The sequence below is a fragment of the Bacillus sp. FSL W8-0770 genome (assembly GCF_038008705.1).
GTDB classification, from domain to species: Bacteria; Bacillota; Bacilli; order Bacillales; family Bacillaceae_G; genus Bacillus_A; species Bacillus_A cereus.
The window spans coordinates 3,135,925-3,251,267 of sequence record NZ_JBBOZR010000001.1 but is presented as its reverse complement, the minus strand read 5'-3'; the positions used below and the strand labels follow the sequence as shown (position 1 = coordinate 3,251,267).

Sequence of the window (115,343 nt, the reverse complement as noted above, 5' to 3'; positions counted from 1 at the left end):
ATCTATGTTCAGATGGTGCAGGAGTCAAGGAATATATTAAATTGCTTGGAATGATATATACTCACCTTTCATTGGGACGGTCTAAGAAGCAAATTATAAAGGAATTTGATGAGGGAAATGAGAGTTGTCGAGATCAATCACATGTATTCAAATACGCTGGAATATCGGACATAAAAAGTGCGTATCGTCCTAACCAAGAACAACAGGCATCGTTATGGTCTTTTCCATCTCAACCTAACAAAAATAAATTTCCCCAAATGTCCGTACGGCGATTGAGCCATGAGCAAACTCTACGTTTAACCCAATGGACAAAAGCTCAACAGGCTACCTTGAATGATGTAATCATGACTGCATACTTCCGAGCTTTATCACATTTCACTGTGTATGCAGAACCTCGCACTGCAGAAAAAATGATTGGCTTGACAATTGATTTACGTCGATATCTGCCTAATAATACAACTGGTGCTATTTGCAACTTATCCGGTATGGAAATGCCAGTGATTAAAATGGAAGACGATGAAACATTTAAGCAGACTCTTGTTCGAGTTAAACAATCAATGGATAAAATAAAGTCTCAAAATCCAGGTCTTTCTTCAGCAGCAGGAATGGAGTTACTGGCAGAAATGAAGCTATCTACAGTGAAGGAAATGTATAATCAGCAATATGAACAGGCTGTACAGATGGGGATGGCGTTGCCATTACTGACAAATTTGGGAGTAATCGCTGAGGAACCTATTCAGTTTGGTGAAATTCAAGCTGAGGACGGGTATATGACATCACCTATTATGTATGCACCATTCTTTTCAATGGGAGCAAGCTCTTATAATGGAAGGCTTACATTTACGATCGGTTATCATGCGCCGGATACATCAAAAGAAAAGGTAGAAAAATTTTTAGATAGTGTTGCTAATCAACTATCAGAAATAAAATAAAAGAGAATATAGAGAACAGATTTCTAATAGAATTGTATTTTGGAGGCTCGTATCATGTACGGATAATCTCTGGGAATTTTCTCTGACCGCACTTGCCTTTATGCTTTATATGCAATGGGAATGGTAGGGAGAAACAATTTGTATCGTGAAAAAACAAGATATAACGGTATGAAAACAATAAAGCAGAGCTGATTTAAATTACACTTTGAATCAGCTCTGTTTTACTAGTTTGATGGCCCTTACAACAAAAAAGGAGGCTGTATCCGGTTAGGGTAAAGCGGATTTTTAATTTTTTTGAAAATAAAGTTGACATCCACAACTACTTAGTCATACAATGTAGTTGTAATAAGTAATACTGAATAGTGTGGTTTTACTCAAAAGCTATTCAGTAAAAAATTCGCCTTAGTACTCTGTGATACTGAATATAAGTCAGACAGAATAGGGGGTAAAGGAGGATCAGGACATGGAAAATTTAACTGAAATGCTAAAAGGTTCACTGGAAGGGTGTGTACTGGAAATCATCAGTCGCCGTGAAACGTATGGCTATGAGATTACCCGCCATCTGAATGATCTTGGGTTTACCGAAGTTGTGGAAGGTACGGTGTATACCATCCTTGTACGATTAGAGAAGAAAAAGCTTGTGAATATTGAAAAGAAACCATCAGATATGGGACCGCCTCGTAAGTTTTATTCATTAAATGAAGAGGGCCGCCAAGAGCTTGAATTGTTTTGGAAAAAATGGGATTTTGTATCGTCAAAAATTAACGTCTTGAAGTCAAAATAGGTTCATAAGATAAAACGTTCCGGCCGATACTTTGGGAATTTCTTGTTCGGTTTTATAAAAAAGGAGGAAAATAAGATGTTAGAAATGTTCAAAAAGTTAATTGGTGATAAAAAAGAGTACAAAATGATGATGGCACGAGTTGAGGCTCTGCCAGAGGACTACCAATTTGTATTTAAGAAAATTCAAAACTACATGTGGAATTTCTCAGCGGGTAACGGGATGGATATGTTACACATACAGTATGAATTAATCGATTTGTTTGAAGCTGGTGCAGCAGAAGGAAGACAAGTGCTTGACATTACTGGGGATGACGTGGCTTCCTTTGCTGACGAACTAGTGGCAAATGCTAAAACTTACGTCTCCAAGTATCGTGAAGATTTGAATGAAAGTATTATGAAGAAATTGAGAAAAAAATAAATGGAATAAGTAATACCGACTGATTAGCTGGTTACACATATGAATTGCCACCATAGCTATTCAGTTATATTTTTAGCTTGGTACTAAGTGGTACAGAATATCAGTGGTACTAAATAGATAGAGGTAAATAAATTATCTCCGCAAAACATTTTTATAGGGAGGAAAAAAGTATGAGTAATGCAGCGATTTCTATAAAAGGCTTGAAAAAATCCTTTAAAGACAAGGAAGTTTTAAAAGGGATAGATTTTGAGGTGCAGCGTGGAGAAATTTTCGCGCTGCTAGGCTCAAATGGAGCGGGAAAGACGACAACGGTCAACATCCTTTCGACGCTAATGAAGCAAGATGGCGGTGAAGTAAGTATTTGCGGATTTGATGTACAACGTCAACCAAATCATGTTCGTCAAAGTATCAGTTTGACAGGGCAGTTCGCAGCTTTAGACGGTATGCTGACTGGGAGGGAAAACTTGATAATGATTGCTAGGCTACGTGGTGTTTCCAATCTCGCTCAAGTTGCTGACAATCTACTTGCAAGATTTAGCCTGACTGATGCGGCAAACCAAAGGGCAGATCAGTATTCAGGTGGGATGAAGCGCCGGCTTGATATCGCGATGAGTTTGATTGGGGCGCCAGCAGTTATTTTTCTTGACGAACCAACGACTGGACTCGATCCTGAAGCGCGGATTGAAGTGTGGGATACAGTCAAGGAACTTGCTGATAGTGGTACAACTATTTTGCTTACGACTCAGTACTTGGAGGAAGCAGAACAACTGGCAGACCGTATCGCTATTTTGCATGGCGGAAAAATTATTACGACAGGTACTCTTGCTGAACTAAAAGAGATGTTCCCGCCAGCAAAAGTGGAGTATATCGAGAAGCAACCGACATTGGAAGAAATATTCCTTGCGATCATTGGCAAAAAGGAGGAGGTGTAAATGAAAAGTAAAACAGGTGTATTACTAGATCGTTTAATGCGTAACATTATGCGCAGTCCGGATACAATTATTACAGTAGCGATTACACCGATTATGATGATGCTATTATTTGTCTACGTGTTTGGCGGCGCAATAAAAACTGGAACGGAAAACTACGTTAATTATTTATTGCCGGGAATTTTGCTAATGGCTATCGCATCCGGTGTAGCTTACACTTCCGTGCGACTCTTTACGGATGTAAAGAGTGGGCTGATGGCACGTTTCATTACGATGCCTATTAAGCGCTCATCGATATTGTGGGCTCACGTTCTAACCTCTCTGGTTGCTAATGTACTTACTATCGTGGTGGTTATTCTTGTTGCACTCTTAATGGGTTTCCGTTCCAGTGCTAATATTCTAGATTGGCTCGCGGTAGCTGGGATACTTGGGATGTTTACGCTGGCGCTAACATGGCTAGCTATCATTCCAGGATTGAAAGCGAGGTCTATGGAAGGGGCGACTGCTTACTCGTACCCGCTAGTTTTTCTTCCATTTATTAGTTCGGCCTTTGTGCCTACCGAAACGATGCCAAAAATTGTTCGTGCGTTTGCAGAGAATCAGCCTGTAACTTCAATCGTGAATGCGATTCGTGCTCTTTTATATGAAGGAACTGTTGGAAACGATATTTGGATTGCGCTCGCTTGGTGCGTAGGTATAATGGTCATCTCTTACTTTTTCGCCAGTAAAGCATTTAAACGTCAGTTAGGGTAAGAAACGAGATAAACGAAACCTTCAGGAATAATATATATTTAGAAAAGCACGGGAGATTTTCCGTGCTTTTATTATTTATCATGCTCTCATTGTAGTAAATGAAATGGTATTTAAAAATAGAATAATTGTCCAGTGATAAAGCTTAATATTTGAGGCTCACTGCTTATGGAATGTATAAGCACACTCGTTTTTGTAAATCTGCTAATACTTCATCGGGTATTTCTTTGATTTTAATATCCTTCCCTAGAAAAAGCAGCCAGTTTATTATTTCCGTCACTTCATCGGGATTGTTAACATTAATAAAAGTTTTTAAAATGGCTGTGGATTGGTAAGGATTAGTATAAGATATTGAAATTTTTAAAGGATGGTATTTTTTGAACTGGGCAATTGCTGTCGGACCAAGTTCAAGTACAAGGTTAATTGCTTCAGCCTTCTTACTTAGTTTTTCTAAAATCTTTTTCTTATTGAGCCTTTTATTCGTCGTGTATGGTTCGATATTGATGAGATCATCGACAGGAAACATTAACTTCTTTTCTTCTTTTAAGTCAAATCCTTCAATAATCCAATGGCTTTTTTCTTGATAAAGGTGTAATAGATAAATTGGATAAGACTTAATTTCTTCATCTTTTTTAATGGTAATCAATAAATGGTTATCCAAAAGAAGGATTTGAATGAGTTTTTCTAACATAGGATGGGGGAGATCAGAAAGCTCAAGTAGATCGGGATTATAAGGATTAGTTCCTTGGAACAGCAAGAGTTGATTTAAAAGAACAAGGTCATCCTGCTGGGTTTCTGAGATGAGTCCTAGTAGTTTTTCGGCTAAAGATTGACGACTCTTTAGGTAGGGAAGTTGTTGATTCCTCGTAGCCATAAAGGCAATAAAAAGAGCTTTCACTTCATTATCAGTAAAGCGAACAACGGGCAGGATAGAATTATGCATAACAAAATATCCACCCGTTCTCCCAACTTCAGCGACAAGTGGCATTCCCATAGCTTCAATTTCTCTAATGTCTCTAATAGCTGTCGATCGTGATATGTTAAATTCTCGTATGATTTCAGAAATTGTAAAGTGAGAGCGGTTGTTAATATATCGCATAATTGTATTAATCCGTTCAACTTTTTTCATTTTGGTCTCCTAAACAGTATCATTTTTTGACATGGTTTAAAGATATTATAAACGTATCAGATGAAAAGATAAATCGTTTGATTAATAAAAAAAGAGGCAGGTTTTGTATATGAAAAATTATACTATAGAAGAAAAAGATAGCTTTATTGTGTTAGGTATTGGAACTGAAATTAAGAGTGAGTACACAGACTTTGCTGGAATAAATAAAGAAAAGGAAGACTTTTGGTCGGCTGTTAAAGAAGATGGAAGGCTGGACACTTTAAAAGCTTTAGCGACAAATGAATACATTTTTTCTGTGAGCGAAGCGGTGAATAACAAAATGATGTATTATGCGGGTGTCATGACAGAAGCACAAATAGAAGAAGAATCTAGAGTGATTCAGTTTCCGAGGGGAGAATACTTAGTAGTAAAAGGGGAAGACAAAACAGCTGAAGAGTTAAGTAATAAGTTGACTGGCATCGCCTTCGGTCAAGCTTTACCAGATGCAAATGAGTTTGCTTATGTTGGTGGACCAAATACAACGGTTGAGATGGGGAAAAGAAACCGCTTAGTGTTTGGTGAAATGTGGATTCCAGTTGTTAGGAAGTAAAGTGATAAAAGGTACGAATATGGGGAGTAGAGGCTAACAATCTTGGATTGTTGGCCTTTTTAACATGAATATAATATTCATGTGCTGCTACACAGTATGTTCTGATAAAATCGAATGAAAGGGAATTACTGTAAGGTGGTGGTGGGGTGAATAAAAAAAGGCTATTTGAGCTATTCATAGTAACGTTTGTTTTTCTATTCCTTCATGTAAGTACATTTACAAATGAGAAGTTTAACGATAAATTGGGTGCTTTTACTTACATTGTTTTATTTCTTATGCTTACTATCAATGCTATATTTATAGAAAGGTATTTTGGTGATATACAAAAGTGGATTCGAAATATTACATGTTGCTTTGCTTTATTCGTAGTGGTTTTAGTAGCTCTATGGATAGGTTATTTTTAGTCCTTACTTAAGAGAATGAGAAATATGTGATTACACTACATTCGATCCGATAATATTACTTAGCTGCATCGGTTTATATTAATTTTTTCTCTCCCCAATCATGATAAAATGTATAATAGGAAATTTTATGTAACATAAAGGGGGAAGGTTTATGGTCAGCTTGAGTACCTTGATAGCTTTTGCAATTGTTTCGCTTAGCATGGTTTGTTCACTTGGGCCTAATATGATTTATCTCATTTCCCGTTCCATTACGCAGGGACGTATGGCGGGATTTATTTCTTTATTGGGCATCATGCTCGGATTTGTAATCTATATAATCGCAACTATGTTTGGACTTACAGTTCTATTCCTTGCGGTTCCCGCTGTATATGAGGCAGTAAAGTGGGCAGGTGCTGCTTACTTACTCTGGCTAGCTTGGAATTCGATTAAACCGGGTGCTATATCTATTATGGAACCTCGTACGATTTCTAATGAACCACCACGGAAATTATTTTTAATGGGACTCATGACTAATCTTCTGAATCCAAAGATTGCTATTTTGTATGTATCACTTTTACCTCAATTTGAAGATCCAGAGAAGGGATCGTTGCTTTTTCAAGGTGCAGTTTTGGGCCTTACGCAAATCACTGTTAGCTTTATAGTTAACCTTCTAATTGTATGTACAGCAAGTAAAATTGCGAAATGGTTTGGCACACGTCCAACGTGGCTGCGAGTGCAGCGTTGGCTTATGGCAAGCGTATTGACAGGTCTTGCAGTACGTTTAGCTTTTGAACGTCGACAGTAAGAGTATATAAAAAAATTAAAAATGCTTTTTAATGAAGAAAATAAATTTTATAGTGATGGTACAACAAGTACAGAAGCGAATCCTACCCACGTATATGGAGAAAAAGGAACATATAATGTGGAACTAACAGTGGAAGATAGTAGAGGAAAAGAAAAGAAAGTAAAAAACAAACAAAAGTTACTGTAAAACAAGAACTGCAAACAGGTGGATCCCTCGAAGAGGAGAAGGACTTCCAATACGCTTGTAAAAGGGAATCTGATTACTCCTGATCAGACAGATGTTTAAACGTTTGATGTTATAGTTCTGAAAGAAGTAGTTATTTCTGTGATAAATGAACAAAATATTGGGATGACATGGGTACTTTATCATGAATCAGACATGTAAAATTACGTAGCTTGTGGTAAAGATGAAGGAAATACTATAAAGGGAAAACTCGTAGCGAAACAAGGAAAATATTATTTGAATGTGTATAAATCCAATGATAAGAATGGTGAATATTCATAAAGTATACTTAATATCAGTAATTCATATAATTAGGAGTGGTTTCTATATTTAGAGAAAATACAAAAAGGATACTTCTGTCATTAGTAACAAATCCAATACTAATAATTGTATACGGGATTTTTTGTTATGAGTTGGCCTTATACTGTCAGTACGGAAGAATGAATTATAATATTTACATTTTGTTATTATGTATAGTACTTTTTATATCCATAACTACATTTACTACAATGCGGGTGATAAAAAATAGAGAATATGAATCTAAAAAATTAACAAATTCAATAGCATGGAGATCCATTTCTATTATCATTATTGTTGCAATTACATCATTTTATGGGATGCAGATTTATAAAAGTGCAATAAATTACAATGGCAAATTGGCATGGTTTATAGAAAAGTTAAAACATGAAAGGTCAGTTAAACTTAAACATAATAATATATATAAATCTGGAGTAGAAGGTATTTTTGAAGATATCAATAAAAAATATCCTTTGCCAAAGAAATTGTATATGGCAACTGATTTTGATCTTACATTTCATTCAGATGGAACAATCACAGCGTTTGATACATTTGTTTATGGGAAAAATGTTGATGGGAAAGAAGAAACTTATTTAATCTCTTATAATAAGAAGAAATCAGAAGATATTACTATAATACGAGATGGATATGCAAAGCCTGATTATAATGATGATAAATTAGTAGAACCTTTAATTAAAACGGTTAAGGCGATCCCAGTTAAGCAAACGGTCAAAAAATGGAATGAAAGTAAGTATGGGTTGATTTATTATGGAAAAAGAAATTGGGGATCCAATACAGAGGGAATTATTAATATTACTGAGGATGGTAAGAGGCAGAGTGTTAAAGAAGCAGCTTCTGATATCATTGGATATACTGTATCTATATTTGTCCCTGGAAAAGAGAAAGAGCTGGTCCCTGCTAGATATAATTTAATAAGTGACGCAAGTTGGAGTAAATCAAAGACGCCTCCAAAAGAAGATATGCTTAAAGAGAAGGAACAACAAGATTTAAAGAATGAAAAAGAACAGTTTTTCCTATCGAAAGAAGTTGGTTATAAACTAAATATGACAGATAAAGCATTAGGGAGCGCCTTTTATTCATTAAGCAAGACTAGTGATGAAGGGAAAACATGGGAGGTTATCAATCCAGACCCATTTAATGGGGGGATTGGTAGTGTATCAGGAATCATTTTTATAAATGATAAACTTGGGTTTTTAGGAGCAATTAGGCCTTCTGGTAATGAAGGAGAGTTATATCGCACAGATGATGGGGGAGTATCTTTCAAAAAGGTAGAATATCCGCCGCATGAAGTGAAATTAGATCATACACAGTCCACAATAAGTCCTTTTGATTCTCCTAGTATGCCATATGAGAAAGATGGGGTTTTTAATATGTTAGTTGGACAAGGGGCAGATGGAGACTACAATGGCGATAGTAGTGCACTTTATCAATCAAAAGATAACGGAGAGACATGGGAATTTGTAGAAGAAGTGAAAAAGAAATAATCAGAATGTTTTTTTTAAAATAAGGTAACTACTCAGCTATACATTTCATGACGGACAGGAAGAATTTAAGAGTGAAATAATTAAAGTTCTTTCTCATGCTGGAGGTTGGTTAATATGGTCTACTATTCTTGCATCTTCCATCATGTATACTGTTACTTTATATAAGAATCATCCAGATATCAGAAAAATTATACATGCTCGTTTTGAAGAAATAAAGCAACGAATAAAATATTAATGTAACTAATAAAAAACGTTATTCTTTCTAGTAATTTTGCTTATTTAGAAAGAATAACGTTTTTGTTTTTTAATACTCAAGTAATAGTTTACCTACAGTTCCTATCATATAATTTATTGAATTTTAATATACGTTATGTATAACAGATATTTACCTTATAAAATAAGGGGGGAATATTATGACTGAGACAAACGAATCTTTAGGAGTTAATTTGAAAAAAGATGTGAAGTTTTCTATTATAATTCCTGCGCATAATGAAGAAAAGTACATTAGAAAATGTTTAGATTCAATTGCAAAGGCATCAGAGGCATATAAAGAGCAAACGGAAGTTATAGTTGTTTTAAATCGTTGTACAGATAAAACAGAGGAAATAGCAAAATCTTATAATTGTATTACATTGAAAAATAACGATAAAAACTTATCTAAAATTCGAAATGCAGGGGCTAAAATAGCCAGTGGAGAAATAATCGTTACTATAGACGCTGATACGATAATGACAGAGTCTATGTTGTTTAATGTAGATAAATATTTAGCTTCAGGTAAATACATTGGTGGTGGGGTGAATGGGAAGTTTGAAAGAATATCTTTAGGAATATTTCTCTCCGCAATGTTAATCATAATCCCTTTACTTTTTAAGTACGGAGCTATATCTGTAGGGATTTTTTGGTGCTATAGAAAAGACTTTATGGCAATCAATGGATTTAATGAAAACATGCTTATGGCAGAAGATGCAGATTTCGCAAAACGTTTAAAAGAGTGGGGAAAGAAAAATAATAAGAAATTCGGTACTATTAAAAATGGAATGATAACTTCATGCAGAAGATTTGATACATATGGAGACTGGACTTTATTTAAAAATCCAAAAGTAATTTTAGCTTATCTAAAAGGAAATGATAGAAAATACGCAGATAAGACATATTATGATAACCAAGAAAGATAAAAGTGGAGAAAAGCGGCAGAGGATAGCTAGTACTTTTTTTAGATATGATGAGAATCCAACTTAATTTAATAGATACTATAAGAAAAACATCAATTTGATTACCCTTTTTCAAATTGATGGTTTTTATTTTTGAAATAAATATGTATTTTTTTATAAAAATATTTTTTGACCCCCATAAAACTTTGTACTCCTCCGAATATGTATAGTGGAAAAAATAAATAGAAGAAAAATGACTATGAAAGAATATAGAAGTATTAATAAAATTACTAGATTAAGTGGGCATCCAAAGTAAAAGGATTAAATTACCAATTATATAGAGGAGAGTTATTCAAGGATTGCAGATAAAATAGAAAAAGAATAAGCAAAACGAACGGTAGAAAATAAGAAAGTAGATAAAAATACAAACTTAACTGTAGTGCCGAGAGAAAAGAAAAAATCATTAAGAAAACGTTAGACTCTAAAAATATAACTAACAGCAAGAAAACAAGACCGAAGAAAAGTACCAAGAAAATCTGGTTAAATGGTCACTTGTGTAGTGGCCATTTTACTATTTGAAGGAGGCTGGGAGATTACAAGTGTTGAGTTTAGTAATGAAGATCTTAAGAAAACCGAAAATAGAAGATATCGTATGTAACATACAAAATAATGAAGAAGATAAAGAAGCGTTTATCGTACAGTATCAACCTTTTATTAGAAAATCAATCTCATCTGTCTGCCGCCGATATATTACAGAACAGGATGATGAATATAGCATTGGATTGTTTGCGTTTAACGAAGCAATTGAAAAGTATTCCTATACAAAAGGAAAATCCTTTTTAGCGTTTGCTGATCTTCTTATAAAAAGAGATGTAATTGACTATATACGTAAGGAGTCTAAACATAACTTTGTCTTTTTAAAAGAAGATGAGCAAGAGGAAATGTTAGAAATGCAAGTGTCGCTTACGGAGTATATGAAAGAGATGGAAAATAGTAACCGTAAGGAGGAAATTCTTCATTTTCAAAGTGTGCTAGCTGAGTTTAAAATCACATTCTCAGAGCTTGCTAAAGAATCTCCTAAGCATCGTGATACGCGTGAGCAATTAATAGAAATTGTGAAAATTATTATAAAAGAAGAGGAAATGATGGAAGAGCTGTTCCGAAAGAAAAAGTTACCGCTTAAACAGATTGAACCGCGTGTTAGGGTAAGTCGTAAAACGTTGGAACGACATAGAAAATACATTATTGCAATGTGTATTATTTTTGCAAACAACTATACATATATTCTGGATTACATAAGAGGGGAAAAGCATGATGACTAAAGGAATTGTGATGGATATAAAAAAGCATAGCGTAGTTGTTTTAACACCAAATGGAGAGTTTATTACGTGTAAAAGAAAAGGGGATTCTTGCATAATCGGGGAGGAAATCTCGTTTGATGAGCAAGAACAAAAAGCATCGCATTTTTCGATTCCTTTCTTTTTAAAGCCTGCATCAATACTTGTTGCTTGTTTTCTATTTGCAGTTTTGTTTTTCTACAACCAACCAGAAGAAAAAGTATTTGCTTACGTCTCAGTTGATATAAATCCAAGTTTAGAGGTGAGCGTAACGAAGGATTTTCGTGTTATAGATTTGCAGGCTTGTAATGATGATGGAAGGCGTATTTTAAAAGAATTGAAGCAATGGGAAAATAAACAATTACAAGAAGTAATACGTACTATTATAAATCAAAGTCAAGAGGATAAGTATTTAACGAATGATAAGCAAGTTATGCTAACAGCTGTTGCAAAGGACAAGGCACTAGAACCACTTTTGGAAAAGGCAATGAAAGAATTAAAGAAAGAATATGAGCTAAAACATATTACAGTTGAATATCAAAGTAGCACAATGCAAATACGAGAGAATGCTAGAAAAGCTGGAATTGGCACAGGTGTCTATATAAAGCAAGAGAATGAGAAGAACAAATCACTTACGCCTCCTGTCACCCCGTCTAATCCGGTGAAAAACGAAGAAGAGGTGCAATCACAGCCGGAGTCATCTCCTGATGCAACACTCGATTTGTCTCCTGTAAAAGAGAAAAAATATGAAAAGCAAGAGCAGAAAGAACAAAAGAAAACAGAGGAACAGCCATCGAAGCAAATAAAAGAAAACAATGGAAGAGGATCTCAGCAAGAAAATAGAGGGAATCAACAGGAGAATAACAGTAGAGAAGCTCAACAAGGAAATAATGGGAATCAGCAAGGGAATAACGGAAGAGGATCTCAACAAGGGAATAATGGAAATGGGCAAGGGAACAACGGAAGAGGATCTCAACAAGGGAATAATGGAAATGGGCAAGGGAACAACGGAAGAGGATCCCAGAAAGAAAATGACGGAAACGAGCAAGGGAACAACGGAAGAGGATCTCAACAGGGAAATAACGAAAACGAGCAAGGGAACAATGGAAGAGGGTCTCAACAAGGGAATAATGGAAATGGGCAAGGGAACAATGGAAGAAATCCTCAACAAGGAAATAATGGGAATCAGCAAGGGAACAATGGAAGAGGATCCCAGAAAGAAAATGACGGAAACGAGCAAGGGAACAATGGTAGGGGGTCTCAACAAGAAAATAGAGGCCACCAGCAAGGGAATGAAAAGAAGAATCAATAGAATATGGAAGTGAGAGATTCATTTCAAAGCTAAAAGGATTTATTCCGCTATTTGCTGGGCAGCCCGATTGGTGAGGGCTGATGATTAGTGGGGGGTGAACAAAACCCCCACTGATTAAAGTTGCACTTTAATATTCTATAGTTCTATTAAGAAGGAGTATGTGAAAAATATAATGGAGAAAAACATTCAACAAGATAAAGAAAAACCTGTTTTTTATGATCCGAAAGGAAGGAGAAACATAGCCTTTATTTGGTTTCTATGTATCTCAATAGTTAGTGTAAGTGTTGTATTTTATTTTTTCTTTCAAAGTATTTTTTCAACACCAGAAATTCCAAATATGAATACCGCTGTACAACAAGATACTAAACTTGTACCAATTAATCAAAAACTTAGTGATCAGCAGTTAAAGAAGGAAGAATTTAACCCAAATACCGAAACGAAGGATAATAAAAATTTGGTGAATCCGCCGAAGGATAGTAAACATCCTAAAGAAGTGTATGGTTTTTATGTAAACTGGGATGAAAATAGTACCGCTTCTTTAAAAGAAAATATCGATTCATTAACTACGTTAGTACCAGAGTGGTATCATTTAAAAGCAGATTTAACGATTAGAAGTGAGATAAAACCTGAGATTGTAAAACTAGCAAAAAAAAATCATGTGAAGATTATGCCGTTACTTACTAACTATACAGAAAAAGCTTCTGGCCCTGATAGTGAGCTTATCCATAAGTTACTGAATTCGCCGAATGATGTGAAGACGAAATTTATTAATAATTTAGTAAGCGAAGTTAAAAAGAGTCAGTTTTCAGGTATTAATATTGACTTTGAGTCCGTACCTGAAAGTGATAAAGAAAACTTAACAAATTTTATGAAAGAACTTACTAAGGAATTTCATGAACATGATTTGCTCGTTACACAAGATGTTCCAGCTAATGATAAGGCTTTTGATTATAGTGCGTTAGCAAAAATAATAGATCGAATGATTGTAATGATGTACGATGAGCACTATGGAGCCGGGGAACCAGGACCAATTGCTTCAAATAAATGGTTCCAACATACATTGAAAGAACTGAATATTCCGTCTAATAAACTTATAGTTGCTTTCGGTAACTATGGATATGATTGGGAAGTAAATAGTAAAGAAGCTGCAAAGTCTATGACTTTCTCAGAAGTTATGGCAATGGCTCATGATTCAAATATAAAAATTCAATGGGATAAGATGAGTGGAAATCCGTATTTTAGATATAAAACAGGAGAGAAAGAACATACTGCTTGGTTCTTAGACGGTGTTACTCTTTATAATCAAGTGAAAATCGCAATGGACAATCATGCAAAGGGGTTTGCGCTATGGAGATTAGGAGCAGAAGATCCTACAATATGGAAAGTTTTAAAAAATCCTATTGAGGTACAAAAAAATCCTAATGTATTACATAAAATCAGTAGTTTAGATGAAGTGAATTATTCTGGACAAGGTGAAATTTTACAGATTGAGAATGAAAGAAAAAATGGATTGAGAGATTTTAAAGTAGGCAAAGATGAGTATATTACAGATGAAGTATATAGATCCTTACCATCTGCATATGAAGTGCAACGATATGGAAAACCAAATGGGAAACAAGTAGTATTAACATTTGATGATGGACCAGACCCGAAATATACGCCAGAAATATTAGATATATTAAAAGAGAATCAAATAAAAGCTGCTTTTTTTGTACTTGGTGAAAACGCGCAACTAAATACTAGTATTGTAAAAAGAATATACGATGAAGGGCATGAAATTGGCAATCATACTTTCAAGCATCCTAACATAGCAGATACGTCTTTACTACGAACGAAAGTAGAACTTAATACGACGCAACGTTTAATTCAGGAAGTAACTGGACATTCTACGGTTTTATTTAGACCACCATATGAAGCGGATGCTAACCCAGATTCATCAAATGAAATATTGCCTATTTTACGTGCACAAAATATGAACTATACAATGGTAGCGGAAAAAGTTGATCCCGAAGACTGGGCAACACCATCAACAAATGAATTAGTAAAGCGTGCTCTTAATCCCATTTATAAGGGAGAGGGAAATATTATTCTTCTCCATGATGCGGGAGGGAACCGTACACATACAGTAGAGGCGCTCCCAATCATTATTAAAGACCTAAAAAAGCATGGATATAGTTTTGTAACAATTTCAGATTTAATGAATAAAGAACGAGATGAAATTATGCCTCCTGTTTCTTCTGAGGGGAAGCAATATTTACTTTACAATAAAGCTGTCTTTTCAGGGGCAGGATACTTTAAGCATATATTAACAACTATTTTTTATATTGCTATTGGATTAGGGATTTTTCGATTTTTATTCTTAATTTATTTTGCATGGAAGCAGAAAAGAAAAACGTTATCTCGCTATATTAATTCGTCCTATCAACCTTTTGTTAGTGTTGTCATAGCAGCATATAATGAAGAAAAGGTGATAGTCAAGACAATTCACTCAATTTTGGATAGTAATTATAGAGAATTTGAAGTTATTGTTGTGGATGACGGATCGACAGATGGTACGTCAAAAGTAATGAAAGAAACATTTTATAAACACCCTAAAGTTCGTCTCATTCAGAAAGAAAACGGCGGGAAATCATCGGCAATGAACCTAGGGTTTCAACAATCGCGAGGAGAAATCATTGTCACTTTAGATGCGGATACTATTATTGCGCAAGACGCCATTTCTCTAATGGTTAGACACTTTGAAGATCAGAATGTAGCTGCAGTTTCAGGTAATGTCAAAGTGGGGAATAGACGGAATTTGTTAACTACTTGGCAACATGTTGAGTACATTACAGGGTTTAATTTAGAACGTAGAGCTTTTGATGAGTTAAATTGTATTACAGTAGTTCCAGGAGCTATTGGGGCGTGGCGCAAAAAGAATGTAGTTGAATCTGGATATTTAAGCGAAGATACGTTAGCAGAAGATACGGATCTTACTATTACATTTTTACGTCAAGGGCATAGAATTGTATATGAAGAAAAAGCGCATGCTTTTACGGAATCACCTGAAGATGTGAAAAGTCTCATTAAACAGCGGTATCGTTGGTCATATGGTACACTTCAATGTCTTTGGAAACATCGAAAAGCGTTATGTAATCCAAAGCATAAAACATTAGGATTTATTGCACTGCCTAATATGTGGTTATTCCAATATGTGCTGCAATTCATTGCTCCTTTTGCAGATATATTAATGATTATAGGACTATTTAGTAGTAATCCGCTAAAAGTTTTAGGATTTTATCTTGTTTTCTTTTTAATGGATCTTCTCGCTTCTCTATTCGCATTTAAATTAGAGGAAGAGAACCCAAAACCATTGGCATGGTTAATTTTACAACGCTTTATTTATCGTCAATTTATGACTTATGTTGTCATTAAATCTATATTCTCATCAATTCGAGGAGTAGCGGTAGGGTGGAATAAATTAAAGAGACTGGGGAGTGTTAAACATTCCACGGAACATAAGGAGGCATCATAAAAGGGCAGACTATCTGCTCTTTTTTTCATTGGTTTTAGTTAGTTGAATGTAGAGGTGTAGTATAAAAACTGCTGCTTCTATAATGAGATTCCTATTCATCATTAATGGTGAGACATTATGTTAAGCTAATCCTTTAGTTTCGGATTAAAGTTTTTTTATATTTTTTTAAAATGACGGACACAAAAACGCATATACCTTCGAATTATATATATGGATAACATAAATATGTATATAAAAGGGGAGAAATAAGATGAAAGAAAAAAAAGAAATGTTTCAAGAAATCGCTGAGGTGTTAAAGGTATTGGCGCATCCAGTTCGTCTATCTTTAGTAAAAATAATGCTTGCAAAAGGTCCTACTAATGTAACAACAATGTATGGGGATTTACAAATGCCTCAAAGTACAATTAGTCAACATTTATCTAAACTAAAAGCTGCTAAAATGGTTACAGGTACTCGGAAAGGATTAGAAATTTATTATGAGGTAACTGACAATCGCACAAAATCAATATTAGCATGTTTAGTTTAAATGATGATTTCTATTTCAAAATAAAAAGCGCTATTCTTTTCTATGATTTTACAGAGAGAATAGCGTTTTTATTTTTAAGGAGTATCTTTTTATATGCCTATAGAATGGAGTGAAAGGTTTATGGGTTTAAATGTACCTACTATTACCTTAGGTTCTAATGCGTCTAATAATGAAAAAATTCTCGGTTTAGGGGTGCTTCTTTATAGCTTACGTACAATTGAGATTAGAAAAAGTAGAGCGAGCGTTTAATGAGGCGGAAGTAGTGTTTATATGCGAAACTTTATAGAAATCTCATTTTTCTAATTGTATCTTTTTAGATTGATGGATGTGGGGTCACGTCCATCAATCTAAGAAAACAAGTTAGCTAAAAAATGATGAAAATAAACTTTATAGAAATAAAAAATATGAACGTAGAGGATGAAACAAAGTATATAGTGCTTTTTTAGTCATGTAATCTTTTAATCTGATGATCTTTTCCCCATTCAAACAGATTATCCATTATTTGCATTAAAGATTTTCCGTATTCACTTAGTGTGTACTCAACCTTTGGTGGAACTTCTTGATATACGGTACGATAGATAATCCCATCAGCTTCAAGTTGCCGAAGTTGTTGTGTAAGAACCTTTTGTGTAATGTTTGGGATTTCTCGTTTAATTTCATTTGTTCGCATTTTTCCATCTGACAAAATACATAAAATATGAACTTTCCATTTTCCACCGATTACATCGAGTGTTGTTGCAATTGGGCAATTATCATTTTGATTCATATAACACCTCCACAGGTACTTTAAGGTTCCTATAGCACTTTAAAGTACGTACTTTTCAATTATATGTGACTCATTCATACTAATACGTAAAGGGTTGAATAATTTATAAAGGGGATGAAAAAAGATGAAAACACTTGTAATTGTAGCACATCCTGATATTGAAAAATCAAAAATTAATAAAAGATGGATTGAAGAACTTGAGAAATATTCGGATGAAATTACGGTGCATGAATTGTATAAAGTGGCACCGAATTGGGAGTTTAATATTGAAGAAGAGCAAAAGTTATTAGTAGAACATGACAGATATATATTTCAATTTCCGCTTTACTGGTACAGCTCACCACCATTATTAAAAAAATGGTTCGATGATGTATTAACATATGGATTTGCGTACGGATCTAAAGGAGATAAAGTGAAGGGGAAAGAATTTGGTGTAGCTATTTCTATAGGTGGATTAGAAAAAGACTATGAAAATAGTGGGATTACAATGGATGAGTTGACGAAACCATTCCAAGCTACATGCTTATACACAGGTATGGAATTTATACCTTCCTTTTATTTATATGGTGCAGAATATAAACTAGGTGATGAAGAGATTGATAAAAGTGCACCTGAGTATGTGCAATATGTGATGAACAAGAAGTATTCTAATATATAATGGGAAATATCCATTTACTTGTAAAGTAAATGGATATTTTATATTCTTCTTATATTCACTAAGTGTAATCTTTAGTAAATTAATAGTTAATCTGGTAAAATAAAAAACCTAACATATATAAAGGGGAGTTTTACTTGAGAACGATGCGACAATTATTACAAAAGAGAGCAATTCAATCACCAAATTTGGAAGCGCTTGTAGGGGGGACGAAAAGATATTCGTTTCAGCAATATAATGAACGAGTAAATCAGTTTGCACATTATTTGTTACATAATGGTGTGCAAAGAGGAGATCGTATAGGAATACTATGCAAAAATAATCACCCATTTCCAAGCGTTATGATGGCAAGTTTAAAAATTGGAGCGGTATTTATTCCGCTAAATCATCAGCTGACTGTTTATGAATTAGAAACGATTGTAAAAGAAGCGAAATTAAAAGTGTTAGTTATTGATGAAGAATTTAATGAAGTGTTATTAAAGGTTGATGCTGTTAAAGAAATTCCTTATGTAATTCAAACAACAAAAGAAGACTTTGGTTCATTTGAATTAGAGTTGCAAAAACAGCCAACGACAGAACCGAACGTAGAAGTTCATGAAGAAGACGATGCCATTTACTTGTTTACATCAGGAACGACTGGACAGGCAAAAGCATGTGTAATTGGACATAAAAACTTACATCATTATTTTGCTGAAATTGCGGGACAAAGAGAAATCCCAGCAGGTGAACGCTTTTTATCTGTGCATCCATTGTTTCATATGAGTGGCGTGCTTTCTATTTTAAATTGTATTTATCATGGCGTTACGATGATCTTCTTAGCTAATTCGAATCCTGCTCTTATTTGGGATAAGATTGAGGAAGAGAAAATTACTACGATGCTTGCTTTCCCAGCCGTTTATAGTTACATGCTTGATGAACTAAATAAAAAAGAACGTAACATTTCAACCTTTAAAGTAGCACAAAGCGGTGGTACAAAAGTGCCAGAAACACTCATTCAAAAATATATGGAAAAAGGCATATATATGGTGCAAGGCTATGGTAGTACAGAAGGTTGGGTTGTAACCTCATGGCATCCAATGATGGGAAAAGAAAAGATGTCTTCTGTAGGAAAGACCTTGAAAAATGTAGAGGTGAAAATTATTCATCCGGAAACAGGACATGAACTAACAACAAATGAAGTTGGAGAGATTCATGTGAAAAGTCCATACATGTTTAAAGGATATTGGAATAATGAAAAGGCGACAAAGAAGGTAGTAAAAGATAACTGGTTTAACATGGGTGATGCTGGCATGATAGATGATGATGGATTCCTGCATATTATGGGAAGATATAAAGACGTTATTATACGCGGTGGTGACAACGTATATCCAGATCAAGTAGAAGATGTTATTCATGAAATACATGGTGTTTTAGAAGTTGCAGTAGTTGGAGTTCCAGATGACTTTTGGGGAGAGGTTCCGACAGCGTACATTGTAAAAGACATGCAAACGTTTTTAACGGAAGAAGAAATTATACAGTATTGTAAAGAAAAACTAGCAAGCTATAAAATACCCAAAGTTGTATTTATGAACAAATTACCGAAAAATGCTTTAGGGAAAGTATTGAAAAGGGAATTAAGAGAAAATATACTTGTAAAATAAAAACGATTAAATGATGAGGAATCCAGTTATGTACAAAGCATAACTGGATTTTTTGTTTATGGTTCTGTTAGTAGACATCATAAAGATTTTAAAAATTTTGTGTTTTTGGTGTAATATTGAAAATAAAGGGATCTAACTAATTTCAGTACAAGGGGGAGAAAAGATGGCTATAAAATTAGAAACTGAGCATTTATGTATAGAACCTTTTACCAATGATGATGTTTTTAGAATTAAAGAATTGGCTAATGACAAGGAATTAGCTAATATTCTTGGGCTTCCGCATCCATATAAATTGGAGTTCGCGCAAGATTGGGTTGATATGCAACCAGAACTTATTAGGAAAGGAATTGAATATCCTTTAGGAATTGTCTCTAAAGAATCAAGAGAAATTGTAGGTACAATTACACTAAGAATTGACAAGGGTAACAATAGAGGTGAACTTGGTTATTGGATTGGTAAGAATTATTGGGGAAAGGGTTTTGCAACTGAGGCTGTAAACAGAATGATTCAATTTGGCTTTATCGAATTAGGTCTAAACAAAATTTGGGCATCTGCCATTTCCAGAAATAGATCGTCGATTAAAGTATTAGAGAAGTCGGGTTTACGTAAAGAAGGCACATTGAGACAAAATAGACTTTTATTAAATACATATGAAGATGTTGATGTTTATGGAATATTAAAGACAGAATACAACGTTTTAAATTACAGATAAGTTTGGTAGTGTGATGACAAAAGGAAACCCTTTAGAACAGGGTTTCCTTTTTGTATTTCTCAAAAATTAATATTGTAGTTTAACAGGCCCTTGTTTATCAAAAACATAATAATTTACTAGATTTTGTATTTTGTGTAAGATAATAAAGAATATTCAAATATTAATCAAGGGAAGAGATGTAAATGAAGCTGCCGCTATTACAAATAGAGACAGAGAGACTTATGATCCGTCCGTTTCAAAAAGATGATTATGAAAGTTGGTTAGATGGATTTAATAAGAGGTTACCATCTCAGTATAAATATGACGATGGTTATCAAGTTATGGCATCATCAACAAAAGAATGGTTCACGGAATGGATAAGAGGCTTTGATGAAGCAGCACATCGAGATGAGATGTACGTATTAGGTATTTTTCGTAAAGAAGACGGAGCTAATATTGGTAAGTTAGAGCTTATAAAAATTTTACGTATGGACTATCAGTGGGCAATGATGGGCTACTCTATTCATAATCAATATTGGAAAAATGGATATGGGATAGAAAGTGTAAAAGCCGCGTTACCGTTATTTTTTAATCGTCTTCATTTTCATAGAATCGAGTTACATATACATGTTGATAATGAACCATCCGTTCGTCTTGCGGAAAGAGCAGGTTTTTCTTTTGAATGCAAGAGAGAGGCGTTTTCATTAGAGAATGGTAAGTGGATGGATTTTCTTATTTATTTTAAAAATAAGGAGATGAATATATGAGAGTGCTAATTACAGGTGGAAATCGCGGATTAGGGTTACAGTTAGTAAAAGTGTTTCATGAAAATGGACATATCGTTTATCCGTTAGTTAGAACTGAGGTTGCGTTAACACAATTGAAGAAAATGTTTAGTTGCAGATGTTTTCCTATATTAGCAGACTTATCAGTTGATGAGAGTACGGAGCAAATGAAAAACCAGCTTGAGGAATATGCAGAGTATATAGATCTAGTTATCAATAACGCAGGAATTACTGGAAAGGAGACTGAGGCTTTACATACAAATTCAGAAGAGTTAACGGACTTATTTAATATTCATTGCTTAGGTGTAATTCGAGCTGTAAAAGGTACATATATGGCTTTAGCTAAATCGGATCATCCGAGAATCATAAATGTGTCCTCTCGGTTAGGTTCATTGCATAAAATGGCGAACAAAGAGTTTCCACAAGGTCAGTTTTCATATTCATATCGAATTGCTAAAGCTGCACAAAATATGTTAACGCTCTGTTTACAACAAGAGTTTGAGGATAAAGGAATTCATGTAACTGCTATTCACCCAGGAAAATTAAAGACTGACACTGGTGCTTTTGATGCGAATATGACTCCGGCTGAAGGAGCAAAAAATATATATGATTGGGTAATAGATTCAAACGAGCATGTTTCAGGGAAGTTTATTGAGCCAGGTGTAGGTGAAATAAAGTGGTGATATACGATCTTGCAATCATTCAGAATTTGTTTGGCCCTTCTAAAAAAGTCTTAAATGGCTTACCAAATGCAGTAACGATTGAAGAAATCGAAGAAGACGTTTTGTATAACGTACAAACATATAAAGAAAAGATAAGTAGATTTGAAGAGGTTTGTTTTAATTGGGAGTTAAAAAGAGCGAGTATTGTATTAAACAAAAGGTTTAGTAGTCATAACTCAAGCGCAAAAGTGTTACTTGATGCCGGTTTTTCTTTGTATGCCGCAAAGATAGAAGTATGTAGAGAATTGAACAATGTAGAAGAGCTTGAAAGACAATATACATATTGATCAATAGCAGAAGGAACGTTATCGGAAAAAGATTTTAAATATATTTGGGAACAATGTATGTCGGGTTCAGGGAATCAAACTTCAATTTTAACTATCGATGAACATTTTTATTCTGTACAAACAGAGTTAGGTAAGGGTTGGGAAAAGTCATGTATTGTTTTTTATGATAAAAATGAGCCGATTGGTATGTCCATACCGCATATAGAAACTGGAACAGAAAGTGAAGGACGATTATTTTATTTTGGGGTAATGCCTTATTATCGTGGGAAAGGAATTGCTTCCCGGCTGCATCTTCAATCTTTACATATGTTAAAGGAAATAGAGGCTACTTATTACATCGGAAGCACACATACTTCAAATGAAAAGATGCAGAGAATATTTTGGAGAAATAATTGTTCGTTGAAAACGGAGGTAGAGCTTTATTATAAAATTTTTAAAGAAGGTTAGGGAAAAAGAAAATGAAGACTATAAACGTATTTCATTACGACGCATTTACGAATAAACCAAATAAGGGAAATCCAGCAGGTATTGTATTAGAAGCAGATGGATTAACGGAAGAGGAAATGCAAATTATTGCTGAAAAAGTTGGATATAACGAAACAACTTTTGTTCTTTCCTCAGAAGTAGGAGATATAAGAATGCGCTATTTTACACCTGGTTTTGAAATGGAGTTATGTGGTCATGGGACAGTAGGGACGATATATGCCTTGCGCGAAAAAGGTTTATTAGAAGAGAAAAGTAACCTTATGATTGAAACGAAGGCTGGGATTTTACCGATACAAATAGGTGTAAATGAAAATGGAGAAACCTTTATTAAAATGAGACAGGCAGCACCTCAGTTTAAAGAATTTACAGGTTCAGCAGAAGAATTAGCTCATAGTATCGGTTTAGAAGTAAATGATTTAGATGTAAGTTTACCTATTGTATATGGAAGTACTGGTAATTGGACTGTAATTGTACCGATTAAAAATCTTAATGCATGTGAGAGAATGAAACCTAATAATGCTGCATTTCCATCAGTATTAAAAGAAATACCTAATGCTTCTATTCACCCAATTTGTCTAGAAACTTATGATGAAATAGCACAAATGCACGGCCGTCATTTTTCATCAGCTTACGCTGGGACGATTGAAGATCCAGTGACAGGAACAGCTTCAGGTGTAATGGGAGCGTATTATGCGGAGTATTTAGAGAAAGGTTTTGAACATGAATTGAGTTTAATCGTTGAGCAAGGACAGGAAATAAATAAAGATGGTCGTGTAACTGTTTATGTAACGAAAGGGATAGAAAACGAAAAGTTACAAATAGATATTGCTGGAACAGCGGTGTATGTGAAAGAGTTTGAAGTTTCAATATAAAGTGAAACTTTAATCAGTGGGGTCTTACTGCCCGGTGAATAGCGGGATAAAAAGAAAGCCCGGAATACATCCGGACTTTCATTATCTGTTCAATACTTCAATGTACGAAGCATTTCCAGTTGTTCTTAAAGCGGAGCGGAAATTATTATTTTCTAACGCCTTAGCAACTTGTTGTAACTGCTGTGCATCATCATGATGAATAAGTAAGCTGTCAGCACCGCTTTCCTCTATATGAATGTGTTCGACATTTCCGATTGCATCATGTACAGCTTTTAAAAATTCAGGTTTCATATTGTCCTCCTATATGTATGTAACGTTGTAATTTAGTATTTCCTTATTTATGAAATATAAAAGTAAATGAAAGGAGAAATAAAAATGAATATAAAGCAGTTTAATGAACATATAACATCACTATTTGGAGAGCATCTTCATAAATATGGCGATGATGAATATGGTTTTACTTATATAAGTAAAGATGAATTTCACAAAATCGGTTACACAACAAATTTAACGTTAGAAACTATTGAAGAAGCGTATCGAAATGGAGTCGATATGATAGTTACACATCATGCGCCGTGGAGTTTTTTATTTGGTATGGAAGAGGCTTGTATTGAGAAATTGAAGCAATATGAAATGAATCATTTTTGGATTCATTTGCCGTTAGATTTTGTAAAGTTTGGCACGTGTACATCGTTATTTAACGCAATTGGGATAGATACAATACTGGAATATTCAACCTATGAGGAAGAAGAACTACCGGGAATAGGAGAATATAAAGAAGCGATTCCTTTTTCAAACTTAGTTGGAAAACTTGAAGAAAAAATGGAAGAGAAAGTGAAGAGCTGGAGAAATCACGATAAACCAGTAAAACGGATTGCGATCTTAACCGGTGCAGGAAACAATACAAATTTGATTGAACGTGCATTAGAAAAAGGATGTGACACGTACATAACAGGTGAAAAAACATTATATACAGTGCAACATGCGAAATTTAAAGGAATTAATTTAATTGTAGGCAGTCATACGTTTACAGAAGTGTTTGGTGTAGAAAGTTTGGTTCTTAAGTTAAAAGAAAGAGATAATTCAATAGAAATTACTAGATTAAATGAAGATCATTTGGAGTGAAGAAATCACATCGCATTACCATAAATGGAATGAACTTTATGATGGAATATTGAAGGAAGCAGTTGAAATGAAATAAAATTATCTTTTGTTATATTAAGATTTTTAGGAGGAATTCCCTTATGTTTGTCAAATAATAGTAAAGTTGTCTTTTGAATTAAGGAAATATTCGGAGTTGAAGGGTGAGAGAATGGACATTTCAATAATCACTGCACAACTAGTTAAGGAAAAAGTTATTTCACATTATCCAAATAGCGTAAAAGCATTAAACGGGGGAACGACAAGTACTATATATTTGTTAGATGAACAATACGTTATAAAGTTGAATGAATCGGATGTCATACGTGAAGAAGCTTATTTTCTTCAGTTTTATAAAAAGGACGAATTATTTCCAAAGCTTTTATATAAGGAACCTTTAAATCGCTACATTGTTTACTCATTCCTTGAGGGCACAACTTCTTGCAAACTAGGCCATAAACGGAGTGTTCTTAGTAAACTTGTAAAGGAAGTTATCAATAAGTATGAAGTAGCTACAGAGGTTGATGGCTGGGGATGGAAAGAAAGCCCAGTTCAATCTTGGAATGAATTTTTAACGACAAATGTGATGGAAGCTCATGAAAATGTAAGACGTTACATAAGTGAGGAAGAGTATAGAACGGTTTTTAAGTTAGCAAATAGTCCAAGTAGGGGGACTGGAATAAATCAGCCATTTTTATTGCATGGTGATCTTGGATTTCATAATTTTATATTTCAAGGGAATAAACTGCACGGTGTAATTGATCCTTTACCAGTGTTAGGAGATCCTATATATGATTTGATTTATGCGTTCTGTTCAACCCCGGAAGATTTAACAAAAGAAACAATCGATTATGCGATGAAACAATGTGTATTTTATAAAAAAGACCGTGATTTATATGAAGAAATAGTCATAGGATTATATTTGCGTATAGATACATGTTTACGGCACCACCCGAAAGATTTAGAAGATTATTTAGCAGCTTGGCGTTATTGGATGGACGAGGTTGAGGTGACTTTATAGTACAAATATTTTGGGGGAGATAGTGAGATGAATGTTGCAGAAGCCAAAAAGGATTTACTGTAATTCCATTGTCAGTTACAGTTGTTTATTTACTTACTTTTATAAGTTTATTAATTGGAAATGAAAAAGTAGATTATTATCAACAAAAATCAGTTTAATAAAAATATAGGGATAGGGGGAATTATGATGAAAAATTACGTTTGTACAACGTGCGGTGTGCAGTATGCAGCGAGTGTAGAGGAACCGGTGAGTTGTCATATTTGTGATGAAGAGAGGCAATATGTGAATCCGAAAGGGCAGTCTTGGACGACTTTAGAAAATTTGCAAACAGATGATACATATAAAAATGAAATAATCGAAGAGGAAAATGGACTTTATAGTATTACGACAAAACCAGGATTTGCGATCGGTCAAACGGCATTTATAGTGAAAACAGAGTCATATCGTTTACTATGGGACTGCATTACGTATTTAGATGAAACGACAATTGCGAAAATAAAAGAGCTTGGTGGATTAGATGCGATTGCATTGTCTCATCCTCATTATTATTCAACGCAAGTAGAATGGGCAGAGACATTTGATGTACCAATTTATATACATGAAGATGATAAAGAATGGGTGATGCGCCCAAGTAGTCGTATTATTTATTGGTCTGGTGAGTCTTTACAATTAGCGGATGGGATTACTGTACATCGTCTTGGAGGACATTTTAGTGGTGGTTCTGTATTGCATTGGGAAGAAGGTAATGATGGAAAAGGGATTTTGTTAACAGGTGATATTATTCAAGTTGTAGCGGATGAGCGGTGGGTAAGTTTTATGTATAGCTATCCAAACTTAATTCCATTACCAGCGAGAAAAGTGGAAGAAATGGTGAACCGAGTGAAGCCGTTACAGTTTAATCGTTTATACAATGCTTTTCATCGAGTAGTAAAAGAAAATGCAGATGAGGCAGTTGAACGTTCTGCTGAAAGATATATAAAAGCAATAGAAGGAAAGTTGTTTCATACGTAAAAGGAGAGTAGCTTAATGAAAACGTTAGTATGCTTTGGAGATAGTATTACAGCTGATGAAACATTTTTTGATGGAATGCCGAGATTAACACCACGTTTGCAAGAGATGTTTCCGAAGTGGAAAGTAGTGAATGCAGGTGTTCCAGGGGATAATACATTCGATGCGTTAAATAGGATTGAAGAAGATGTAATATCATATAAACCAGATTTCGTAACAGTTTTTCTTGGTACGAATGATGCGGTTTCTTTTTCTCAAGTGTCATTACAAGCATATAAAGAAAACTTAGAGAAGATTGTGAACCATATTTCATCAGATAAAGTACTACTGATTAGTCCTGCACCAGTTGATGAAGAAAGACAGCGTAATAGAACAAATAGAGTGCTTGGTCAGTATGCAGACGTGGTGGAGAAAGTGGCGAGGGAAACAGGAAGTTATTTTCTAAACGTATTCGCTGAAATGATTCAAGAACGGGATTATAAAAGATTTGTAGAAAATGGTGAAAAAGATGGATTACACTTTGGACCAGAAGGCTATGAGTATGTAGCGAGGTTAATTGGTGAAAAGTTAAAAGGAATTTTATAAGGAGCAAAGCACTTAGTGTTTTGCTTTTTCTTGTTTTTTTGCAGTCTATAAACTTATTCACCGCTGTAATTTGCACAGATAATTTGTTTTTTTATATGCGTAAAAGGTTAGCTCTGTTTTAAAGTAATATAAATTTATTTTTAAAAATTTATATTTCGTAGTTGAAAATCAATAAAGGTGTAACTATAATAGTTACAGTGAGTTTGTTATTTTGAAATATACACATTGAATTACAAGAATGAAAGGAGTTTTTATGTAAATCAAAAAGTTATAAAAATCTATTAATTTTTATAATAAGATAAAAAGCTTTTCGGTTCATACACATTATTAAATATGTTAATTCTAATAGAAAACTAGGGGTGGAAAGATGAAAAATTTTAAAGGTATGTTGATATCATCACTTGCAATTACAAATTTTGCTGGGGTAGGTACGACATTTGTAACAAATACAGTATATGCTGCTAATGACAATTCTAGTAAAATACTAGTTCGTTCTAATAAGAGTATAAATACAACAACTAGCTCGAGATTGCCTGTATTATCAGTCAATCCTTATGATGAACCTAGATTTTCGAGACAGGGATATCTTGAAGAGGCACCTTTAGGAATTAATGCTCCTTATGCTTGGGGAATTAAAGGAGGAGATGGTCAAGGAGCAACTTTTGTAGATTTGGAAGAAGGCTGGTTATTAAATCATGAAGATTTAGTCGGTCAAAATATTGAATTTATGTCTGGAAAAATGAGTAATGATCTTTCTCATGGTACTTCAGTTCTAGGTGTTGTTTCTGCAGCTGACAATCGGATTGGGAACATTGGGATTGCACCAAAAGCAAAGGCAAAAGTAATTTCAGTGATCCGAGATAATGGGAGAATCGATGTAAGAGATGCTATTTTAAGTGCCGTAGATTCTTTACAGGCTGGAGATGTTTTATTAATAGAGGAATCCTTTAAATATGATGGATATGGAGATGACCCTTTACCAGTAGAAGTATACCCGAGTATATTTAACGCAATTCGCAAAGGTACAGATAAAGGCATTATTATTGTAGAAGCAGCTGGTAATGGTGGGATTGATTTAGATGAATTTAAAGACCGTAATGGTAAACAGATTTTAAATCGAAATAGTCCAGACTTTAAAGATTCAGGAGCTATTATAGTTGGAGCATCTACTGCAAGAGTTCCTCATAAACGTTTAGGTTTCTCTAACTATGGTAGTAGAATTGATGTATATGGTTGGGGAGAGTATGTTGACACATTAGATACATATCAAAATCAAAATAGTAAAGGACAAAAAGTTACAGATCAGAGTATAATGAATCGTTATACTTCTAATTTCCGTGGTACTTCTAGCGCTTCGCCTATAATCGCTGGGGCTGCTGTATCAATTCAAGGGATTGCTAAAGAACATTTAGGTAAGGCATATACACCAAAAGAATTGAGAGCAATTTTAAGTAATCCTAATACAGGCACAAAGTCTAATAATCCATCATCTGATAAAATAGGGGTTTTACCAGATTTAAAAGCGATTTTGTCTAACCTTGGTTTTCATAGTGATTTGACTACCAATGATTCTATGGTATTTCCAGATAACGTAGAAAAAAATGAAGGAAAAGAAAATTCAACTTTCGTATTTCCAGGTGAAGAAACAAAAAAAACAGGGGATAAAAATTCAACTGTAACCTTCCCAGAAGAAGATTTAAAACAGGAGGAAAAAGAAGAGGGATTAATTGTTTTTCCTGATTAATAAAAAAATACTACCTTCCATTTGGAGGTAGTATTTTTTATTTCTTGTCATTAACAAGCAGGCATGAAATTTGTATTTGTTTATCTTTCATAATGAACTTAACCACAAAGTCGAATGTTTGACTGTTAATTAACTTTTTCGTCTCAATCAATTACATGAATCAATCTAGAAATGCTTGCTGCAATGCTTTCAGTCCATCGCTGTATATACCATGAAACAGATTTATTGCCTCTTCATCACTAACCGCAACAGGAGTGAACGTACCAGACCACTCTACTAACGATGTGTTACTTTCAGTACCTTCTTTAACTTGGATTGTAGATAAATAATTAGTGACCGGGAACGGTGCATTCATGATTGAATACGTGTAGTAGCGTTCCTTATCATTGAATACTTCTAAGCGTTCTATAATTGTTTCACCATCTGGATTAGCTAGATGACGTACACGACCGCCTTCAGTTAATTTACTGCTAGGTATATAAGGTAACCAGTCTGGAAGGGAGTTGAAACCTCCGATTAATTGCCATACTTGTTCAGTTGATCCGAAAATTTCCATAGATATAGTAGTATATGCCATGTTCATTACGCTCCTTTTCATCCCGGTATTTACGGGTAAATAATCAGTAGAGAATAAATCGCCCCACTGATTAAAGTTTCACTTTATAGGTCCATAACTTATAGTGAGAACGAATTTTATCGTGGATTTTTTATTTAATATATAATTATAAAGTTAAAACTATATACTTTTAATAATTAAATTATATAATAAATATAGAAACGAAAATTTATGAGCAAGGAAGTTGAAAAATATGACATTAACAATGGGCTTTATTGGATTTGGAAAGTCAGCTAACCGCTATCACTTACCTTATGTAAACACGCGTAATAATATAAAAATAAAAACGATTTTTGTACGTCAAATAAATGAAAAATTAGCGGCTCCATATAAGGAAAAAGGTGTTTACTTCACTACTGATTTGGACGAATTGTTGAATGACAAGGAAATTCAAGTGGTGACGATCTGTACGCCAGCACATACGCATTATGAATTAGCAAAAAAAGTTATACTTGCTGGAAAATCAGTTATCGTTGAAAAACCATTTTGCGATACAGTGGAACATGCGAAAGAATTATTAGCTTTAGGACGAGAAAAAGGTGTAGTAGTTATGCCTTATCAAAACCGCCGTTTTGATGGTGATTTTTTAGCTGTGAAGCAAGTAATTGAACAAGGATTCCTTGGTGATATTATTGAGATTGAATCACATATTGATTATTTCCGTCCTGGTTCAATCACTCATGAAGCTCCAAAAGAAGAAGGTTCATTTTACAGTTTAGGTATTCATACGATGGACCGTATGATTTCACTATTCGGCCGTCCAGATACGGTGACATACGATATTCGTAATAATGAAATGGAAGGTGCGGTTGATAACTATTTCGATGTTGGTTTACATTACGGAAATCAGTTGAAGATTAAGCTGAAAACGAACCATGTCGTAGCAAAAGATTATCCACGCTTTATCGTTCATGGAACAAACGGATCATTTATTAAATATGGTGAAGATCAGCAGGAAAATGATTTGAAAGCGGGGATTATGCCTGAGAGTGCAGGGTTTGGTGAAGATTCACCGATGTACTATGGAGTTGCTAAGTATCGTAATGCAAATGGTGACTGGATTGAAAAACAAATTAAAACGCCACTTGGTGATTACGGTCGTTTCTATGATGCCGCGTATGAAACAATTATAAATGGTGCACCAAAACTTGTGAAAGACGAAGAAGCGGTAACGAATATTGAAATCTTAGAAAATGGATTTGCTGCCCCATCACCTTCAGTTTACAAACTTGAGGCTTTACATTTGAATGAATAGAAGAGAGTTTGCAGTATAAAGGAGGTATGAAAATGGCAAGCGGATCAACACAAGTAAAATACCTCGGCATTTATCAAAAGATTAAACAGCAAATTTTAGGTGGTGAATATAAAATCAACGAAAAAATTCCGAGTAGCCCCGTCCTTGCTGAAGAATTTGGTGTTTCAGCCCTTACTATTAAGAAAGCGCTGGATCTATTAGTTAGAGATGGCTACATCATCCGCCGACGCGGAAGTGGAACAGTGGTGCAAGATTGGCGTCAACAGGAAAAGGCACGAATGATTCAAACTTTAACGGGTACGAAAGCTGTATACGGCAGTGAGGTAGAAAGTAAAATTATCGAGTTTGCGATTGTTGGGGCTGATGAAGTAGTTGCTGAGAAATTGGGAGTTTCAATCGGTGATTTCGTCTATAAAATCATTCGCCTCCGCATCATTCACAGCATTCCGACGATTATGGAGCATACATGGATGCCAATTTCGGTTATCCCAGGTGTTGAGGCTTCTGTTTTAGAGGAGTCGATATACTCACATATTCAAAATAAACTTGGTCTTGAAGTAGGGACATCTGTTGTCAGGGTTAAAGGAATTCGCCCAGATGATAGGGAAAAGCAGTTTATGAACTTAACAAATCAGGATTTCCTAATGCGAGTTGAACAAGTAGCTTACTTAACGGATGGACGAACTTTTGAATATTCTTATGCAGATCATCTACCCGAAACATTTGAGTTTGAAACAGTCATTACTGCAAAAAATTATAAAGAGATATAAAAATCGGTTGAGGCAAGTATTGTCTCAACTGCTCCTATTATACGTTAATAGAATGAATCCAAGACTTAACATTTGATTTATAGAACTGTAAAGTTTAAAATTACAGTATAGTTTTTAGAAGTGAGTTGTTATCGTCTGTAAAATGTAGATAAATTAAATATTCTCGAATAAATAATATTGCTTGTATTTGATTCTAAACTGTAATTTTTTTTAATACATTTCAATAACCGATGTTTAAAATGTACGTTTCATAACATTAAAGGAGTGAGTTAAATATGGTAATTCTATATACAACAGCAAGCTGTGCCTCATGCCGAAAAGCGAAAGCATGGCTTGAAGAGCATCAAATTGATTATATTGAAAAAAACATCGTATCAAATTCTATGACAGTTGATGAGCTGAAATCAATTCTTCGTTTAACTGAAGAGGGGGCTACTGAAATTATTTCAACTAGATCCAAAACTTTTCAGGACTTAAATATAAATATTGAGGAGCTCTCGCTCAATGAATTTTATACATTAATAATTGAGCATCCACTAATGTTACGTCGCCCAATTATGCTGGACGAGAAAAGATTGCAGATTGGTTTTAATGAGGAAGAAATTCGTAAATTTTTACCACGTAGCGTTCGAACGTTTTTGAACATTGAATTGCAAAAATTGGCCAATTAATAAGTAGTATTTTTAGAAAAAGTTTTTTGAAAGGAGGAAGCAGAAGATGATTGAAGTATGTGTTACAGTTAATTATAATGATAGAAATTATCAAACAAATGTTATTGTGAGTAAAGATACGATTTGGACAAAAATTAAACAGTTGGCAGAAGAACAAGTGAAGAAACAGTGGAGTGTTTAATTTTATTTTCAACTTAAAAAGCTAAATGAAGTTATCAGATATAGGTGGGACCGGATAGAATATAAGAGAATTAATTTTTTATGGCAAGAAGTATTCTATATGTTTTAACGTTCTAACCTATCTGTAATATTTATGGCTACAGTTAATATATGAGAAACAATATTTTTGATCGTAGGAGGAAAATCATGAACAGCGACTTTACCTTGGCCATACACAGTTTAACTTATTTAGCTTTACAGCCAGATCGGATGTCAACAAGTAATGCTATTTCAGAAAGTGCAGGTGTACATCCAGTACGCATTCGGAAAGTACTAAGTTTGTTAAAAAAACATAAGTTTATACAATCGAAAGAGGGGACTGGTGGCGGTTTTATTTTCGCTCGCGATTTAGATGAAATTAATCTTTGGCATATTTATCAGATAACCTCTGAAGGTGCTTTGCAGCCGAAGTGTCCAGAATCAAACAATCAGTGTGTTGTAGGTTCGAACATGCGAAAAGTTCTTTTCGCTATTTTCTTAGGTGCTGAAGAGCATCTAGGTGAATACTTAAAGAATTATACAATGAAAGAAGTTGTTGACCTTATCAATCAAGAGCGTTAAGCGGCTTAATTATTATATAGCCGTGAGTTCTTAACACTTAAATGTAATGAAAAATATTACAGTATAATTGTTTTTATATCTTTTTTATCGTCACAAAAAATATTTATAGGAAGGTGAAACGGTATGATGTCAAATAATAATCATGTTTTAAAAGTAGGAGATTGGGTTCGTGGAATATCAAATGAAGGTGAATTAATAGTTGGTTATATTGTATCACTTGATGATGTAGAGGATATAGTTACAGTTAGTATTGTGAAACGTGACGGCCAGTACACAATAAACGAAGCGATTTTACTCTTTAGTAAACACGTTAACAAACTCCCTGAATCAAAGGTAATAAATAAGGAACAAATCCTTTATCTTATAGATCTTGCATTATTAACAGGGGATGAAGAATGGTTTATCGAGCTTTCTTCAAAATTAAACTCGATAAAAGAGCTAGTTAATGAGGGATTTTAAAATTTAAACTTTTGAGGGTGCACACAATCCGCCTTATGAAGAGGACACAATTACTTTTCGCATAAAAGGAAATGATGTAAAAACAATGCATTACAAACATAGAGCTATCCCTGAAGAAGAGCCGAACAAACTACAATTAAGATGATATTGAAGTGATTTGTTTGTGTATTCCTGATAACGATAATTATGTAAATGAGCTGTCCATATGGGGCAGCTTTTTTGCTTTTTGCTCAGTGTAGCTTTTTAAATTGTATATGAATTCAATATTAATAATATATATCCTAAAATTTGGTTTTTGTATTTTGGGATTTTTTTCTTTTTACCTACATTAATTATTTATTAGAATATCTTTTATGTTTAAAATAAGATTTTTTGATAAAAGGGGATATAAGTATCTTTATAATAAGTCACCTAGAAAAACAATGTATTATTATATTTTTTTACTAACTAATTCAGCTTTAAGCGATAAAAACAATGGCTACATGCTAACTGTAAAATATTATCCATATAAAATTATTCCTCTTTAATATTTCTGAAAATATAAAAATATTAATTTTATAAATATACACGTTATAATGAGGGCGTCGAGAGAAATTTTATTATCTCTGGAGAAAATATAAAAAATGCGATTATTAGTAAGAAAGGTGTGTGATTAGAGGCGAAATGTATGTAATGTGCTTCAGTGGCTTGTGTAAGCAATATCATCAGTGCTACCGAAGTTATGAAGGTAATGTATAGAATTGAGAAAGAAATGCCTCGCAAATGAAGAGAGGCCGGTTTAGCTAAAATTACTGTTAAAAGTAAAAAAGAGAAACCATTAAAGTAATACACTGTTATTAGAAATGTTGCAACGTATTTATGAAGTCTATTCTATATTGTTCTCTTAAGGGGTCTTTATATAAAGAGCGGATATTACGAGTAAACTTTTTTGTGAACGCTAACAATTATATTAGGACGCTAATTAGTGAATGTTTCAATTTGGATTTATTATGATGAAGGACATACAATGTGGGGCAACTTGTAAGGAATTCATTTTCCAGAAAGGGAATATTTGTTAAATGTAAAGAGAGATGCAGGAATAGATACAAGGGGGAGTTATTATATGAACGGGAATACTGCAAAGAAAATAGAAGTTCAAGCTGAAAATACCGCACCAAAAAATGAGCAATATGCAGATCCGAAAAAGTGGCATAAGCAGGATACTACATGGGCACTGAGTCTATTTGGAACTGCAATTGGAGCAGGGGTGCTCTTTTTACCGATTAATGCAGGTTCAGGTGGTTTATTATCTTTACTACTAATTACATTACTTGCATATCCAGTTATGTACTACTCACATAGGGCGCTTGCTAAAATGATATACGCTTCTAATTCTGCTGATGAGGGGATCACAGGTACAATTAGAGAGTATTTCGGAAATAAAGCGAGTATCATTTTTAACATCGTATATTTCGGTTCAATTTATACAATCGTACTAATGTATTCGGTTGCGCTTACAAACACTGCAAGTAGTTTTATCGTGCATCAATTGCACATGCCAGAACCTCCAAGAGCTATTTTATCACTTGTATTAGTTCTTGGTCTTATCGCTATACTAAATTTTGGTCAAGATATTACTGTAAAGGTAATGAGTATGTTAGTGTATCCTTTCATAGTTTCTCTACTTTTTATTGCAATATCTTTAATTCCACAGTGGAATACGTCAATGCTTAGTTTTTCAGCTGTTTCAACTGCTTCAACAGGAACAGGCTATTTTGGGGCGATATTGATGATTCTACCAATCATCGTATTCTCATTTAATCATTCACCTATGATTTCATCATTTGTTGTGAAACAGAGAGCTACGTATGGAATCGAAGCCACTGATGCTAAATGTGCGCAAATACAAAAGGTTTGTTATATCATGACATTCGCTGTTGTTATGTTCTTCGTTTGGAGTAGCGCATTGAGCTTGACTCCAGATGATATAAAAATGGCAAAAGAACAAAACTTATCAATTCTTTCATATCTTGCTAATGAGCTTAATTCGCCTGTAATCACTATTGCAGCTCCAATTATTGCTTTTGTGGCTATTACAAAGTCTTTCCTTGGCCATTATATCGGAGCATTTGAAGTAATGCGTGACATGATTATTAAGTTCGGTAAATCACGTGGAAAAGATATTGAAGAAAAAACAATTAAGACAATAATCCTTACTTTTGTTGTATCATCATGCTGGTTTGTTGCTTATACAAATCCAAGTATTCTTGGACTTATTGATTCTCTAAGCGGTCCTTTAGTTGCTGCTATCTTATGTCTATTACCGATGTATGCGATTCAAAAAGTTCCAGTACTAGCTAAATACAAAGGGAAAATGAGTAACGTATTTGTTATTATTGTAGGTGTACTTACTGTCTTAGCAAGTATTAAATCATTATTCTAATTCACTACTGTTGGTTTTAGTATCAAAATAGTTGGATCTGAGAAAAGAAGGAGCAAGTTTTGAATAGTTTTTTTCAAAACTTGCTCTTAAAATATTCTAATGAATTAATTTTACAAATAAGTTTATTCATATTAGTCATCTAGCATTTTGGTTATATACTCATCCAATATTATCAAGACCTAAATCGAGAAATTTTAAATATCAAGCGCCTAACGTATTATATATCCCTAATATGTTAGGCGCTTTTATTTTGGATAATAAATTTTGAACCTGAATTTGAATAGTATCTCTATTTGATGCTTATTTAATATTGTAAAATTTTTATTGAAAATTCGAGGTTTTAAAAGTACCATATACATATTCAAACATTTGAAGATGTATATGGTACTTTTGAAAATTGAGGAAAAGTAACGGAGGGATTTCAATGGGAAACGAAATGCAACAATTTAAAGCAGATTTCTTTAAAGCCTTAGCACACCCTTTGCGAATAGGTATCTTAGAATTATTGTCAGAAGGTGAAAAAAGCGTAAACGAAATTCAAGATATTCTAAATAAGGAAGGTTCAGCTGTTTCTCAGCAATTAAGTGTACTACGTTCAAAAAACATTGTTGTTGGTAGAAAAGATGGAAAAAGAGTTTTATATTCTTTACGAGACCCTATTATTGTGGATTTATTGGTGGTTGCACGGAAGATTTTTAACAACCATTTAATCGATACGATTTCAATGTTAGAAGAGCTAGATGGAGCAGAAAGTGAAATGATGGCTAAGGAGGGATAGGTTGAGTATTGAGGTTAAGAAAGAAGATATCATCCAACATGGGATTGAAACATTTCGCTCATTAGGAGCTCATTACGTTTGTGAAGTTTGTATAAAAAGTGGAAATTCTTGTTGTTTTTCATGCCAACATTTACAAGATGGAGTTGGATGTCGAAAAAGAAATACTGCTTGTACAGCTTGGTTATGTGGAATTCAAGGTTTTTTATTTGATCAAATAGGATTACTGGATGAATGGAATCGTTTTTGGAGTGAAATTCCAGGACAAATGTTTCGTAGAGATATTACTCCAGATAAGGTAAGGATTAGATCGTTTATTGATACGAAGAAGCTAGATAGTCGAGCCGGAGAACGTCTAGCAGAAAGATTGAAATCCTATGTACAACAAGGTGGAGATATAGGTGAATTGGAGTGTCATTTAAGTAAAACATATAGTAAATATTAGGATGGTTTTTCTTTTTGTGAAAAGGACAATTTTCTGTATAAGGGACCGAGAAATACATTTGTAATCCAGATCTATTAAAAATAGAAAAGAAGGGTTTGTAATGAGAAAGTTATTTACAGGAAGGTTTGAAGGATATTCATTAGCACATTTTCAAAAGGATCTTCTTTCAGGAATGATTGTTGGAGTTGTTGCGATTCCACTTGCTATGTCTTTTGCTATTGCCTCTGGTGTTAAGCCAGAGTATGGGATTTATACAACCTGTATTGCTGGAATACTCATTTCACTGTTTGGTGGTTCGAAGTATCAAATTGGAGGACCTACAGGTGCTTTTGTTCCGATTCTTTTAGGAGTTGTAATTACCTATGGATACGAAAATTTACTACTCGCGGGTTTGTTAGCTGGAATTATTTTATGTCTTATGGGAATCTTCAAGCTAGGCTCTTTAATTAAGTTTATTCCACGTCCTGTAACAATTGGTTTTACTTCAGGTATTGCTGTTATTATTTTTACGGGACAAATTGCTAGTTTTTTAGGTTTAACAGGTATAAAAAAGCATGAGGAATTTCTAGCGAATTTGAAGGAACTCTTCACTCATATCAGTACTACCAATTTTTATAGTGTTATAACTGCTTTGATTTGCTTTTTTGTTATACTCATAACACCAAAGATTTTACCAAAAGTGCCTGGTTCATTAGTAGGTGTTGTTATTTCAACTGTAATTGCAACTGTATTTTTCTCAGGTTATGTACCTACTATTGGTACAGCATATGGTACGATTCCAAATACACTTCCTCATTTTGATATACCAGAAATCACATTAGAACGTATAAAGCAGTTAATTGGTCCTGCATTTGTTATTGCGATGCTCGGTGGAATTGAATCACTTTTATCCGCTGTCGTGGCAGATGGTATGACAAATAGTAAACACAACAGTAACAAAGAGCTTATCGGTCAGGGGATTGCCAATATTGTTACCCCGTTATTTGGCGGAATTCCGGCAACTGGAGCGATTGCACGTACAGCAACTAATATTAAGAGTGGAGCTGTATCTCCGATGGCGGGTGTTATTCACGGAGGATTTGTGTTATTTACACTTCTACTGTTAGCGCCATATGCTTCACATATTCCACTTGCTAGTATGGCCCCGATTTTAATGGTGGTAGCTTGGAATATGAGCGAGCAGAAACATTTTTATCACATACTTAAAATGAAGACGGGAGATTCTCTTGTATTATTGGTAACATTTTTACTTACTGTATTTACTAGTTTAACAACAGCTGTAGAGATTGGTCTTATATTAGCTATTATTTTGTTTACAAAACGTATGAGTAATATGCTTGTCATATCAAAAGTGCTTCCTGATCATACAAAAAGAAATGAAAAATTGCTACCACATGTGGTAAATAAAGCTCATGATTGCCCACAAATTAGCATTTATACAATAGAAGGGCCATTATTTTTTGGGGCTGCTCAAACATTTGAACAAAATATTTTAGCGACTATTCATTATAAACCTAATGTTTTAATTTTACGTATGGGAAAAGTTCCTTTTATTGATACCACAGGAGAGTCTTACTTTAGGAATATTGTTCAGCACTTCAAAAAACAAGGTGGCGTACTTCTTATTTCTGGAATTCAATCAGAGCTAAAAGCCAATCTAGATAAGAATGGATTGTACGCTGAGATTGGGGAAGAAAACTTTTTTAATCATACCGGAGAAGCAATTAATTGTGCTTTAGGACATCTGAATACAAAAAAATGTATAGGGTGTAAGCATTTTGCTTTTCATGAATGTACAGGGCTTTCTCAGCAATCTCAGGAAATCAATACAATAAAGAATAAAGAAAATGCATTAGATTTTTAAAAATTTCACTTCACATACAAAGTTTGTTTGAGTTAATCTACTTTTTTAATCATTTTATTAAAAAAGTAGAGAAGAAGAAAGTTTGCTTTGGAGAATGTGGAGAAGATTTTTTACAAGGTGTGAACAAGTAGTTTTTTTATACATTCAACAAATAAGTATCAAAAAGCAAGAAGAGAATATTTTCCGTACATTTAAACGAAAAACGAAAAACGAAAAACGGAAATTAAAAATAATATTTATTTAATAGAATAAACGAAAACGAGTGGAGGAAATAAAAATATGCCTAATTTACCAAATTGTCCAAAATGTAATTCAGAATACACTTACGAAGATGGGAATCTTTTTGTTTGTCCAGAATGTGCTCATGAGTGGACTTTAGAATTAGAAGCTGAAAATAGTGAAGATACAAAGGTAATTAAAGATGCAAATGGAAATATTTTAAACGATGGTGATTCTGTAACAGTAATTAAAGATCTTAAAGTAAAAGGAACTTCATCAGTTGTAAAAATTGGTACAAAAGTAAAGAGTATCCGATTAGTTGATGGAGATCATGATATTGATTGTAAAATTGATGGTTTTGGAGCTATGAAATTAAAATCTGAATTCGTTAAAAAGGTATAAATACAAATTTTGTTACATCAAAATTAGTTTGAAGTTAATGAATATACACTGTTTTTCAGCTGTACCCCGTGCCCGACAACTTAAGAATTTCGAATTACCCCGAAATGATAAAATGAACTTTTTGGTTATGATTCAGCAGATTTTTTTTGAGTACCATGAAATTTTAGCTTGCTAGCGATATAGTACTGCCGAAATATTTGAAATAGCTATAAGACTATTCTTTCGATGGTATGATGAAAGATGTGGAAAAGGAATAGGTCTCAATCAGACCTCAATATTAATCTTCACCATTAGCAACAAAAAACCACCTCTCATAAAGGTGGTTTTTCAGTATTAATATATTTTAATTAATCACGTCTAAATGGACCTTTTGGAGCAATTAGCTCTAAATTAGTACTATCTGAATCGGGGGAAGTAGGCAATTCCTGTACCAAATCCAGTTTTCTAGCCGTCTTCTTGAAAGATAATTGGTTCGTCATCTGGGTGCTATCCTATGCCCATCAAGCTAACAAAATGGATTGCCTCTGAAACAAAAATGATTTTTATTACTATAAAAAACGTAAAGTATCTGTTTTTAGAAAAAATTAATTTTTATAAATTGATGGAGATATAACTCAATTCTTTTATATATGTAGTTAAATATGATTGTCAGAATGAACTTAAAGTAATTATGATTTCTAGAAATACGAACTGATGTTTTGAATTGGTTTAAAGTTGCTGGAACAAAATAAAACCAATTGAGCAAAAAACTTGCAAAAATAAAAAGAGAGATGTATATTAATTGATGTATCAATAATTGATACATCAATTAATATTTTAACAAGAAAGAAAAGGAACATTTTATGAAGGAAATGTTCGTAAATATCAGTGGAGAAGAACGCAAAATACTTATTCATGTTCTATTACAGATGCAAAAAAATGTAGAGAATATTAAAGAATAGAGAGTGTAGGGGGCAGAATAGTGTGGAAATAATCGCAGCTATTTTAGTCGGGATCGTAGCATTAGAACATTTGTTTATCATGATCCTTGAAATGTTTTTTATTGATTCAAAAGTAGCGAAACGTGCTTTCAAATTACCGAAGCATTTAGAAGGAGATCGAAACGTAGCCATTATGTTTGCAAACCAAGGTTTATATAATGGATTTTTAGCGGCTGGTCTCATTTGGGGACTTGTACTTGGGCTCAATCCAATTGGTTATATGGTCCAATTATTTTTCGTGATTTGTGTGGTGATAGCAGCTATTTTCGGAGGTTTCACATCTAATAAATCAATTATTGTGAAACAAGGACTTCCAGCTGTTTTAGCATTGGTTGCCCTTTTATGTATAATATAGAATCAAAGTTTTTCAATAAAAGAACTCATTTTTGAAAAGAATACGCTATTCTTTCTTTAGAATTATAGGAAAGGATGGCGTTTTTGTATGTCTATTTCTATATGTAGTGAATTATAACTATTCTCTCAAGGGACTCAACTGCTTTTCAGCTTTTGGATATATTTTCATCCATCTTTGTTTCCTCCTATTGTTGGATAGTGTAATAATTGATAAAAATTTTGATGAAATTGGATTATAACGATTGATCAAAAAAGTTAGTGATTAAAAATATTATTCTTTAGTACATACATTTTTAAGATGTTAAATATATTTCATAATAGTCTCTGTAAGATAGGGATAAGTAGAATAGTACTTTTTATAACTTTGAATGTCATTCATAATAGCACCAGTAAGAAGAAAACAAGCTTTACGGTACTACTAGTTACCAAAGATGTTACAGTAGTTTATTTAGAATCAGATTGATTGAAAGGTTGTACTATATGGCCTAATAATTTCGAAAAAATGTCGGTGTGGCATAAAACAATTATGGAGGTTAAAGATATGAGTACTTCAAATTTGAATGAAATAAGTAAACAAATTTTAAAAGAGGAGGAAACACTTCAATTTTCCTCTTTTACAAATGATGATGCCTTGCAACTAGGTTTATTTATCGTTGAAACAGCAAAGCGAGAGGAGAAATTGATTGCTGTTGATATAACGAAAAATGGTGTGCAATTATTTCATTTCAAGATGACAGGGACAAATGAGGAAAATACGAAATGGATTGAGCGTAAAAAACGAGTCGTTTCCCTGCATGATCGTAGCTCGTATTATATGCAGATACAAAGTGAAATAACTGGGGTCTCCTATAATGAAAAATATCTTTTAGATACTTCAGAATACGCTGCGTTTGGTGGATGTTTTCCTATCAGAATAAAAAACGTAGGGGCTATTGGAATGATAACAGTTTCAGGATTACCACCAGAAGAAGATCACGAATTGGTAATAAGGGCAGTTAAAAATCATTTGAAGCAATAGTAAAAGTAAATGTGATGGTTAAGTAAAAGCCAAGAATGAACATATTATTGTTCGTTTTTGGCTTTTTATTATTTTTTCTTATAGTCGGCTAAGAGGGTTCTTTTACAGGTAGTACTTAATTGTGCAATGTTCTTTAAATTGCATCGTTTTGTTCGAGTGAGCGAAATTGCTGTAATTGAAGATGCTCTAAATTAATGTGAAATTTGGTGATTAAAGTAGCTACATTTCATCTTTGTGTAAATATGAAACAAGCAGGATACATGAATAGAGAATGGGTAAAATAGTACCGAATGATGATTAGATTTTATGAATGATGTTATAAGGCTTTTTTTAGGAAAACTGAAGGAAGCAGTGTGTTTAGATTTAGAATGACTGGCAATGGGTGCTAGGAAGTTCAATGATTCAAAAATGAACTCATTTAAACGCATATTATCTTCGAGATGTATCATTTTGAAGAATATTAAAACTTAGGAGGAACGTAATTATGACAAAAGATTTCTATACTGCACTGAAAGAAAGACGTACTTACTATGGGATTAATAAAGAGGTACAAGTATCGGATGAAAAAATTAAAGAAATCGTGGAGTTTGCTGTGAAATATACTCCATCCGCTTTCAATTCTCAAACTGCACGATTAGTTGTATTATTTGGTGAAGCTCATGATAAATTATGGGATATTACCACTGAAACATTAAGAAAAGTAGTTGGAGATGGAGATTTTTCAGGAACGCAACAAAAAATGGATTCTTTTAAAGCTGGTTATGGAACAGTATTATTCTTTGAAGATGAGGCTATCGTTAAATCGCTTCAAGAAAAATTTGCTGCATATGCTGAAAACTTCCCAATTTGGTCACACCAAGCATCAGGTATGCACCAATTAGTCGTGTGGACAGGTTTAGAAGCAGAGGGATTAGGGGCATCATTACAACATTATAATCCGTTAATTGACGATGAGGTAAAACAAGAATGGAATGTCCCTGCTAATTGGAAACTAATTGCACAAATGCCATTTGGTAATCCAACAGCTGCACCAGGTGAAAAAGAATTCCAACCACTTGAAGAGCGTGTGAAATTTCATAAGTAATATTCGAATGTAATAAAATCGAAATTTAATCAGTGGTGGTCTTACTGTCCGCAAATAGCAGGGGAAGCTAACTGTATTGTAAAAATAAAACTGTTTATTAATAAAAAAGCTTATTCGTTTTTTTTATTAATCGAGTATGTATGAATAAAAGATTTTAAAACACTATTTTAATCTGTAAGGGAACAAGGTGATCGTTTTGATCACCTTGCTTTATTTCTTACATTTTATTTATTAAAAAACGCTAGCTTTTCATAAATGCTTGAAAAATTAGCGTTTTAATAATAGGTATCTGTAATTTGATTACTTAAAACTATATACGAAAAAGCTTTTATGTTATTCCTCAAGTTCTATCCATTCCTGTGACCATTCTTCTATTCCGCGAATAATAGCTTCTAAAGCAAATCCTTTTTGAGTTAAAGAATATTCTATACGAACTGGTGTCTCAGGAAAGACTTTACGTTCGACAATTCCTTCTAGTTCTAATTCTTTCAATCTTTCTGAAAGTAATCTTCCGCTAACAGGAAGAGAAGATTCAAGTGTACAAAAGCGCTGAGATCCAGAAAAAAGTTGGTAAATAATTAGTGCTGTCCATCGTTGACTAAAAAATTTCATTCCTTTTTCAAAGCGAGGGCATAATGTAGAATCATTCATTTTCCTTCACCTCCTAAAATAAATTATATAACATCTTACTATTAGTAACAAATGTTTTTATAATTAATTACTTGACGTAAATTGATTACGAATGTATACTCACTTACATAAAGTAACTAAGTTGTTTTATGTAACTAAAACTCTTTTCTTTAAATGGCCAAAGTTGTAATGATACATATTGCATATAAGCTGAGAGAAAAAAGAATAGCATCTGTAAAAACACTTACGTTGTGTAAGTTAAACAATAAAAAATATAACAATGGAAGAGAATTTTAGAGATTCTCTATACTAGGAGGTACCTAATGGTTACAACAGATACAATTCATATGTTAGAAGATAAAATTCAATTTATACATCAAGATGGAAAGGATATTTATTTAGTAGGCCCTATCAAATTGCCAATTAATTTATATGGGGAGACTAAAGTTTTTCAATGGTATTCTTGGTTACAATGTAGTGAGGTTACAAATAGTGTAGAAGGAATTATCGAAAAACTCTCATCTATTAATTTAGCTGATATGCAGCAATCTAGTGTACTTGTATATGGTGATTTTGAGAATTCTGAAGATGCCCTAATTCGTATGCATAGTATTTGTCACACCGGTGATATCTTTGGTAGTAAACGTTGTGACTGTGGATTCCAATTAAAGCAGTCTTTACAAATGATTATAGAACATGGTTCAGGTGCTTTATTTTACTTAGCGAATCATGAAGGAAGAGGAATTGGCTTGTTTAGTAAAGCTATGACGTACCTCTTGCAAGAAAATGGGTTAGATACAGTAGAAGCTAATCTGAACCTAGGTTTTGAAGATGATGTTCGAAACTATGATGATACAATTGAAGTATTAAAAGCGCTACGCTCAAAACCTGTAAAACTTATTACAAATAATCCGAAAAAATTAGAAGCGTTACAAAAAGCTGGATTAAATGTTACGAGTCGTGAACCGTTATGGGGTGATGTCTCAGAGTTTAATGAGAAATATTTGCAAACGAAGATTCAGCGTTCTGGACATTTTGAAGGGGGACACTTACATGCTTGAGCATGAATTGTATATGAAGCTAGCACTAGAAAATGCCAAGGCTATGAAGGGACAAACGACTCCAAATCCATTGGTTGGATCTGTAATTGTAAATGATAATCGAATTGTAGGGGTCGGAGCACATATGAAGGCCGGAGAACCACATGCCGAAATACATGCGATACGTATGGCTGGAGAACAGGCACGTGGTGGTACAATTTATGTAACTCTTGAACCTTGTTCTCATCATGGTAGAACAGGGCCTTGTGCTGGAGCAATTGTACAAGCAGGAATTAAGAAGGTAGTAGTTGCTACACTTGATCCAAACCCGCTTGTTTCTGGACGTGGAATTAAAATTCTACAAGATGCAGGTATTGAAGTACTTGTAGGAGTGTGTGAAGAAGAATCTAAAAAAATGAATGAAGTCTTTAATAAATATATTTTGACAAAGCGCCCATTTGTAACGATTAAATCAGGAGTTACATTAGATGGGAAAATCGCTACGTCTTTATCGGATAGTAAGTGGATTACATCTACAGAAGCAAGACAAGAAGTACACCAAATACGAAACGAAAATGCGGCTATTTTAGTAGGAGCGAATACTGTTCAAAAGGATAATCCATCATTGACAACGCGTATTCCAAATGGCCGAAATCCAATTCGAGTAATATTGGACTCGACGTTACGCATACCGATGGAAGCTAACGTTGTTACAGATAGAGAAGCTCCTACCTGGATATTTACAACAAGTAATCATGCAGAGGAAAAAAAGAAAGCATTAGAAAATGCAGGAGTTAAAGTATTTGTTACTAGCGGAGAAAAGCATATAAACTTACATGAAATGCTTGATGTTTTAGGACAAAAAGGAGTTTCCTCCCTGCTTATTGAAGGTGGTGGAGAAGTAAATGCTTCGTTTATTGAAAATAAACTAATGGATAAAATTATTTTATATTTCGCACCTAAAATTATTGGAGGTAGATTGGCGCCTAGTTTTGTAGAGGGGACTGGTATTACTAAAATGAAAGATGCAATTGAATTTAAGGATATATCATTTACCCAGATTGGAAAAGATTATAGATTTATTGGCTATCCAGCATATCGGAAAGATGAGAAATAAGGGGAATAAAAACTACTTATATGTTCCGGTAAATGGATTGCAGAAAGGAGCGATGAAGAGTGAAGTTTGGATTTGATATCGATGATACATTAATTGATTTAAGGCAGCATGCTTTTCATTTATATAATAAGAAATTAAACAAAAAAGTAGGGTTGGATGTATTCCATTCTTTAAAAACAATTGAAATTCATGAAGCATTTGGCATGACTTCGGAGGAAGGCGGTCATATGTGGAATAGTTTGCTGGATGAGATTTATTATACTTCTTGTTCACCGTTTCCGTATGCTGTAGAGACATTGCAAGAATTAGAAAGACAGGGACATGAAATTTACTATATAACGGCGCGACCTAAAGAGCATGGAGAGCAAACAAAAAAATGGTTAATAGAAAAAGGATTTCCGGTACATGAAGATCGCTTTTTCTATGGAATGAAGGATGAAGAAAAAATACACTTCATACAAGAAATAAAATTAAACTATTTCTTTGATGATAAGCCGGCTGTTTTAGAAACGTTAATAGGAAAACCGATAAATGTATATGCAAAAACTACTTCTTACAATCAATATCTCAATATCCCGCGTATTACAAATTGGATGGAGTTAGGAGATATTATAAAGAAAGATATGTGAGGATTTAAATGGAAAATCAAATAGAGCCAAGAGCATATTGAGTATTACAATTTTAGAGGAAAGACATACGTATTATGTCTTTCCTTATTTTTTAATACTATCGTTTTTATTAGTGTGATGTGCTAGGAGTACTTCTAATAGAGGGGAAATAGAAAAATGAGCAATAAGAAAAATATTTTTAAGCTAGTCTTGTATGGAAGCGTAATTTATATATCATACCAGTGATGGTTTTCCCTGGTGCCACAGTATATGCGGATATTTTGGGTAAGAAGTTCAAGAATTAATGAGATGTGTTCATGATCATGAATTTTTGGAAAACGAAAATTACAATGTTAGGTTATTTTGAATCAGTAGTGGACGATATGCAAAATTACATATTACAAAATAAACATCGTAATTTTTGGATTCTTGGTATAAAATACATTATTTAAACTATATATTAGAATGGAGAAAGTGAATTGGAATTATTAAGAAACAGTAAGATTGGTACAAAACTAAACATATTAATAACTATATCAAGTATTGCATGTATAGTATTATCCCTAATAGGGTTTTGGGGGTTAGAAAGAGGGAAAAGTACTTCCTCTAATATGTATGAGGATAATTTACTGCCAATTGAGTGGATTGGAATTGTAGAATCTAATTTTTATCACGTTAATATGAACTTTATGGAAATAATGTTATCAAAAGATGAAAAAAGAATGAACGAATTAATAAGAGAAATGGATGGGATTCGTAAGGAAAATGATCATCTTTTAAAGCAGTTTGAGGCTAAACTTATTTCTACTAAAGAAAAAGAATTATATAACACGTTTCATGAAACATTTAATGAATTAAGGACTCAAATGAAGAAAGCACAAGAATTAGGGAAGTCTAATAATGAGGAAGCATATGCATATTATCTAAAAGAGATTGAACCTAATATGCAAAAATCAATAAAATCAATTCGTGAATTGATTTTATATAATAGTAATAATGCAGAGCTTTTACAGAAGGAAAATAATAATAGTGCTCAAAATACAATGATAATGTTTGTTAGTATTTCGATTTTAGCAATTTTAATAATTATATTAATTGGATATGTTATTAAATTAACTATCCGAAAACCACTTGCATTACTACAAAATGATATGGAAAAAGTAGCAGCTGGAGATTTAACAACACGTACTCCTTATAAAGCAAATAATGAATTAGGGCATATTGTTCAGTCTTTTAATAGTATGTTAGATAACCTTCAACAATTAATTGCGAATGTTAAGATGACAACACAAGAGGTTATTTTTACTACGGAGGGCGTATTACAAGATACAAATCGAGCGTCTAGTATTTCAAATGAGGTTGTACAGACTGTTTTAGAAGTAAAAACAAAAATAGAAGGACAGGTAACTAGTATTCAGGAGAGCTCATCCTCAATGGAAGAAATTACAACCGGGGTGCAAACTGTAGCTGAATCTTCAGCAGTAGTCGCTGAGGTAGCAGTAACGACTACAGAACGAATAAATATCGGTAGTGAAGTGATAAATCACTCTATTCTTCAAATGAATAGTGTGCATGATGTTGTCGAGGAAACATCAAAAGTAATAAATAAACTTGTTACACGTACACAACAGATTGATACAGCTCTCGCTGCAATTACTAATATTGCCGAACAAACGAATCTTCTTGCCTTAAATGCCGCTATTGAAGCGGCACGTGCTGGAGAGAATGGGAAAGGATTTGCAGTGGTTGCCGCAGAAGTTCGAGACTTGGCTGAGCAATCTAAAGAATCTGCAAAAGAAGTTAATCATTTAATAAAATCCATTCAAAAAGATACCCAAGATACAGTTAATGTCATGCAAAAAGGACAACAAAAGGCAGTAGAAGGAAAAGAAGCTGCTTACAAAGCGAATCAAACCTTCTTGTCTATTATGAGAGATATTGATAAGATTACAGGTCAAATTCAAGAAGTATCCGCAGCGACAGAAGAGATGTCTGCTGGTACAGAAGAAGTAAATGCTTCTCTTTCGCTAGTTTCTGAAACTGCAACGGATGTGAAAAAGGAGACTCTTCAAACTGTAAATTCAATTCAATCACAGGCCGTATCAATTGAACAAATATCAATCCAATCCAACAAGATGAAAGAAAAGGTGGAAGAATTAACGGAATTGGTTTCAAAATTTAATATTACAGAACAAAAAGAATGAGTAAATTGTAAAAGATTAGGTACGGCTATCAGCCTAAAAATAATTGATTTTTTACGATTAAAAAGATTTTAGTAATTAATTCAATCACAAGTGTAATAACATGTATAAAAAACATGAAGACTTAAGAGTCTTCATGTTTTTTTTATTGAATAATGTCTGAAAAAATATTGATAATTATACGATATTTTGGAATTTATCACAAAATATTCATATATGCAAAATTACATACATTTAATGATTGATAATCACGAGTTAATGTAACTATAATAATTACACTGATAAGTAACTTATTGACGACAGTTATAAGTGAAGAAGGAGGGCTTTATTGTATTTTGTATATAAAAAAATAGAGAAGGAGATATGCAAATGAAAAGGTTACTTGTTATAGGCCTAATGTATACAATGTTTTTCCTCATAGGAAATATACACTTACATGCTGATGAACGAATAAATGCAAAAAAAATTACTAGTTTAGAAGAGCCTACTTGGATATTTCAGGCGGGCATAAGTAAGGGGAAATATCATGACCGACAAGATTTAGGATTTATTTTGAGGAGAAATACACCATTAAAGGTAAGACAAACAAATCCTAATTTTAAAGACAAATTAACATTACGTTTATTGTCTAATGACTCAAAAAATGAAAAATCCATACAAGTAGGAAATGAATGGGTTACTATCCAAGGTGATACGTCTTTAGTTCCTTTCATAGATACTCCGTACGGTGAAGAGCACGCTGTACTTGAGTACCAAGTAGGGAATGAAAGTGCTACTAAACCCCTTCCCATTTATAAACAACAAGGAAGTGTATCTCAATTTTTTAGTGCATGGGATCAATTTGATGGAGAGTATGCGTTACTTCAAGGGGAGAGTTTTCAATTATTTGTACCTAAAAAAGATAAAGAGTTAGTAAGATCTTTAAAAGATTTTCAATCGTTGGATGAGTTAATTGCGTATTATGAAGATATTTTTGTGATGTATGATTCAATTATTGGTTTAGATGGCTCAACGTTTGAAAATAAAAAAAGTCAAAATCGTTATTTCTTAAAAGCAGATATATCTGGTGCTGGCGGTGCCTATTATGGCACAAATTGGACAGCGAATAGTACAGATAGTACAAAGATGTGGTTAGATAAACTAAGTTGGGGAACTTTACATGAAATCGCTCATGGATACCAAGCTGGTTTTGATAATCAAGGAATATTTACAGGAGAAGTTTCTAATAATCTATTTGGTGTTCAATATCAATATAGTAAATACGGCAAAAAAGCAGATCAAGTTGGTTGGTTGTTTAATTTCGGGAAAAAGGAACAGGTAGAACGGAATTTATATAATGCTCTAATGAAAGAAAATAAAAATTATGATGATTTAGATTTACGACAAAAACTTATTCTTTTAACGATGGCGAAACAAAAAGCTGGCGATGAAGCATTTGCAAAAATGTATCAAGGTTATCGAAAACTAGCTAACAATACTGCTTTCAAAAAAGGTGACCATTCTTTACCAGATTTAATGAATCAGTATTATAGTGAGAATGGACAAGTTGATTTTACACCTGTTTTTGAAAGGTGGGGTTTTAAGCTTAATCATAAACAAATAGAGATGAATAGGGCGAAAGGTTTTCCGGCTGTTACTTCTTTAGCTTATATAGTGCCTGAATCACAATTAGCGAAAGCAAGAGCTATAGTTGATCCTGATATTCCGATAAACTCCAACTTCGAAATAGTTACGAATCAGCAAATTGCTCCACTTGGGCTAAAAGGGAATTTGCATATCCATTTAAATACAAATGAAATAGATACATTAAAAGGAGGAAAAATTAAATTAAAAGAAGGGAATACAGTTATTCAAGAGAAAACAATTGAAACAACAGATATCAATTTACAAGACGTACCAAATGGAGTGTATACGGTTGAAATTTCAGGTGGGAAAACGAATAGTATGTACCATTTCAGTTCGTATTATGCCTATGTAAAAGAAAAAGATAATAGTCTAAAGGTTGATATTAACGAAATGAAAGTGAGTAAGTTGGTAAATGAAACGATTCAATTCCTAGGATTAGGAGATGACCAGTTTGCCGTATTAAATACAGACTTAGAGCAAAATCGAGCTATTTTTACGATTACTACTAAAACGCCTCATAGCTATTATGCAGGTGAAAAATATGCATCGATAGAGGTCTTTAATGAAAAAGGTGAAAAAATTTATACGAAGGAAATGGAAGGAACAAATGTAACAATTGTAAAAGATATCATTCCACTAAAAGAGGGATATAGAATTAAAATCTATCATGATGAAATAAAAAAACGATTAACTAGTAAAGCTACTATTATTAATCCTATGAATAAAATGAATGAATTTATAATAACAAAATGGGGATTGAAAAATACTTCTTTGCAAAATAATCCAGAAGAAAATCTTATACAAAGAATTGATGAAGAAATGGAAGCGATTATAGGTAATCAGTTTTTAAAAGAGATACCAATGCAAAAATTAGAAATGAAAAAGAATGTGTGGATGGCAATAAATATGTTATCAGAACCACAAAAAATAACGTATATGAATAAATATAAAGATAGCTTATATAATGAATAATTTTTGAGAAATGAATTGAATCTAAAAAAGTAGCAAACCAATCTATTAACCTATGTATGTAGAGGTATGTAAAAACGATTGGCTATAGTTAAAATTTTTTATCTATGCTTAAAATTCTAAAATACATTTATTTAATTTAATAATACGATTATAAAGGGGTAAAAATATGAATAATTTCGTAAAGGTAGGTTTAACTACAGGAGTGGTGTTATCGGCGATTATGCCTTATGGAGGAGTACATGCGGAAACAGAAGATTTAAAAGTGGAAACAAAGGAAGATACGTTCCGAACAGGTAATTTAACAGCACCTTCTCAAAATTCGGCAGAAAATGTAGCAAAGGATGCACTAAAAGGAAAAACAGAACAAGCATTATCATCAAAGCAAGTTAATACGGAATCCAAAGTTAATTATAATGTTACGCAAAGTCGTAAATCTTATGATGGTACTACATTGGTACGTCTTCAACAAACGTATGAAGGACGTGATGTATACGGATATCAACTAACAGCACATATTAATGATGATGGTGTACTTACGAGCGTTTCGGGAGATAGTGCCCAAAATTTACAACAACAGGAAGATTTGAAACAACCTATTACTCTATCAGAAGAGGATGCAAAGAAACAGCTTTTCAACATCTATGGAAATGATCTAACATTTATCGAAGAACCAGAAATTAAACAAGTGGTATATGTAGATGAAAATACAAATAAAGCTACAAACGCATATCAAATTACTTTTAGTGCATCTACACCTGAATATGTATCCGGTACAGTATTAATTGATGCTTTTGGTGGTAATCTATTAAAAGAACTCGTTCAAAAATTGGGTATACAAGTAGAGAGTAGTATTGTCCAATCTGCGACATCAAATAAATCAACAGATCCTTCAAAATTAACAGGTACAGGAAAAGATGACTTAGGTATTAATCGTACGTTTGGAATTACACAAAGAAGTGATGGAACGTACATGCTTGCAGATTATTCTCGTGGTAAGGGAATTGAAACATATACTGCTAATTATAAAGATTATAATAATTATAGAAGAAATGTATGGGGTTATCTCGATGATTTAGTAACAAGTAATTCTACAAATTTTACAGATCCTAAAGCAGTTAGTGCCCATTATTTAGCAACGAAAGTATATGATTTTTATCAAGAAAAATATGGACGTAACAGCTTTGATAATAACGGACAAAAAGTAATTTCTGTCGTTCATGGTTGGAACACAAATGGTACGAATAAAGGAAATCCTAAGCAGTGGTTTAATGCATTTAGTAATGGCGCTATGCTAGTATACGGAGATCCAATTGTTAGAGCATTTGATGTGGCAGGACATGAATTTACACACGCAGTTACAAGAAATGAGTCTGGACTTGAGTACGCAGGAGAAGCTGGTGCAATTAATGAAGCGTTATCTGATATTTTAGGAGTAGCCGTTGAAAAGTATGCCAATAACGGAAAGTTCAATTGGACAATGGGAGAACAATCAGGTCGTATTTTTAGAGATATGAAAAACCCATCATCTATCTCTTCTAGATATCCAGAGGATTATAGGCATTATAATAACTTACCTATTGATGCTGACCACGATCATGGTGGTGTACACACGAACTCTAGCATTATTAATAAAGTAGCTTACTTGATTGCTAGTGGTGGAAGCCATAATGGAGTAAACATACATGGCATTGGAGAAGATAAAATGTTTGATATTTTCTATTATGCAAATACGGATGAATTAAATATGACTTCTGATTTTAAAGAATTAAAAGAAGCTTGTATTCGTGTAGCAACGAACTTATATGGTAAAGACTCATTAGAAGTACAAGCTGTCCAACAAGCCTTTAAAGCAGCGTATATTTAATATTATTGTGATGAATTACAAACTCTTACATTTTAATATAGTGATTAATTTGTATTTATAGACAAAAACCTTGTAGAATTTTTCTGCAAGGTTTTTTTGAATGTTATCCCGCTATTTGCTGGGCAGTAAGACCCCCACCTCAAAATTTAGCTGTTATTTTTTTACTTGTTGTAAAGGATGGAAAGCTTTTAAGGTTGTGGCACGCCTTTTAAGAAAAAGATAAGGCGAAGCGATCTCGCTGTTATTTTCCAACAACAAACATTTGTTATTTGTATTATTTAGTGAAAGTTACCAAACGTTTTTCAAAACTATTTTACCTATTGCTTTATTTGACTCCAAATATTCATGTGCTTGTGCAACTTCATCAAACGTAAAAGGTTTAGAATCTAGCAATGGACGAAGTTTTCCTTCTTCTACAATTTGCGTTATTTTTGTTAAGATTTCTCCGCAATCATTACGCTTATCTGTATGTAATATTTTTAATGCCATAAAAGTAACGTGCAGAGAGAGTCCTTTTGCGTGTAAAGGAGAGAGGTCATGGGTTGAACGAGCTGCAATAGTTACGACAGTTCCATTGACCGCAGCAGCTTCAAAAGAATGATCAAGATTCTTGCCGCCTACTGTATCAAATATAACTTCAAATCCGTTTCTGTTCGTATGTTTTTGTACATATTCTTGAACAGATTCTTCTTTATAATTAATAGCTATATCGGCTCCTAAACGATGGGCTATTTCCATTTTGTTTTGCTGAGAAGCTGTTGTGAAAACTTTAGCGCCTGCCCATTTAGCTAGTTGAATGGCTACGTGTCCTACGCCACCAGTAGCTCCATGAATGAGAACATTTTGACCAGGTTTAATATTTGCACGATCAAATAAAGATTCCCAAGCTGTAATTGCAACTAATGGTAGAGCAGCAGCTTCTTCCATTGTTAAATTGTTAGGTTTGTGAGCAATTAATCGTGCATCGGCAAGCATAAATTCTGCAAGTGCACCTCCAGTTTCTTTAAAACCTCCAGCACATCCGTATACTTTATCCCCTGATTTGAATTTCGAAACACCTTCTCCTACTTCAATAACAATACCAGCTACATCGCCGTGTAATATAGCTGGAAACTCAGGAGCGACGGCTGAAACGGCCCCACTACGCATTTTTGTATCGATTGGATTTACACTTGTTGCTTTTACATCGATTAGAACATGACCTGGTAAAAGTTTTGGTTTTGAAACTTCTTCTAATTGAAATACAGATGAATCCCCAAAAGAATGGATAATTTGTGCTTTCATAGTTTATACCTCCTGTTTGTGGTTATAGCATAGCAAAGTACGAAAAATAAGTATAATATTTTGAATTTTGTTAGTGAGAATTTTATATAAAGAAGAGGAAAGTGCATGAAATGAAATAATGTAACGTACTTCTAAAAACTACTGTAAAGCTTTTTGAAGAAAGGGTAGATGTTATTTTTGCAGCATGATTTATTCATTATGTTTATTATTACTCACTTAGTATAGGTATTTTAAAGTGCCTACATCACTTTAAAGTACGTACTGCTATTCATGTTATGGCCGATTTATAATAACACTCGTAGCACAAAGAAAGTTATAACGATTACAATAGGCAACAATGTGGTGTTACAGTATTGCCTATCAATTTTGAGTAGAAATATGAAAAGTATAGATTTATATGAATGAAGGAAAGAAAGTGGATTGTGGGCTACAAAAAGATAAAATCGTCTTATTGTAGAGAAGCCTTTTGATTACAATGCGAAATTAATTGAAGATTTTGATGAAACTGATATTTATTATAATGATCATTATCTTTGAAAATGAATGGTAACTAGGAATACACTTAGAAAAGTATTACGAAATAAATCGTATGTAATTCAAGACATTTTTATTGACGATAATAATTTATGTGGTTAATATACTATACATAAGATTATTTAATTACTAAAAGTAATCTGATATAAAATGTTTTGTTGAATTCTATAAATAAGTAAGTTGTGGTAGAAATGCTTTGAATTGCCACTATTAATATTGGGGACAATTAGAAAGCGAAAGGTATAAAAAGAATTGGAATTTGATAACTCTTTGTTTTTTTATAAAAACAGGGGCTTCTGTACAATTCATTTTTAAAATATTGACAAGGATTATACAACAAGAGGGGGACTGAACTTGGAATCAATGACCTTTGTTTTATTTGGAGCGACAGGGGACTTAGCGAAACGCAAAATTTACCCCGCACTATATAACTTATATAGAGATCAAAAGCTTCCAAAGCAAATATCTGTTATCGGGCTTGGAAGACGTCAAGTATCTCATGAAGATTTTCAAGAAAGAATAAAAGAATCAATAGAGACGTTTTCTCGTCAGAGGGAAGAAGGTACTCCGGAACTCGAAGGCTTTTTAGATAATTTTCGCTATTGTCCATTAGATGTGAGTAAGCCGGAAGATTATGAGAGGTTATTACAAGTCGTTCGTGAAAGGGAAGAAGAACTACATATAAAAGGGAATAGAATGTTCTATCTTTCAGTTGCTCCTGAATTTTTCGAGACCATTGCTTTAAATATTAAGGAAAGCGGACTTGATAAAACGGATGGATGGAAACGTCTGATGATTGAGAAACCATTCGGGCACGACCTTACATCTGCTCGTGAGCTGAATGATAAGCTTAGTCGCACGTTTGAAGAAGACGAGATATACCGTATTGATCATTATTTAGGTAAACCGATGATTCAAAACCTTGAAGCATTAGAATTTGCAAATCCTGTTCTCCAATCAATTTGGAATAAAGAACATATAGCGAATGTGCAAATCACAGCGAGTGAAACAGTTGGGGTTGAAGAAAGGGCAGGATATTATGACCAGGCAGGGGCCATTCGAGATATGGTTCAAAATCATATGTTACAAATATTAATGATGACTGCTATGAATCTGCCGGAAAAGGTTAATGCATGTGAAATTCGAGAGGAAAAGCGAAAGGTAATGGAAACGCTTCGTAAAGTGAAAAAAGAAGACGTTCAAAGCCATATCATTCGCGGACAATACGCTGCAGGTGAGATAAAAGGCGGGCAAGTTGTAGCATACAAAGAGGAGCCAGGAGTAAATCCTTCTTCTAACATAGACACATTTGTTGCTGCTCGCCTGTGGATCGATAATCCATTTTGGACTGGCGTTCCCTTCTATATACGAACAGGCAAACGAATGAAAGAAAAGTCTACTCGTATTGTAATCGAATTTAAAAATACGTTAAAACAGCAATATCAAGATAATAATCCAAATGCAGCACCTAACTTATTAATAATTGAAATTAGCCCAGGTGAGAACGTTTCATTACAGTTAAACAGTAAAAATCCATTGAAAAATGGAGAAATTGAACCGATGCGTATTAACTTTACTTGTGAGCAAGCGGATGTGGGAGTACCTGAAGCGTATGAAAGACTCATTCATGATGCTGTGAGTGGAGACGCTACATTCTTTGCACATTGGAGAGAAGTTGAATTGTCATGGGAATGGGTACAACCAATTCTTGAAGCGTTCGAGGAAAACTTATTACCGCTTCATGAATATGAGTCTGGTTCATATGGTCCAGAAGCGTCTAATGAACTGTTACAAGAAAGTGGATTTAAATGGTGGTTAGATCAAGAGACGGAAAAATAAGTACTTTCTTTAATGAAAGCATTTAGGGGGACGATTACTATGACACAAAACATAAATCAATTAGCAGTGAATACACTTCGTACGTTATCGATTGATGCTATTAATGCGGCAAACTCAGGTCATCCAGGTCTTCCGATGGGAGCAGCACCAATGGCTTATGCATTATGGGCGAATCATTTAAATTACAATCCTAATCACCCAGAATGGTTTAACCGTGATCGTTTCGTTTTATCGGCGGGACATGGATCTAGTCTGTTATATAGCCTACTTCATTTAGCTGGATATGACGTTTCAATTGATGACTTGAAAAATTTCAGAAAGTTAAATAGTAAAACACCTGGACATCCTGAGTTTGGGCATACTCCTGGAGTTGAAGCGACTACAGGCCCGTTAGGACAAGGGATTGCTAATGCTGTAGGAATGGCAATGGCAGAAGCTCATTTAGCAGCGAAGTTCAATAAGGATGGTCACTCTATTATAGATCACAATACGTATGCTTTAGTCGGAGATGGTGACTTAATGGAGGGTGTCGCTTATGAAGCGATGTCAATGGCAGGACATATGAAACTTGGTAAGTTAATTGTACTGTATGATTCAAATGAAATTTCACTTGATGGTCAATTAGGCATTGCTTTCTCTGAAGATATTCAGAAAAGGGCAGAATCTGTACATTGGCAATATGTAAGAGTTGAAGATGGAAACGATGTTGATGCGATTACAAAAGCTATTCAATCAGCGAAAGAAAATACGGATCAACCTACTCTTATAGAAATTAGAACCATTATAGGTTATGGAAGTCCAAAAGTTGCTGGAACGAACAAAGCACATGGTAATCCGCTTGGAGTAGAAGAAGCGACAGCGACAAAACAAGTGTATGGTTGGGATTATGAGGAAGATTTCTTTGTACCTGAAGAAGTAAAAGCTCATTTTAATGAACTAAAACAAAAAGGTATTGAAAAAGACAATGACTGGAATGAGCAGTTCAACTTATACAGAGAAGCGAATCCTACACTGGCAGATGAATTAGAAAAAGCGATTACAGGTGAGGTTTTAATTGAAGCAAAAGACATTCTATCTTTTGATACTAAAAAAACGATTTCCACTCGTGTTGCAAGTGGGGAAGCTATTAATCATTATGTGAAATCGATTCCTTCTATTTTCGGTGGAAGTGCGGATCTTTCTCATTCTACGATGACAGATATAAAAGGTGAAGCAGTATATGCAGTAGAATCATATGCTGGACGAAATATATATTTCGGTGTACGTGAACATGCAATGGGCGCTGCAGCGAATGGATTGGCGCTTCATGGAGGAGTAAAACCTTTCGTAAGTACATTCTTTGTATTTAATGATTATCTTCGTCCGTCCATACGACTGGCTGCACTGCAAAAGTTACCTGTTACTTACGTATTTACACATGATTCGATTGCTGTAGGAGAAGATGGTCCAACGCATGAACCAATTGAACAATTGGCAGCTCTTCGAGCAATTCCTGGTTTAACAGTTATCCGCCCGTCAGATGCAAATGAAACAGCAAGTGCTTGGGCGTATGCTTTACAGCAAACGGATGGTCCAGTCGTTTTAGTACTGAGTCGTCAAAATTTACCGGTGTTTAATGAAACGAAAGCGAACATAGAGAATTTCTCTAAAGGAGCTTACGTATTAACACAAACAAATGAAAATCCGGATGTAATTTTAATTGCGACAGGTTCTGAAGTATCCTTAGCTGCTAGTGCGAAAGCAAAATTAGAAGAAGATCAAGTTTCTGTTCGCATCGTTGCAATGCCGAGCTGGGAGTTATTCGATCGCCAATCGAACGAATATAAAGAATCCGTTCTTCCGTCTTCTATAACGAAACGAGTATCTCTTGAGATGGGTGTATCTCTCGGTTGGGAACGTTATGTAGGACAAGAAGGAAAAGTACTATCAATTGAAACATTTGGAGCTTCAGGAACTGGAGCTGAAGTCATGAATCTATTTGGATTTACGACAGAAAATGTTGTTCAAATTACAAAAAATGTGTTGAATTCTTAAGCTATGACTGTGAATACCTTTCTGTACATACTAACATTTCAGTGCTGAAAGGTATTCCAGATTGTAGTGATATGGATTTTTAATAAAAGATGATTTGAGGAGGAATTATATTATGCAAGTAGGATTAATTGGGTTAGGTAAAATGGGATTAAATTTAGGGAAAAATTTAATGGATCATAAACATGAAGTAGTAGCGTTTGATTTAAATACGAGCGCAGTAGAAGAAATGAAAGAGTACGGGGCAACAGGTACATCTAGTTTAAGTGAACTTGTTCAGTCATTACAATCACCAAGAATTCTTTGGGTAATGGTACCACACGCTGTTGTTGATTCTGTTATTGATGAGGTTACACCACTTTTATCAAAAGGAGATATTTTAATTGAAGCTGGTAATTCACATTATAAAGAGTCTATCCGCCGATATGAGCAATTAAAGAAAGATGGCATTCACTTTATGGATGCAGGAACTTCTGGTGGAATGGAAGGCGCTCGTAATGGTGCTTGTTACATGATCGGAGGAGATCAAGAAGCTTGGGACATCGTTGAACCTATCTTCCGCGATACTGCTGTAGAAAATGGATTCTTATATGCTGGAAAAGCTGGTAGTGGTCACTTCTTAAAAATGGTTCATAACGGAATTGAATACGGTATGATGGCTGCTATTGGTGAAGGATTTGAGATTCTAGAAAAAAGTGAATTTGACTACGATTATGAAAAAGTATCAAGAGTATGGAACAACGGTTCAGTCATTCGTTCTTGGTTAATGGAATTAACAGAAAATGCATTTTCTAAAGATGCAAAACTGGATGAGATTAAGGGTGTTATGCATTCTTCTGGTGAAGGAAAATGGACAGTAGAAACAGCATTAGACCTTCAAACAGCAACTCCTGTTATCGCAATGTCTCTATTAATGCGCTACCGCTCATTAGACAATGATACATTTACAGGAAAAGTTGTAGCAGCTCTGCGCAATGAATTTGGCGGACATGCAGTAGAAAAGAAATAAAGTGAAACTTTAATAAGTAGGGGCTTCATTCCACACAAATCGGGCTTTTACGGGATAAGCATATTAAACATGTAACTCATCAACGTTTAAAAACTGGAGGGAATTAATCATGAAATTTTTTATTGATACTGCAAATCTTGAGGATATAAAAAAAGCATATAAACTTGGAGTTTTAGCTGGTGTTACAACGAATCCTTCTTTAGTAGCAAAAGAGGGCATTAAATTTGAAGACCGTATTGCAGAAATTTGTCAGGCAGTTCCTAAAGTTGAATCTGTTTCGGCAGAAGTAACGCCAGATGCTGTTACAGCTGAAGAGATGATCGCCCAAGCAGAAGAACTGATTAAAATTAACGGTGGCGATGAAAAAGTTACAATTAAACTTCCGATGACGTTAGCAGGATTAGAAGCTTGTCGCTACCTTACTGAAAAAGGTGTGAAAACGAATGTTACACTTATTTTCACGGTGAACCAAGCACTTTTAGCTGCTCGAGCAGGTGCAACGTACGTTTCTCCATTTTTAGGACGTTTAGATGATATTTCTGAAGATGGTGTACTATTAGTTGCTAAAATTGCTGAATTATTCGATGTTCATCAACTAGATACACAAATTATTGCGGCTTCTGTTAGACATCCAGATCATGTAACTCGTGTAGCGATGGCAGGTGCTCACATTGCAACAATCCCTTATAAAGTAATTGAACAACTTGCTATGCACCCATTAACAGACCAAGGTATTGAGAAATTTGCTGCTGATTGGGCGAAAGCGCCTAAATTATAATGTTATGAAAGTGAAGGTGCTTTCCGAAAGTTGTTTTTCATGAGAAGACAAATCCTAAGTAACTTCATCGTTTAAAGTGGATACTGAGTTTGTAGTCTTACTACGTGAAAACAGCAAGAGAAGAAAGTGTCATTCACTTTTAAAAAAGGGAAAATTGATCGCGCGAAGCGTTTATCACAATAACATTATAATTATGGAAGAGAAATCCCCTTATCAGAGAGGTGAGTTAACATGTATCTCTGATAAGGGAGATTCTTTTTGTATAAATTATTATTTTGTGAAGATGATTTGTTTATCGATATATAAATTCTTACTCATGAAAGAACTATATAGGTTCTCTTAATTGTATAGCAATTTTGAAAGGGTTTACATAAAGGGGTGGAACTGCGTATGAATATGTACCTTTTAATGATTACATTATTATCAATCGTAATTGTTATTTTAGGGGTATCGTGGTGGAGATGGCATGCATTTATTAGTTTAACGATTGCAAGTTTGTTTTTAGCAATTATGTCTGGGATGCCAATGGATAAAATAGTGAGTGCTTATGAAACGGGAGTCGGCAGTGTTCTCGGGCATTTAGTAGGTATTTTAGTATTAGGTACAATTTTAGGGAAAATGATGGCAGAGTCAGGTGCTGGAATGCAAGTGGCAGAGTTCTTTATTAAATCCTTTGGGATAAAAAACTTACCATGGGCGATGTTAATTGCAGGTTTTATTATTGGAATCCCGGTGTTTTTTGAAGTAGGCATTTTAATATTACTGCCGTTAGTAATTTCAATTCATAAAACAACGAAACAAAATATTTTATTGATAGCATTACCAGCAATTGCTGGGCTATCTGTCGTACACGGCCTTGTTCCTCCACATCCAGGGGCCATAGTTGCAATTGGTATTTATAAAGCGAATCTTGGGAAGGTACTAATGTATTCACTCATTATTACATTTTTTGCAGCGATTATTGCAGGTCCTATATTTGCGAAATGGATTCACAAACGTGTAATTCCTGAAAATGAGCCGGAATTGATTCGTGTAAATACAAAATCAACGAAATTACCAGGAATAGGAGTTTCATTTTTAGTTATATTGTTACCTGTTATGTTAATGGTTTTAGCTGCAGCAGCTCCTTATGTGCCTCTTTCTAATACTTTGATGAAGATTGTCACATTAATCGGTAGTCCTATAATTGCACTATTGATTGCATGTTTTGCGGCGTTCTATTTTCTTGGATTTCGTCAAGGTATCGATAAAAAAGCTATTAAGAAGATAACAGAAGATAGCTTATTACCAATTGGTTCAATTGTTGCGATTATTGGTGCTGGTGGGGGATTTAAGCAAATTCTCATCGATAGTGGGGTAGGGAATGCTATTGCTCAAATGTCTGAGCATTTAGCTCTATCTCCAATTGTATTAGCATTTATAGTAGCTGGGTTAATTCGAATTGCGACAGGGTCAGCGACAGTCGCTTTAACAACAGCAGCCGGTATCGTTTCGCCAATCGTTGAAAATACGACAGGTGTGAACTTAGAGTTACTCGTTATTGCAACAGGTGCAGGAGCGTTAATGTTTTCTCACGTAAACGATGCTGGGTTCTGGATGGTAAAAGAATACCTAGGCTTAACAGTGAAAGAAACATTTAAAACATGGACAGTATTAGAAACGTTACTTTCATTTATCGCTTTTGGAGGCGTTTTACTACTCGATATGTTTGTTTAAGATAAAGATGTTTCTATTTAGATAATTGTGGCATACAACGTTATCAATAGATAAAAGGAATGTATTTTTATGGTGGGATACTGTAGCAATTTTTTGTTAGGAGGAAGAGATGGTGAGCTCAAAATATATGATTGGTGTAGATATTGGGACAACTAGTACAAAATCAGTTCTATTTTCTACTGATGGATCTGTTATTGCTAGTCATGGAATTGAATATCCTTTATATTCTCCTACACCTGAAACAGCAGAACAAGACCCAGAAGAAATCTTTCATGCAGTAATAAATACGATTAAAGAAACTGTACGAATAAGTAGTGTACAGCCGAATGATATTCTTTGTGTCTCTTTTAGTTCGGCAATGCATAGTATCATTGCTGTAGATGAAAAGGGAAAGCCGTTAACGAGATGTATCACTTGGGCAGATAATAGAAGTGCAAGCTGGGCGGAGAAAATAAAGAATGATATGAATGGTCATGAAATTTACCTTCGTACTGGGACACCAATTCATCCGATGTCACCACTTTCGAAATTAGTTTGGCTACAGAATGAGCAAGCAGAGTTATTCGCAAAAAGTTATAAATTCATTTCTATTAAAGAATATGTTTTTTACAAGTTATATAAAGAATATGTAATTGATTATTCTATAGCATCAGCGACAGGAATGTTCAATTTAAAATCTTTAAAGTGGGATGAAGAGGCTTTACATGTAGCGGGAATTACAGATAAAAAGCTTTCAAAGCTTGTTCCAACAACGCACAGTTTAACAGGATTAGATGAAGAGTTTGCCAAAGAGATGAATGTACTTGTTTCTACGCCTTTTGTAGTAGGAGCGAGTGATGGAGTACTATCTAATTTAGGTGTAAATGCAATAGATCCTGGCGTTGTGGCTGTTACAATTGGTACAAGCGGTGCGATACGTGCTGTAACAAATCGTCCTGTAACAGATCCAAAAGGTAGAATTTTTTGTTATGCGTTAACTGAAGACCATTGGGTAATCGGTGGTCCAGTTAATAACGGTGGTATGATTTTCAGATGGGCTCGTGACCAATTGGGCACTTCAGAGATTGAACTTGCAAAGCGCTTAGGAAAAGATCCATATGAGGTGCTTACTGAAATAGCAGCAAAAGTGAATCCTGGATCTGATGGTTTATTATTTCACCCGTATTTAGCAGGGGAAAGAGCTCCTTTATGGAATGCAAATGCACGAGGATCTTTCTTTGGACTTGGATTGCATCATAAGAAAGAACATCTGATACGTGCTGTTTTAGAAGGAGTAATTTATAACTTATATACAGTTCTTCTCGCTTTAAAAGAACTAATTGGCGAACCGAAAAAAATTCAAGCGACAGGCGGTTTTGCAAGGTCGGAACTTTGGAGACAGATGATGGCGGATATTTTCCATCAAGACGTATATGTTCCGGAAAGTTTCGAAAGCTCTTGCTTAGGAGCTGCAATCCTCGGTTTATATAGTTTAGGTGAAATAGATACATTATCCGTAGTTTCTGAAATGGTAGGTGCAGATTTTCATCATGAGCCAAACATGGAAAGTGTGGAAAAATATAAAGATTTAACGCCAATCTATATCCGTTTGTCCCGTCAATTGGAAGAAGAATATGAAAGTATAGCAGCGTATCAAAAAAAGTGGGTTTAAAAGCTATTTACCAAGAAAATATGGTAACGTATAAAGAGGTACTCCGATTTTTTAGGATACTCTTTCAACATAAAATATTTTAAGAAGTATGATGAATGAAAAATATAGGGAGAGAGGGTTATGAAAATGAAGGATAACAAAGAGTTTATCGGATATATTGGAACATACACGAAAGAAAATAGTGAAGGAATATATAAGTTTATTTTAGACACGGAAGCAAAAAAAATTGGTAATGTAACGCTTACTGCTAAGCTGGATAACCCTACATATGTAACGATTAACCGAAATAATGAATATCTCTATTCCGTTGTTAAGGAAGGCGAATCTGGCGGTGTAGCTGCTTATTCCATTGACAGTCATACTGGAGAACTAAAAGCGAAAAATAGACAAGTAGTAGAAGGGGCTTCTCCTTGTCATATTAGTGTTGATAGTGGAAATCATACAGTAGTTACAGCAAATTACCATAAAGGAACGATTGAGTCTTTTGAAGTAAATGAAGAAAATGGAACTGTAAATCCTGCTTCATCTATTATGGCGCATGAAGGTTCAGGTCCGAATAAAGAAAGACAAGAAAAACCACATGCACATTACGCGGGATATACTCCTGATGAAAAATATGTAGTGGGCGTTGATTTAGGGATAGATAAAATAATTACGTATGAAGTAAAAGATAGTACATTAATAGAAGTGAATAACCTGTCTGTGAATCCGGGAAGTGGACCAAGACACATTGCTTTTCATCCAAATGGAAAATACGCTTATGTAATGACGGAGCTTAGTTCAGAGGTTATTGCGCTAACATATAACTCGGAAGAAGGATCCTTTACAGAATTACAGTATATTTCTACTCTTCCAGAACAATTTGATGAAAATAGTCAAGGCAGTGCTATCCATATTTCTTCTGACGGCCGCTTTGTATATGCAGGTAATCGTGGTCATAATAGTATCGCTGTTTATAGCGTAGATCAAAACTCAGGCCAGCTTACATTTGTGGAACATACATCTACAGAAGGAAATTGGCCAAGGGACTTTGTATTAGATCCTACTGAAAAGTTTCTTGTTGCTACAAATGAAAAGTCACATAATCTTGTGTTATTTTCAAGAGATGAATCTACAGGTAAGTTAACACTTTTACAATCTGATGTTGTTGTGCCAGAGCCTGTTTGTGTGAAGTTTTTAAATATATAATTTCAGATGCCTAAACAAAAGCAAAGCGATATCGCTTTGCTTTTTATTATTTCTTTTTCGGTCTACGTACTAATTCGCCGCCGCAGTTTGGACAAACGTTATGTCTTTCTTCTGTACATGGTGCGCAAAATGTACATTCATATACACAAATGTATGCTTCAGAATCTTGTTCGAGCGATTGATCGCAAATTTGACAGTTTGTTTTCATTTCTAGTGCCATAATAAGTCTCCTTTTAGTTAGAAAATTTATAATTTAATTATAATTCATTAAATAGAAATAGTCCTTTTCAATTGAAAGGAAATCGAATGATAAAGTTATGAATTGAAACGAAAGATGCCGGTTTATTTTAAAATTGATTATTTATTACAGTTGGAATATTATGAAATAGTCAAAAGACAACAGGGGGTATAGATTTTGACTAATCATAATGATCATTTAAAAGCAAACTGCGAAAAATGCTTCGGTCTATGTTGCGTTGCATTACCGTTCGCAGCATCGGTAGATTTTGCAGTGAATAAAGATGGTGGTAAACCATGTTCCAACTTACAATCAGATTTCAAATGTAGTATACATAAAAATCTTAGAGGAAAAGGTTATAAAGGTTGTACAGTATTTGAGTGTTTCGGTGCTGGACAGAAGATTTCTCAGGGTACGTTTAAAGGGATTGATTGGCGGAAAGATGCAAAGCATGCAAGAAAAATGTACGAAGCTTTTCCAGTTATGCATCAACTTCATGAAATGCTTTGGTATTTGAATGAGGCGATTCTTTTAAAGGCAACACAGCCAATTCATAAAGAGCTGGAGAACGCAATTGAGGAGACAGAGCGACTTTCGAATTTAAATCCAGATGAGTTAATGAAAATAAATGTTCCAATGCATAGGGCAGAGGTGAACATTCTCCTTTTAGAAACGAGCGAACTAGTATGGAAGGAAATGAATACTGCGCGTAAGAAACGAATCATACACCGCGGAGCAGACCTTATGGGAGCGAATCTGAAAAAGAAAAATTTACAAGGTGCAAATTTAAGAGGAGCTTACTTAATTGCGGCTAACTTAAATGGTGCAGATTTAAGAGGAGCAGATCTCATCGGAGCAGATTTGCGAGATGCAGATATTCGCGGGGCTGATTTTACTAATAGTATTTTTCTGACGCAAGTTCAAGTTAATGCTGCGAGAGGGGATAAGCATACGAAATTACCGAAATTATTGTCCCGTCCATCGCATTGGAGTGCGTAAAGAGTGAGGAGTGTTTAGTGTGGATATATTTCAGTATTTAGAAGAGATGCAAGAGGATGTCTTTTCGTTAGCAGTAGAGCAAATAGAAGCGAAGTATTATGATATATACCGATTTGTATTGGTTTTCATGACCAAGATCCAATAATGCGAACAGGCAGAGACTAAAAATCTCTGCCTGCTTTTTATTTCTTTTCAAAAGTAGTAATTAAAACGCTACATATAATAAGAATACCGCCAATGAAAAAGTTACTATTTAATGTCTCATTTAATAAGAGCCAGCCAAGTAATGATCCAACAATAGGTTGGAAGAAGAAAAATAAGGAACCGATGCTTGCATCCATTAATTCTAATCCTTTATTCCAAAGGAAAAAGGCACCTGCTGTTGAGACGATTCCTAAGTATAATACGCCTAATATTACGTACGTATTTACTGTTCCGATAGAGGATGTTTGTAGTTCCCATATCATAAAAGGTGTAATAAAAAAGAGTGAAAAGAATATGGCATACGTTGTAATAACTAAAGATGAAAATCGAGCTGAAGCGGTTTTTACATAAATAGATAGTAAAGCCCACGTAATAGCGGCTCCAACTAAAATGATTGTTCCGATAAAATAATAGCCAATTTCAATGTCCCATCCGATTACGATAATGACACCGATTGTCGCTATTATAGTAGATAAAAGTCTACGAGCAGTTAGTTTCTCTTTCAAAATGAGCGCTGCAAATATAACCATAAATGCAGGTGTAGCTGATGTAACTAACGAGCCTGTATGAGCGTCGGATAATTTTGTTCCGATAAATTGGCATGTGATCGAAATGAAATAGCCGATAAATCCAATCCAAGCGAAGAGGAGCCAATCTTTTTTGCGAATGGTTACTTTTTTCTTTTGCTTTTTCTCAGCTAGTTTTAAAATTCCATACAAAACAACAAAAGCGATAATAAAGCGTAGCCAAACGAGTGTTAGTGGTGGGATAAAATCGAGTACGTATTTGCTAACAACATACATACCGCCCCATATACTTGCTGCTAGTGATAAATATATAGCTCCTAAAATTGTTTGTTTCATGTAAAGTACCTCCGTCTATTTTTAGGGTATTATGAGTTCCCTAAGACGAGGCGTAGTGTATGTGTTATATGATTGCCCGTCTTAGTTTATAGACGGCCTACAGGTTGATCGTTTTCGAATGAAGTGTTGTAGTACATGCGTGCATTCCTCCTCTTTAAGTTATAATGATATTATAACTTAATTTTCTGATTATTAGAGGTTGTTATGAAATATATCGTTATAAAATCACATGTTAGCAATTATCCTAATCCAATTCGCTTAGAAGAGGGGGATGTAGTGAAAATGATAGAGAGTTACGCTGGTCCGGAAAACTGGGAAAACTGGATGTTTTGTCACGAAGAGAAGTATAACCGGAAAGGATGGGTTCCGGAGCAAATTATAAGAAAAGATATGAATGGAACAGGAATTATTATAAAACAATATACTGCGAAAGAATTAAATGTGAGTATTGGAGAAAGATTGATCGGATTAGAAGAATTGAATGGATGGGTTTGGTGCGAAGGAAGAGATGGTGAGAAGGGCTGGGTACCAAAGGAAAACTTACAAAAATATTAATAATAATATTTGATCAATAATTAGGAAACATATTTTTGCTTATGAGTATATTGGTTGTAGGATAAAAAGTAGATTAATAGAGAAAGAGGAGGAGATTATTATAACTACAACCGTTATTTCACATTTTTACAATGAAGAGTATTTATTGCCATGGTGGCTTATGCATCATACGAAACTTTTTGATCATGGTATTTTAATTAATAAAGGTTCAACAGATCGTTCCGTTGAGATTTGTAAAAAATTCGCACCGCATTGGGAGGTGCGAGATTCTGTAAATCCAGAGTTTGATGCATATGCGACAGATCATGAAGTGATGAGGATAGAACAAGAAGTACAAGGATGGAAAATGATTTTAAATACGACTGAGTTTCTTTGCGTGCAAGATAAAAATCAGTTTTGGAAATCGCTAAATGAATTGGGGGGGAGGATGTATTGGCTGGACGGGCTTATTATGGTTGATGATCCTAACTACAACTATCCGGACCTTAACTTTGGAATACCTTTAATGAAACAGCGATTTCATGGTTATTTACCAGAAGATTGGCCGTTATGGAGAAGAGGTAGATTTATTCATAATCATGAGCATGGAAGTTATACGGTTGGAAGACATTTATCTGCGCATGAATCGATGATTTATCCACCTCTTGCCTGTATATTATGGTTTGGGTTTAGTCCGTGGAACGATGCGATGAGAAAGAGAAAGTTACAAATTGGTCCGACTCTTTCTGAAGCTAGTAAGCATGGGGGAATGGGGACGCACCATATTATTACGTCGGAAAGATTAGGAGAATGGTATAAGGAATTAGCGAGAGGAACGAAGGATTTACGTTTTAATGATGCATATCGTTATGTTTTTGTATAAATGATTTCCACCATAAAATTGTTTCTTCAATTCCTGTATTTAGATCGTATGTTGGTTTCCAGTTTACTTCAGTTTTTAAACGTTCTACATTAACCCCGACAAATAAAGGTTCATCTTTAGAGAAAGGGATTGCACCTAGTTTAATTAAATGTTCTTTTCCTATCTTTTTAGCAATGATAGAAGCTAACTTTTTAATTTGTACAGATTGACCAGAAGCGATATTGATGGTGCCTGTAACGCTGTGTTCTAATATTGTTACGAGAGCGTCAGCGACGTCACTCACATGGAGGAAATCTCTCGATTGTTTTCCATGTGTACATAGTGCTTCCTCGTTTTTTAATAAGGAAGTGATAATGTTAGAAACGAGCCGATTACCTTGTTCGTGAGGTCCATACATATGAAAAATGCGGCCCCAACACATGCTGAGGCCTGTTTGTTGTGCATACGTTTCTAGCCAGGAGTGCAGTGCATTTTTACATAAAGAATACGGGGTTTTATAGGAAAGGAGCGGTGAATCTTCAAATAATACGCCGTTAAACCATTCGTACTCTGCGCCAGTACCTGCAACGACAACACGCTTTCCGCCGCATGTTGTGAAGTGTTGAATCAATGAAATACTAGACTTTAGCCAATAGTAATTATTAATAGATACATAGCATGCTGGTGGCACTGCTTCCCAAGCAAGGTGAATTAGATGGCTAGGCTGAACATCCGAAATGAATTGTTTTACTTCGTCATCGCGAAGCAAGTTTACTTTATGCCAATGGCAAGGGAGGTGAGAGGGGTTATTTTTATTATACGTGGCGTGCACTTCATATCCCTTTTGTATAAGTGAATGTACAACATATTTACCTATCCAGCCACTACCACCTGTTACAACAACTTTCTTCATGGCTCGATCACCTCAATTTCTGGAACCGTCACTAAAAATTTACCGCCCCATTCACGAATGAAAGAGCATTCTTTCATAATTTCGTCTTTCAAATTCCAAGGAAGTATAAGAATGTAATCCGGTTTTGTACGTTTAATTTCTGCTGGAGATTTTATTGGAATACGAGTTCCTGGTAAAAGGAGATTTTGTTTGTGAGGATTTTTATCTACTGTATAAGCTAGAAATTCTTTACCTATCCCGCAATAATTCAAAAGGGTGTTTCCTTTAGCTGGAGCACCGTAACCGATAATTTGTTTGTTTAAAGCTTTCGCTTCAATAAAAAACTTTAAAATATTTATTTTCAATTGTTCGATGCGTTTAGAAAAAAGGAGATAGCAATCTAAAGTATCTAACCCGTGGTCGACTTCTTTTTGAATTAATTTTGTAACATTGGAATGGATAGTTGATTGGGCACTTAGATGGTTTACAAAAATCCGTAAGGAACCACCATGCGTTGAAAGTTCTTCTACATCAACAATTTGTAAATGATGATAACTTAAAACTTTTTGAAGGCTTATAAGTGAGAAGTAGGAAAAGTGCTCATGGTAGATAGTATCGAACTGTTTAAAGGATATGAGGTTTAATAAGTGTGGGAATTCAATTGTTATCGTGCCATCTTGTTTTAATAACGTTTTTAAACCGGCAACAAAATCATGCAAGTTTGGAACATGTGCTAATACGTTATTTGCGACGATTAAATCAGCTTGTGGCAATTTTTTTGCTAAGTCATTACTGAAAAAATTTACATGAGTAGGAATTCCTTTTTTGATAGCAATTTCTGCTACGTTTTTCGCGGGTTCAATTCCCAATGTCTCGATATTTTCTTTTTTAAAGTATTGTAATAAGTACCCATCGTTACTTGCGATTTCAATCACTTTTGAATGTTTCGTTAAGTTGAAACGCTTAATAGCCATTTCTACATATTGTTTAGCGTGTAGTAGCCAACTTGAGGAGTAAGAGCTGAAGTATAAATAGTTATGAAAAATATTTTGTGGGGATTCAAATTCATCTAGCTGGACGAGTAAACAAGAGTTACAAACAAATGTGTGCAGCGGATAAAAAGGTTCCATTTTATATGAGCTTTCAGGAGCTACAAATGAATTAGCAAGAGGGGAAACGCCCAAATCTAAAAAAGTGTTGGTTAGTAATGAGTGGCAAAAACGGCATTTTTTCTGTTCCATTTTATAGCCCCCTTATAAATTTTTGAATGCATCGATTTGTTGTCGTGTGAAAGATTCTATATTTTCACCAGATGCATATTTTTTGTACCAATCAACAGTCCAAGCGATAGCATCATCTGTTGATAACTTAGGAGTCCAGCCGAGTTTGTTTACTGCTTTTGTACTATCGAGTGTTAAAACAGGTGATTCATAAGGAGTATTTGTAGAGGAGGAAATGATTGTTAGTGGGTTATTCCATAATTTTATTACAGATTCAATGACATCATGAACGGTTCTGTTAGGTTCATTCATTGGGCCGAAATTCCACGCTTCTGCATATTTAGCATCATTCCAAAGTTTCTCAGCTAAAAGGATATAGCCATGTAAAGGATCTAAAACATGTTGCCACGGACGGACGGCATATTTGTTTCGAATACACAAAGTATGATTGTGCAAATATGCCCGAATGATATCAGGGAATAATCGGTCTTCTGCCCAATCACCACCGCCGATGACGTTACCAGCTCTGACTGAGGCGAGTTTCTGGGTATTAGTGCGGAAGAATGATTTTTGATAGGATGTTGCGGCTATTTCAGCGCAAGCTTTACTAGCGCTATAAGGATCGAAACCTCCTAGTCGGTCATTTTCCACGAACGCTCGGTCGCCACTACCGTCATTCTCATAACATTTATCGCTTGTCACATTAATAATGGCACGTACGCTTTCGACGGACTTTGCTGCTTCTAGCACGTGGACAGTACCTAAAACATTCGTTTTGAATGTATCGATAGGATTTTTGTATGAAGCGGTTACGATTGGCTGAGCTGCTAAATGAAATATTATGTCAGGTTTATGCTGCTTCATGGCATGAAATAAAGAATGGTAATCTGTAATATCGCCTTTCATTGTCGTGCACTCTTTTGCTACGTTACCTTGTTCAAAAGTGTTAGGAATGGATGGGGGATGAGAAGAAAAGCCTACTACTTCTGCACCTAAAGAACTTAAGAAAAGGGTGAGCCAGGAGCCTTTAAATCCAGTATGTCCTGTAATAAATACTTTTTTCTTATTCCAAAAAGATGATGAAGCCATATTACCAAACCTTCCACGGAGCGTTATTACTTTCCCATAGCTCGACTAATTTATTTTTATCGCGCAATGTATCCATCGGATGCCAAAAACCAGAATGTTGATATGCGGCCAATTCATTTTTGTTTACTAACTGAACTAAAGTGTCTGTTTCAAAAACAGACTTATCTCCACTAATGTAATTGAAAACTTCAGGATTTAAAACGAAAAATCCACCGTTAACCCATCCGCCATCACCTAATGGTTTTTCTTGAAAAGATGTTACAGACTGTTTATCTAATATGAGAGAACCAAATCTACCAGGAGGTTGTACGGCAGTAACAGTAGCCATTTTTCCATGTTTTTTATGGAATGTAATAAGTTCTTTTATATTTACATTACTTAATCCATCACCATAAGTGAGGCAGAAAGGTTCGTCTCCGACATAATTTTTAATCTTTTTCACTCGGCCACCCGTTTCGGTATTTACACCAGTATCGATTAGTGTAACTTTCCATGGTTCTACACGATGAGAATGGCTAGTAATTGTATTATCGTTTAACTGTATTGTGAAATCAGACATGTGTAAGTTGTAATTTAGAAAGAACTCTTTAATTGCATATCCTTTATAGCCTAAGCAAATAATAAACTCAGTAATCCCGTAATGACTATACAAACTCATAATGTGCCATAGAATGGGCTTTGTTCCAATTTCAATCATAGGTTTCGGTTTTAAATGTGTTTCTTCCCCAATTCTTGTACCGTACCCACCAGCAAGAATAACAGCTTTCATTTTTTCCTCCTAAAATAAAAATTTATTATTTATACAGTATTCATGTTTTATGCAAATGAGATTGTTTTTGATTAAGTGAATGAAAATGTTTGAGGTGATGACGATGCAGAAAATATTACGGTTTGAATTTTGGGAATAATTCTTGATATTCAGGGTTATGACGGAGGTCTTGTGTTAGGTTACTAAGCTCTAAAAAACGTATGTCCAGTACTTCAGGAGATTGACCGTAATGTGTTTGAAGTCCCATTTGAACACCCCTTTTTGAAAGGGTAGGTGTAATTTGTAATTTTCTTGCCTTTGATTGTTCATTCCAAGGGCTAAAATAAAATTTTAAAATAAATGAAGGATAGTCATAAATTATATATCCGTGCCGCGAATGATGTCTACCAGGTAAATATGCACCGTCTAGATGATTGTGAATAAATCTCCAAGCACATCCGAGATTTGGGTTATAAGGGAAGACACCGTGGTATCGCTGTTCTACTAAGGGGATAGAATATCTAGGCTTTGAATAATTATAATTATGATTATCTATCATTAAAATCATTCTAATCGCATACATGTTTTGGCCTAGTGTATGAAGAGATGAAAAAAATTCTTCAGTATTATTACAACAAAAGAATTCAGTAGTATTTAAAACGATTTTCCAACCTGAAACTTCTCTTTCAATTTCCATCACTTCAATATCAGTATTAGTTGGATCAAACTCAAGAAATCTTGAATTTCGTACTTCCCAGTGGGGTGCTAATAGTTTACAAATCTCTACGGAACGATCTGTAGACCCTCTATTAATTAAAATGCCGTGATCGAATATTTTCGTGTGATGCATAAGCCACCATGGAAGTAGGTATTCTTCATTATAAAAATGAGAAATGATTGTCTTTTTCATATTAATTCCCTCCTATACAAGCAATCATTATTAGTAGGATATGCTTTTAAATAAGAAAGGTTAAAAGTGGCAGACAATGTAGTGATTAGGTAGTAGTTTAGTAATTTTATTGTATAAGTGTAGATTACTCGTATTGAATCATCATAGGAGGAGATTGGGATTTTGTATAAATTGTGAATAATAAACCGTCACGTTTGACTGTACAGTTTATGTATTGTATGATGTAAGTAATATAAACAAGGGGGGAAGATCGTTGGGAAGGTGTATCGAATCGGACAGTTGGCTCTCATGGCTCACGTGTCGAAACGAACGATTGATTATTATACGAATCTAGGTATCTTAAAAGCGGAGCGATCTCAATCTAATTATCGCTATTACGACGAAACAGCATTTGAGACATTACAATTTATTGAGAAGTGCAAAGAAATGCATATGCCGCTTTGTGAGATTAAAGAGAAAATCGAGGAGAAGAAGAAGCTGCTCGGTATCAATGAACACGTTTCGAAACAAGTGAATGAAGTGACAGACCATATTCATCAATTAGAAGTGGAGCTTACTGAGTTAAAGCCGCTTTTAGATGGATTGACTGATTCACAACGTGAAAAAATATCGAAATCTTTATCTGGTCAAACGACAGCTTTAATACAGACACTTGCTCTATTATTATAGAATAAGTGAAATCCGACCTCTTTAATTTTTGTATCGGGCTATGTTTTCTAACGAACAAATAAGAAAACATTATAGTATACAGGAGGTGGACACCTTAGTTTTTTAACTAAGGGGATTCATTGGAAATATTTAATTTAGTCATGGTTGCGATTTTAATCGCATTTACTGGATTTTTCGTAGCAGCAGAGTTTGCGATTGTAAAGATACGTTCAAGCCGTATCGATCAGCTTGTTGCGGAAGGAAAACGCGGTGCTTTAGCAGCGAAAAAGGTAACAACAAATTTAGATGAATATTTATCTGCTTGTCAATTAGGTATTACAGTTACAGCTATGGGATTAGGTTGGTTAGGTGAACCGACAATTGAAAAGTTATTACACCCGTTATTTGAGAAATGGAACTTAAATCCTTCTATTTCATCAGTATTAACATTTGGTCTTGCTTTTATGATTATGACGTATTTACACGTTGTAGTAGGGGAATTAGCTCCGAAAACGATGGCAATTCAAAAGGCTGAAAGGGTAACGTTATTATTGGCAGGTCCATTAATGATGTTCTATAAAGTAATGTATCCATTTATTTGGGTATTGAACGGTTCAGCTCGTGTGATAACTGGTTTATTCGGTTTAAAGCCAGCTTCAGAACATGAAGTAGCTCATACAGAAGAAGAATTACGTCTTATCCTTTCAGATAGCTATGAAAGTGGCGAAATTAATCAAGCTGAATACAAGTATGTAAATAACATTTTTGAATTTGATAATCGTATTGCAAAAGAGATTATGGTACCGCGAACAGAAATCGTTGGTTTCTACCTGGAAGATTCAGTAGAAGAACACATGAAAGTGATCCAAAATGAGCGATACACACGTTATCCGATTTTTGGAGAAGATAAAGATGATATTATCGGTATGGTCAACGTAAAAGATTTCTTTATTCGATATATGACCGAGGATCAAAAAGATTTATCATCTATTCGCTCGTATATGCGTCCGATTATTGAAGTGATGGAAACGACTCCAATTCACGATTTATTACTTCAAATGCAGAAGAAGCGAATTCCGATGGCTGTTTTATATGATGAGTACGGAGGAACAGCCGGAATTGTAACGCTTGAAGATATCTTGGAGGAAATCGTCGGCGAAATTCGTGACGAATATGATGAAGATGAAGCACCGCCAATTCAACATGTGAACGAGCAACATATCATTGTTGATGGAAAAGTGCTTATCTCAGAAGTGAAAGATTTATTTGGATTACACATCGAAGAAGATGATGTGGATACAATCGGTGGATGGATTATGATGCAAAATCATGAAATCGAAGAAGGACAACACGTTGAGGCGGAAGGTTATGAATTTAAAGTGTTAGAAAAAGACGCTTACCAAATTAAACGTGTTGAAATTCGTAAGATGGAACAAGAACAAGAAGAAGAGAAAGCAGCAACTGTGTAAGTTGCTGCTTTTCTTCTAAAGTACAAAAAATGAGAACTTAGGAGCGGATATTTTGATTCAAGAAGCCTTACGTGTATATCGATTACAATTGTATGTGATCTTTAGTGGTTTACTACTTATGTGGACGATTACTCCGTTTGGAAAACAAGTGACAGGGTTCGGTATTGGATTAGCAGTAAGCGCCTATTGTCTTTGGTTATTAGCTCGAAGAGTGGAGAAACTCGGAAAAAGTATCGTAATGAAGGAAAAGGCTCCTGGATTAGGAGTTTTAAACCGATTTGCAGCTGCTATTTTAGGAGCTATCATCATGTATGAAATTGAGCATGAGATGGAAATGTGGGCATTCGGTACAGGTATTTTAGGTGGTCACTTTTTAATGATTGCAAATTTAGCGTATGCAAATATGCAGTTAGTGAAAGAAGAAGAGAAGCAAAGGGAACATGCTTCGAAAAACATAGAGCTATGATGAAAGGGACCTAATCGGGTTCCTTTTTTATTTTAGTAATTTGGTACAAGTAACCAAATTAACGACAAATATAATACGCTTCTTTTTTGTGTTTTTCAATACTATGAAAAATAATAAAAATTTTTTAAAAAACCCATCGATTTCTAAAGGTTATGTATGTTATTATGACAAAAGACTTTTTGAAAGAGGTGGATACCAATGTTACAAGCGCTACTTATTTTTGTGCTTCAAATTATTTACGTTCCAATATTAACAATCCGTACGATTTTGCTTGTAAAGAATCAAACAAGATCCGCTGCTGGTGTTGGATTGTTAGAAGGAGCTATTTACATTGTCAGTTTAGGTATTGTGTTTCAAGATTTATCAAATTGGATGAACATCGTTGCCTATGTCATTGGCTTTAGTGCGGGACTGTTATTAGGCGGTTATATAGAGAATAAATTAGCAATTGGTTATATTACGTATCAAGTTAGTTTACTAGACCGTTGTAATGAATTAGTAGATGAATTACGTCACTCTGGATTTGGCGTTACAGTATTTGAGGGCGAAGGTATTAATTCTATACGTTATCGCTTAGATATCGTCGCAAAGCGTTCTAGGGAGAAAGAGCTTTTAGAAATCATTAATGAAATTGCACCGAAAGCGTTTATGTCTTCGTATGAAATTCGCTCGTTTAAGGGTGGATATTTAACGAAGGCGATGAAGAAAAGAGCGTTAATGAAAAAGAAAGATGAACATGCATCGTAAAAAAGAGGAGTAGTGCTGCATTAAAAGTGCGGTATAAGTCCAAATGTAAAAGAGAGGAATCTATTTTGATGTAGATTTCTCTCTTTTTTTATGAAAAATATTCATCTATTAATTCAAAAAAACTAAATCGTATAATTATTTTTTTTACTCATTCTCAAATTAATGATTAGCCATATAATTTGAAAAAATACCGGTATGATAAACGCAATTAATAAAACGATAAGTGATATTGATTTAATTTCAGGTGTTTGAATAACACCAGCCCCATCAACATCTCGTAGCCAAATAATAGCGGCCCATATTCCAAAAACGATAATCCAAAATATGTTACCAATCCACCAAGAAATCCATCGTTTTTTCATGTTAGCACCCCCTACATTTATCTACTGTTAAAAGTATATTTTCGTTCGTTACATTTATAATGAAACAACTTTAAAATCAGTTTTTAACTGTATATCTAACTTGTTTGAAGGTTACTATTTCTCCATCATCATTATCATCTTTCGTTTGCAAAAGTTGAACTTTTGGTTTGTAGTCTGTCCGATGAGCGTGTTCGATATCTTTAATGTTAAGCTTGTAGGATTCACCATTCTTTAGCTTTTGTTCTAACACTTTTTTATTAGCAACATAAATAAAAGTTACTTTATTTTCATCAATTCCTTCTGTCTTAATTTCTAACTCATTATCTTTTGCTGTGATCGTTGGTGTTAATAATTCCATACTGCCTTTCCCGCTTTCTAAAGAATTCTCTGCTATAGTTGAACATCCTGATAGTATGATTCCGGTGAATAGAAGAACAAGTAATTTCCTTTTCATAACATCCCCTCCGATTCTATGTGATTTTTGATTTTGGCATTGTTAGACTGCTAGTGTGGAGCGTAAATGTTTAGCTAGTACTCTTTTTATTGTACCATAATATGTAAATTAAAAAAGGCTGTATATCCAATGTAAGAGAGACTGAAAAATTTACTTATTGTTGTAAATTCGTGTGTTTTAGCTTCTAGTTCAATCGAAATGTAGACAGGAGAAAGAAATTTTTTGTGGGAATTACAATTTTTACATTTTACAATAATGATAGGGAATAGATGAATTCATTCACTTCGGAGGTAGTTATTTGAACATTAACGAGAGGGCAATTGAAATGTTTGAACAAAATAAATATGAGGAAGCAATGGAACTGTTTCAACAAGCAGTACATAAATCTAGAGGGGTACAATCTCTCAATAATCTGGCTTGGATGTACTTTTATGAGGAAGAGAACGATAAGAAAGCTCTTGAATTAATAAAAGAAGTTGTTAAGTTGAATCCTTCTTCATACTTTCCCTATAACATCTTAGGGGACATTTACATGAAACAAGAAAAATGGACAGAAGCGAAAGAAGCATTACAAAAGTCTATTTCGATTCAACCATCAGATGAAGCATATCATAATGTAGCTGTAGCGCATTATAACCTTGGAGAGCTGGAAAAAGCTTCAGAATTTTTCTTGCGAGTTGCAGGGGATTCGGACTATATCATGTATAGCTATGTAAAATGTTTAATTGATTTAGAACGAACGACAGAAGCAAAAGAGAAGTTAGATACTTTTAACAGGGAATCTGATAATTTTTTAGGGGAAATTAATGTAGCAGATTTATATGTTGAGTTGAATTGCTATAAAGAAGCAATTGAATGGTTCGAAAAGGGATATAAAGAATGCTGGAAAAGTCCTAATTGGATTGGTATATTTGTGTATGCTCTATATAAAACGAATAATTTCTCCCGTATAAATGAAGTTATACGGGAATCTATCGAAGCGAAAACAGCAGATATAGAAGATGTTCAGAATGAAGAAGTAGAAGAAAACTGGACAGAAAATGATAAGAAAGAGTTAATTGAGGAATATACAGAAGAGAATAATTGTTATAAAACAATGGTAGAACGTATCAAATCTGGATACGTTCCAGGATTAGAGTTTGAAACTGATTATATAGGCGCTTGCTATTTATTTGGTTGTAAAAGACATAATCACCTTGAATATGAAAAATAAAAAGATTCGACTGTCACATATGATGGTCGAATCTTTTTATTAATAGAAGAGCCTGAACCATCAAGCTCGTTTGATGGAGAACTAGCTGAGCCGTCTACGAAGTATTATTCTTTATATAAAGCTAGAATGGTGCCGACTACTTTTATTATTAAAGCTAGAAAATAAACTGTTTTTATAAAAGAAGCCTATCATTTCAAACAAATGATAGGCTTCTTTATTTTAATAAAATTCAGGTTAAATGTGTACTTTTCTTATAAAAATGCATTTCATATAAAAGGTGTAATTATTTTGGGGAAGGGGGATTGTTGTGCGTCATCATAGAAAGTGCAAAAAATTTGGAGTGGCACTGCCTCTTCCGCTTATAGGAGCAACGGGTCCGACAGGTAATAGTGGTCCAATCGGTCCAACTGGAGGGCATGAAGGTCCTGTTGGTCCTACAGGGGTGACTGGACCGACGGGAGCAACTGGGCCCCAAGGTCCTCAAGGTATCAGGGGGATACAAGGTCCCCGAGGGACAACAGGAGCACAAGGAATACAAGGGGTTATTGGTGATACAGGAGAGCAAGGTATAACTGGCCCAACTGGTTTAACTGGACCACAAGGTTCTCAAGGTAATCAAGGACCTATGGGAGAACGAGGCCCACAGGGAATACAAGGTGTTCAAGGAATACAAGGAGAAAGAGGTCCGACTGGTCCAACTGGTATTCAAGGGATACAAGGAATTCCTGGCCCAATCGGTCCGACCGGTCCAACAGGAATACAAGGCATACAAGGAATGCAAGGAGAAATCGGTCCAACCGGCCCAACAGGAGTACAAGGAATACAAGGAGTGCAAGGGGAAATTGGCCCGACTGGACCAACTGGAAATACTGGTATACAAGGTGTGCAAGGTAATTTAGGAGGTAGTGGTTTACAAGGTGTAACCGGAATACAAGGAATACAGGGTCCGATTGGTCCAACAGGGCCAACTGGTTCTCAAGGAATTCAAGGGGAGCAAGGACCAATGGGTCCACAAGGGGAAACTGGTGTTCAAGGTTTACAAGGTCCCCAGGGAGAGATGGGGCAGGTAGGTCCAACAGGAATACAAGGAATACAAGGAGTGCAAGGTGTAATCGGTCCGACTGGTCCAACCGGTTTACAAGGTGATCCAGGTCCAACTGGCCCAACAGGAGCCACTGGGATAACTGGTCCGACAGGTTCTGCAACTGGCCCGACTGGAGCAACCGGTCCAACTGGTCCACCAGGAGGTCCAACTGGTCCAACCGGTCCAGCAGGATCACCAGGGGGTCCAACTGGTCCGACTGGAGCAACAGGGGCAACAGGAGCGACCGGTCCAACTGGTTTACAGGGGCTACAAGGAATCCAAGGTTCACTCGGTCCAACCGGTCCTCAAGGTTTACAAGGAGTGCAAGGGATAAGTGGTATAACAGGTCCAACTGGTCCTCAAGGAATCCAAGGAATTCAAGGTCCACAAGGAGATATAGGTCCAACGGGAGCGACTGGAATACAAGGAGTGCAAGGCCCAGAGGGTCCAACCGGTCCAACTGGTGCAACAGGCCCGCAAGGGATTCAGGGAATACAAGGGATACAAGGTCCAACCGGTCCACAGGGAATTCAAGGTCTGCAAGGAATTCAAGGTCCGATTGGTCCAACAGGCCCGACTGGACCTCAAGGCATACAAGGTATAACTGGCTCGACGGGTCCAACCGGTGCAACTGGAGCAACAGGTCCGACGGGAGTAACGGGTCCTCAAGGTCCTCAAGGAATTCAAGGTCCACAAGGAGTAACAGGCCCAACAGGAGCGACCGGCTCTACGGGAGTAACAGGTCCACAAGGAATCCAAGGAATCCAAGGTTCGCAAGGGATAACGGGTCCGACGGGAGCAACAGGAGTGACTGGAATAACAGGCCCACAAGGAATCCAAGGAATTCAAGGCCCACAAGGTGTGACGGGAGCAACCGGCGCAACAGGAGCGACAGGAGTGACTGGTGCAACTGGACCGACCGGAATACAAGGCATACAAGGAATAACAGGAGCGACAGGGGGAACAGGAGTAACAGGCCCAACAGGTGCCACAGGTCCAACAGGCTTAACTGGAGCAACAGGATCATCTGCTATATCGACAGGTGGCGGATATTTCTTTTCTACATCAACAAGCACAATTGCAGCAAATGCCAACATCCCAATTAATTCTGGATCCACTGTATATGGAACTGGTGTATCTTTAACTAGTGCTACGACAGTCACAGTAACGACGCCAGGAATATATTTAGTAAGCTACTATTTTCAAGGGGATGCAAATGGTGGGAATGAGACAGTATCTGTTAGATTGCTATTAAATGGAACGCAACTAACAGGGAGTTTTATACAAAACGTAACGACATCAACTGTAGTAATCGAACCAGCCATTTCAAATACACTTCTTGTGAATGTGACGAGTGCCAATTCAACATTAATATTACAAAATGGCCCGTTAGGTGTAGGGCATGTGACTACTATAGCAGGTGCGATTACAGCAAGCTTAAATGTAGTGAGAATTTTATAAAGAATATAAAAAACACAAGGAATGTCTTTGTAAGACACACCTTGTGTTTTTTAATATTAAATAAACATTTTCTTTATCTTTTCGGTTGAAAAATATGCTGAAAGAAGTATTTGTGATGTAAGTTATCTACAACCTTATTTGCTTGATATGTGCGTTGTTTTTCAATTCGAAGTCTTTGCTCCATCATTTTAATTGCGTGATCAGATAAACGTAACATAATACATTCTCCTTTTCTATAAATATAGGTGACTATTTGATATCGATCCCATATTTATAATTAAGGAGGCAAAATGTGTAACATAGGCAAAAAGCACCTTCCTCTCCCATTACGCTTACGAGGTTAGCTGTCGGACTCGGGAAGTGAGAGTTTCCCTACTTAAAAAAGATTCGCCCCAAGTAGCATAGCTACAAAAATGGTTCCCCCGCTCCAAAATTTGGACTCAGCAAAAGGTTTTATAAAGTAAAAAATAACATAAAGGAGCGAACAAGTCAAATTATTTTGTGTATTCTGTCTTTTTTAGTTGCGTAAGAATCATACCGTCAGGAAGTATTGTATCTGATACTGTAATGAATCCGTGTTTTTTATATAAAGTAATAGCAGGGGTATTCGCTTTACCTGTTTGTACAATATATGTCATTGGAGAGGGAAACATGTTAAATATATAAATTAGGAGTTTCGTTGCGATTCCTTTTTGAAAAAAATCGGGCGATACAACTAGCCTATGGATATCGATTAGTTTTTCTTCTTGTACAAAAGAAATAAAACCGACAAGTTTATTTTCAGAAAAATATCCATAGAATGTTTCAACGCAATTTTGAATATCGTTTACAGTATCATATAAACGAGGTATGGCAGTACTATTTAAGTAGTCTGCTTCAACTTTATAAGCTGGAATTTGAACCTGTAAAATGGATGTTGCTACTTCAAAAGAAGTGGAATTTAACTTAAGAATCATAGATAATGAAGCCTCCTTTAAATATGGTATATGAATATAATTGCTTTATGGGTGAGTTTGACAATATTTTTCTTTTTTGCATATAATATATGTATCTCCATATGTAAAATAGTAGTAAATATATTTCTATAGTGAAATATGATTAGCAATGATAAATACATATGTTTGTATTAAATCATACAAACTATAATAGAAATGGAGGACTAAAAATGGGATGGATTATCACATTAATAGTTGGTGCTATTATAGGTGCAATTGCTAGTTCTATAACGGGTAAAAATTTCCCAGGTGGTATGTTCGGAAATATTATCGCAGGTTTATTAGGTGCTTCATTAGGTGGTAAATTATTTGGAACTTTTGGGCCGTCTTTTGGTGGGATTCATGTCGTGCCAGCATTATTAGGTGCAATCGTGTTAATTTTTATTGTATCATTTGTAGTGAAAGCTGCAAAGAAATAGATATATAGATTATGATGAAGAGCCCTGAATAAGGGCTTTTCATCATTCGAAGAGGTGGTTTCGTTGGAGAAAATAAATATAAGAAAAAGAGATAAGTTAAGAAAGTTTTTTAGAGAACAAAATTATTTGGCGGTATTACTTGGATTTGCGTTATTGTTCATTAATATTTTATTGCTAACAAAAATATCATTTGTTTTTACACCGTTTATCGTATTTTTAAAAACAATTTTCTTCCCAGTACTATTAGCAGGCGTGCTATTTTATATTTTACATCCATTCGTTTCGCTTTTAGAAAAGAAAGGTGTTTCAAGAATCGTATCGATAGCTTCCATATATTTAATCGTACTAGGATTATTTGTATTTTTAGTTGTAACGGTTATCCCTATTATTAAAGATCAAATTGATGCATTAATTGATAACTTACCGTATTTTGGCCATGAGATTGAACAAGCAGCACGTAGATTCGGGGAAAGTAATTTACTCGGTAAAATTCAGGAGAATTTAAATATTAATGTTGCGAATATGGTAAAAGAATACACAGTTGATTTTACAAAGTCATTATCATCAGTAACTGGGAATGTAACTGGATTTTTGAGTACTGTTACAGAGGTTGTTTTGACATTTGTAATGGTTCCATTTATATTGTTCTATCTTTTAAAAGATGGTGAGCAATTGCCGAATCACTTTTTAAAGTTTATTTCAGAGCAAAGACAACCAGCAGCAATGAGAATACTAGATGATATGCATTATGCGATTAGCTCGTATATTAGAGGTCAAATTATCGTCAGCTTATTTATCGGTATTATGCTATTAATTGGTTATCTTATTATTGGTATTAAATATGCGGTATTACTTGCGATTTTAGCGATGATTGTAAATATCGTTCCGTACGTAGGACCAATTATCGCGATTACACCAGCGTTAATTATCGCATTTATCGACTCGCCAGCAATGGTGTTAAAAGTAATTATTGTTATGATGGTTGTACAATTAGCAGAAGGTAAATTTATTTCTCCGCAAGTCATGGGTAAAAAGTTAGATATTCACCCGATTACTATCATTTTTATCATTTTAACTGCCGGAAACTTATTCGGGATTATGGGCATTATTTTAGCCATTCCAGGATATGCGATATTAAAAGTGTTAGTTACACACGGTTATAGATTTGTTAAGTTGAATACGTGAAAAAAAGCGCTAAAACAGTGGGAACTGTTTTAGCGCTTTTTTATTAACAATTCATTTGCATATTGGCGCGCCCATTGATCCGCTTACAATACGAGGTTGAAACGTTTTGATTTGTTGCTCAAGAAGATCGATATTATAATTTGCGGTTAAACCGACGATTTTAAAATGTTCAGGATGAGCTGAAACGACATCTAATGCAGATGTGCCGATGGATCCTGTGGAACCTAAAATGGATATATATTTTACCATGAAAAAACCTCCAAAGTTGTTTCGAATATTTCTGCAAACCTATATAATATTAGACAATTGAAGTGGAAATACCTTCTATATAAAATAGAAAATTTTTGTTTGTTTGGAAGTGAAATGTGATAAACTGTAAAAAATAACGAAAAAGCAATGAAAGAGAAGAGTACATATTCGAAACTTTTCAGAGAGCTGATATGTGGTGAGAATCAGTAAGGGATGAATATGGAATGGACTCTGGAGCTTCTAACTGAAATGAGTAGGTAAAGACGGTTACTTCACGTTATTGAAGTATGAAGTGAGCTAATGATAGCTAATTAAGGTGGTACCGCGGGAGTCTCTCGTCCTTTTTTAGGATGAGGGGCTCTTTTTATTTTGAGAAAGGAGGAGTTAGTGTGAGTGAAAAAATAATGTTAACAGGAATTAAGCCGACAGGTTATCCACATTTAGGAAATTATATTGGTGCGATTAAACCTGCATTACAAATGTCAAAGAATAATGAAGGAAAAGCATTGTACTTTATAGCTGATTATCATGCATTAAATGCTGTGCATGATTCAGAAAAGTTCAGCAGTTATACGAAAGAGGTAGCAGCTACTTGGTTATCGCTTGGACTTGGAGAAGATGTTATTTTTTATCGACAAACAGAAGTACCGGAAATTCTAGAATTAGCTTGGATTTTAGCTTGCCTAACTCCGAAAGGTCTTATGAACCGTGCTCATGCGTATAAAGCGAAGGTGGAGCAAAATAAAGAAGCAGGGTTAGAGGTCGATGCGGGAGTGAACATGGGGTTATATACGTACCCGATCTTAATGGCAGCTGACATATTATTATTTCAAGCTACACATGTACCTGTCGGAAAAGACCAAATTCAACATATTGAAATCGCGCGTGATATTGCGACGTATTTTAATCATACATTTGGCACGACATTTACACTTCCGGAGTATGTCATACAAGAAGAAGGAGCAATATTACCTGGCCTTGACGGAAGAAAGATGAGTAAAAGTTACGGAAATGTGATCCCATTATTTGCAGAGCAAGAAAAACTACGAAAGTTAATATTTAAAATCAAAACAGATTCTTCACTTCCAAATGAACCAAAAGAACTAGAAACCTTATTTACAATTTATAAAGAATTTGCGACAGAAGACGAAATACAGTCATTACGTGAAAAATATGAGACTGGAATCGGATGGGGCGATGTGAAAAAAGAGTTGTTTCGCGTAGTAGATCGAGAGTTAGCTGGACCTCGTGAAAAGTACGCAATATATATGAATGAGCCGGATTTATTATATGAAGCATTAGAAAACGGTGCTGAGAAGGCACGCGCTATTGCAAAGGTAAATTTAGCGGAAATTAAAAAACGGATTGGATTTAAGAGGGAACGTTAAGCGTTCCCTTATTTTTTTTGATAATCTGTAATAATCCTCTCAATAACAGGGGGAAGATTATTAGGTAATTCATCAAGTGAAAAGAAGCGTAGTTCTTTTGATTCACTTTGATCGCATACAAGTTCACCATGAAATTCTCGGCAAATATAAACAACGAGTACACCGTGTACTTGATCGCCGTTTGGATAGATTTGAAAGTAATCTGGTCCAGAGTATGTACGGAATAGTTCTGGATTTTTAATAATAAGTCCAGTTTCTTCATATACTTCTCGCTTTAAAGCGTCTTCTAATGTTTCGTTATATTCTAAGGCACCGCCAATAATGCCCCAGCGGTTAAAATCTGTACGGAGTTGCAGCAATACTTCATCTTTTTCATTTAATATAATGGCGTGTGATCCTATTAGAATAAGTGGATGATTTCCTACTAGATTTCTCATATCTTCAATATAACCCATGTCATTGCTCCTTGTATTTAATAATAGTTAGGAAGTTCTTTTAACATTCTTTCTGTTTTACGTGCTGTAAAGGCTAAGTTATGGTCATCTTTCGTTCTGAAAAATAATGTGCGTAAAAAGGTTTTAATATTGGCACATAAAATACAATACTCATTAAGCGAAAGGCGTTTTCTAATTTGAGGAAGCCTTTTTATTTTTTTATGAATAATAGAAATTAAATCGTTCTGAGGAAAATCATGATACAGCATTGCTAGTAATGGAGTAACAATGCGTTCATCTTCGTTATTATGAAAAAGGTCAGATGGAATAAAGATTTTATTTAATAAACAATGAATTAATTCTTCGTACCATTCAAAAGTTGTATACGTATTATGAACAATTTCAGTAAAGGCATCAGATACATGAGCAAGACAATGAGCCCATCCTTTATTTTCGATATAGCCCCGAAAATCTGTTTCTAAGTTTGTGTATGTAATGAGTTTATTTTTTATTTCTTCGATATCCTCCTCTGTACAAAAGTAGTGCGAATTAGCGAATTGGAGTATTAACGCAATTAACGAAACAGTGTAAGAACGTGTGAAAACCCCATCTGTATGTGGGGAGTAAATGTCACAATATAAATACTCATCACTTAAACAAGTTTGCAGAAGTAATTTCAGCTGATCGTCCATAAGGAATTCATGATGAATGAAATGCGCAAAACATTTATATATAAGTTGGTAACGAACGTAGCTATCAGTCGTTCCGATATACTGAAGCATGTTCAAAGTTAACTCATTTACGTCTATATGTTGCAGTTGCGTATAGTCATTTTGTTGTATAAGCTCTAACTGTTGTTGCAATGCTGTAATATCCACTGGAGAACCTCCTCCGCACTTTAAAGATGCGATCTTTTCTAGTATTCTATATATTCAAGGACAATCCTGCTCATGCAAGGAGAACGATTAGAAATTCGAGTATGATATAGATGAGGGAAGAATATGACGACGATAGAACAGTTAGAAAAACATTTTAAAATAAGAAGAAATGCTTCTTCTATTATGATAAAAGAAAATAATGCAGAGATTTTTACAGAAGAGCAATTAGAGGAAATGATGCAATATTGCGTTGCTGAAGCTAAAAAAGATGGATTAGAAAAACTACATTTTGAAATCTCTTCAAAAAGTCCAAATTATGATGTGTATAAAAGATGTTTTGAAACGTATTTATTTGAATATGTTACGGAAAACATGATTGTATTTAAAGATATATACGAAGTAGAAGATGTAGAAAGTGAAATTGATTTTAAGCTTATTGAAGAAGTTGGAGAAGAGGCTTTTTATTCACTGTGGAATGAAGCAACGGGAGAACCAGTCGCTCATGATCAATTTGTGCATATGATGCTACAAGAAATTGGTGAGCAATGGAAAGAACATTGCTTAACAGCGAGTGCCGATGAAGAGCCGATAGGAATTGTAATCCCGCATATTGAAAGAGGTACGTTAGAAGAAGGGAAACTTATGTACTTCGCAGTTACTCCAAATATGCGTAATAAGGGATATGAAGCTGCGTTATTTGCAGGTGCGATGTTTGTCTTAAAGGAAATAGGTGCATCTTATTATATTGGTGAGACAAATATGCAAAATGAGTGGATGAAGGATGTTTTTGAAAAGAACGGATGTCAGCTGCTGAGTTGTACTGAGCGGTATGTGAGGAAGTTTTAGGAGGATGAAGGATGTATACTCTCGAACTCGTATAGCGGGAGGGGACTATATATGTTAAAGCAATCCATGCATTCATTCGTGTTACTGTATCCAAATGTATTGTTAGAAGGCTGGAATGTTGAAAAAGTTTCAGAACGTTATGAAGGTGAAAAGTGGGGAACTTTTTGGTTTCAGGTTGTTACTCCAACTGGGATGTTTCGAGTAAAGGAATTTTTTCTCGATATAATGGAACCAGTATTTCCGGATAGCTGTATTTCTCAAGCAAAAGGAGATTGTTTTCAATATAAAGGGCTTGTGTATTGGAAGGGTATAAATTATAAAGGAAAAGAAAGTTACGTTACATCTATATGGAAAACACAAGTTGAAATTTCTGTTGATCATGGATATGTAAAACAAGACGAAATGGAACGATTTCTATTTGAATTACAACCAGTAAATATGGAGCTTGGGAAAACGATATTACATACATCATTTCACTTATTAAGCTTTCAAGCGAAGAGAAGTGAAATGGGTGAGATAGGAAGATGTAGAGAGTGGAATGCTCCAGATGACGTATCCTATGTAAATTTGTTAATTCATGAAAAACTAAATTGGAAACTTGAATCGGTCGGTTTCGGAAATGACGAAACGCAGTATGTATACTGGGACGAAGTTAATAAACTATATGCACTTTGGGTTTGTAGACATAAAAACAAAGCGTACTATCCTATTTCTTCATGGACAATGAACTATGGCCCAAAACAAATTATAAACGGGTTAGAGTTTTATTCGCACCCTAATCGCGGAACAGTTGTATACGAAGATTTAGGTAATGAACAAATCGCATACGTATTTCGCGGTAATCCATGTACAAATTTTGAACAAGTAAAAGAACTTTTCGCCTGTTTGTAAGATAAAAAGAAAAATGAGAACGACAAAATGGATATTCCCATAATACAATAGGGTAAGATTCAATTATAAGAGAAAGCGTTGGTGAAAGAATGGAGCAGCAAAGAAATTGGCTACAAGCAACTGTAGAAAGAATTGAAGATAATACGTTACAAATAAAGTGGGAAAATAATATAGAAGAAGTTCGTATTTATTGGAGTACTTCACCAGATCATATTGAAGAAAATGGAGAACTACTTGCAACTGTAAATGGAGAATTATCATATACAATTGAAAACCCGAGTGAAAATGAACGTCCATATTTTAGACTAGTAGGAAGTAATGGACAAGCAGTGACAGTAGCTGAGCGTAGATTGCCATTACAAGGTGCGTTTAACTTCCGTGATATGGGTGGATATGAAACGACAGATGGACGTAAAGTGAAATGGGGCAAATTATACCGTTCTGAAGAATTAGCAGGACTAACAGAGTGGGATATCGACTATTTACAAAAGTCTGGTTTAAAGTTAATTTGTGACTATCGTACAAACTTTGAGGTAAAGCATAAGCCAAATCCTGAGATTACAGGTGCTCGTCAAGTGTGCTTACCAGTTATGCAAGACTTAGCGAAAGACTTAAATATAAATGAGTTTTTCCAAGTTGGTGACCTTTCTATGTTAGGAAAACCAGGTGAGTATCTTGTGAAAATGAATCAAGATTTCGTAAGTGGCAACGAGGCATTCGTGAGCTTCTTAAACTTAGCGCAAAACCCGGAAAACTTACCGTTAGTAAACCACTGTACAGCTGGAAAAGATCGTACTGGATTTGGTTCAGCATTATTACTACTTTTACTAGGTGTACCAGAAAAAACAGTAATGGAAGACTACTTACTAAGTAACGGATTCCGTGAAAAGCTAAATGAAAAAATGATGGCCTTTTTAGGTGCGAAATTACAAAACGATGAGAGCAGAGCGATATTAGGTGCAATGTTTGAAGCGCGTGCTGAATACTTGCAAGCTGCGATTGGTGAAATTCAAAAGCAATACGGATCAGTTGAAGCATACGCTGAAAAAGCTCTTGGCTTTACGAAAGATTCGTTAGAGGAAATGAAAGAGTTACTGCTGGAAGAAAAGTAAAAAGAAGGGAGGCTGGTTTTAATTAGCCTCCCTTTCTTATTGTTGTTATAATTAAGCTATGAGAATATAGGAGTTGAGAAAAACATCATGAAATACAAAGTTATATTATTCGACGTAGATGATACATTATTAGATTTCCCTGAAACGGAAAGAAACGCATTACATAATGCGTTTGTACAGTTTGATATGCCTACAGGGTATAATGATTATCTTGCAAGCTATAAAGAGATTAGTAATGGATTATGGAGAGATTTAGAAAATAAAATGATTACGCTAAGTGAATTAGCAGTAGATCGATTTAGACAATTATTTGCGCTTCATAATATAGACGTAGATGCACAGCAATTTAGTGATGTATATCTTGAAAACTTAGGGAAAGAAGTACATCTTATAGAAGGCGCAGTACAATTATGTGAAAATCTACAAGATTGCAAGTTAGGTATTATTACGAATGGATATACGATGGTGCAACAATCAAGAATCGGAAATTCACCTTTATGTAATTTTTTTGATCATATTATTATTTCTGAAGAAGTTGGTCATCAAAAACCAGCACGTGAGATTTTTGATTATGCGTTTGAGAAGTTTGGGATTACGGATAAATTAAGTGTACTAATGGTCGGAGATTCGCTAACTTCTGATATGAAAGGCGGAGAAGACTTCGGCATTGATACGTGTTGGTATAATCCGAGTTTGAAAGAGAATAAGACGAGTGTTAATCCGACTTATGAAGTGGAGAGTCTTCTACAAATTTTAGAAATTGTAGAAGTGGCGGAAGAAAAGGTAGCTTCATTTTAATCGTGCTGATATTTGTCGAAAAATCGATATATTGAAAAAATCGTTGATATATTGTAAGTTGTGATAGATATATTTGAAAAATCGTTGATATATTGTAAGTTGCGATAGATATATTGAAAAAATCGTTGATATATTGTAAGTTGTGATAGATATATTTGAAAAATCGTTGATATATTGTAAGTTGCGATAGATATATTGAAAAAATCGTTGATATATTGTAAGTTGCGATAGATATATTTGAAAAATCGCTCATATAAATTCATATACTAAGATATAGAACAAAAAAATAGAGCTACTATACAAGGTCATTCACGTGTTATAATGCGTGAATTAAATATGCGTATATAAATAGTTTCCTAGCGTGATGCGATGTCATGTATGATTAGTGTAACAACTAGAGGTGAATAAAGGATGTTAACGTTTTTATTTGAGTTAGACAAAAATCTCCCGCAGAAGGATGAGCCACGGTATGATGCTTATTCAAAGGGCTTTATCGAAGGAGATGTAACGATTTGCGCGAGTGACAGCGTATTTTTTCAAAAATCATGTATGAAGGTTGCAGAGCTGGGGATTTATTTAGGTCAGTGGATGGAACAAGTTCAACATGGGCAGAACGTGCCTATGAAATATGAAACGGCTGACCGTGAAGAGGTAATTCTTGGTTTCTTCTATGAAGAGGATCATAATCAATGGACTGTTTTTTCCAGCTGGCAAGAATTTGAACTTCAAGAGCGTATAGCTACTGCAACATTAATAGAGAGTGTTCAACGCTATTTGTATGAGCTAAATAAAGAACTGCGCATGATAGAATATCCTGTGACGTTTGATCAGTACTTAAGAGGAGAGCGAATGATGCAGCTCTCTTACAAACGACCGTGTGATAGCAAAGCAGATACGACACCGATAGAGGTTTATAATGGAAGTGAGCAAGTAGGTGTAGTAAGGGGCTATTATAAAAATACGCTGATGAGAGTGCTGGATTTTATTCCGAAAATTGGTAGTAATATTATTTATGAAATAAAGGATAGTAAGGACAATATTCGCGTCATTGCAAAGGATGTAAGTAGGCAGCGCCAAAGAAGGATTTTAGTAATGTACAAAGATAATCATGATGCAGAGCATGAAATACTTGTATGTGACGGAAAGTTATTGGATGCAAATTTCTTATTTACCTTTACATATAAGGCAGAAGAATATGTTGTTCATAAAACTTTATTTGGAATGGGAAAGTTATTACGAAAGGGCTATGTAATTGCAGATTGGAATATTCGTCTTGAGGAAGATATGTATTACATTGAGATGAATGTATATGATGAAGATTACATGCAGGATCAATACTTGCTATTAGGCGTATTTCATGCGGTTTTATATGGATAATCAATGAGAAATACCGTCATTCTTCTTGGAAAGAATGACGGTATTTTTTTTGTGATTCTTGTGACTGGACGTCTTTAATCAATCCTCAAAAATAAAAATCTCATCAATCGTACTATGTAATGCCTTCGCTATATCGTGAGCAAGTTGTAAGGAAGGATTGTATTTACCTTTTTCGAGATGACTAATTGTTTCACGTCGCACACCAACGCTCTTCGCTAAATCTTCTTGTGTCATGTTCAATTTGGCACGGTATTCTTTTATTCTCGTTACGAATGCCATGGTGCATCTTCCATTTCATCAATTGGTTTATCGAAAAAGAACATAGAAAAGCCGAATGTAAGAATGAGTGTGCCGAAAATAAGAGCGATATCAATCTCTTGTAGCGTAGGGTTTGGAAATAACATTTCAATAAACATAATGATTGTGGTAGTTAGTAACGTAACGATAAATGCATTGCGACACGATTTATTGACAATTTGTTCAAACAGTTCATCGTGTTGAACTGTTCTATACGATGTGAAAAAGGAGAAGAAACAGAACATAGTAAACAATCCTTTTTCATAAAAAAATCCGAGGAAACCGAAGAAACCGAGAAATCCTAAATATTTTATCCAAGTTGTTTTCATGATAGTTCCTCCTTATAGTGTTAGAAATAAATCACGTTATGTTATAAATATATCACATATGGATAGGAATGGTAATAATAGTTTTCCAGTTTGGTTCATAATAATAGTAAAAAGAGGAAATATGCTGCGAAATAAAGAGGATAATATTGTAAAATGGTTGTAAGGAGGGGGAGGAAGAAATGCTAACTTGGATCATGATCGTTGTATTACTTGTAGTGATTACTGTCATTGCGACGGTGTTAATTGGGCGGAATGGTGATGCAAATTATAGCAAAGCGACAAAGGGGAATATTAAACGCTTAACAATGATTTATATTATACTAGCTGTCGTTTTAGTTGTTGGATTAGGGGTGTATATTTATTTTAAAGGTTAAATATACTGAAAAATGTAAAAATCTTAAAATAGAACTATGCTATAATATCAATATAGTTATTTGGTAATTAAGGAAAGGATTGGATGAAATGATTGAAATTACGAATGTGTCAAAAAGTTATAATGGGTCTACCTATGCAGTAAAAGACTTAAGTTTATCTGTACCTAGCGGCGAAATCTTTGGATTTTTAGGACCGAATGGTGCGGGTAAATCAACGACAATTAAGATGATTACTGGTATTCACGGGGTGGACAAAGGGACTATTACGATTAACGGAAAAAATATTATGGAAGAGCCGATGGAAGCGAAGAAGACGTTTGGTTATGTACCAGATAGTCCAGATATGTTTTTACGATTAAAAGGAATTGAATATTTAAACTTTATGGCCGATATGTATGAAGTGCCGAAAGAAGTACGACAAGAACGAATAGAGTCTTTAGCGAAGAAGTTTGATCTTTATAATGCTTTATCTGATCAAATTCAAAGTTATTCGCACGGTATGAGACAAAAAATCGTTATTATTGGTGTGCTCGTACATGAGCCAGATGTATGGATTTTAGATGAACCATTAACTGGGCTTGATCCGAAATCTGCATATATTTTAAAAGAAATGATGAGAGAGCATGCGGATAAAGGAAAGATTGTATTTTTCTCTACACACGTATTAGAAGTGGCAGAAAAATTATGTGACCGCGTCGCGATTATTAATAAGGGAAACCTTCAGTTTAAAGGGAATTTAGATGAAATGAGAGATCATTTTAAATCCAATGAATCACTTGAAAAAATGTTCTTGGAGATGACGGGCAATGAGTAAAATTTGGACGTTAACGAAAGTATTATTGAAATTAAATTATGCAGATTTTATAACAGATAAGAAGAAGCGATGGGCGTATGTATTTTCATTTGCAGCTATTTTATTTGTCGGCTTTTTACTGTTTGGTTCTATCACGCATGCAATGTATGAGGGAATGATACATTTAGGGCAAGATCCAGGAATGATTATCGCAATGGGACTTGCGATTGCGAGTATATGGGTATTTTTAATGAGTATTACGAACATTTTAACTGTATTTTACTACAGCAATGACATTGAAATGTTATTACCATTACCATTAAAACCAGCGCAAATTATTTCAGCCAAATTTTTAACAGTATTAATTACACAATACGTAATGAGTTCATTTATTTTATTACCGATCTTTATTACGTACGGTTTAAAAAGTGGCGCATTTATTACATATTACATATATATGATTTTCATTTACTTACTCTTCCCAATTGTGCCGTTAGTACTAGCTTCGTTACTGATGACAGTTATTATGAGGTATACAAATATAGCGAAAAATAAAGACCGAGGAAATATATTTATTGGAATCGTAAGTATACTATTTATTGTAGGAATTAACGTATTTTTGCAGTGGAAAAATAAAAGTTCGTTTTCTGAAGATGCAATTGCGGATTACCTTGCAAACAACCAGTCTTCTCTTTTAGTACAAATGACAAACTATTTTCCAACTACATATTTTGGAGCAGTAGCATTAGTAGAAAATGCAAATTGGAAGGGACCTTTATATGTAATAATCTTTGCAGTTATTTCATTTGTCTTCTTTGTGTTGTTTTATTACATAGCAGAGCGTACATATTTAAAAGGGGTTATTGGACTTTCAACGAGTACAGCAAAGAAACAAGTTATTTCGGCGGAAGGTTTACAGAAATCAACAGTACAAAGTTCGCATTTAAAAGCGTATGTGAAAAAAGAATTTAAAACGTTATTCCGTACACCACAATTTTTCTTAAATTGCATTGTACAAACTTTCGTTATGCCAATTATGTTGTTCTTTATTTTATTTGTGCAAGATGGAAATTTAAAGTTTATTACAGAGTATATTAACAATTCAGAGACAACGGGATTTGCAATTGGTGTTGGCCTTTGTGCATCGTTATTTTTAATGGGTAGTAACGTCATTGCAACAACGTCATTTTCGCGAGATGGAAGCTCTTGGTTTGTGAATCGTTATTTACCAGTAAAGGCTTCGGATATCTTTTTTGCGAAAGCAATCACTGCTTGGTTAATTAATGTGATCATTTTAGCAGTATTCGGTATTACGATGGCAGTTGTAGCTGGGATTTCTCCAGTCTTTATGATACTGTGGTTTTTACTAAGTGCGAACGGGTTGTTATTAATTAATTTAATCGGAACACGCTGGGACGCGCAAACTGCAGATATTCATTGGGATACAGAGCAGAAATTATTTAAAAGTCGATATACAACTTTGTGGAATTTTTTAGCTAATATTTTAATAGCTTTAATTATTGTGGGGGGAGTAAGTGTATTATACTTCTTCCTTCATGTCGGACTGTGGGTTATGTTTATCGTTTTATTTGTAATGTTTACGATTGTAAATTATATCTTTATTAAAATGTTAAAATTAGGTGCTGAACGTATACTGTCAAATATTCAATAAGAAGATAGATCCTCTGTATTCATGCAGGGGATCTGTGTATAGATGGAGGAGAAAAAGGTGAAGAAAATAGCAATTGTAACAGGGGCAACTCGTCTGAATGGAATTGGTGCAGCTGTATGCAAGGTGCTTGCTCAAAAAGGGATAGACATTTTTTTCACGTACTGGCCAAAGTATGATAAAGCGATGCCATGGGGAATGAGTGATCAAGAACCCTTTTTGCTGAAAAAGGAAATTGAAAGTTACGATGTTCGATGTGAAATGGCAGAAATCAATTTATCGCAGTCTTATTCGCCAAATCGTTTGTTTTATATGGTATCAGAACGGTTAGGTGATCCATCTATTCTAGTTAATAATGCAGTATATTCTACTCATACGAGAATTGAGGAATTAGATGTAGAGCAGTTGGATAAACATTATACAGTTAATGTTCGGGCTACTATGCTATTAAGTTCATTGTTTATAAAACATTATTCACTTAAAACGGGCGGGAGTATTATTAATCTTACTTCAGGACAGTCAGTAGGTCCAATGCCAGATGAACTAGCATATGCAGCAACGAAAGGGGCAATTGAAGCATTTACAAAGTCAGTAGCACCAGTTGCGATGGAGAAGGGGATTACAGTGAATGCTGTAGATCCAGGACCGACGAATACAGGATGGATTACAGAGGAGCTGAAGCATCATTTAGTATGGAAGTTCCCGCAAGGTAAAGTAGGAGAACCGGTGGATGCTGCGCGCTTAATTTCTTTTTTAGTAAGTGAAGAAGCGAAATGGGTTACTGGGCAAGTCATTCACTCGAATGGTGGTTATTCATAAAAATATTATGTTAACAAATGTTGAGAAACAAAAAACGAAAGAAAATTTTATTTTTTTTGTATAAATAAAATGTCAAGAAAGATAAAAATTTGATAGAAGAGTATATCGTCATATGAAGATAGTAATTCTTAATGTGACAATATACTCTTTTTCTTTTACTTGCGAGTAGAAAAATGAAGTAGAAGAAACTCGAATATTAAAATGAGTTTATCAGTTTTTGTACGTATTATTATGAAGATTACTGTCGGAAAGATGATAATTCGTATGAAAAGGGATTTTTTAAGGGGGAATCGAATCGTAAAGGGGAGGATAAATTATGTAAAACATAGGGGGATTTATATGAAAATGAAAAAGGTCGCTATCGCATCGATAACAATTGGTACAATGCTTACTATGGCAGCTTGTAGTCCTTCAGCAGATAAAGAAACGGAAAAGAAAGAGCAAGTAACTGCGCAAAATGATGGAGAAGCAAAAACGACAAGTGCAGATGAAGCGTCAAAAACAACGAAAGATACTGAAAAAGAAACAAATACTTCTTCAAATGAAAAAACAGATAAGGATGCAAAAAATACGAAAGAATCATCAGGGACAGAAAGTAACGGCAAAACGTCAACTCAAAACGAAAATGTAAAAACAAAAGAAAAAGAGACGACAGGAAAAACGAATGATCAAACGACTAGCGGGAAAACAACAGATCAAAGCACAAGTACAAGCACAAACAATAATGGAAAGACAACGAAAGATCCGAAGAAAAGTGTTGCTGTGAAAACGAATGTTAAAGAAGTTGTAGCATTAATTGATAGCTTGGACAAGCAGTTAGCTGCTAATCCAAAATTGGAAACAGTGAATAAGCTTGGCAAACAAATTAATGAAAAGTGGGATGTGATTGAAAAAGAGCTAGAAGCATCACATCCGACGGATTCTAAAACAATCGGTCAAAGTATGTATCCGTTAATTGTAGGAGCGGAGAAAGAAAAAATCGATATTAATAAAATGAAATCATTAACGACGAAAACGAAAAAAGATTTAAATCAGTTATTGACGAAACTTTCATAGTTTCAAAAGCCTACTCGTGTGAGTAGGCCTTTTTTAGTTTGTTGTAATGTGCACAGTATAACTTATTTATTTTCATTTTCAATTACGATGCGAAAGGAACTGAATGCTTGTTGACTGATATAATCTTCTTCGCTAACTTTATAAGGAAATGGAAAAGCGACGAGTTGCAAATTACTTTCCTGATCCACTGAAGGCAATGTGAAATTAAAGATTTGTCTTGTTTCAGGTGCAACCTTAGTATAAACGACTTTTCTATTGTTAAATATTTCAACTTGTTTCCAATCTTTAAAAGCCACGATTGCGTAAGTCATTTCATCATTTGTTTCATTACCGTTTGATAAAATTAATTGCTTGCCTTCCTTTTCAAAGAAGACAGTTTGTAAGTTCTCTTCACGGTTCGTAACAAATACTGGTTCGTAAAGACCATCTTTTAAAATAGCATCTGGATTTATAAGGGAGAGTTTTATTTTTTCGTTTTCTTTCTGAAGAGGATGCATTGAATATCGCATACTTAGAATATCTTCTAAAATAGCTGCTTTATTTAAGTTATTATCTTTTAATTTGTATTCAGGTTTTTTAATTATTAAAAAGGTTAATTCACTTGCATTAGGAGAAGTGCGTAAAGAGATTTTCGTAGTAATTGAACTGTTTGGTTTCATATCAAAAAAATAGTGTGATATTTCATTAGTAGTATCTTCTATTTTAAAAGGTTTTTGTTCGTAATCTTCTAGAACAATTAATCCATATTTTCGGTTTTCATTAATAGTATGTACGAATGATAATGTTACATTAATTTTATTATCCTCACTAGTAATTGTACTACCATTGTTAATATGTTGGCCTTGATTATCCTTCAATCCGTAAGAAATAGTATTGGTTTGTTGCTCTCGTTTATTTTCTATGGAAGGTGGATGAGGTTGTATGAATGAAGTATTGAACAAAATATAAATTGTAAGTAATGAAATAAGTAAAACACCGCTAATAATATATATTTGTTTCATAAATAGCACCTCAATATATGTAAAATATTAGAGAAAAAAGATATGCAAGATGCATATCTTTTTTCTCTTTCTTACCAGAAAGCTTTTGTTTCGTGATTCACATCATTATAACCACTTAATTTATAGGTATGATTACCGATAGCGTAATCATCTCCATAATAAATGCTTGTGTTGGTCGCTGTAGCACTTACAAAGGATGATTTTTTTGCACTATTACTTTTCGTATTCACTAATGAGCCATCGCCATTGAAAGTTCTTGCTTTTGCATAAACATAGTCTTCGGTCGTAGTTGATTTCGATTTAGCAACTGCATAGGGGTTACCAAAAAAGGGAGTATATACGCTAATGTTAGAGTCATTCTTAGGTGCAGCTGCAATAGTCAAACTAGGAACACTAGATGTTTTTGTTGATTGAATTGTATCAAAGTCAACTAAAACGGGCTGCTTGTCTACAGTATCGACCTCTGAAGCACTTGCGTTATTAGTAAAACCAAAACCTAAAACCGCTAACCCTAAAGTTGTCACCGATAAAGATTTTTTCATATTCACTAATTTTCCCACCTTTTTAAATTTTTGAGTTCGAACTCAATTCATACAATATATGAAAATTTCGAAACTCTCAATGGTTTATTCCATACTTAACTTTTCTTTTACTTTCGATTCAACATGTCTTCATTTGCAAAAAAGCGAATATATCTTCTAATGCTTAGCCAGCAAGGGATACAGGTTTAACTTTATGAAATTCGTGTAAATTTAAATCTATTCATGTCAGAATCTCTGTTATTTTTAAGTTCATATGGGAAACTTATTAAAAAAAGGATGGTGACAAAAATGACAATCGATCGAATTTGTACAATTGGACCCGCAAGTAATAATAAAGAAACGTTAGCACAGTTAATAAAGAATGGTATGAAAATTGTTCGACTGAATTTATCGCATGGCACGCATGAAAGTCATAAAGACATCATTCGTTTAGTGAAATCATTAGATGACTCTATTAAATTTTTGGGTGATGTACAAGGACCTAAAATAAGATTAGGTGAAGTGAAGGGAGAGCAAATTACACTTCAGGCAGGAGATTCTTTTATTTTACATACACAATCAGTTACAGGGAGTAATACAGAAGCGAGTGTTGATTATGAAGGAATTGCGAATGATGTAAAAGTAGGCAGTAGAATTTTAATTAATGATGGAGAAGTTGAATTAATTGTTGAAAAGATAAGTACGGACAAAATAGAAACGAAGGTAAAAACAGGTGGCAATATCTCATCTCATAAAGGAGTTAATTTACCAGATGCGGCTGTTCGTTTACCAGCTATTACAGAGAAAGATAAAAAAGATATTCAGTTTCTTTTAGAGGAGAATGTTGATTTTATCGCGTGTTCTTTCGTAAGAAAACCTAGTCATATAAAAGAAATACGAGATTTTATACAACAGTATAAAGAAACGTCACCTAATATAATTGCAAAAATAGAAACGATGGAAGCAATCGAGAATTTTCAAGATATATGTAAAGAAGCAGATGGAATTATGATTGCAAGGGGCGATTTAGGAGTAGAGTTACCGTATCAATGCATTCCGCTTTTACAGAAAATAATGATTCAGGAATGTAATCGAACGAATACATATGTCATTACAGCAACACAAATGCTTCAATCTATGGTAGATCATTCTATTCCAACAAGGGCAGAGGTGACTGATGTGTTTCAAGCTGTACTGGACGGAACGAATGCAGTTATGCTTTCAGCTGAAAGTGCATCAGGAGAGCATCCAATCGAAAGTGTAAGAACATTACGTCTCGTTTCAGAATTTGCGGAACATGTTAAAAAAGATGGACCTTTTGCGATGAAAGATGTACTGCAATTACTGCGTGAGTCTCTGGATGAGTAATAAATAAAAAGAGGGCGGATATACATCCGCCCGCGTGTTTTTCATTCATACTATTCTTGCTCTTGCTCATCCAAAATCTTTTCAAACGCAGCAGATACTTTATCAAACTCTTCATCATTTTCAATGTATGAAAACTCATTATCTTCTTCTACTTTCAAAAAGAAAATATCAATGTCTTCCTCAGTTTCTGTTTGGATATCTTCAACAAAGGCAACTGCAATATATTCTGCACCTTCGACATCCATCGCTCCAAGTACTTCTACTTCTTGCTCTTCGTTATTCTCATCACTAAGAGTAAACACTTCGCCAACTTCAATATCAGACATATTCATTCTCCTCCTGTTCGACTCTAAAAATAGAGCACTCAAACTGTATACATACTAACATATCTTTCCATGAAAAACCAAATTCATACGTAAGAAAACAATTCATTCTTCTTTAGTATGAGTATACAGCTATTAGGAGCATTATTTGTCTGTGCTATATTACTTAATCCATTCAACAATTGTATCCATAGTCTGTCTTGTTTTATCACGCTTTGGCTCTTCTTTACGGTAACCAAAGGCAACCATAACTGATACTTCAAGATTATCGCCTTGTATAATGCCTTCTTGACGAAGTAAAGAATCTACTTCCTCTTTATCAAATCCTTCTATTGGACAAGAATCAATACCGATTTGAGCTGCGCTCGTCATCATATTACCTAAAGCAATATAAGTTTGTTTAGATGCCCAATCAAATACAGCACGATCGGATTGTAATAAGTTAAAATCTGATTCCTGGAACTTTTTGAAGAATTCATATCTAATTTTTTGAGTGTCTTCAGGCAATCCAATAATATCGTTCATCATATATTTAATATACTCTGCATCATAATGCATATCTTTAATGTTTCTTGAAAGAACAATAACAAAATGACTAGCTGTTGCAAGTTGCCCACCAGCGCCCCATGAATACGGTTGTAGTTTTTCTCTTAATTCTTTATTTTGTACGACAATAAATTTCCAAGGCTCATATCCAAAAGAAGAAGGAGATAATCTGCCTGTTTCTAAAATGAATTTGAAATCCTCTTCTGAAATTTTGTGCATAGGATCGAATTCTTTACATGCATGTCTGAAATGAAAAGCCTCCATAATCTTTTCTTTTGTAATTTCATTTGTATTTGTCATAAAAGTTCCTCTTTTCATGAATTTATTTTTGTAAGTAAATTATATTTTTAAAGTAACACAGATACAAGTACGCACATTTATGTGGTATAGTATCAAAAAAGATACTATTGATAAGGGAAGGGATTTATTATGGATTGTTCAAATGAAAATAATATAAATTACCCATTTTTAAATAAATATTCTTGTCCAGTTGAAGCTATGGTTGAGGTGATTGGAGGGAAATGGAAAGGGGTAATTTTGTATCATTTATTAGATGGTACAAAGCGGTTTAATGAATTAAAAAGATTAAAACCAAATATCACACAAAGGATGTTAACACTGCAGCTGAGAGAACTTGAAGCTGATGGGATTATACATCGTGAAGTATACCGTGAAGTACCACCTAAAGTTGAATATTCGTTAACTGAGCTTGGTGAATCACTACGTCCAGTGATTCTATTAATGATGGAATGGGCAACTCATAATATGGAGAAGGTTTTGGAGAATAGGAATACGAAAAATAATAGTTAAGAGTTGAAATTGATATAGACGAGTTATGTGAAATAGTTGTAGAAATAAAAGGTGTTTCCATACGTGAAAACACCTTTTATTTCTATATTTTTTACTTTTTAACTTCAACTGCTGAAGTTGGAAAGTTATTTAAGTTTGCAGTTTGACCATACCAATCAGCATGTTTAAAAACAACACCTTTTCCATATCCGTCAGTTGAAGTACGTTCCCATAGTGTTGTTGAGTAGCTAGCAGTAGGAGCTGCTGTACGTACAGAAACAATTTGATTTTGCCAACTAGCAGACAAGTTTTTATAACCGCTACTTAGAGAAAAATACTCGCTACCTTGATTTGTAAGTTTATAGAAGTCTGTACTACCAGGTCCGCTTCCTCCAACACCAAGGGGAGTGATTGAATGATTCAACCTTTGTTTATCTTTTTCAATAAAAGACTCTAAACTTTCTTTGCTCGAAAATCCATAAGATAACCAGTCTCCATTTTGATTTTGTTTCGGTAGAACTAACGTTATTTTTACGTCTTCCTTTGATGGAGCACTCAATTTGTTAAACGAATCAACAGTCTTTTCATCTACAGTTACATATTCGAAAGAGGAAATCGTATAATCTTTTTCGGTACTAGCTGATACTGATCCCAGTCCTCCAGTTAACGACGAGACAGTTAATAATGCACCTGCTACCAACTTTTTCAGCATGGATTCATCTCCTTAAAACTTAGATTTTTTACATAACTAAAATGTATGTTAATTTGAATGTTTTATAAATATTTAGAAATTTATAAAAATTAAACAGAATATTCTTTTATTATTCTGAAGTAAGGAAAGTAATTAAAAATGAAAAAAGGTTTACTTAAAAAGTAAACCCTTTTTGCTGACCTATTTCAAAACTCAATGGATGAAAGTTTCATTTTATCCATCTATGAATCATACACTTCTTTTGCATTCGTAGAAGCAGCATCTAATAAAAGGAAAATGGCTGCTATCATATGTAGAAAGATGTCTATATAAGGAAAGAAGGCAACTAGAGTAACGATAATACCGATATACTGAGGGTACGTATTCATGCCTTCTTTTTTAGCTAATAAAATAGTAGTGATATGAAAAACAATCAATAGTAGTAAAGGTAACCCATATAGGTTAACAAGACTTGGAAATACATAATAACAAGGAAGTAATAAAAGATGATAGATCCCTGTAGTCCACTTTAGTGCTTGAATGTAGGTTTTCAAAGTTAATCCTCCTAAAACAATTCATATCTATATATTACCAAAAATAATAGGTAATTGGATATTGTTTATTTGTATTTTTAATAGATTATAATAATTTTATGTAAACTAATTGTTAGGTATCTATAAAATAGAAAAACCACCCAAACGAGGGTGGTTCGTATTATAAATAACTACTTAAAGAAGAAATCGGAACCTTCACTTCACTACCTTCCTTCATATTCCGCAGCATAACGGTTTCTGTACTAAGTTCGTCTTCCCCAATAATAAGCACATAAGGTATATTCTCTTTATTGGCATAATTAAGGGCGCGTTTTAATTTGCGTCCTGCTAGTTCAAGTTCGACTTTTAAGGAAGTGGTGGAACGTAATTGCTGGGCAATTTGTAAGCATTGTAACTCTGTCCCAAGCGGGATGATAAATAGATCCGCTGTAGATGAGATTGTTTCTTTCTGCGATAGTGCTGTATAAATAACGTCTAAACCGAATGAAATACCGACTGTTGGATAGTTTATATTATCACCACGGAAAGCTCCGATAATGTTATCGTATCGACCACCGCTACCGATGCTAGATGTAATCGATCCATCTTTTAAAAAGATTTCATATACAGTACCTGTATACATTGTGAGTCCTCGCGCTAAAAACGGGTTGAATATCGTATTTTCATTTATTCCAAGGGCGATTAAATATTGCTGTAATTGTTGTAGTTCGTTTACTCCATCGGCAACGAGTGGATTATTGAAAGTTTCTTTAAAGTCAGCGATAGTAAGCTTTAGACAAGATAATACGGTATTACATATCGTATCAGCCATTTCTTCAGAAATTCCGCGCTCTAATACATCTTTTCGTACACCATCAATCCCAATCTTTTCGATTTTATCTAATGATAAAATGACGTCACTTGTTAACTCAGTAGGGATGTTAATGGCCTGAAGAATACCATTTAACAATTTTCGGTTATTATATTGGATCGTTATCTCTAAGTTTAACGTTCGGAACAGTTCAAACGCCATACCCATAAGTTCAGCTTCTGCCATGACAGACTCAACACCGACGATATCAACGTCGCATTGTATAAATTCACGAAATCTTCCTTGTTTAATTGGCCCATCTCGAAATACTTTCCCAATCTCATAACGTTTAAAAGGGAGGCGGAGGTTCGGATTCATTGCCACAACTTTTGCGAATGGAATAGTTAAATCGTATCGTAAGGCGAGCTCACGTTTCCCTTGATCCTGAAGTGTATATATTTCTTTTAATATTTCATCGCCACCGCCGTACTTGTAAGACATAAGCTCATACATATTTAACGTCGGCGTTTCTAAAGGTTTGCATCCGTATCGTTCAAACGTATCTTCACAAGCTCTTTTAATTTTATTTCGCAGCACTTGTTCTTCTGGTAAATAGTCTTTCGTTCCTTTTACATTTCTCATTTCCATCATAATCACTCCTTTTTTAAATTAAAAAAAGCTATGCAGGTATAAAAATACCCACATAGCTTTATGAACGCTTCGTGGGTCAACAGGAAAAGCCCTGTACCCACGAAGAAAAACTTTTCTTCGGATACACGGCGTTACGTATGATGATGAAGTTGGAAAGAAGTATTAAAATTTCGCATGACAAATCTCTCCTTAACGTAAGTTTTTCCAAATTATATCAGATGATTTTTGAATTATCAATATTTTTAGTTTTGAAAAATACGTGAAGTTATGTAGGAGAAATGGAAAAGGGTATATAATAAAGGAAAACTTAATGATATGAAATAAAGTTTTAAGGAGAACGTTATGAAAAAAGATAAAACAAATGCGATGCGAATATTAGATAAAGAAAAAATTGAATATTCGATGATGTCATATGATCCAGACGATGGGAAAATTGATGGCGTATCAGTAGCCGAGAAAATTGGACGAGAAGTGAGAGAAGTATATAAAACGTTAATCGCTCAAGGGAATAGTAAAAATTATCATGTGTTTATTATTCCGGTAGATGAGGAACTAAATTTAAAAGCTGCCGCAAAAGCAGTAAGTGAAAAGAAAATTGAAATGATTCCTGTTAAAGATATTACGAAAGTGTCAGGATACATTCGCGGCGGTTGTTCACCAGTTGGAATGAAAAAGTTATTTTCTACATGTATCGATGAAAGCGCCCAATTACTTGATAAGATGATAGTGAGCGGCGGGAAAATTGGTATACAAATTGAGCTGAAAGTTGATGACTTGGCGAAAGTGACGAGAGCGCAGTTTGGAGAGGTAACGAAGTAAATATACATAGGAAAAGAAGTTCTGGTTTTATCCCGCTATTCGCCGGGCAGTAAGTAAGACCCTCACCTCAAAATTCAGCGGAAGCAAAGAAATTAGGTGGGGATTAATTGCCCGTAAAAGCACGATTGGTGAGGGCTGATAATCAGTGGGGATGAACAAAACCCCCACTGATTAAAGTTTCACTTTATTGAATTTAGATAATAATTTATAGGATAGTTAGTCCATTATGGGGCTGATTGTCCTTTTTTATTTACAAACTGGATAAAGATTGAATGTTTAGTTTGATATAGGCATGTAATCTGAATTGTTTGTTTGGCTTTGGGAGGAGGACAAAGGCTCGGTGCGAGGACTTTAAATAAGTTACTCTTAAAGATAGACAAGTGACGGGAGAGTGTTTAATGGAGGTTCAAGAAATACCCTAAGAAAGCACGTATTGGGGGGCAGTGTTTTGGCCCCCATCGGCTAAAAGTATGAAAGATTTTATACAGTTTTTTTGCTAATCCAGTAACAAACAAGAACACTAAAACCGCGTTAGGATAGGAATGTACAAAAAATGTATAGATTCATAGAACTAAAAAAGAAGTGTCACTTGTGAGAGCAGGGTTGTCCTTTTTCATTGCTACTGATAATGAGACGTTATGTTAACTAATTTTGAATATCGTATACAGACTAAAAACAGAGAAAACTTCCTGTTGTGTAGGGTATTTTTTCTGTTTTTTTGATGATAGTTGTTAACTAATGTCTCACATTTCAAAAAAACAACTTTTTTGTTTGCTTGTCCACACCATTTCACCTCTTTGTGAATTTTATAGTATTAAAGGAGGTGAAAAGAATGAATGAAGATATTATTTCAATTGGAGCAAATTGTATAGTGAGAATTAGAAACAGATTCTTTCTTTTAGTAGAAATTGAAGTGGAAGTTGGAAATGTAGCCATAGAGGAATTTGTTTTTATTCGAATATCTGAGCAAGAAGCTAGAACATTGTTAGCAGGGGGTATTCAACGTTGTACTATTTCCAATTGTATTCCTAGGTCTCATGATGATTTAGAAGTAGAATTCATTTGTGTTTTAATCGTAGGTGGGGAAGCATTTGCGGTTTTTGATGTAGAAGACGATGTTGATGAAGCTGTACTTGTTCCAATTTCATTAAGAGAAGCCGAGCGTTTAATCTGTAGAGGAGCAAGACGATGTACAGTTATTAATAGATAAGAGTAAGCCTTTTGGGTACTAAAGAGGTTTCATTTTGTGTGGCTTCTTGTAAGAATGATTATGGAAATATGTATATCCTCCAGAGTACTTAACTGGAGGATGTTTTTTAGACTTCTAGATGTATTAACTACTGATAATGAGACGTTATATTAATTAGGTTTGGATATTGTATACATCGTCTTTTCTTCAACTAAGAGTGCAGATTCATACAGTAAAAATTACTTTTTTAACTATAAAATAAGAAGAAATGAACCTATATTACTACTGATAGAGCTATGTTATAATGAAAATAAGGGTTTTATCCTTATTTTCATTATATAGGAGAGTGTTTAACATGATTATCAAGTTCATTCGTTTACGTTAATTTTAAACACAATTCGTTATGCCCGACTATTTTTTTTCAAAATGTGTGGGTTTATTTGGTTGTGTCTTTTTTTATTAACTAAATACGAATGAAATGAGGAGTTAATCATGACTGAACAGATTATTAAAATTAATAAAATTGATATATGTACAGAGAGCTTTGGCAATTCAGCAGATCCAGCAGTCTTACTAATTATGGGAGCCATGTGTTCAATGGTTTATTGGGATGAAGAATTTTGTCAACAATTAGCTGATACGGGCCGATATGTTATTCGTTATGATAATAGAGATGTCGGACGGTCAACTACTTATGAACCGGGGAGTTCCCACTATACTGTGGTAGATATGGCTGATGATGCGATTGGGGTACTCGATGCATATCATATTGACGAAGCACATATTGTTGGAATGTCATTGGGTGGAATGATTGCTCAAATTGTAGCCTTAAGGAACCGTGAGAGAGTTATAAGTATAACTTTGATTGCATCAGGTATTTTTGGTTCTGAAGATAACGACCGAAATTTGCCTCCGATCGATGAAAAGATACTCGCTTACCATACTAATGCGGCCAAACTAAATTGGTCGGATGAAGAATCTGTTGCAAATTACTTGGTTGCAGGATCAGCATTACTTTGTGGTTCAAAGCATAAATTCGATAAGAAGAGGGCTTATAAGCAGGTAGAAAACGAAATAAAACGGGCAAATAATCTACTCAGTATGTTTAATCATTCCCTTCTTAAAGGTGAGGATTCTTATGAGGGGAGATTAAAAGAAATCAATATACCTACTTTGGTTATCCATGGTACAGAAGATACAGTGCTTTCATACGAGCATGGTCTTGCTCTTGTTAATGAAATACCGCATGCTGTGTTACTACCCTTAGAAGGATCGGGTCACGAGATTCACTGTGACGATTGGAATCATATAATCAACGCTATTTTGAATCATACTTCAGTCCTGTAATCATTATAGAAATCGTATAAAACAAAAAATATTTGGAAAAAGGGTTACAATCGAATCTGTAACCCTTTTTTTCTATTAAAAATCAATTTTAGAACTGTTACTCATTTAAAGAATAGTAATACGCTTAGTTATTGGTATTTACTTCCAATGATGAAAGTTATGTAAATAAGCTGTTCACTGGATTCCCATAGAAAACTGTGGTGAGATGAGATTTTTGATTTTGAAGTACTTCAAAATCTTAGCTAGATGGCTATGTAGCGGTACCCAAATTAAAAATGCAGGAACATATCAAATATGTTCCTGCATTTAATTTTATTAAGTTTAATATCTATGACCTAAATATAATAGAATTTGGAGCTTCTTTTTATTTTAAATAAATTGGGTAATTAGATTATAACTTTAATATTTGTGATTGAATATAATAATAATATAATGGAGGTGATGTTATATGGCTCTTACTACAGGACCAATTGAAAACGTAGGAAATCAACCTGCTAATGCAAATAAAGTTAGGGTGAAGATCCTTAACCGTACTGCGGGCCCACTTACTGGAGTAGCTAGAGTTTTTAGACTTGACGGTTCATTAGTATTAATTGAACAGGTAAACTTCAATGTGAATTCTAATGCTTCTACTTTTGCAACTCTAAGCTTAGTTCATCCTGCTCTTGGACAAGCATTTGAATATGAAGTTCAAATTGTTCCTAATCAACCTGGTGGACTATATAGTGTTTATGGACTAACAGCTGAAAATGTTATTATTACTGCACAACGTGTTGTGAACTCAGAATTGACACAGTTTCTTTAATTAAAATAGATTGGTGCCTACATGGTATCCAATCTATTTTTGTACGTATTATTCAGAGAAAGAATGGTTTTACACAAAAATAAAGATAGTTATGGAAAAGGGAAAAGTCGAGCTATCATCTTAATTTTTATTATTTCTGTCTTAGACCGTATCTGTTTTGTGGCACGGTTTTCTTTGAATGCATTTTATTCAAACTGTTTTTTAAAGTATTTATCAAATATGCATTATTGCATAAATAAATTTAAATTTATAAGTTAATATTAAACTACTTTTTAGTTGTAAAGAATATGTTAATAATCTTTATAAGAAAAGGATATTCCTTGTAAAAAGTGAAATTGTTTGGAATGTGAATAAACAAAAAGTTTAGAAGTGATACAGACTGGATAGAGTCTTGTATTAAATAAACAGAAAAGGGGTATGGGTTTCTAAAAGGTTTCGGGGGTTAGAAAGCACTTTTTAGTTAATAGCTTTAAATTATATTTTAAAGGGGAATGGGTATATGAAGTTTCGAAATACAAAGATTGCTATGGTTACACTGTCTTCATTTTTTATTTTAGGTTCTGCATCTCTATCATTCACAGATACTATACACGGTGAAGTAGCTTCTGCATCAGCACAAGAGATTATTGTGAAAAATTATGATGATACATATTATAATAACGCAATAGGAAAAACGGGGTTAGAATTAAAGAAGGAACTGCATAATATTATTGATAATCATACAAAGCTATCATACAGTGCGGTTTGGGAAGCGCTAAGAGATACTGATGAGGACCCAAATAATAAAAATAATGTGATACTCTTATATACTGGTCGTTCGCAAGGGAAACTTACGAATGGATCAGGAGTAAATAACTGGAACCGAGAGCATGTTTGGGCAAAATCTCACGGTGACTTTGGAACGACTGCAGGACCTGGAACAGATCTACATCATTTAAGAGCGACGGATGTATCTGTAAATAGTTCACGAGGGAATTTAGATTTTGATAATGGTGGTGTGAATCATTCTGAAGCGACAGAATGTAAATATGATAGTGATTCTTGGGAACCTCGTGATAGTGTAAAAGGAGATATTGCTAGAATGCTGTTTTATATGGCTGTTCGTTACGAGGGGGACAACGGCGAAATAGATTTAGAACTAAATGAAAAAGTGAATAACAATAAAGATCCATACATGGGGAAACTATCTGTCTTATTAAAATGGAATGAACAAGACCCGGTCGATGATTTAGAGCGAAAGCGTAATGAAGTGATTTTTACAAAATATCAACATAACCGCAATCCTTTTATTGATCATCCAGAATGGGTAAATAAAATCTGGAACTAAGATTTTTAAAGGTATTATATTTTGATAAAAGGGATTGATCATTATGATCAATCCCTTCTTATATTTTTACTAGAATAAATGATTTTTATAGGACTAGTGAGGGAAATAGAATAGATATTTATATGGAACGATAGTACTTATTTATCTAGTTAAGTATTTAGTAAGGTCCCCACTCAATATTCACCCCAACAATAAGAAAAACAAGTCCAATGATAAACCAAATGAGTGCAAGTGGAGCCATGAAACGAATCCATTTTCCATAAGAAATCCCGCTTGCTGCGAGAACGCCCATTAAAACACCGGAAGTTGGATTTAAGCAGTTTACTACACCTTCTCCGAGCATAACAGCTTGTACTGTAACTTGGCGTGTAATGTGCATAAAATCAGCTAATGGAGCTAATATCGGAATAAAAATAACCGATTCTCCTGTCCCGGATGAAATGAGGAAATGTAATGCGGCACTACTCACATACATGCCGATAACACCAAATACAGGGTTTTGTCCTTCGAGAGCTTGTGCGAGTTGGTTAACAATTGTATCAAGCAATTTTCCTTGTTCTAAAATGACTGAAATACAGCGAGCCATTCCGACAATTAAAGCACCGTAGATAAGGTTTTGGCAGCCAGTTAGAAAAGTAGAAGCGATATCGTTTGCTTTCATGCCACCTATTATTCCGGCTGTAATTGCTATGAAAATAAAAGTAGCGGTCATTTCTGCGTCCGTCCAATGTAGACGAAAAGCGCCTATTAAAAATGCAATTAATGATAAAGCTGAAACGAGTAAAATTAATTTATGACGTATCGTCCAAGGAACTTCCTTTTTCTCTGCTTCTTTTTCGCTTGAAAGAGCGTTACTTGGAAACCAGTTGTCGCCAAGGATGCTTCCTTTATTCGATTTTTTCAAGCGCTTTACATACCAATTTATATATAGAATGGTAGCAAGTAAAAAAGATATATAAATTGCTGTGCGTAAACCAATTCCCGAAAACATCGGAAGTTCTGCGATCTTTTGTGAAATGCCTAAAGGTGAGGGAGATAAAATAGTAGCATTAAAACCAGCATAAGTACCTAAATAAATAATTGCTACACCGACGATAGCGTCCCATTTTAACGTGCGTGCAACGATGATGCCGATGGGGATAAAACCGATAACTGAGTTAACGATAATACCAGTCGTTCCAAGAATAGAAAAAAGCGCAGCAACTATACAAATGAAAAGTAATTGCTGATTACGAAATTTGTTAATAACATGATAGATTAAACCGTCAAGAGCACCTGTTTTTTCAAGAATTGCAATGGCTCCACCTGTAAATAAAATTAGAAAGATAATAGGAGCAGCAAGTGTCATTCCTTTTTCAATAGCGGTAAAAAAAGAAACAAATCCTACGGGTGATTGCGGAACAGAATGGTAGCTACCTGGTATTGTCGTTGTAACGGTCCCGTTTGTAACCCTTTTAAATTCTCCAGCAGGAACGAAGTACGTAGCAATGGCGCAAAGTAAGGCAATAAAAAATAGTAGTACGTACGCATCAGGCATTTTAAACTTTGGTTTACTAGGTTGTTTTTTTGCCTCAGTTTGTATTTGCATAAAATCCCTCCTTCTTTACTTGGTTAATTTTTAATATTCTGAATTTAATCTGTGAAATAGATTATAATAAAGGTAGCTTCTTAAGGCAATAGTTTTTGTATCCTTTCCCGTACATACAAATTATTGCAATATTAGACAGGGAAACGATAATAAGCCAAGAATATGTTATGTAGAAAGAAAAAGGAAAAGAGGGAACAAGATGTGGAAAACTACTGATCTATGTGATGAATTTGAAAAGGAATTACAAATATGTCGCCAGTCTTTTCGGTCTTTTGGGAAGAAAGAACAATTCCACGGGAAAATTGCAACTGTAAAAGTGAAAGATGATAATGTACTAGTGAAGGAAGGATTGCAAACATTACCAGAAGGAACAGTATTAGTTGTTGAGGGCGGAGCGTCTACTAATTGTGCGTTACTTGGTGATAATTTGGCAGCTATTGCGGAAGAAAGAAAGCTAGCAGGAATTATTGTGAATGGGTATGTTCGTGATTCTAGTGAACTAAAGAATATTAATATTGGTATTTTAGCGTTAGGAACGATGCCAAATAGAAGTGTGAAAGAAGGAAAAGGAGAACGAAATATTTCATTGCACTTTGGACAAGTGGATTGGAATCCAAATGAATATGTTTATGCGGATGAAGATGGCGTCATTATTAGTGAAAAGAGTTTACATCGTTAAGAGTTAATAAGTTATTATTCTTAGAAAATAAATCCGATAAAGCATGGACAAAATTCTTTGTCAATAGTAAAATAATACAGAAATTTAAAATTTACAGAATGTATAGGTTTATCGTTTTACGATAACTTAAATGGAAGTAAGTTGTGCCAAGAAAAGTGAATGTTATCACAATGATACGTTCATAAACAAAATTATTTTTCCTATACAAATATAGCCGCGAATAATGCGGGTAGGAGGTGTTGTACATTTTTGTTCGACACTTACAAAAAGAGAGTGTCAATCGCACGCCCTTGAAGGGCCTTTTTTTGTGTAAATGGTAGTAAGGGAGGAAATTTTGGGATGGCAATGTTGAAAAAGTGGCTGCTTACGTCGTTAATGGCAGTGACACTTGTATTTGTTTCTTTTGCGAATACAGTACATATTACGTTTGCTGAAGGAAATACAGCAAAACTTGCAATTATTGGGGAATCACAAAAGGGCATTATGTTATGTCCGAAAGAAGAGCAAATTAAAGATGGGGAAACAGCTTTAAGTTTGCTGCAAAAGGTCATGGGGGACAAAGTAGAATCTGAAACAATGTCGTTTGGAACATATGTAAAAGAAATCGATGGTTTAATGGCCGGGGCTACAAGTGCTTGGCTATATGATGTAAATGATAAGTCTGCAGAAGTCGGAGCAGATAGTTATAAATTAAAATCTGGAGATGTTGTTGTCTTTCGCTTTGTTTCAGACTGGAGCAATATAAGCCAGGAAACATTGAAAGAAACGTTAGATAAGTTCGGGACGTGTAAAACAGAAGAACCTAACGGTGGCAAACCAGAAGAACCAAAGACGGATGATCCAAAACAAGAAAAACCAGAAGAACCGAAGACGGATGATCCAAAACAAGAAAAACCAGAAGAACCAAAGACGAATGATCCAAAACAAGAAAAACCAGAAGAACCAAAGACGGATGGTTCAAAACAAGAAAAACCAGATGGTACAAAAACAAATGATGAAAAACCAGAACAACCAAAGCAAGAGAACATTCAAAATCCAAGTGCACAATTAAACGAAGCCATTTCTAAAACATCAGATAAGATGTTACAAGATGGAATTGAAAGTGACTGGGTAGCTGTAGCGCTTTCTCGTTCTGGAAAGAATGTGCCAATTGAGGCAAAATTAAATTATGTTAAGTCAGTAACTGAAAAAGTAGAAAAGCGCATTAATCGTTTTTCAGCGACAGATTTAGCTAGAACAATTATTATGATGAATGCAATGAGTGCAGACCCTAAAAATGTAGGTGGACATAATTTAGTTCAAAAATTGTATGAGTCAGATAAAGTGAATTCTGTTACAGGTTATGCATTTGCTTTACTTGCATTTGATACGAAAAAGTATGAGATTCCAGTTGAATCAAAATGGAACAGAGTTGCTCTAGTGGAAGCACTGTTAAATAATCAGCATACAGACGGTGGATGGACTTATAATAGTTCAGGTAGTAAAGATAGTGCTAGTAGCGTTGATGTAACAGGTATGGTTTTATCAGCATTAGCTCCTTATCAAGAGCGATCAGATGTGAAACCAGCTATACAAAAAGCTGTTGCGTATTTATATAACGAACAGCTGCAAAATGGCGGTTTTTCAGCTGATGGACAAGAAAATTCAAATAGTACTGCGCAAGCAATTATTGGATTATCGCTTGTTAAAGATGTAGATCAAAATCGTCTTCATAAGGCAATGCAAAACCTATTATCATATCAACTTTCAAATGGTGAATTTAAATGGTTACCAAGTGATCAAAATGGTAACGGAATGGCTACAGAACAGGCTCTTTTAGCATTACTTCAATTTAAGGAAATGGGAAAATCTATTTATGATTGGTCTAATGTAGACGCTGGTAATGTAATTAAGCCAAAACCGATTGAAGAGCCAGAAAAGGTCGTTGAACCAGAAAATAATGTAGTAGAAAAAGAAGTTATTGAAGAACCGAAAGAACAAAAACAAGTACAACAAGAAACAAAAGATGAAAATCTAAAAGTAGTTGTAGATAACGAACCGGTTAAGAATAAAAAAATCGGAAACGGTAACAGTCTACCAAAAACAGGAGCATCTTCTCATGGTGCAGCAACAGAAGTAGGTATGGGTGTATTATGTATTGCTTCTGCATATGTATTATGGAGACGTAAAGCAGCTTAACAAAAAATTAGGAGCAATTATTTGCTCCTAATTTTCGTATGAAAGGTGAGAGATAGGATGAGTAAGGTGAAATGGTTCATTTCTTTACTGCTTTCGCTCGGGCTACTTGCCGGATGTGAAGAGGCAGCTGTAAAGCCTGAGAAGAAGGTAGAACCGAAGCAAGAAGAGGTAGCGAAACAAGAAGAACAAAAAGATGAAGTGAAGCCGGAAGAAAAAACAGAAGAAAAGCAAGCTGAATCAGAGCAAAAGCAGCAAGAAGAACAGAAAGAGAAACAAGAACAAAAAGTAGAAGAGAAGCCGAAAGAGGAAAAGCCGCAGGCACAACCAGAGGTAAAGAAAGAAGAGAAACAACAGGAACAACCGAAAGAACAGCCGGCTGTAAATAAGCAACCAGAGCAGCAACAAGCACAAGAAGAGAAACAACAACCGAAAGCACCAGAAGTAAAAGAAGAAGCAAAGGTTGTGAATCAGCCGAAAGAAACACCGAAGCAGGAGCAAAAAGAAGATCCGAATAAAGCGGAGAAAACGATACCGACTCCGACCGTTCCAAATTCTGAACAACGAAAACCAGATCCGGTTCCACCGCCTAAACCACAAGCAAAACAAGTAACAATCTCGG

General features: G+C 34.6%; 116 protein-coding genes, 8 pseudogenes, 1 riboswitch and 1 other annotated feature (2 of these 126 only partly in view). Of the genes and pseudogenes, 94 read left to right on the top strand and 30 right to left on the bottom strand.

What is annotated here, in order from left to right; all coding sequences use genetic code 11:
• From NST27_RS16755 to NST27_RS16735, 5 genes are all read left to right on the top strand, one after another.
• Positions 1–932: the 3' portion of a condensation domain-containing protein gene (locus NST27_RS16755; protein ID WP_000415482.1), read on the top strand. It extends 385 nt beyond the left edge of the window; 932 of the gene's 1,317 nt are visible here — the last part of the coding sequence; the start codon falls outside the window, past its left edge; it ends in the stop codon at positions 930–932.
• Between the two features lie 463 nt (positions 933–1,395).
• Positions 1,396–1,716 carry a PadR family transcriptional regulator gene (locus NST27_RS16750; protein ID WP_000429488.1) on the top strand — a complete coding sequence of 107 codons (321 nt, stop codon included), beginning with the start codon at positions 1,396–1,398 and terminating at the stop codon, positions 1,714–1,716.
• 75 nt (positions 1,717–1,791) lie between these two features.
• Positions 1,792–2,133, top strand: a complete 342-nt coding sequence (locus NST27_RS16745; RefSeq protein ID WP_000891986.1) for a DUF1048 domain-containing protein — start codon at positions 1,792–1,794, stop codon at positions 2,131–2,133.
• Between the two features lie 170 nt (positions 2,134–2,303).
• On the top strand, positions 2,304–3,065 hold the full coding sequence (locus NST27_RS16740) for an ABC transporter ATP-binding protein (protein WP_000063309.1): 762 nt from the start codon (positions 2,304–2,306) through the stop codon (positions 3,063–3,065).
• Positions 3,066–3,815, top strand: a complete 750-nt coding sequence (locus NST27_RS16735) for an ABC transporter permease (RefSeq protein WP_000837792.1) — start codon at positions 3,066–3,068, stop codon at positions 3,813–3,815. It begins immediately after the preceding gene.
• Between the two features lie 163 nt (positions 3,816–3,978).
• On the opposite strand, the gene NST27_RS16730 is transcribed toward NST27_RS16735, so the two are convergent.
• Complete coding sequence (locus NST27_RS16730) at positions 3,979–4,941, bottom strand: helix-turn-helix transcriptional regulator (RefSeq protein WP_000755062.1); 963 nt, start codon at positions 4,939–4,941, stop codon at positions 3,979–3,981.
• A gap of 109 nt (positions 4,942–5,050) precedes the next feature.
• Between NST27_RS16730 and NST27_RS16725 the strand changes: the two genes are divergently transcribed.
• From NST27_RS16725 to NST27_RS16670, 12 genes and pseudogenes are all read left to right on the top strand, one after another.
• The gene (locus NST27_RS16725; RefSeq protein ID WP_000801039.1) at positions 5,051–5,530 is read left to right on the top strand and encodes a GyrI-like domain-containing protein; all 480 of its coding nucleotides are present in this window, start codon (positions 5,051–5,053) and stop codon (positions 5,528–5,530) included.
• Positions 5,531–5,676: 146 nt separating this feature from the next.
• Complete coding sequence (locus NST27_RS16720; protein WP_001036206.1) at positions 5,677–5,934, top strand: DUF3963 domain-containing protein; 258 nt, start codon at positions 5,677–5,679, stop codon at positions 5,932–5,934.
• A 151-nt stretch (positions 5,935–6,085) separates the two neighbouring features.
• A complete protein-coding gene (locus NST27_RS16715) occupies positions 6,086–6,718 on the top strand; it encodes a LysE family translocator (protein ID WP_000254102.1) in 633 nt (210 codons plus the stop codon).
• A 48-nt stretch (positions 6,719–6,766) separates the two neighbouring features.
• Positions 6,767–7,222 (top strand): annotated as a pseudogene (locus tag NST27_RS16710) (PKD domain-containing protein); the annotation flags it as partial.
• A 35-nt stretch (positions 7,223–7,257) separates the two neighbouring features.
• Positions 7,258–8,742 carry a WD40/YVTN/BNR-like repeat-containing protein gene (locus NST27_RS16705; protein ID WP_080008944.1) on the top strand — a complete coding sequence of 495 codons (1,485 nt, stop codon included), beginning with the start codon at positions 7,258–7,260 and terminating at the stop codon, positions 8,740–8,742.
• A 40-nt stretch (positions 8,743–8,782) separates the two neighbouring features.
• A pseudogene (locus NST27_RS16700) lies at positions 8,783–8,977 on the top strand (hypothetical protein); the annotation flags it as partial.
• A gap of 178 nt (positions 8,978–9,155) precedes the next feature.
• Positions 9,156–9,917 (top strand): glycosyltransferase, encoded by a 762-nt coding sequence (locus NST27_RS16695; protein ID WP_000140998.1) that lies wholly within the window; start codon positions 9,156–9,158, stop codon positions 9,915–9,917.
• 575 nt (positions 9,918–10,492) lie between these two features.
• Positions 10,493–11,215: an RNA polymerase sigma factor SigI gene (sigI, locus tag NST27_RS16690; protein ID WP_002098197.1), complete on the top strand. Its 723-nt coding sequence runs from the start codon at positions 10,493–10,495 to the stop codon at positions 11,213–11,215.
• Positions 11,205–12,542: an anti-sigma factor domain-containing protein gene (locus tag NST27_RS16685; protein WP_033689235.1), complete on the top strand. Its 1,338-nt coding sequence runs from the start codon at positions 11,205–11,207 to the stop codon at positions 12,540–12,542. The genes sigI and NST27_RS16685 overlap by 11 nt, the downstream gene beginning before the upstream one ends.
• Positions 12,543–12,714: 172 nt before the next feature.
• Positions 12,715–16,056 carry a glycosyltransferase gene (locus NST27_RS16680; RefSeq protein WP_000414274.1) on the top strand — a complete coding sequence of 1,114 codons (3,342 nt, stop codon included), beginning with the start codon at positions 12,715–12,717 and terminating at the stop codon, positions 16,054–16,056.
• A 250-nt stretch (positions 16,057–16,306) separates the two neighbouring features.
• Entirely contained in the window at positions 16,307–16,582 is a 276-nt protein-coding gene (locus tag NST27_RS16675) for an ArsR/SmtB family transcription factor (RefSeq protein ID WP_000660066.1), read from the top strand.
• 93 nt (positions 16,583–16,675) lie between these two features.
• Positions 16,676–16,831 carry a hypothetical protein gene (locus tag NST27_RS16670; protein ID WP_001121202.1) on the top strand — a complete coding sequence of 52 codons (156 nt, stop codon included), beginning with the start codon at positions 16,676–16,678 and terminating at the stop codon, positions 16,829–16,831.
• Between the two features lie 193 nt (positions 16,832–17,024).
• Here the strand turns inward: NST27_RS16670 and NST27_RS16665 are convergent, their stop codons facing one another.
• Positions 17,025–17,348 carry a winged helix-turn-helix transcriptional regulator gene (locus NST27_RS16665; RefSeq protein ID WP_001072981.1) on the bottom strand — a complete coding sequence of 108 codons (324 nt, stop codon included), beginning with the start codon at positions 17,346–17,348 and terminating at the stop codon, positions 17,025–17,027.
• A 124-nt stretch (positions 17,349–17,472) separates the two neighbouring features.
• Between NST27_RS16665 and NST27_RS16660 the strand changes: the two genes are divergently transcribed.
• From NST27_RS16660 to NST27_RS16630, 7 genes and pseudogenes are all read left to right on the top strand, one after another.
• Positions 17,473–18,006, top strand: a complete 534-nt coding sequence (locus tag NST27_RS16660; RefSeq protein WP_000855230.1) for an NAD(P)H-dependent oxidoreductase — start codon at positions 17,473–17,475, stop codon at positions 18,004–18,006.
• A 143-nt stretch (positions 18,007–18,149) separates the two neighbouring features.
• Positions 18,150–19,643 carry a class I adenylate-forming enzyme family protein gene (locus NST27_RS16655; protein WP_080008964.1) on the top strand — a complete coding sequence of 498 codons (1,494 nt, stop codon included), beginning with the start codon at positions 18,150–18,152 and terminating at the stop codon, positions 19,641–19,643.
• Between the two features lie 163 nt (positions 19,644–19,806).
• Positions 19,807–20,355, top strand: a complete 549-nt coding sequence (locus tag NST27_RS16650; RefSeq protein ID WP_000985518.1) for a GNAT family N-acetyltransferase — start codon at positions 19,807–19,809, stop codon at positions 20,353–20,355.
• 182 nt (positions 20,356–20,537) lie between these two features.
• Positions 20,538–21,101, top strand: a complete 564-nt coding sequence (locus NST27_RS16645) for a GNAT family N-acetyltransferase (protein WP_000775348.1) — start codon at positions 20,538–20,540, stop codon at positions 21,099–21,101.
• Complete coding sequence (locus NST27_RS16640; RefSeq protein ID WP_001264499.1) at positions 21,098–21,802, top strand: SDR family NAD(P)-dependent oxidoreductase; 705 nt, start codon at positions 21,098–21,100, stop codon at positions 21,800–21,802. Before NST27_RS16645 ends, NST27_RS16640 begins: the two co-directional genes overlap by 4 nt.
• Positions 21,799–22,575, top strand: a pseudogene (locus NST27_RS16635) (GNAT family N-acetyltransferase). Before NST27_RS16640 ends, NST27_RS16635 begins: the two are co-directional and overlap by 4 nt.
• 11 nt (positions 22,576–22,586) lie before the next feature.
• Positions 22,587–23,486, top strand: coding sequence for a PhzF family phenazine biosynthesis isomerase (locus NST27_RS16630; protein WP_000849329.1), 900 nt, complete (start codon positions 22,587–22,589; stop codon positions 23,484–23,486).
• Between the two features lie 81 nt (positions 23,487–23,567).
• Here the strand turns inward: NST27_RS16630 and NST27_RS16625 are convergent, their stop codons facing one another.
• Complete coding sequence (locus NST27_RS16625; protein WP_000801651.1) at positions 23,568–23,777, bottom strand: hypothetical protein; 210 nt, start codon at positions 23,775–23,777, stop codon at positions 23,568–23,570.
• An 84-nt stretch (positions 23,778–23,861) separates the two neighbouring features.
• Here NST27_RS16625 and NST27_RS16620 point away from each other — a divergent pair, with 84 nt between their 5' ends.
• The 6 genes and pseudogenes from NST27_RS16620 (at position 23,862) to NST27_RS16600 (ending at position 28,984) form a co-directional block, all read left to right on the top strand.
• Positions 23,862–24,611 (top strand): Nif3-like dinuclear metal center hexameric protein, encoded by a 750-nt coding sequence (locus NST27_RS16620; RefSeq protein WP_001022446.1) that lies wholly within the window; start codon positions 23,862–23,864, stop codon positions 24,609–24,611.
• 187 nt (positions 24,612–24,798) lie between these two features.
• The gene (locus tag NST27_RS16615; RefSeq protein WP_001986501.1) at positions 24,799–25,647 is read left to right on the top strand and encodes a phosphotransferase; all 849 of its coding nucleotides are present in this window, start codon (positions 24,799–24,801) and stop codon (positions 25,645–25,647) included.
• A gap of 41 nt (positions 25,648–25,688) precedes the next feature.
• Positions 25,689–25,805 (top strand): annotated as a pseudogene (locus NST27_RS29630) (DUF7010 family protein); the annotation flags it as partial.
• 25 nt (positions 25,806–25,830) lie between these two features.
• A complete protein-coding gene (locus tag NST27_RS16610; RefSeq protein WP_001986571.1) occupies positions 25,831–26,658 on the top strand; it encodes an MBL fold metallo-hydrolase in 828 nt (275 codons plus the stop codon).
• 15 nt (positions 26,659–26,673) lie between these two features.
• Complete coding sequence (locus NST27_RS16605) at positions 26,674–27,240, top strand: SGNH/GDSL hydrolase family protein (RefSeq protein WP_000855202.1); 567 nt, start codon at positions 26,674–26,676, stop codon at positions 27,238–27,240.
• A gap of 367 nt (positions 27,241–27,607) precedes the next feature.
• On the top strand, positions 27,608–28,984 hold the full coding sequence (locus NST27_RS16600) for a S8 family peptidase (protein WP_061661967.1): 1,377 nt from the start codon (positions 27,608–27,610) through the stop codon (positions 28,982–28,984).
• A 160-nt stretch (positions 28,985–29,144) separates the two neighbouring features.
• On the opposite strand, the gene NST27_RS16595 is transcribed toward NST27_RS16600, so the two are convergent.
• Positions 29,145–29,561, bottom strand: a complete 417-nt coding sequence (locus NST27_RS16595) for an SRPBCC family protein (protein ID WP_000332044.1) — start codon at positions 29,559–29,561, stop codon at positions 29,145–29,147.
• 232 nt (positions 29,562–29,793) lie between these two features.
• Between NST27_RS16595 and NST27_RS16590 the strand changes: the two genes are divergently transcribed.
• The 15 genes and pseudogenes from NST27_RS16590 to NST27_RS16520 all read left to right on the top strand — a co-directional run bounded on the left by NST27_RS16590 (position 29,794) and on the right by NST27_RS16520 (position 43,098).
• Positions 29,794–30,855 (top strand): oxidoreductase, encoded by a 1,062-nt coding sequence (locus NST27_RS16590; RefSeq protein ID WP_000176636.1) that lies wholly within the window; start codon positions 29,794–29,796, stop codon positions 30,853–30,855.
• A gap of 32 nt (positions 30,856–30,887) precedes the next feature.
• Positions 30,888–31,625 (top strand): GntR family transcriptional regulator, encoded by a 738-nt coding sequence (locus tag NST27_RS16585; RefSeq protein WP_000146295.1) that lies wholly within the window; start codon positions 30,888–30,890, stop codon positions 31,623–31,625.
• A gap of 275 nt (positions 31,626–31,900) precedes the next feature.
• Positions 31,901–32,296 carry a transcriptional regulator SpxA gene (gene spxA, locus NST27_RS16580; RefSeq protein ID WP_000236190.1) on the top strand — a complete coding sequence of 132 codons (396 nt, stop codon included), beginning with the start codon at positions 31,901–31,903 and terminating at the stop codon, positions 32,294–32,296.
• A gap of 46 nt (positions 32,297–32,342) precedes the next feature.
• Entirely contained in the window at positions 32,343–32,477 is a 135-nt protein-coding gene (locus NST27_RS16575) for a BA3454 family stress response protein (RefSeq protein ID WP_000573532.1), read from the top strand.
• Between the two features lie 185 nt (positions 32,478–32,662).
• Positions 32,663–33,076, top strand: coding sequence for an Rrf2-family transcriptional regulator SaiR (saiR, locus tag NST27_RS16570; RefSeq protein ID WP_001083465.1), 414 nt, complete (start codon positions 32,663–32,665; stop codon positions 33,074–33,076).
• 123 nt (positions 33,077–33,199) lie between these two features.
• Positions 33,200–33,535, top strand: a complete 336-nt coding sequence (locus NST27_RS16565; RefSeq protein ID WP_000987462.1) for an IDEAL domain-containing protein — start codon at positions 33,200–33,202, stop codon at positions 33,533–33,535.
• Positions 33,536–33,542: 7 nt separating this feature from the next.
• Positions 33,543–33,680, top strand: a pseudogene (locus NST27_RS16560) (DUF3888 domain-containing protein); the annotation flags it as partial.
• A gap of 957 nt (positions 33,681–34,637) precedes the next feature.
• Positions 34,638–35,957: an aromatic amino acid transport family protein gene (locus NST27_RS16555; RefSeq protein ID WP_001014184.1), complete on the top strand. Its 1,320-nt coding sequence runs from the start codon at positions 34,638–34,640 to the stop codon at positions 35,955–35,957.
• Between the two features lie 424 nt (positions 35,958–36,381).
• Positions 36,382–36,735 (top strand): ArsR/SmtB family transcription factor, encoded by a 354-nt coding sequence (locus NST27_RS16550; RefSeq protein ID WP_000526189.1) that lies wholly within the window; start codon positions 36,382–36,384, stop codon positions 36,733–36,735.
• 1 nt (position 36,736) lies between these two features.
• Positions 36,737–37,177 carry a hypothetical protein gene (locus NST27_RS16545; RefSeq protein ID WP_000021461.1) on the top strand — a complete coding sequence of 147 codons (441 nt, stop codon included), beginning with the start codon at positions 36,737–36,739 and terminating at the stop codon, positions 37,175–37,177.
• A gap of 100 nt (positions 37,178–37,277) precedes the next feature.
• Positions 37,278–39,041: a SulP family inorganic anion transporter gene (locus NST27_RS16540; RefSeq protein WP_001228488.1), complete on the top strand. Its 1,764-nt coding sequence runs from the start codon at positions 37,278–37,280 to the stop codon at positions 39,039–39,041.
• A gap of 279 nt (positions 39,042–39,320) precedes the next feature.
• Positions 39,321–39,662: a zinc ribbon domain-containing protein YjdM gene (locus NST27_RS16535; RefSeq protein ID WP_001133198.1), complete on the top strand. Its 342-nt coding sequence runs from the start codon at positions 39,321–39,323 to the stop codon at positions 39,660–39,662.
• A gap of 963 nt (positions 39,663–40,625) precedes the next feature.
• Positions 40,626–40,997, top strand: a complete 372-nt coding sequence (locus NST27_RS16530) for a DUF1304 domain-containing protein (RefSeq protein ID WP_000402471.1) — start codon at positions 40,626–40,628, stop codon at positions 40,995–40,997.
• Between the two features lie 501 nt (positions 40,998–41,498).
• On the top strand, positions 41,499–42,014 hold the full coding sequence (locus NST27_RS16525) for a heme-degrading domain-containing protein (RefSeq protein WP_100070332.1): 516 nt from the start codon (positions 41,499–41,501) through the stop codon (positions 42,012–42,014).
• Between the two features lie 484 nt (positions 42,015–42,498).
• The gene (locus NST27_RS16520; protein ID WP_000158938.1) at positions 42,499–43,098 is read left to right on the top strand and encodes a nitroreductase family protein; all 600 of its coding nucleotides are present in this window, start codon (positions 42,499–42,501) and stop codon (positions 43,096–43,098) included.
• A gap of 333 nt (positions 43,099–43,431) precedes the next feature.
• Here NST27_RS16520 and NST27_RS16515 read toward each other — a convergent pair whose 3' ends face one another.
• Positions 43,432–43,749: a winged helix-turn-helix transcriptional regulator gene (locus NST27_RS16515; protein WP_001000104.1), complete on the bottom strand. Its 318-nt coding sequence runs from the start codon at positions 43,747–43,749 to the stop codon at positions 43,432–43,434.
• Between the two features lie 302 nt (positions 43,750–44,051).
• Here NST27_RS16515 and NST27_RS16510 point away from each other — a divergent pair, with 302 nt between their 5' ends.
• From NST27_RS16510 to NST27_RS16480, 7 genes are all read left to right on the top strand, one after another.
• Positions 44,052–44,789, top strand: a complete 738-nt coding sequence (locus tag NST27_RS16510; protein ID WP_000258863.1) for a GTP cyclohydrolase II — start codon at positions 44,052–44,054, stop codon at positions 44,787–44,789.
• Positions 44,782–45,885 carry a bifunctional diaminohydroxyphosphoribosylaminopyrimidine deaminase/5-amino-6-(5-phosphoribosylamino)uracil reductase RibD gene (ribD, locus tag NST27_RS16505; protein WP_000889433.1) on the top strand — a complete coding sequence of 368 codons (1,104 nt, stop codon included), beginning with the start codon at positions 44,782–44,784 and terminating at the stop codon, positions 45,883–45,885. The genes NST27_RS16510 and ribD overlap by 8 nt, the downstream gene beginning before the upstream one ends.
• Before the next feature lie 59 nt (positions 45,886–45,944).
• Complete coding sequence (locus tag NST27_RS16500) at positions 45,945–46,514, top strand: 5' nucleotidase, NT5C type (RefSeq protein ID WP_000668223.1); 570 nt, start codon at positions 45,945–45,947, stop codon at positions 46,512–46,514.
• 296 nt (positions 46,515–46,810) lie between these two features.
• Complete coding sequence (locus tag NST27_RS16495) at positions 46,811–46,945, top strand: hypothetical protein (protein ID WP_000605685.1); 135 nt, start codon at positions 46,811–46,813, stop codon at positions 46,943–46,945.
• 27 nt (positions 46,946–46,972) lie between these two features.
• Positions 46,973–48,697: a methyl-accepting chemotaxis protein gene (locus tag NST27_RS16490; RefSeq protein WP_000421999.1), complete on the top strand. Its 1,725-nt coding sequence runs from the start codon at positions 46,973–46,975 to the stop codon at positions 48,695–48,697.
• Between the two features lie 366 nt (positions 48,698–49,063).
• Complete coding sequence (locus tag NST27_RS16485) at positions 49,064–51,292, top strand: putative mucin/carbohydrate-binding domain-containing protein (protein WP_000826249.1); 2,229 nt, start codon at positions 49,064–49,066, stop codon at positions 51,290–51,292.
• Positions 51,293–51,458: 166 nt separating this feature from the next.
• Positions 51,459–53,156 (top strand): M4 family metallopeptidase, encoded by a 1,698-nt coding sequence (locus tag NST27_RS16480; protein ID WP_001058954.1) that lies wholly within the window; start codon positions 51,459–51,461, stop codon positions 53,154–53,156.
• A 288-nt stretch (positions 53,157–53,444) separates the two neighbouring features.
• Here NST27_RS16480 and NST27_RS16475 read toward each other — a convergent pair whose 3' ends face one another.
• Complete coding sequence (locus NST27_RS16475) at positions 53,445–54,440, bottom strand: zinc-dependent alcohol dehydrogenase family protein (RefSeq protein WP_000647256.1); 996 nt, start codon at positions 54,438–54,440, stop codon at positions 53,445–53,447.
• A gap of 408 nt (positions 54,441–54,848) precedes the next feature.
• Between NST27_RS16475 and NST27_RS16465 the strand changes: the two are divergent.
• The 8 genes and pseudogenes from NST27_RS16465 to NST27_RS16430 form a co-directional block, all read left to right on the top strand.
• Positions 54,849–54,977, top strand: a pseudogene (locus NST27_RS16465) (glucose-6-phosphate dehydrogenase); the annotation flags it as partial.
• A gap of 351 nt (positions 54,978–55,328) precedes the next feature.
• The gene (zwf, locus tag NST27_RS16460; RefSeq protein ID WP_000445359.1) at positions 55,329–56,813 is read left to right on the top strand and encodes a glucose-6-phosphate dehydrogenase; all 1,485 of its coding nucleotides are present in this window, start codon (positions 55,329–55,331) and stop codon (positions 56,811–56,813) included.
• A 39-nt stretch (positions 56,814–56,852) separates the two neighbouring features.
• Positions 56,853–58,847 (top strand): transketolase, encoded by a 1,995-nt coding sequence (tkt, locus tag NST27_RS16455; RefSeq protein ID WP_000193050.1) that lies wholly within the window; start codon positions 56,853–56,855, stop codon positions 58,845–58,847.
• 112 nt (positions 58,848–58,959) lie between these two features.
• A complete protein-coding gene (gene gnd, locus NST27_RS16450; protein WP_001195925.1) occupies positions 58,960–59,853 on the top strand; it encodes a phosphogluconate dehydrogenase (NAD(+)-dependent, decarboxylating) in 894 nt (297 codons plus the stop codon).
• 109 nt (positions 59,854–59,962) lie between these two features.
• Entirely contained in the window at positions 59,963–60,631 is a 669-nt protein-coding gene (fsa, locus tag NST27_RS16445) for a fructose-6-phosphate aldolase (RefSeq protein ID WP_000667676.1), read from the top strand.
• A gap of 390 nt (positions 60,632–61,021) precedes the next feature.
• Positions 61,022–62,347, top strand: a complete 1,326-nt coding sequence (gene gntP, locus NST27_RS16440; RefSeq protein ID WP_001057623.1) for a gluconate permease GntP — start codon at positions 61,022–61,024, stop codon at positions 62,345–62,347.
• A gap of 109 nt (positions 62,348–62,456) precedes the next feature.
• Positions 62,457–63,998, top strand: a complete 1,542-nt coding sequence (gene gntK, locus NST27_RS16435; protein ID WP_001986475.1) for a gluconokinase — start codon at positions 62,457–62,459, stop codon at positions 63,996–63,998.
• Positions 63,999–64,118: 120 nt separating this feature from the next.
• Positions 64,119–65,186 carry a lactonase family protein gene (locus NST27_RS16430; protein WP_000782206.1) on the top strand — a complete coding sequence of 356 codons (1,068 nt, stop codon included), beginning with the start codon at positions 64,119–64,121 and terminating at the stop codon, positions 65,184–65,186.
• 46 nt (positions 65,187–65,232) lie between these two features.
• Here the strand turns inward: NST27_RS16430 and NST27_RS16425 are convergent, their stop codons facing one another.
• A complete protein-coding gene (locus NST27_RS16425; protein WP_001162788.1) occupies positions 65,233–65,406 on the bottom strand; it encodes a DUF1272 domain-containing protein in 174 nt (57 codons plus the stop codon).
• 195 nt (positions 65,407–65,601) lie between these two features.
• Here NST27_RS16425 and NST27_RS16420 point away from each other — a divergent pair, with 195 nt between their 5' ends.
• Entirely contained in the window at positions 65,602–66,423 is an 822-nt protein-coding gene (locus NST27_RS16420) for a pentapeptide repeat-containing protein (RefSeq protein ID WP_000181435.1), read from the top strand.
• A gap of 19 nt (positions 66,424–66,442) precedes the next feature.
• Positions 66,443–66,568 carry a hypothetical protein gene (locus tag NST27_RS16415; RefSeq protein ID WP_255256462.1) on the top strand — a complete coding sequence of 42 codons (126 nt, stop codon included), beginning with the start codon at positions 66,443–66,445 and terminating at the stop codon, positions 66,566–66,568.
• A 37-nt stretch (positions 66,569–66,605) separates the two neighbouring features.
• Here the strand turns inward: NST27_RS16415 and NST27_RS16410 are convergent, their stop codons facing one another.
• Positions 66,606–67,490 carry a DMT family transporter gene (locus NST27_RS16410; RefSeq protein WP_000814765.1) on the bottom strand — a complete coding sequence of 295 codons (885 nt, stop codon included), beginning with the start codon at positions 67,488–67,490 and terminating at the stop codon, positions 66,606–66,608.
• A 204-nt stretch (positions 67,491–67,694) separates the two neighbouring features.
• Between NST27_RS16410 and NST27_RS16405 the strand changes: the two genes are divergently transcribed.
• On the top strand, positions 67,695–68,045 hold the full coding sequence (locus NST27_RS16405) for an SH3 domain-containing protein (RefSeq protein ID WP_000875289.1): 351 nt from the start codon (positions 67,695–67,697) through the stop codon (positions 68,043–68,045).
• Positions 68,046–68,106: 61 nt separating this feature from the next.
• On the top strand, positions 68,107–68,907 hold the full coding sequence (locus NST27_RS16400) for a glycosyltransferase family 2 protein (RefSeq protein WP_076774856.1): 801 nt from the start codon (positions 68,107–68,109) through the stop codon (positions 68,905–68,907).
• Here NST27_RS16400 and NST27_RS16395 read toward each other — a convergent pair.
• The 5 genes from NST27_RS16395 to NST27_RS16375 all read right to left on the bottom strand — a co-directional run bounded on the left by NST27_RS16395 (position 68,876) and on the right by NST27_RS16375 (position 73,745).
• A complete protein-coding gene (locus NST27_RS16395; protein ID WP_000758375.1) occupies positions 68,876–69,799 on the bottom strand; it encodes an NAD-dependent epimerase/dehydratase family protein in 924 nt (307 codons plus the stop codon). The two genes, NST27_RS16400 and NST27_RS16395, sit on opposite strands and share 32 nt — an antisense overlap.
• Positions 69,796–71,019: a class I SAM-dependent methyltransferase gene (locus NST27_RS16390; RefSeq protein WP_000435776.1), complete on the bottom strand. Its 1,224-nt coding sequence runs from the start codon at positions 71,017–71,019 to the stop codon at positions 69,796–69,798. The genes NST27_RS16395 and NST27_RS16390 overlap by 4 nt, the downstream gene beginning before the upstream one ends.
• Positions 71,020–71,031: 12 nt before the next feature.
• Positions 71,032–72,087: a CDP-glucose 4,6-dehydratase gene (gene rfbG, locus NST27_RS16385; protein ID WP_000168667.1), complete on the bottom strand. Its 1,056-nt coding sequence runs from the start codon at positions 72,085–72,087 to the stop codon at positions 71,032–71,034.
• Between the two features lies 1 nt (position 72,088).
• The gene (gene rfbF, locus NST27_RS16380; protein ID WP_000648800.1) at positions 72,089–72,856 is read right to left on the bottom strand and encodes a glucose-1-phosphate cytidylyltransferase; all 768 of its coding nucleotides are present in this window, start codon (positions 72,854–72,856) and stop codon (positions 72,089–72,091) included.
• A 115-nt stretch (positions 72,857–72,971) separates the two neighbouring features.
• Positions 72,972–73,745, bottom strand: coding sequence for a glycosyltransferase family 2 protein (locus NST27_RS16375; protein WP_000750973.1), 774 nt, complete (start codon positions 73,743–73,745; stop codon positions 72,972–72,974).
• Between the two features lie 261 nt (positions 73,746–74,006).
• Here NST27_RS16375 and NST27_RS16370 point away from each other — a divergent pair, with 261 nt between their 5' ends.
• From NST27_RS16370 to NST27_RS16355, 4 genes are all read left to right on the top strand, one after another.
• Complete coding sequence (locus tag NST27_RS16370) at positions 74,007–74,414, top strand: MerR family transcriptional regulator (protein ID WP_000285635.1); 408 nt, start codon at positions 74,007–74,009, stop codon at positions 74,412–74,414.
• A gap of 119 nt (positions 74,415–74,533) precedes the next feature.
• The gene (locus tag NST27_RS16365) at positions 74,534–75,862 is read left to right on the top strand and encodes a hemolysin family protein (RefSeq protein ID WP_000402258.1); all 1,329 of its coding nucleotides are present in this window, start codon (positions 74,534–74,536) and stop codon (positions 75,860–75,862) included.
• Between the two features lie 52 nt (positions 75,863–75,914).
• Positions 75,915–76,328: an ATP synthase subunit I gene (locus NST27_RS16360; protein WP_000613876.1), complete on the top strand. Its 414-nt coding sequence runs from the start codon at positions 75,915–75,917 to the stop codon at positions 76,326–76,328.
• Positions 76,329–76,526: 198 nt separating this feature from the next.
• Positions 76,527–77,075, top strand: coding sequence for a DUF2179 domain-containing protein (locus NST27_RS16355; RefSeq protein WP_000938438.1), 549 nt, complete (start codon positions 76,527–76,529; stop codon positions 77,073–77,075).
• Positions 77,076–77,197: 122 nt separating this feature from the next.
• Here NST27_RS16355 and NST27_RS16350 read toward each other — a convergent pair whose 3' ends face one another.
• Together NST27_RS16350 and NST27_RS16345 are read right to left on the bottom strand one after the other, a co-directional pair.
• Positions 77,198–77,437 (bottom strand): DUF3923 family protein, encoded by a 240-nt coding sequence (locus NST27_RS16350; protein ID WP_000747679.1) that lies wholly within the window; start codon positions 77,435–77,437, stop codon positions 77,198–77,200.
• A 76-nt stretch (positions 77,438–77,513) separates the two neighbouring features.
• Entirely contained in the window at positions 77,514–77,891 is a 378-nt protein-coding gene (locus NST27_RS16345; RefSeq protein ID WP_000823781.1) for a hypothetical protein, read from the bottom strand.
• 298 nt (positions 77,892–78,189) lie between these two features.
• Between NST27_RS16345 and NST27_RS16340 the strand changes: the two genes are divergently transcribed.
• From NST27_RS16340 to NST27_RS16330, 3 genes and pseudogenes are all read left to right on the top strand, one after another.
• Positions 78,190–79,104 carry a tetratricopeptide repeat protein gene (locus NST27_RS16340; RefSeq protein ID WP_001024487.1) on the top strand — a complete coding sequence of 305 codons (915 nt, stop codon included), beginning with the start codon at positions 78,190–78,192 and terminating at the stop codon, positions 79,102–79,104.
• Positions 79,105–79,146: 42 nt separating this feature from the next.
• Positions 79,147–79,269 (top strand): annotated as a pseudogene (locus NST27_RS16335) (SAM-dependent methyltransferase); the annotation flags it as partial.
• A gap of 142 nt (positions 79,270–79,411) precedes the next feature.
• Positions 79,412–81,649: a collagen-like protein gene (locus tag NST27_RS16330; RefSeq protein ID WP_445662435.1), complete on the top strand. Its 2,238-nt coding sequence runs from the start codon at positions 79,412–79,414 to the stop codon at positions 81,647–81,649.
• 73 nt (positions 81,650–81,722) lie between these two features.
• On the opposite strand, the gene NST27_RS16325 is transcribed toward NST27_RS16330, so the two are convergent.
• Together NST27_RS16325 and NST27_RS16320 are read right to left on the bottom strand one after the other, a co-directional pair.
• Positions 81,723–81,866: a hypothetical protein gene (locus tag NST27_RS16325; RefSeq protein ID WP_000945243.1), complete on the bottom strand. Its 144-nt coding sequence runs from the start codon at positions 81,864–81,866 to the stop codon at positions 81,723–81,725.
• 96 nt (positions 81,867–81,962) lie between these two features.
• Positions 81,963–82,105: riboswitch (cyclic di-AMP (ydaO/yuaA leader) on the bottom strand.
• A gap of 38 nt (positions 82,106–82,143) precedes the next feature.
• Positions 82,144–82,605: a GNAT family N-acetyltransferase gene (locus NST27_RS16320; RefSeq protein WP_000601226.1), complete on the bottom strand. Its 462-nt coding sequence runs from the start codon at positions 82,603–82,605 to the stop codon at positions 82,144–82,146.
• 209 nt (positions 82,606–82,814) lie between these two features.
• Here NST27_RS16320 and NST27_RS16315 point away from each other — a divergent pair, with 209 nt between their 5' ends.
• Positions 82,815–83,063: a GlsB/YeaQ/YmgE family stress response membrane protein gene (locus NST27_RS16315; RefSeq protein WP_000539727.1), complete on the top strand. Its 249-nt coding sequence runs from the start codon at positions 82,815–82,817 to the stop codon at positions 83,061–83,063.
• A 63-nt stretch (positions 83,064–83,126) separates the two neighbouring features.
• On the top strand, positions 83,127–84,248 hold the full coding sequence (locus tag NST27_RS16310) for an AI-2E family transporter (RefSeq protein WP_000411484.1): 1,122 nt from the start codon (positions 83,127–83,129) through the stop codon (positions 84,246–84,248).
• A gap of 81 nt (positions 84,249–84,329) precedes the next feature.
• On the opposite strand, the pseudogene NST27_RS16305 reads toward NST27_RS16310, so the two are convergent.
• A pseudogene (locus tag NST27_RS16305) lies at positions 84,330–84,497 on the bottom strand (1-deoxy-D-xylulose-5-phosphate reductoisomerase); the annotation flags it as partial.
• 138 nt (positions 84,498–84,635) lie between these two features.
• Positions 84,636–84,843, top strand: a binding site (T-box leader).
• 43 nt (positions 84,844–84,886) lie between these two features.
• On the opposite strand from NST27_RS16305, the gene NST27_RS16300 reads away from it, so the two are divergent.
• A complete protein-coding gene (locus NST27_RS16300) occupies positions 84,887–85,885 on the top strand; it encodes a tryptophan--tRNA ligase (protein WP_001290888.1) in 999 nt (332 codons plus the stop codon).
• Positions 85,886–85,893: 8 nt separating this feature from the next.
• Here NST27_RS16300 and NST27_RS16295 read toward each other — a convergent pair whose 3' ends face one another.
• Both NST27_RS16295 and NST27_RS16290 read right to left on the bottom strand, forming a co-directional pair.
• On the bottom strand, positions 85,894–86,340 hold the full coding sequence (locus NST27_RS16295) for an NUDIX hydrolase (RefSeq protein ID WP_000540463.1): 447 nt from the start codon (positions 86,338–86,340) through the stop codon (positions 85,894–85,896).
• A gap of 17 nt (positions 86,341–86,357) precedes the next feature.
• Complete coding sequence (locus NST27_RS16290; RefSeq protein ID WP_000355451.1) at positions 86,358–87,197, bottom strand: DUF2785 domain-containing protein; 840 nt, start codon at positions 87,195–87,197, stop codon at positions 86,358–86,360.
• A 123-nt stretch (positions 87,198–87,320) separates the two neighbouring features.
• On the opposite strand from NST27_RS16290, the gene NST27_RS16285 reads away from it, so the two are divergent.
• The 5 genes from NST27_RS16285 to NST27_RS16265 all read left to right on the top strand — a co-directional run bounded on the left by NST27_RS16285 (position 87,321) and on the right by NST27_RS16265 (position 92,221).
• Positions 87,321–88,043, top strand: a complete 723-nt coding sequence (locus NST27_RS16285; RefSeq protein WP_000207371.1) for a GNAT family N-acetyltransferase — start codon at positions 87,321–87,323, stop codon at positions 88,041–88,043.
• Positions 88,044–88,094: 51 nt separating this feature from the next.
• Complete coding sequence (locus NST27_RS16280; protein ID WP_000917826.1) at positions 88,095–88,934, top strand: hypothetical protein; 840 nt, start codon at positions 88,095–88,097, stop codon at positions 88,932–88,934.
• A gap of 89 nt (positions 88,935–89,023) precedes the next feature.
• Positions 89,024–90,046, top strand: coding sequence for a tyrosine-protein phosphatase (locus NST27_RS16275; protein WP_000437803.1), 1,023 nt, complete (start codon positions 89,024–89,026; stop codon positions 90,044–90,046).
• An 87-nt stretch (positions 90,047–90,133) separates the two neighbouring features.
• Positions 90,134–90,844 (top strand): YjjG family noncanonical pyrimidine nucleotidase, encoded by a 711-nt coding sequence (locus NST27_RS16270; RefSeq protein WP_000875926.1) that lies wholly within the window; start codon positions 90,134–90,136, stop codon positions 90,842–90,844.
• 411 nt (positions 90,845–91,255) lie between these two features.
• Complete coding sequence (locus NST27_RS16265; RefSeq protein WP_000955103.1) at positions 91,256–92,221, top strand: tubby C-terminal domain-like protein; 966 nt, start codon at positions 91,256–91,258, stop codon at positions 92,219–92,221.
• Positions 92,222–92,299: 78 nt separating this feature from the next.
• On the opposite strand, the gene NST27_RS16260 is transcribed toward NST27_RS16265, so the two are convergent.
• Both NST27_RS16260 and NST27_RS16255 read right to left on the bottom strand, forming a co-directional pair.
• The gene (locus tag NST27_RS16260; protein ID WP_000896323.1) at positions 92,300–92,500 is read right to left on the bottom strand and encodes a helix-turn-helix transcriptional regulator; all 201 of its coding nucleotides are present in this window, start codon (positions 92,498–92,500) and stop codon (positions 92,300–92,302) included.
• Positions 92,488–92,847, bottom strand: a complete 360-nt coding sequence (locus NST27_RS16255) for a DUF3796 domain-containing protein (protein WP_000859224.1) — start codon at positions 92,845–92,847, stop codon at positions 92,488–92,490. Before NST27_RS16255 ends, NST27_RS16260 begins: the two co-directional genes overlap by 13 nt.
• Before the next feature lie 179 nt (positions 92,848–93,026).
• Here NST27_RS16255 and NST27_RS16250 point away from each other — a divergent pair, with 179 nt between their 5' ends.
• The 5 genes from NST27_RS16250 (at position 93,027) to NST27_RS16230 (ending at position 97,558) form a co-directional block, all read left to right on the top strand.
• Positions 93,027–93,221 carry a hypothetical protein gene (locus tag NST27_RS16250; RefSeq protein WP_000958863.1) on the top strand — a complete coding sequence of 65 codons (195 nt, stop codon included), beginning with the start codon at positions 93,027–93,029 and terminating at the stop codon, positions 93,219–93,221.
• Between the two features lie 88 nt (positions 93,222–93,309).
• Positions 93,310–94,035 (top strand): ABC transporter ATP-binding protein, encoded by a 726-nt coding sequence (locus tag NST27_RS16245; protein ID WP_000570206.1) that lies wholly within the window; start codon positions 93,310–93,312, stop codon positions 94,033–94,035.
• Positions 94,028–95,686 carry a putative ABC transporter permease subunit gene (locus tag NST27_RS16240; RefSeq protein WP_000036886.1) on the top strand — a complete coding sequence of 553 codons (1,659 nt, stop codon included), beginning with the start codon at positions 94,028–94,030 and terminating at the stop codon, positions 95,684–95,686. Before NST27_RS16245 ends, NST27_RS16240 begins: the two co-directional genes overlap by 8 nt.
• Positions 95,687–95,743: 57 nt before the next feature.
• Complete coding sequence (locus NST27_RS16235; protein ID WP_000716965.1) at positions 95,744–96,502, top strand: SDR family oxidoreductase; 759 nt, start codon at positions 95,744–95,746, stop codon at positions 96,500–96,502.
• Between the two features lie 339 nt (positions 96,503–96,841).
• Positions 96,842–97,558 carry a hypothetical protein gene (locus NST27_RS16230; RefSeq protein ID WP_000782545.1) on the top strand — a complete coding sequence of 239 codons (717 nt, stop codon included), beginning with the start codon at positions 96,842–96,844 and terminating at the stop codon, positions 97,556–97,558.
• Between the two features lie 62 nt (positions 97,559–97,620).
• Here NST27_RS16230 and NST27_RS16225 read toward each other — a convergent pair whose 3' ends face one another.
• Both NST27_RS16225 and NST27_RS16220 read right to left on the bottom strand, forming a co-directional pair.
• On the bottom strand, positions 97,621–98,559 hold the full coding sequence (locus NST27_RS16225) for a hypothetical protein (protein ID WP_000810153.1): 939 nt from the start codon (positions 98,557–98,559) through the stop codon (positions 97,621–97,623).
• A gap of 71 nt (positions 98,560–98,630) precedes the next feature.
• Positions 98,631–99,107 (bottom strand): hypothetical protein, encoded by a 477-nt coding sequence (locus tag NST27_RS16220; RefSeq protein ID WP_001056353.1) that lies wholly within the window; start codon positions 99,105–99,107, stop codon positions 98,631–98,633.
• A gap of 282 nt (positions 99,108–99,389) precedes the next feature.
• Between NST27_RS16220 and NST27_RS16215 the strand changes: the two genes are divergently transcribed.
• Complete coding sequence (locus NST27_RS16215) at positions 99,390–100,448, top strand: pyruvate kinase (protein ID WP_000151083.1); 1,059 nt, start codon at positions 99,390–99,392, stop codon at positions 100,446–100,448.
• A 50-nt stretch (positions 100,449–100,498) separates the two neighbouring features.
• On the opposite strand, the gene NST27_RS16210 is transcribed toward NST27_RS16215, so the two are convergent.
• Together NST27_RS16210 and NST27_RS16205 are read right to left on the bottom strand one after the other, a co-directional pair.
• Positions 100,499–100,780, bottom strand: a complete 282-nt coding sequence (locus NST27_RS16210; protein WP_002005464.1) for a DUF1292 domain-containing protein — start codon at positions 100,778–100,780, stop codon at positions 100,499–100,501.
• 153 nt (positions 100,781–100,933) lie between these two features.
• Positions 100,934–101,617 (bottom strand): NAD(P)H-dependent oxidoreductase, encoded by a 684-nt coding sequence (locus NST27_RS16205; RefSeq protein WP_000185709.1) that lies wholly within the window; start codon positions 101,615–101,617, stop codon positions 100,934–100,936.
• 129 nt (positions 101,618–101,746) lie between these two features.
• Between NST27_RS16205 and NST27_RS16200 the strand changes: the two genes are divergently transcribed.
• Entirely contained in the window at positions 101,747–102,127 is a 381-nt protein-coding gene (locus NST27_RS16200; protein WP_000340659.1) for a winged helix-turn-helix transcriptional regulator, read from the top strand.
• A gap of 91 nt (positions 102,128–102,218) precedes the next feature.
• Here NST27_RS16200 and NST27_RS16195 read toward each other — a convergent pair whose 3' ends face one another.
• From NST27_RS16195 to NST27_RS16185, 3 genes are all read right to left on the bottom strand, one after another.
• Complete coding sequence (locus NST27_RS16195) at positions 102,219–102,818, bottom strand: hypothetical protein (protein WP_000914421.1); 600 nt, start codon at positions 102,816–102,818, stop codon at positions 102,219–102,221.
• Between the two features lie 221 nt (positions 102,819–103,039).
• Positions 103,040–103,351 (bottom strand): hypothetical protein, encoded by a 312-nt coding sequence (locus tag NST27_RS16190; protein WP_000860724.1) that lies wholly within the window; start codon positions 103,349–103,351, stop codon positions 103,040–103,042.
• A gap of 160 nt (positions 103,352–103,511) precedes the next feature.
• Positions 103,512–104,789, bottom strand: a complete 1,278-nt coding sequence (locus NST27_RS16185) for a histidine--tRNA ligase (RefSeq protein WP_000425991.1) — start codon at positions 104,787–104,789, stop codon at positions 103,512–103,514.
• A gap of 345 nt (positions 104,790–105,134) precedes the next feature.
• Here NST27_RS16185 and ybaK point away from each other — a divergent pair, with 345 nt between their 5' ends.
• The 5 genes from ybaK (at position 105,135) to NST27_RS16160 (ending at position 110,279) form a co-directional block, all read left to right on the top strand.
• Complete coding sequence (ybaK, locus tag NST27_RS16180; RefSeq protein ID WP_000710857.1) at positions 105,135–105,611, top strand: Cys-tRNA(Pro) deacylase; 477 nt, start codon at positions 105,135–105,137, stop codon at positions 105,609–105,611.
• Positions 105,612–106,443: 832 nt separating this feature from the next.
• Positions 106,444–106,821, top strand: a complete 378-nt coding sequence (locus tag NST27_RS16175; RefSeq protein WP_001001284.1) for a hypothetical protein — start codon at positions 106,444–106,446, stop codon at positions 106,819–106,821.
• A 471-nt stretch (positions 106,822–107,292) separates the two neighbouring features.
• Positions 107,293–108,147, top strand: coding sequence for an alpha/beta fold hydrolase (locus NST27_RS16170; protein ID WP_000139225.1), 855 nt, complete (start codon positions 107,293–107,295; stop codon positions 108,145–108,147).
• Positions 108,148–108,595: 448 nt separating this feature from the next.
• A complete protein-coding gene (locus tag NST27_RS16165; RefSeq protein WP_001229415.1) occupies positions 108,596–108,952 on the top strand; it encodes a hypothetical protein in 357 nt (118 codons plus the stop codon).
• 499 nt (positions 108,953–109,451) lie between these two features.
• On the top strand, positions 109,452–110,279 hold the full coding sequence (locus NST27_RS16160) for an endonuclease I family protein (protein ID WP_000672189.1): 828 nt from the start codon (positions 109,452–109,454) through the stop codon (positions 110,277–110,279).
• A 157-nt stretch (positions 110,280–110,436) separates the two neighbouring features.
• On the opposite strand, the gene NST27_RS16155 is transcribed toward NST27_RS16160, so the two are convergent.
• The gene (locus tag NST27_RS16155) at positions 110,437–111,867 is read right to left on the bottom strand and encodes a YfcC family protein (protein ID WP_001166965.1); all 1,431 of its coding nucleotides are present in this window, start codon (positions 111,865–111,867) and stop codon (positions 110,437–110,439) included.
• A gap of 199 nt (positions 111,868–112,066) precedes the next feature.
• On the opposite strand from NST27_RS16155, the gene rraA reads away from it, so the two are divergent.
• From rraA to NST27_RS16140, 3 genes are all read left to right on the top strand, one after another.
• Complete coding sequence (gene rraA / locus NST27_RS16150) at positions 112,067–112,546, top strand: ribonuclease E activity regulator RraA (protein ID WP_000266044.1); 480 nt, start codon at positions 112,067–112,069, stop codon at positions 112,544–112,546.
• 339 nt (positions 112,547–112,885) lie between these two features.
• A complete protein-coding gene (locus tag NST27_RS16145) occupies positions 112,886–114,724 on the top strand; it encodes a DUF4430 domain-containing protein (RefSeq protein WP_001241088.1) in 1,839 nt (612 codons plus the stop codon).
• A gap of 57 nt (positions 114,725–114,781) precedes the next feature.
• A protein-coding gene (locus NST27_RS16140) for a DUF4430 domain-containing protein (protein WP_000048898.1) crosses the window boundary here: on the top strand, positions 114,782–115,343 show its 5' portion. The gene runs 278 nt beyond the window's last position; only the first 562 of its 840 coding nucleotides appear in the window; it begins with the start codon at positions 114,782–114,784; its stop codon lies beyond the right edge, outside the window.

Bases quoted from the DNA above. Each gene is read 5' to 3' on its own strand.
- NST27_RS16650 (WP_000985518.1), top strand. From the start codon at position 19,807: ATGGCTATAAAATTAGAAACTGAGCATTTATGTATAGAACCTTTTACC.
- spxA (WP_000236190.1), top strand. From the start codon at position 31,901: ATGGTAATTCTATATACAACAGCAAGCTGTGCCTCATGCCGAAAAGCG.
- gnd (WP_001195925.1), top strand. From the start codon at position 58,960: ATGCAAGTAGGATTAATTGGGTTAGGTAAAATGGGATTAAATTTAGGG.
- NST27_RS16210 (WP_002005464.1), bottom strand. From the start codon at position 100,780: ATGAATATGTCTGATATTGAAGTTGGCGAAGTGTTTACTCTTAGTGAT.
- NST27_RS16410 (WP_000814765.1), bottom strand. From the start codon at position 67,490: ATGAAACAAACAATTTTAGGAGCTATATATTTATCACTAGCAGCAAGT.
- NST27_RS16425 (WP_001162788.1), bottom strand. From the start codon at position 65,406: ATGGCACTAGAAATGAAAACAAACTGTCAAATTTGCGATCAATCGCTC.
- NST27_RS16405 (WP_000875289.1), top strand. From the start codon at position 67,695: ATGAAATATATCGTTATAAAATCACATGTTAGCAATTATCCTAATCCA.
- NST27_RS16265 (WP_000955103.1), top strand. From the start codon at position 91,256: ATGTTAACGTTTTTATTTGAGTTAGACAAAAATCTCCCGCAGAAGGAT.
- NST27_RS16605 (WP_000855202.1), top strand. From the start codon at position 26,674: ATGAAAACGTTAGTATGCTTTGGAGATAGTATTACAGCTGATGAAACA.
- NST27_RS16245 (WP_000570206.1), top strand. From the start codon at position 93,310: ATGATTGAAATTACGAATGTGTCAAAAAGTTATAATGGGTCTACCTAT.
- NST27_RS16510 (WP_000258863.1), top strand. From the start codon at position 44,052: ATGGTTACAACAGATACAATTCATATGTTAGAAGATAAAATTCAATTT.
- NST27_RS16520 (WP_000158938.1), top strand. From the start codon at position 42,499: ATGACAAAAGATTTCTATACTGCACTGAAAGAAAGACGTACTTACTAT.
- NST27_RS16280 (WP_000917826.1), top strand. From the start codon at position 88,095: ATGTTAAAGCAATCCATGCATTCATTCGTGTTACTGTATCCAAATGTA.
- NST27_RS16655 (WP_080008964.1), top strand. From the start codon at position 18,150: ATGCGACAATTATTACAAAAGAGAGCAATTCAATCACCAAATTTGGAA.
- NST27_RS16480 (WP_001058954.1), top strand. From the start codon at position 51,459: ATGAATAATTTCGTAAAGGTAGGTTTAACTACAGGAGTGGTGTTATCG.
- NST27_RS16625 (WP_000801651.1), bottom strand. From the start codon at position 23,777: ATGAAACCTGAATTTTTAAAAGCTGTACATGATGCAATCGGAAATGTC.
- NST27_RS16315 (WP_000539727.1), top strand. From the start codon at position 82,815: ATGGGATGGATTATCACATTAATAGTTGGTGCTATTATAGGTGCAATT.
- NST27_RS16685 (WP_033689235.1), top strand. From the start codon at position 11,205: ATGATGACTAAAGGAATTGTGATGGATATAAAAAAGCATAGCGTAGTT.
- NST27_RS16390 (WP_000435776.1), bottom strand. From the start codon at position 71,019: ATGGAACAGAAAAAATGCCGTTTTTGCCACTCATTACTAACCAACACT.
- NST27_RS16475 (WP_000647256.1), bottom strand. From the start codon at position 54,440: ATGAAAGCACAAATTATCCATTCTTTTGGGGATTCATCTGTATTTCAA.
- NST27_RS16430 (WP_000782206.1), top strand. From the start codon at position 64,119: ATGAAAATGAAGGATAACAAAGAGTTTATCGGATATATTGGAACATAC.
- NST27_RS16515 (WP_001000104.1), bottom strand. From the start codon at position 43,749: ATGAATGATTCTACATTATGCCCTCGCTTTGAAAAAGGAATGAAATTT.
- NST27_RS16620 (WP_001022446.1), top strand. From the start codon at position 23,862: ATGAATATAAAGCAGTTTAATGAACATATAACATCACTATTTGGAGAG.
- NST27_RS16540 (WP_001228488.1), top strand. From the start codon at position 37,278: ATGAGAAAGTTATTTACAGGAAGGTTTGAAGGATATTCATTAGCACAT.
- NST27_RS16740 (WP_000063309.1), top strand. From the start codon at position 2,304: ATGAGTAATGCAGCGATTTCTATAAAAGGCTTGAAAAAATCCTTTAAA.
- NST27_RS16730 (WP_000755062.1), bottom strand. From the start codon at position 4,941: ATGAAAAAAGTTGAACGGATTAATACAATTATGCGATATATTAACAAC.
- NST27_RS16715 (WP_000254102.1), top strand. From the start codon at position 6,086: ATGGTCAGCTTGAGTACCTTGATAGCTTTTGCAATTGTTTCGCTTAGC.
- NST27_RS16695 (WP_000140998.1), top strand. From the start codon at position 9,156: ATGACTGAGACAAACGAATCTTTAGGAGTTAATTTGAAAAAAGATGTG.
- NST27_RS16195 (WP_000914421.1), bottom strand. From the start codon at position 102,818: ATGCTGAAAAAGTTGGTAGCAGGTGCATTATTAACTGTCTCGTCGTTA.
- NST27_RS16495 (WP_000605685.1), top strand. From the start codon at position 46,811: ATGATCATGAATTTTTGGAAAACGAAAATTACAATGTTAGGTTATTTT.
- NST27_RS16185 (WP_000425991.1), bottom strand. From the start codon at position 104,789: ATGGAAATGAGAAATGTAAAAGGAACGAAAGACTATTTACCAGAAGAA.
- NST27_RS16640 (WP_001264499.1), top strand. From the start codon at position 21,098: ATGAGAGTGCTAATTACAGGTGGAAATCGCGGATTAGGGTTACAGTTA.
- NST27_RS16170 (WP_000139225.1), top strand. From the start codon at position 107,293: ATGACTGAACAGATTATTAAAATTAATAAAATTGATATATGTACAGAG.
- NST27_RS16590 (WP_000176636.1), top strand. From the start codon at position 29,794: ATGACATTAACAATGGGCTTTATTGGATTTGGAAAGTCAGCTAACCGC.
- NST27_RS16665 (WP_001072981.1), bottom strand. From the start codon at position 17,348: ATGAATCAAAATGATAATTGCCCAATTGCAACAACACTCGATGTAATC.
- NST27_RS16750 (WP_000429488.1), top strand. From the start codon at position 1,396: ATGGAAAATTTAACTGAAATGCTAAAAGGTTCACTGGAAGGGTGTGTA.
- NST27_RS16275 (WP_000437803.1), top strand. From the start codon at position 89,024: ATGGAGCAGCAAAGAAATTGGCTACAAGCAACTGTAGAAAGAATTGAA.
- NST27_RS16660 (WP_000855230.1), top strand. From the start codon at position 17,473: ATGAAAACACTTGTAATTGTAGCACATCCTGATATTGAAAAATCAAAA.
- NST27_RS16165 (WP_001229415.1), top strand. From the start codon at position 108,596: ATGGCTCTTACTACAGGACCAATTGAAAACGTAGGAAATCAACCTGCT.
- NST27_RS16355 (WP_000938438.1), top strand. From the start codon at position 76,527: ATGTTACAAGCGCTACTTATTTTTGTGCTTCAAATTATTTACGTTCCA.
- NST27_RS16675 (WP_000660066.1), top strand. From the start codon at position 16,307: ATGAAAGAAAAAAAAGAAATGTTTCAAGAAATCGCTGAGGTGTTAAAG.
- NST27_RS16285 (WP_000207371.1), top strand. From the start codon at position 87,321: ATGACGACGATAGAACAGTTAGAAAAACATTTTAAAATAAGAAGAAAT.
- NST27_RS16250 (WP_000958863.1), top strand. From the start codon at position 93,027: ATGCTAACTTGGATCATGATCGTTGTATTACTTGTAGTGATTACTGTC.
- NST27_RS16205 (WP_000185709.1), bottom strand. From the start codon at position 101,617: ATGACAAATACAAATGAAATTACAAAAGAAAAGATTATGGAGGCTTTT.
- NST27_RS16240 (WP_000036886.1), top strand. From the start codon at position 94,028: ATGAGTAAAATTTGGACGTTAACGAAAGTATTATTGAAATTAAATTAT.
- saiR (WP_001083465.1), top strand. From the start codon at position 32,663: ATGAACAGCGACTTTACCTTGGCCATACACAGTTTAACTTATTTAGCT.
- NST27_RS16485 (WP_000826249.1), top strand. From the start codon at position 49,064: ATGAAAAGGTTACTTGTTATAGGCCTAATGTATACAATGTTTTTCCTC.
- NST27_RS16595 (WP_000332044.1), bottom strand. From the start codon at position 29,561: ATGGCATATACTACTATATCTATGGAAATTTTCGGATCAACTGAACAA.
- NST27_RS16160 (WP_000672189.1), top strand. From the start codon at position 109,452: ATGAAGTTTCGAAATACAAAGATTGCTATGGTTACACTGTCTTCATTT.
- NST27_RS16550 (WP_000526189.1), top strand. From the start codon at position 36,382: ATGGGAAACGAAATGCAACAATTTAAAGCAGATTTCTTTAAAGCCTTA.
- NST27_RS16295 (WP_000540463.1), bottom strand. From the start codon at position 86,340: ATGGGTTATATTGAAGATATGAGAAATCTAGTAGGAAATCATCCACTT.
- NST27_RS16725 (WP_000801039.1), top strand. From the start codon at position 5,051: ATGAAAAATTATACTATAGAAGAAAAAGATAGCTTTATTGTGTTAGGT.
- NST27_RS16260 (WP_000896323.1), bottom strand. From the start codon at position 92,500: ATGGCATTCGTAACGAGAATAAAAGAATACCGTGCCAAATTGAACATG.
- fsa (WP_000667676.1), top strand. From the start codon at position 59,963: ATGAAATTTTTTATTGATACTGCAAATCTTGAGGATATAAAAAAAGCA.
- gntK (WP_001986475.1), top strand. From the start codon at position 62,457: ATGGTGAGCTCAAAATATATGATTGGTGTAGATATTGGGACAACTAGT.
- NST27_RS16565 (WP_000987462.1), top strand. From the start codon at position 33,200: ATGATGTCAAATAATAATCATGTTTTAAAAGTAGGAGATTGGGTTCGT.
- NST27_RS16645 (WP_000775348.1), top strand. From the start codon at position 20,538: ATGAAGCTGCCGCTATTACAAATAGAGACAGAGAGACTTATGATCCGT.
- NST27_RS16555 (WP_001014184.1), top strand. From the start codon at position 34,638: ATGAACGGGAATACTGCAAAGAAAATAGAAGTTCAAGCTGAAAATACC.
- NST27_RS16600 (WP_061661967.1), top strand. From the start codon at position 27,608: ATGAAAAATTTTAAAGGTATGTTGATATCATCACTTGCAATTACAAAT.
- NST27_RS16255 (WP_000859224.1), bottom strand. From the start codon at position 92,847: ATGAAAACAACTTGGATAAAATATTTAGGATTTCTCGGTTTCTTCGGT.
- NST27_RS16175 (WP_001001284.1), top strand. From the start codon at position 106,444: ATGAATGAAGATATTATTTCAATTGGAGCAAATTGTATAGTGAGAATT.
- NST27_RS16745 (WP_000891986.1), top strand. From the start codon at position 1,792: ATGTTAGAAATGTTCAAAAAGTTAATTGGTGATAAAAAAGAGTACAAA.
- NST27_RS16680 (WP_000414274.1), top strand. From the start codon at position 12,715: ATGGAGAAAAACATTCAACAAGATAAAGAAAAACCTGTTTTTTATGAT.
- NST27_RS16345 (WP_000823781.1), bottom strand. From the start codon at position 77,891: ATGAAAAGGAAATTACTTGTTCTTCTATTCACCGGAATCATACTATCA.
- NST27_RS16270 (WP_000875926.1), top strand. From the start codon at position 90,134: ATGAAATACAAAGTTATATTATTCGACGTAGATGATACATTATTAGAT.
- gntP (WP_001057623.1), top strand. From the start codon at position 61,022: ATGAATATGTACCTTTTAATGATTACATTATTATCAATCGTAATTGTT.
- rraA (WP_000266044.1), top strand. From the start codon at position 112,067: ATGTGGAAAACTACTGATCTATGTGATGAATTTGAAAAGGAATTACAA.
- NST27_RS16525 (WP_100070332.1), top strand. From the start codon at position 41,499: ATGTCGGTGTGGCATAAAACAATTATGGAGGTTAAAGATATGAGTACT.
- rfbG (WP_000168667.1), bottom strand. From the start codon at position 72,087: ATGGCTTCATCATCTTTTTGGAATAAGAAAAAAGTATTTATTACAGGA.
- NST27_RS16230 (WP_000782545.1), top strand. From the start codon at position 96,842: ATGAAAATGAAAAAGGTCGCTATCGCATCGATAACAATTGGTACAATG.
- NST27_RS16630 (WP_000849329.1), top strand. From the start codon at position 22,587: ATGAAGACTATAAACGTATTTCATTACGACGCATTTACGAATAAACCA.
- NST27_RS16145 (WP_001241088.1), top strand. From the start codon at position 112,886: ATGGCAATGTTGAAAAAGTGGCTGCTTACGTCGTTAATGGCAGTGACA.
- NST27_RS16735 (WP_000837792.1), top strand. From the start codon at position 3,066: ATGAAAAGTAAAACAGGTGTATTACTAGATCGTTTAATGCGTAACATT.
- NST27_RS16320 (WP_000601226.1), bottom strand. From the start codon at position 82,605: ATGATTCTTAAGTTAAATTCCACTTCTTTTGAAGTAGCAACATCCATT.
- rfbF (WP_000648800.1), bottom strand. From the start codon at position 72,856: ATGAAAGCTGTTATTCTTGCTGGTGGGTACGGTACAAGAATTGGGGAA.
- NST27_RS16375 (WP_000750973.1), bottom strand. From the start codon at position 73,745: ATGAAAAAGACAATCATTTCTCATTTTTATAATGAAGAATACCTACTT.
- NST27_RS16350 (WP_000747679.1), bottom strand. From the start codon at position 77,437: ATGAAAAAACGATGGATTTCTTGGTGGATTGGTAACATATTTTGGATT.
- NST27_RS16670 (WP_001121202.1), top strand. From the start codon at position 16,676: ATGCCTATAGAATGGAGTGAAAGGTTTATGGGTTTAAATGTACCTACT.
- ybaK (WP_000710857.1), top strand. From the start codon at position 105,135: ATGAAAAAAGATAAAACAAATGCGATGCGAATATTAGATAAAGAAAAA.
- NST27_RS16325 (WP_000945243.1), bottom strand. From the start codon at position 81,866: ATGTTACGTTTATCTGATCACGCAATTAAAATGATGGAGCAAAGACTT.
- NST27_RS16215 (WP_000151083.1), top strand. From the start codon at position 99,390: ATGACAATCGATCGAATTTGTACAATTGGACCCGCAAGTAATAATAAA.
- NST27_RS16615 (WP_001986501.1), top strand. From the start codon at position 24,799: ATGGACATTTCAATAATCACTGCACAACTAGTTAAGGAAAAAGTTATT.
- NST27_RS16395 (WP_000758375.1), bottom strand. From the start codon at position 69,799: ATGAAGAAAGTTGTTGTAACAGGTGGTAGTGGCTGGATAGGTAAATAT.
- NST27_RS16535 (WP_001133198.1), top strand. From the start codon at position 39,321: ATGCCTAATTTACCAAATTGTCCAAAATGTAATTCAGAATACACTTAC.
- tkt (WP_000193050.1), top strand. From the start codon at position 56,853: ATGACACAAAACATAAATCAATTAGCAGTGAATACACTTCGTACGTTA.
- NST27_RS16225 (WP_000810153.1), bottom strand. From the start codon at position 98,559: ATGAAACAAATATATATTATTAGCGGTGTTTTACTTATTTCATTACTT.
- NST27_RS16610 (WP_001986571.1), top strand. From the start codon at position 25,831: ATGATGAAAAATTACGTTTGTACAACGTGCGGTGTGCAGTATGCAGCG.
- NST27_RS16585 (WP_000146295.1), top strand. From the start codon at position 30,888: ATGGCAAGCGGATCAACACAAGTAAAATACCTCGGCATTTATCAAAAG.
- NST27_RS16575 (WP_000573532.1), top strand. From the start codon at position 32,343: ATGATTGAAGTATGTGTTACAGTTAATTATAATGATAGAAATTATCAA.
- NST27_RS16155 (WP_001166965.1), bottom strand. From the start codon at position 111,867: ATGCAAATACAAACTGAGGCAAAAAAACAACCTAGTAAACCAAAGTTT.
- ribD (WP_000889433.1), top strand. From the start codon at position 44,782: ATGCTTGAGCATGAATTGTATATGAAGCTAGCACTAGAAAATGCCAAG.
- NST27_RS16200 (WP_000340659.1), top strand. From the start codon at position 101,747: ATGGATTGTTCAAATGAAAATAATATAAATTACCCATTTTTAAATAAA.